Consider the following 115,343-nt stretch of genomic DNA (forward strand, 5'->3'; position numbering starts at 1 on the left):
AATAGGGCTTCTCGAATTCATCGGCCAATACGGGGGCCCAGTCATTTTGCAATATGGTAGTCATGTTCCTCACCTTGTCCGCTGTTTTTTTCTACCTTACCACAAACCTACCAATCACTGAACCATTGATTCAAGAACTAGGACTATTCTGATTTAGTCCTATCTTTCCCATGATTCCTAGTCTTTGTTTCCTAGTACCCTCGTTTGATAGCTTTTCTCCTATGATCTTTGACATAATGATGGCTGGGAAGATTTAGAGAAAAGAGAAAGGGAGAGGGTTTCACATCATGAAATGGGACATCAAGTCATTTTTGGGGGGCATTGTTGTAGGTTCGGTGCTCTTTTCCGGAATTGCCATTGCAGCACCCGCTTTTCCAGACGCGGAAGAAGGAATGAAAACACCATTCACCTACTACTTTGACGGGTTGCCGAAATCACCAAACAGCGACGTACAAGGCATCATGTACAAAAACTCCGTCTATGTGCCAATCCGCTTCGTAGCTGAGAACCTGAACAAGCCGGTCATTTACGACGCGAAAACCAAATCGATTTTCATCGGTAAAATTCCATCGGCAAAAATGTACTCCAAAATGGAAGCGATCGAGCTGGTGAAAAAGAAATTCGCTGGCAAACTCTCGCCGACACATGTAGTCGAGTACGCTCACGACGACGAAAAAGGTCACTATGTCATTCAAGTGTACCAAACAGTCGTAAACAACTTCCAATCTGGCGACAGCTACACCAGTACGTATGGCTGGTTCGTAGTGAACCCGAATACCGGGGAAATTAAGTCGTTATTATAATTTCTTCTGCACTTATCTATTCGTACGAAAAAGACAGCGGACTAGGGACCCGCTAGCACCGGAGGCTATCCTTCCGGTGCCTTTTTTGTTTCCTGGAAAAATTCAGATTGATTACCACTTGTCCCATGTGATACGATCTCTCCATCAATACTTAACATACATTTTTATTTACTATTTATTTTATATAAGGAGTGAACTTGTTTATGTCTACCTTCCCGAACTGGGCGAGTTTATACCTTCAACGTCTACAGCTAGACCGCAAGCCACCTAGCCTCTCTTATCTCAGTGAGCTCTGTCGCGCGCATCTGCAGACCTTCCCTTATGAAAATGTAAGCAAGCTGCTCTTCTTCCGTGACGGGAAACATGAGATACCGACCCCTGAGGAATATGTGCACAATGCGATCCACCATCATTTTGGCGGTACATGCTATACCAACAATCACAGCTTTCTCTCTCTGCTTCGAGCTCTCGGATTCTACGGTCAGCTCGTCTTGCCAGGCGGCGGGCATGCTGCCATCCTGATCGATGGTCCGAATACAGGAGAGACACCTGTCTATGTGGATGCGGGGGCTACCGCTCCTATCTTTGAGCCAATTCATTTTCTCGAAGAGGGGAACCATGTAAGGCCTTTTGGTACTGCCTCGATGGATTTGACCAAAAGTCCCGATCATCCTGAACACTATCGCTTTACGCGGTATGAAAACGGAAAAGTGGCAATTCCTCCGTGGGATTTTCATCCGAATGAACGAAAAGAACTGCCTGACTTGTCGGAAGCCATCCGCTCCTCTTTTTTACCGGACGCCTTCTTTTTGAATCGACTTCACATCCATCGTTTCCAGCTGGAGCAAGATCGCTTCGTACTCCTCAAAAACAACGCTCTCCACATCGGTTATTCAGATGCCACAAACCAGATAACATCTCTCCATACTATCGCTGATATAGAAGCGGCTGTCGCCGATGAAATGCAACTGCCACTTCTCCCTGTTCGTAAGGCGGTAGAAACCCTGCTCGAACGTGGTATTGATATTTTCACTGCCCCCAAAAAAGAAGAAGTCCTACTTGAAAACGATGCTCTCGTGTTCGAAGGAAATGAAGGATTAGACTGACTTGTTCAAAATACAATCGGCAGCCTTGGACGAGAAAATAAAGTCCTAGACTGCCTCTCTGATAGTATTGGTACTCAGTTATTAAATAGTAATACTAAATGAATAGCCGCAAGGACTCCCATTGGATAAATAATTGTTCTTGAAAATATATTTTTAAATCCATTACGGGGGTGCTTTTCAAAAAGTAGGTGCAGAACTGTATGTATGATAAAAAATACATCTAAGACCCAAAAAGTAACTGTCTGATATTTACTAAAAAGTAAATAGAGTATCATTGTGTAAAGAGGAAGATGAATAAATGTGAATACTTTATAAGCTTTAGAGTCTTCCATATCCTTAAGCACGATAAACAATCTCCACTCTGAACGTCTTATCGCATCCATTTCGTGCAAGAGAAATAAAGATAAGGTTATCAAGAATATCACAAGCGAGAGATCAGGCATTTAAAACCCCCCTACAATTTTATTACTTTATGTTACTACACCCTAATAAATAAAGAGGTCAAAATACAAATCGAACACAACATTATCACAATTTAGAAAACCATGTCCTAAGTCTACATCTCGATCGTCCTACCATTTGTTAATATCTGGTTGACAATGATAATATTTCTCACTAATATGGAAAAGTAGGTTAAATGGTATATAAGGAGTGTCGCACTTCATGATGATGGAGATAAAAACATACGTCGTCCAGGAAGGTCATTCTGACAAAATCGTACAAGGCTTTAGCGAGCCTGGTGCTGTTGAGAAGGCTCCTGGCTTTGTAGATTTGAGCGTGCTGGTACAAAAGCCACACAAAGGTGAAGAAGAAGTGGTCGTCATGATCCGTTGGGAATCAAAAGAGGCGTGGAAGCAGTGGGAGCTGAGTGATGTTCATCTGGCAGGTCACCGCCAAGCACGTGAAGAAGAAACTCCTGAGTGGTACATTAGCGGCAAAACTGGCCATTACGAGCTGAAAGCGAAAAAAGAACCGAACCCTTCGTAATTATAGAAAAAAGTGGCTCAAGCAGGCTATCTGCTCGGCCACTTTTTTATGACGTGCCATTGATTGTACACCGAGTAAGCTTTAGAAAGCGAGGGGTATTTATGGGTAATGTAGGATATCCTGGTCTCATAGTCCTGATCGTTTTTGTGATTGTCGTTACAGCAATCGTATTTAGTATAAAAGCTAAGAAAAAAAGAAAAAGAGACTGACAATTTCTTACCGTTTAAGCTTTGACGAGCTATCGGTATCATATTTATTTAATCAATCCGTACTTCTCCATCTTCCGGTACAAGGTCGACAAGCTGATTTGTAGCTCATTGGCAATCGCGGCTTTGTCCTGTCCATACTTGCCTGCGTTCAAATAGCGCTGGAGAATGGAGCGTTCATATTCTGCCACCAGCTTTTCCAGTCCCAAATCGCTGCCTACTGTCGTCGGCTCATCGCCAAACAGCAGATACTCAGGAAGCTCCTCGTTGCCGATGACTTGTCCCTCCGCCATGTTGACCATATACTCGACGGCATTTTCCAGCTGACGAATATTTCCCGGCCACTCGTATGCTTGTAGTCGTTGGACGAGTTGGGCTTCGAGCTCCAGTCTGCCTTTTTGCAGCAACGTCCCGTACCGATACAGGAAGTGCTGCAAGTAAAGCGCGATATCCTCCGTACGTTCACGCAACGGCTTTAACCGCAGAGGAATGACGTTGAGTCGATAATACAAATCCTCGCGAAACGTTCCTTCCCTGACCATGCTCTCCAAATCCCGGTGTGTAGCAGCAATAACACGCACATCGACGCCCAACGTTTTAACGCCGCCTACCCGATCTACTGTTTTCTCCTGAAGGACGCGCAGCAGCTTTGGCTGGAGGGACAACGGAATATCGCCTACTTCATCCAGGAAAATCGTGCCTTTGTGGGCCAATTCAAATTTCCCCGGCTTCCCTTCGCGTCTGGAGCCTGTGAATGCGCCGCCTTCGTACCCGAACAATTCGCTTTCCAGCAAGGTCTCGGGAATCGCCGCGCAATTGACTGCTACAAATGGCTGTCTGCTGCGCCCACTCTCGCAATGAATGGCTTTGGCCAACAGCTCCTTGCCCGTTCCGCTCTCTCCCCGGATCAAAACGGTGGAAATGCTGTTCGTCACTTTTTTCGCTTTGGCAATCACATCTCGCAAGCCTGTTTCTGCCCCAATCAACTGGGCGAAATACACCGGATGAACCGTAGCCTGTGGCATTTCCTCTTGGATGTTGCAGCTCTTCTCCCGCTCCGCATCCAGTTCTAGCAGCTTGTGCGCTATCAAGGAACTCGTATGCTGCAAAAACGGCATCCATTTTTCCGAGTGGTGTAGCATTTTTTCCTTTTGCTCGGGGGAAAAGCCGATAATTCCGATGACTCCTACCGTCTTCTCCCGTTTGTGCACCGGAAATCCAATCGTCGCCAGCTCCCGGCATTGCTGCAAAAACTTGCAATTGCCACACTGCGACTCGTTCTTTTTCATGTCAAAAATCATTCCCGGCTGTCCGGTTTGCAGGATCATACGGAAAAACGATCCCTCGGGCGCAGGCAATCCAATCAGCTCCTGATAGTAGCCGGTTCCGCTTACACGTATCCCTTGTTCATCCAGGATGGTGACATCGAGTCCCAGTACCTTGGAAATATTGTCGGCGTACGATTGAATGAATTCCTCGATCCGGGAAAACTCTGTCATGCCCCATCCTCCAGTTTCACGTTCCTTTATCCCCTGGACGCTGCCGCCATAGGCAAGCTAGCTAACGCCTGCTCCAAATCTACGATGATATCCTCCACGTCCTCCAAACCAGTCGATAAGCGAATCAGACCGTCCGTAATGTTGAACTTGATCCGCTCAGAAGCAGGGATCGAGGAATGCGTCATCGAGGCAGGATGCTGTACCAGTGTCTCGGGATCTCCTAAACTAAACGATATCATAGCCAAGTGCAGAGCGTTAATGAAAGATTTCGCTGCCTCGTAACCGCCCTTTACTTCAAAAGAAACGATCCCGCCCATTCCAGCCATTTGCCGTTTAGCCAGCTCATACTGTGGATGCGAAGGAAGACCAGGGTAGTAGACGTGCGAAATTGCAGGGTGCTTCGCCAAAAACTCCGCGACTGCCTGAGCGTTTTGTCCATGCTGTCTGACACGCAAGCCGAGTGTCTTCAGCCCACGCAGGATTAAGAAAGCATCCCAGGCATTCAAATTTTGTCCCAAGTCACCCATGACGTTTTTGCGCATGAATTGGATATGCTCCTGCTTCCCGACGATAAAGCCCGCGATGACATCGCCATGTCCGTTCAAATATTTGGTGGCGCTATGCACGACGACATCCGCCCCTAGCTCAAGTGGTCGCTGTAAATACGGCGTTAAGAAGGTGTTGTCGACGATTACCACAATGCCATGAGTGTGCGCCAAGCGGGACAGCGCCGAAATATCTAAAACAGTCAGGCACGGGTTTGAGGGTGTTTCGATGTACAGGACTTTTGTGTTCGGCAAAAAAGCACTCTCGACTGCCTGCAAATCGGTGCAATCGACAAAGTCTGTCACAATGCCATAACGCGGGGCCATGGTCGTAAGAAACTTGTAGCTACCTCCGTACACATCCCGCGTACACACGACATGATCACCCTGTTTCAAAAAGGCGAGCAAAGCCCCCGAAATGGCAGCCATCCCACTGCTTACACCCAAGGCAGCTTCGCCATTTTCCAATGCGGCGATTTTTTGCTCTAAAGTGCCGATGGTAGGATTGCCATATCTTCCGTAGTACGTTCCTTCTCGCTCGCCAGCCACGCACGCCGCTGCGGAGTCTGCATCTGGAAACGCATAGGCTACGGCAGGCACCACTGCGGATACCACTGCTCCTGTTTTTTGGCAAGGCGTTTGTGCGGTATGAATAATGGAGGTGTCCATCTTCCACTTATTTGTCGTCATTGATTGTCTCTCCCTTTGGTTTGTGCTGTTACCAAAGGGTATAGCAAGGTTCATGCCAAGGTGAGAAACCGCATCATTCCAGGGCTTTGCGCTTTTTTCCGCTATCGACATTCGCAATTATGCAAATCAATTTTCTCAGATGCACGCGAAAAAGCCGTTAGTTGCCCCAACGACTTTTCGCATAGTTGCAATTATGTTTTGCATGATTAGAAAAAACAGCTTATACGAGCATACCGCCCCCGCTTTTCCTGTACTTCAAAATGCCCTCTGCTGCTCGATAGGAGAGCGCACCCATCGTTCCTGTCGGATTGTAGCCGCTATTATGCGCAAAGGAGGAAGCCCCGACGACAAATACGTTTTCCGCATCCCACATCTGCAAATAGTTGTTGACTGCCGAATTGTCTGGTGAAGCACCCATGATGACGCCACCTGTATTATGCGTCGATTGGTATGGCGTGATATCGTAGGGTCCGAGCTTGCGGTTGATTTCGAGCTTATCGCTCGCCCCCATTTCTTTGACAATTTCCGCGCATTTATCTGCACAAAATGCCGCTAGCTCCCTGTCCTGGTCGACGAAATCATACGTAATGCGGATCAACGGATCTCCAAAAGCGTCCTTGTACGTCGGGTCCAGATCAAGGAAATGCTGTTGAAATGGCATGGAAGCTCCTTGAGCACCTACGGATATAAATCGATTCGTGTATTTGATCGAGGCAGCCTTGAAATCCTTGCCCCAGCTAGGCGTTCCCGGCGGTACCTTGTTCGTGCCAATTGGGCGAAAGCCGGTTTGTGTGACAGAGATATTCGCGCCATGGATAAATTTCAAATTGGAGTGATCGAAGTTATCACCGTTGTAGTCATCCAAACACATTCCCAGCGATCCTGCGCCTGCATAATTGTTAAATTCCTTGTCGTCGAAGAAGCCCACCGCGCCTCCTCTTAAGACTTGATAGGCGTAGTTTTTACCGATCACGCCTTTTCCGGTTGTTGGATCATACGGTTTTCCTAGCTTGGACATGAGCAGGATGCGCGTGTTGTTGAATACATAGCTGGTCATCACCACAATATCAGCGGGCTGTTCGAATTCCTCCCCTGTCGTGACGTCCGTATACAAGACACCTGTCGCTTTGTTCCCTGTATGTAAAATTCTGCGGACATGGGAATGCGTGCGAATTTCAAACTTCCCTGTCTTCTTGGCCACCGGGATCACGGTCACCACCGGATCGGCTTTTGCTCCGTACTCACAGCCAAACCTTTCACAGAAGCCGCAGTACTGACACGCAGCCCGTGCCACCCCGTCTGGATTGGTATACGCTTGCGAGAGATTGGCTGATGGAAGGATGTATGGATGCAGGTCTTTCTTTTTCGCTGCATCCGCAAACATTTTCATACTCGGTGTAGTACGCATCGGAGGCGTCGGATAAGGACTGGAGCGTTTCCCCCCCAACGGATTCTCCTCGCCAGCGATTCCCGCCATCTTTTCAAACTTATCGAAGTACGGCTCCAGTTGATCGTAGGTAATGCCCCAATCCTGGATCGTCATTCCCTCTGGAATTTTCTTTGCACCATACCGTTCAATCGTCTTGGAGCGGATTTCGAAATCATACGGTAGGAAGCGGAAAGTCTGTCCGTTCCAGTGGACACCAGATCCCCCGAGTCCTGTCCCGAGCAAAAAGGAACCATATGACCGCATAGGAAGCGCACGAACGTTCATTTTACTGCGGAACGTGATCGTTTCTTTGGACAAATCTTGCATCAACTCGTAACGGAGGGCATAACGCAATTCATCGTGTACCATGAAGTAGTCTTCGGTTTTGCGCTCCTTGCCTCGCTCTAGCCCCACAACTGTCAGACCTTGCTTGGTTAGCTCAGAAGCAATAATTCCTCCACCCCAGCCCACCCCCACGATCACGACGTCAACCTTAGGTAACTTTTTGGCCATATGTACTGTCCTCCCTTAATGTTGATGATCCCGCAAGCTTAAAGGAGCCATCTTCACAAACTCAGGCTTATCAATCACCTGTGTATACGCCATCTGATTACCTGGGAAATTCTTCATTTTCCAGCCGTCCATATTTTTATTTCCTCCGTATAGAGGGTCTGCATAAACACCTTCGATCGTACTAGCCCGCAGCATATTGAAAAAAGTGCTCGCCGAAATGGTTGTCAGTTTTACTTCATCGGTTTCAAAAGCCTTTAAAACTGCGTCTTGCTGATCCGGCGGGAGTTCATAAAATCGCTTTCCGTGGGTACTGTTACTGTAGTTGTTCATCTCTTGAAGGCCGATATCGAATATTTCCCTGCGTTTTAACCTGCCTTGATAGCCCTGTGTAATTTCACCCGGATAAAAGGGCGCTTGCATGTAATCCCGAGCATTAAAGCCCCAATCACCCGCTAGCTGGTGGTCAATGAAATAAGCTGCACCAAGTGCCTTCGCCCCCGGACCTAGCTCATCCTCAGGAAAAATGCGCTCGCAAGCGGCATCCGCAACCTTGAATTGCTCAGGCGTAAAAAACATGAGCGCCTGATTGTAATCGGCCGTAGGGGGCGGTGCTGCTGGCTGGGCTTGAGGTTCCGGTTTTCGGAGCAAGCTCCCTGCCACGCCACCCACGACCAAGCTACCGAGCACCAAGCCAGAGTTTTTCAAGAAGTTCCTCCGGGATACTGGCTGCTCCTTCACGTTATTTGAATCTGCCAAATCTACCACCTCCAGTGATTTCCTTCCTTTGGTTTGTGCATTTTTTCCCCAAGATAATCCTGGTCACAGAAATTTTTCCAACAAGCTCCACTCATAACTTCATGCAGCGAACAAAAGATAGCTTTACATAGGTAGGATGACTTGGAGGGATCTTGGATGAAGCACTTCCACAAATGGGTTGGTACCGCAGGTTTAGGGACTGTACTTCTACTGACAGCTTGTATGAATCAAGCCGCTCCGCCTACGAAGCCACATACGCCAGCACGCACACAGTCCACAACGCAAGCTCCAAAAGGCGCAACAGTTATTCCAAGCGTGGATCGCGATAAGAAATTCACGACAAACGCACACGGCCATACGTATAGCGGAATGGGCAATGCTCTCTACAGCTCCATGGGCAGCTCACACCTGCACACGGGTGGTCCTTCTACAAAGCTGGAAGCCCAACTGAAGGCGGCGGGCGTACACGGCGTCCAGGCGTTGATTGTGAACGACGCCGTCTACTTGGCTCCTTCTACTGCCAATACACAATCGATCAATCAAATGGATCCGATGCAGTCCCATCTCATCAGCAATTACTCCGGAAGCTCCAGTCGCGGGCATGATGCTGCCCGTACAAAATCAGGGAGCGGAACCCCAGGGACATTGGGTACGAGCGATCATCAGAGCACATTCGCACAAGCACGCGCCCAAATCGAGCGTATCTATGGGACAGATACACCTGTGAAGGTCGTGAGCTCAAAAAAAGGCATCAAAGCGCTAGAAACGGTGAAAAAACAAATGAAGGATCAGAAGAATCAACAAGCCATGGCTGAACAGTTGAACGTGCTCATTCGTGAAGCCAAGCGGTAAACAAAGAAAAAGGGACAAGCAATTTCGCTTGTCCCTTCCTTATTTCGATAAAAAATGATGGATTTCGTTCACGGTCTCTTGCGGATGCGTCACCATTAGCAAATGCTGTGCCTTCGATATCATTTTCACCTTGGCCTGCTTCACTATTCCTTGATAGGTGGCAACTGCCTGTCGATGAAACTGCTGCTCTTCTTTTGAAAATAAGCTGTCGTCAGCCAGCAATAATAGCACGGGGCATGTTAGCTGTTGAAACAATTCCGGTTTGCTATGGACGGTGTACTCTTGGAAATAGGTCAAAAACGCTTCCCTCGGCAAACGGTATCCGTAGCTTCCGTCTTCCTTTTTCACAAGCTCCTCTCGCATCCACCCCTCTGGCATCACGCTCGTACCATATCGCTCTGCGAACTGCCTTTCGGCCTCCTCTACGGAAGAAAAACGCGTGGTAGCCAGCCGCTCGACAACCTTCTCCGGATTGAATCCGGGGGCTTCTCCCAAGGAATAATAGCCTCCATCCAATAAAACGAGCGAAGCTACGCGCTTGGGTTCGCGAATCGCAAGCATCTGGGCAGGCACCGCTGAAAAGGACGCTGCGACAATTGTTACTTGTTCGAGCTGTTCTTTCTCCAAAAGTTGAATCAAATCTGTTACGATCCGCTCAAATGAAAAGGAACCATGGCTCACAGAATTCCCGTGACCACGGATATCTACCGCAATTACCCGATATCGCTCTGCCAATGCTGGCAAGATGGGCGCAAACAGTAGCTTGGTGTTTCGAATGCCATGCAAAAGTAGCAGGGTAGGTGCTTGTGGTTTTCCTGTTACGCCGTACTCTAGTGTGCCTCCTTCTACCTGCAAACGATTGACTTGCGCGAACAATGCTACGTTCATTTTGCCTGCCTCCTTACTAAATACGTCTCGGGATCAGCACGCCAATATGAGCATGCGAAAGCCTTTGCCAAGTTTACTCTCTCTTTACTTGATCGTCTAGAAGAGGGTTGGTAAAATACCTCTTTGTTCAGGCTGTCGTGGTGGGGAGGAAACAGGAGAAAACGCTCAGCTTCTAGGGCCACCCCCTGGGGGATTGACTGCACGACTCCATGCAAAAAGCGAAACCGCGTCCAAAGTGGTCGGTTCAGGATGTGTTTCAGAGGTGGACGCTAAGGGCGTGTTTCGCTTTTAGCATTGCGTCTCGGTCGGTGTCCCTAAGATCTTCGCTTATTTCTCCTGTTCCCTCTGCGAGCTGATTGTTTTTCTCCTACCAAAGCCACGTGATACGGTGTCTTCCATACACCCGTGATATACTAGTAGTCAAACACTGAACTGGGAGTTACGTTTAATCAAATATTCAAGATAACGAAATAAAGGAGTTATCATGGGACAATATTTAGTCAGAGAAAGCACGAAAGATGACGCAGGTTTTATTGAACAAAGAATAGTTGAATACAATGAATCGAATGTTCCATTTGAACTGACCGTTCCTTTTTCAAAAATCAATAAACACGTTCGTGATGAAGATGGCAATATCATTGCAGGAATAAACTGTGTGTACTATTCTTGGAGATGTTTGTACATTGATGCTTTATGGGTCAGAGATGATTTGAGAAAGAACGGATTGGGAAGCAAGCTTCTTCTTGAAATTGAAAACACAGCTAGAGAGTATGGAATTCATTTGATTCATTTAGATACTTTTGATTTTCAAGCAAAGGACTTTTATGTAAAACACGGGTACGAGATACATGGTGTACTCGATGATTGCCCTCTTTTCCATCAAAGATTTTACCTACAAAAGAGAATCGATTAGCAGTCAATCATCCGTAAAAAGGTAGCCCTACATCCAATAATGGGAGTAGGGCTCTTTGTGTTCCACATGTTACTCCTCAAATTTTACCATTTCCAAATTGGTTTTCTTAACCTTCACCAAATACAACAAATAGATCAGGCCGACAGAGCTCCATAGCAAGCCCAGCATCATGGACGTTGCTTCTAGGTTGACCCACAAAAAGGCGATGAACGTTGTCCCGATGAGTGGTGACAACACGAAGCCCCACCAATCCTTGATAGACTTGTTCTTTTGTTTGCGGAAATAATACGCCATTACGCTGATGTTCACAAAGCTAAAGGCGATCAGTGCGCCAAAGTTAATAAAGGATGTGGCGGTTAGCAAATCCATGTACAAAGCAAACAGCATCAACGCTCCTACCAGCAAAACGTTAAGCACGGGCGTTCTCAGCTTCGGATGTACATAACCGAACCAGCGCTTCGGCAAAAATCCGTCCCTGCCCATTGCGTACAGCAAACGAGTGACACTCGTGACGGATACAAGCCCGGAAGCGAGCGTTGAGGACAAGGCGGCGGCCAAAAACACCAATTGAAAAACGGTTCCGCCGATAAACAACGCAATCTCCGCTGAAGCAGCTTCTGGATCAGATAATACCGAAACATCAGGAAATAATGATTGCATGAAATAAGAGGCCGTAATAAATAGTGCTCCTCCCGCGAGTGCTACGAGCATAATCCCGCGAGGAATCGTCTTTTTCGCATCGACTGTTTCCTCCGTGAGCGTGGTCACGGCATCAAAGCCAAGGAAGGAAAAACAAAGAATTGACGCACCCGAAAGCAGTGCAATGACAGACATATCCGGTGACAAAAATGGTCGCAGGTTGAATACTTGCCCAAGCCCGTCACCTTGCATAAGACCACGGATTGCCAATCCCGCAAACAGCACGACGACCACGACTTGAAACAGCACCAAAATCGAGTTGACGGATGCGGTTACTGTTACGCGAAATACGTTTAACCCTGTCACCAGTACAATGAATCCTATAATCCACCATACAGTCGATACATCAGGAAACACGGATGATAGGTAAACCCCTGTCAACAAGGCGTTAATCATCGGTAAAAACAAATAATCCAGCAAGGACGCCCAGCCTACCAGAAATCCGGCATACGGATGGATCGTTTGCTGCGTATATGTATACGCGGTCCCTGCTGAAGGGAATAGCCGTACCATCTTTCCGTAGCTTGCTGCCGTAAACAGGATTGCAAGAAGTGTGACTGCATAAGCAGCAGGAACGTGCCCCCCCGTTTCTCCAGAAACAATGCCAAAGGTGTCAAAAACGGCCATCGGGGCCATGTAGCCCAGTCCAATTACGACAATATGCCGCAACTTCAAACTACGTGTTAGTTCTGCTCTCCCGTTCACTGCCTGTCCTCCTTTTTGTAACAGAATAATTATACACGCCAATTTATAATCACGAAAGAAAAAAGCGCCGCTGCACACGGGTTCTCCATGCACAGCAGCGCTTGATTTATATGAGTATTTCCTATGCTTTTGGCAGTTCAAAGGAACTTTTCAACGATACAATCCGATTGAATACGAGCTTATCATCTGTCGTATGCTTCGGATCGACATTGAAATAGCCATGGCGGAAAAATTGATACTTGTCTTGAGGCTTGGTTTCTTTCATATTTGGTTCCACGTAGCCTTGCAGCACTTCCAACGAATTCGGGTTAACGTTGTCGAGGAAAGTACCCTCCGCGTCTTCATCATCCATAATCAATGGCTCGTACAAACGGAATTCAGCAGGAACCGCATTGGTCGCATCCACCCAGTGAATCGTACCTTTTACCTTGCGACCTGTAAAACCGCTGCCGCTCTTCGTCTCAGCGTCATACGTGCAATGGATCTCGATCACGTTGCCGTCGGCATCCTTCACGACGTCATTGCATTTAATGAAGTACGCGTGCTTCAGACGCACTTCATTTCCCGGGAACAAGCGGAAATACTTGCTCGGCGGGTTTTCCATGAAATCGTCCTGCTCAATGTAGATTTCGCGGGAGAACGGAATTTCACGATTGCCCATCTCTGGGTTCTCTGGATTGATCTCCGCTTCGAGCATCTCAACCTGTCCTTCCGGATAGTTCGTGATGACGACCTTCAATGGATTCAATACAGCCATCGTACGTGGTGCCTTCAGCTTCAGGTCCTCACGGATGAAATACTCCAGCATTTTCTCGTCAACGGTGCTGTTCGCGCGCGCTACTCCTACTTCACGAGCGAATGTACGAATCGCTTCCGGTGTATAGCCGCGACGACGGAAGCCTGCGATGGTTGGCATGCGCGGGTCATCCCAGCCGTCTACCACATTCTCATCGACTAGCTGTTTCAGCTTGCGTTTACTCATAACGGTGTTTGTCAGGTTCAAGCGAGCAAATTCGTACTGGTGTGGTACCTTCTCCATTTCGCACTCGCGGACTACCCAGTCGTATAACGGGCGATGATCTTCGAATTCCAACGAGCACAGGGAGTGTGTCACGCCCTCAATAGCATCCTCCAACGGATGAGCGAAGTCGTACATCGGATAAATACACCATTTGTCGCCCGTGTTGTGATGCGTTGCATGGGAGATTCGATACAGAACCGGATCACGCATGTTGAAGTTCTGCGAAGCCATATCGATTTTCGCACGCAGCACTTTTTCCCCGTCCTTGAATTCCCCTTGGCGCATACGTGCAAACAGGTCCAGGTTTTCCTCCACAGACCGGCTGCGGAACGGACTATCTGTGCCTGGCTCTGTCCATGTTCCACGCATTTTACGCATGTCTTCAGGAGACAGATCGTCTACGTAAGCCAGACCTTTTTTAATCAACAGCACCGCTCGGTTGTACATCTCTTCAAAGTAATCAGATGCAAAAAACAACCCGTCCCATTCGAAGCCAAGCCATTGAACGTCCCTTTTGATGGCTTCTACGTATTCGATGTCTTCCTTCACCGGGTTCGTATCGTCAAAACGCAGGTTGGCCTTGCCGGAGAATTCTCGTGCCAACTCAAAGTTGAGGCAGATTGCTTTTGCATGTCCAATATGGAGATACCCGTTCGGTTCTGGGGGAAAGCGGGTAATGATTTCCTTTACTTTGCCCTCTTGCAAGTCATCAATCATGATATTGCGGATAAAATTGGATGCCGCTACCTTGTTTTCCAATGAAATCAACCTTTCACTTCACCTTTACACTCCATAATACTGATTCTCTTCCCAGAGTTCAACAAAATCGGGTCGTTGACCGACCCGCTCACGTCTCCCATTGCTGCCCCGTTTGCCATTGTGACCTGCAATACAGGTGAATAACAGAATCAATGGCTAAGCGCTGCTCCGTAATCCCACGAATCGTTTCGAGATGCTTCGAGGGAATCAGATGCAGCAAAGGCTGTTCAACATGATTGAACCGTTGGAATGCTTCCGCTGCAATCCGATCCCACTGCGGGTAATACCGAAGCAAATCATCGGGCATTACACGGGAGCGGTCCGTGTCGGACTCGGGCAAACACTCAAAAGGTTCATCCAAATTTAACGTTCCATAATCATCAGTTAGCTCTTCGCCCGGAAAAATATCCCGTGCAGCCAATTCCATATCATACATGGTCGGCACACAATTCGCATGAAAGCTGTGGTTCACGTACCTTGCCTTATCCCAACAAAGAATATACTTTCCGAACTGGTTCTTAAACGAATATTTTTGTACGTCCTGTTTTCGTAATGAGTCAAGTCTTTCCACAAATGCAGGGTCCAATACTTGGTCCAAATCATCCTGTGCCCATACAATCGTTCCTTTTGGGATAAACCTTGTCGCAAACACACCGTACCCGATCTCATCGTTGATATAGCGCAATTCTGTATCGGGATGCATCATGGTCTTTGTTTCACTCCTTGGCAAATGTGCCTTTTTATCATCATAAGCAGCTTTGCCCCAGGAGGTGTGTGAATATCTGTCGAAAAATACATAGCATTCCTAACTATTTTTCCGGATTAAAATATTTTTCTTATTTACCACAAATGGTAAATAGTCTATATTATTGGCAAACGGAGTTTTAGGAACATTTTCCCACAACGATTGAATCAGTATATGTGTCATTTTATGCTTCACCCATTGATATCGAAACGGCATACCCGGGGAAATCCGGCGACGCAAAGCTACAGGGGCTACCTCCGCAACAGCGGACACGCTTGCCAGCTACCGAAGTATTGATGTAGGACGCGACCAATGATCCTATATCATTGGTCTTTTTTTGCGCTCATAATGTCTATTTTTGTCTACTTTTGTATGTTTGTGTATTTTTAACTTTTAAAGGAGGTGAGGCAACAGCGGATAGCCGGTTTAATGAATCATTATTCTTTTCATCATGAAGGAGGTTTCATAGGAATGTCATTCTGGAAGAAACTCTCGACCGTCGCGCTGACTGCTGTCATCGGGGTATCAACATTCTCTGGAGCACAAGCTGCTAACCGTCCAACATCGATGTCACCGAACGCAATGGTGACGACTCCTCACTATCTGGCTACGGCTGCGGCCCTGAAAACATTGGAAGACGGTGGAAATGCAGTAGATGCTGCTATTACAGCCGCTTCCACCTTAGCTGTTGTCTATCCTCATTACACAACCATTGGCGGAGATAACTTCTGGCTCATCTACAATGCCAAAACAAAAGAGCTGAAGGCGCTGAACGGCAGTGGGCGCGCAGGCGAAAAGGCAACCATCGACTATTACAAAGGCAAAGGCTACGAAAAAATCCCGTCCCGCGGTTATGAATCAGCAAACACTGTCCCTGGTGTCGTCTCCGGCTGGTGGGAGGCGTACAACTACGCCCATAAAAGCATGGGCAACAATAAGCTTCAATGGAACAGACTGCTGGAGCCTGCCATTGGATACGCCGAGAACGGATATCCCGTCTCCCCCAACCAAGTATATTGGACAAAATACGCGACAGATCCAACTGACAATGACTTGAAGAATCTTCAACGTTTTGATGGCTTCCGCAAAACATTCCTGAAGCCCAACGGCGATCCTTATGCAGCAGGCGAAATTCTCAAACAAAAGGATCTTGCCAATACTTTGCGAATCATTGCGAAAAAAGGCGCTGACGGTTTTTATAAAGGAGAAGTTGCTAAAAAAATCGTAGCAGACATGAAAGCCAACGGCGGATTGCTCACGTTGAAAGATTTTGAAAAGCATACCTCCACTTGGGCAGATCCCATTACGGTAGACTACCGTGGCTACAAAGCGTATAACGTTCCACCTAACTCCCAAGGCATGGCATCGCTCTCTATTCTTAATGTTTTGAATAACTTTGACCTCAAGAGCATGGGTGAAGGAACACCCGATTACTACCACACGATTGTGGAAGCTACCAAACAGGCTTTCGCTGACCGCGACAAATGGCTGACTGACCCTGCCTTTGCGGATATCCCTGTGGATGAGCTGTTGTCCAAGCAGCACGGGAAGGATTTAGCTGCGCGCATTGATATGAAGCAAGCAGCCAAATCCGTAGAACCGCTTGATCCAAAAGGCGATACAACCTGGTTCGGGATCGTCGACAAAGATGGAAATGCCGTGTCCATCATTCAGAGTCACTACTTTGACTGGGGTTCTGGCATCGTAGCGAAAGATACGGGTGTCCTTTTACAAAACCGCGGAAGCTACTTCTCTCTGGATTCCAAACACATCAATCACTTGGAACCAGGAAAACGCACCTTCCACACCATTAACCCAGCTATGCTCTTTAAAGGGGACAAGCCTTATCTTCTTTACGGAACACAAGGGGGAGAAGGTCAGCCGCAAACGCAAGCCGCTCTCGTCACACGCATCGTCGACTTTGGTTTCAGCGTGCAAGACGCAATCGAAGCGCCAAGATGGCTGCATGGGCGCAACTGGGGATCTGCTTCCAACAATCTCAAGGTGGAAAGCCGCATCCCTCAAGAAGTCCTGGACGAGCTCATTAAACGTGGGCATCCAGTCGAAAAGCTTGAAGCAGCCTATACCGATGCGATGGGACAGTCCGGCGCAATCCTGATTGACCCGCAAACCAATGTAAAATTTGGCGGTGCTGACCCTCGCGGTGAAGGCGCAGCAATGGGCTATTAATATTTTGTCAGACTGCTGAGCTCATCTCAGCAGTCTGACTGTTTCTATTTCGCATTCACGGATTAGGAGTGGACAAACCTATGTTTTTGTTCAACAAGCTCAGGAACAAAATGATTCTTTGGTTTCTCGTCGTGGCTGTCATTCCACTTACTGCCGTTTCGTTGTTTATCACGAACAGCTTTTCATCCATTCTCATTGATAAACAAAAATCATCCTATGTTGACCTTACTTCCAGTACAGCCATAGCTATGGATCAATATCTGGACCGGCGTATGACAGAAATTCAAGTTTTAGCCCGCACCTCGGATATTCAATCCGATGATGCAGCAGCAAAAAATGAATTCATTCGCAAGTTTACCGAGGAAATGAAGCTGTATGACGGAAATACGTTTATCGCAAGCGATGGAAAAGTAACGGCTGATACGTTCCCCAAAAGCGTTGGAATCAATCTTGGCGAGCGCCAATTCTTCAAAGACGGTATGCAGGACAAGCCCAGCTTCTCCGATGTTCTTGTTGCGAAGACAACCGGCAATCGCTCTATCATCGTCGCTTCCCCTGTAAAAGGGAAAAACAACGAGAAGCTTGGTGTCTTGACCGGGCTCGTCAATGTAGATGACTTCACAGCTACCTTTCTCAAAGATTTGAAAGTAGGCAACGATGGTTATCCGATTCTCGTTGATAACAAGGATCAAATTCAATACCATCCTACCCAGGATCTGATCGGCAAACCGCTTGCGGAATCCGGTCTGCCGCAATCATTAATGGAAATCCTGAAATCAGGAAAAACGGAAAAGGGCTCATACAGCTACTCGGACAATGGTAAGGAATACGTTGTCACCTACTCCCCGATTCCCAAGACCAACTTTGGTTTGTATCTGCATATCCCAGTCGAATCCATAACGTCCGCGGTTTCTTCCGTTACCACCATGGTTAGGATCATTGTCATCGTTGTTGTTGCTGTTGTGATCGCAATCGCCTACGCTGTTTCCCGGCAAATCTCACGCCCTATTGCAGCAGTTGCCACCGTGGCTAACCGTATTTCCGAGGGTGAACTGACTGTACAGCCCTTGCAAATTCGAACCAAGGATGAGGTTGGACAGCTATCCCAATCAGTAAACACAATGGTGCTCAACCTGCGAACGATTATTCAACAAGTAAATGATACGGCTTCAGATCTTGCTTCTTCCGCAGAGGAATTGTCGGTCAACGCTGACCACACGAGCAAGGCTACCGAGCAAATCGCCATAACGATTCAGGAAGTAGCTTACGGTGCGGAAAAACAAGTGAAGAGTGTAGAGGAAAGTGTCACCGCAATTCAAGGCGTATCGACAGGGGCTCAGCAGGTTGCCACGAATGCACAGCAAGCTGCCGAATCAGCTTTGGGCGCTTCCCAAATTGCCGTGGAAGGCAATCAGGCCCTTCAGGTCGTTATCAGCCAGATGCAATCGATCGAGAATACTGTCGGCAACATTGCCGATATCGTCAAACGATTAGGAAACAGCTCACAGGAAATCGGACAAATCGTACAAGTCATCACCGCCATTGCTGAACAAACAAATCTGTTAGCGCTAAACGCAGCGATTGAAGCGGCGAGAGCCGGTGAACAAGGGCGCGGCTTCGCCGTTGTGGCAGACGAGGTTCGCAAATTGGCTGAGCAGTCCGCACAATCCGCGCAACAGATCAAACTGTTGATTACGACGATTCAGCTCGAGTCAAACCAGGCTGTCCTATCGATGGAACAAGGCACCAAAGAGGTCGCCACTGGACTTACGGTCGTTAACAATGCAGGCAAGTCCTTCGAGCAGATCCAAGATGCTGTCACGCAGGTGGCAAGACAAATTCAAGAAGTAAAGGCCTACTCTGAGCAAATGTCTTTTGGCACCAAACAGGTGGTAGAGTTGGTTAGTGTCATTGAAGAAGTAGCGGAGAATTCTGCTGACGGAACACAAAGCGTATCGGCCGCCACAGAAGAACAGCTGGCAGCTATGGAAGAAGTCAGTTCATCATCTACTTCTTTGGCAAGAATAGCCGAAGAACTGCAATCTCATGTAAGCAAATTCAAAATTTAGTCCAACAACAAAAAAGGAAAGCCGCCTTGCAAATTGCTCGGCGGCTCTTTCCTGCTTGTGCTTATACAAACTCCCACATCCGGTCAGGATGATTCGTGCAAATTTGAACCTGAGGATGCCACGAAATGACTTCGCGGATATGTTTCGGATCATCCAGCGTCCACGCAATGACTTTGAAGCCTTTTTCAATCGCGGCTACTGTTAGCTCACGATTCAGAAACGGATATCCCATGGAGAGGATCGTAGCACCTGCTGCCTCCATCTGTTCCAGCATGAGTACAGGGCGACCATATACAATCAGACCTGTCTGCACTTCTTGATCGAGCGTGCGAACGTGACGGATCAGATCATGATCAAATGAAGTCAGGTACACCTCTTGCTTCATTCCGTGCTTTTCTACAAGCGCGAGCACCTTTTCAGCAATTTCCGGGTACATATCACTTGTTGCTTTCAACTCGATATTTAGCGTGCAGCGACCTTTTACTGCGATCAGCGCTTCCTCCAGTGTAGGGATTCGCTCGCCCGCAAACTTGTCGCCAAACCAGCTCCCTGCATCCAGCTCACGCAGCTCTGCCAAGGTACGATCCATGACCAGACCGCGGCCATTGGTCGTGCGCTCCAGCGTAAAGTCATGAATCAGCACCGGAACACCGTCACGCGTCAGCTGTACATCAATTTCCATTGCTTTGATAGCTGGCTCTGCCAAAGCCAGTCGAATCGCTGTCATTGTATTCTCCGGGGCTTTGCCTGACCACCCGCGATGTGCCATACAAATGTTCATTTCGCCAGCTCCTCTATCATTTCGTTTCTATTATTTTTTCAAAAGCTTGCTGCCTTTTTCCGTTGCCGTCTGCATCGCTTCATCTACTGTCGCTTGGCCAAGCATCGCACGTTGCAGTTCTTTTTGAATCACATCCTGCAATTCTTTGTAGCCTGGAGCCATTGGACGAGGATAGCCGTATTGCAGCTGATCTACCGCGACCTTGAAGTTTGGATCTTTTTCATAGAATGCCTTCATTTCAGCCGAATCAATTGCTTCTGTCGTAACAGGCATATAACCGGAAGCGATCGACCACGGAACCGTTTGCTCGGTATCGGTCATCCACTTCATGAATTCCCACGCTGCCTTTTTCTCTGCGTCAGTCGACTTCGCCAGCATCACGAGATTCGCGCCGCCCGTTGGCGTACCAAAGTTTTTATTGGCCGGAAGGAAGGCTGCACCCATGTCAAATTTGGCATTTTTCTTCAATTCCGTCAAGGAGCCTGTCGATGTAAAAATCATGCCTACTTTTTGATTCAAGAAGTCTTGCTCCGCTACATCCCACGCATTGTAGTTTTCTCCTGGAGGGTTTTTCATGATGCCTTCCTTCACCATTTTGGACCAGAGCTCAAGTGGTGCTTTTCCTGCTTCGTTGTTGATCGTCAGCTCTTTGCCGTTCTCACTCAGGATGCTGCCCCCGCCTTGGAAAACGAGCGCTTCGTAGAACCAAATATCAACTGGTGTAGAGAAGCCGTACCGGGTAATTTTGTCTCCTTCTTTTTTGCTCAGCTTTTGCGAGAAGCTGACGAGCTCATCCCATGTTTTCGGACCGTTCGAATCAAGCCCTGCTTCTTTTAACATATCGCGGTTGATGTACAGCAGTGGAGTGGAGCGGTTAAATGGTACTGCGTACAGTTTGTCATTCCAATAAGAGTTTTTCATGAGACCTGGAATGTACTTCTTTTCATCCCCTTGGGAGTAAGGTGTCAAATCTTCCAAAACCTTTGCATCTGCAAATGCCGCGATCGAAGCGATCTCGACCATCGTGACATCTGGATTATTGTTCGCTGCTACAGATGCCAATACTTTGGAATGGTTCTCTTGATACGCCCCTTGGTAGGCTGGTTTGACGATAATATCTTTATGTGTTTCATTGAATTTTTTGACCATATCCTCGATGGTTTTCCCACGAACGCCACCCAACGCATACCAGAAATCAATTTGGACAGGGCCACTGGATGCTGTAGACGCTGCAGGCTGAGAAGTGCTACCTGTACTAGCAGACTGTTCTTTGCTAGATGATCCGCATCCAGCCAATACTCCTGACAAACCGATAGTCAATGCACATAGAATCGTTCCAGTTCTTTTCAATGAAAACATGGTTTGATTTCCTCCCTAAGAGCTCACTTTTATTATTTGGATTGATAGATGAACGCTTTGATAATATGCCGTTGTGCCACGAAGAAAATCACGAGAATCGGTAGAATGAGGATCATGTTGCCTGCCATCATGACGTTCCACAAGGTTCCACCGTCGGACATGTGCAAGCTCGATATTCCGATCGGCAAGGTGCGCACCTCGTCGCTGTTGGTCATAATCAGCGGCCAGAAATAGTCGTTCCAGTGATAAATAAAGCTAAATAGTCCAAAAGTGACCAGCACCGGCTTCGCCATCGGCACCATGATCGTCCACATGATCTTCCATTCGGACGCGTTATCCAGACGTGCTGCCTCAATCACTTCATCGGGAACCTGCATGAATGCTTGCCTGAGTAGGAAGATTCCAAAAGCACTGGCTGCGTACGGCAGGATGAGCGACCACAGCGTGTTGACGAGTCCCCAACCGCTCAATTGCACGTAGATTGGCAAAAAGATGACTTGTCCGGGAATCATCAAGACAATCAAAACTAGACCAAACAACAGATTGCGACCGGGAAACTTATAGCGTGCAAAAGCGTAAGCCGCAGGTACCGCCGTTAAAAATTGCAGGATCAATATCCCTACGGCAACCAGAATGCTGTTCCACGTATACATAAGGAACGGACCAGATTCCCAGGCTTGGGCGAAGTTGCTCCACTCCCACGTCTCAGGCAAAAGCGTCGGGGGAAATTGCAGTACCTCCCGCATCGTTTTGAAGGCCGTCGATGCCATCCACAGAAACGGGAACACAAACAGGAAAGCTACGAGCAAAAGTCCAATCCATTCTACAGTCTTGCGTGAAGCCAAAACCACTCGATACATGCTGCTCCTCCTTTCTCACGAGTTCATCAGCGATAATGCACGCGCTTGGACATCACCAAGAAATGTACAGCTGTTAAAATCCCTACTAGTATCAGCAAAATGACAGAGGCAGCCGAAGCAATCCCGCCATTGTAGAAGTCCATGCCCTGCTCGTAAATGTAGTAGACAAGCATGTTCGTACTATTGATTGGACCACCCTGCGTCATAATGGCAATCGTGTCAAACGCTTGGAAGGATGAGATCGTATTGATAATGAGCAAAAAGAAAATGGTCGGCGACAGCATCGGTATCGTAATTCGTCTCAGCGTCCGCCACCACGGCGATTGATCGAGCGCTGCTGCCTCGTATATATCGCCCGGAATGCTTTGCAATCCTGCGATGAAAATGAGCGTGTTATAGCCGACACCTTTCCAAATGCTGACGATAATCAGTGACAGCAAGGAGCTTTTCGGATCAGTCAGCCACGTATACGCAGGCAATCCGACCGCTTCCAGTCCTGCGTTCAACAGGCCAAACTGCGGGTCCATCAGCCACATCCACAGCATCGAGACAGATACCAGCGAAATGATGTGAGGACTAAAAACAGTCGCCTGAATAATGCCGTACACCTTTGCCTTTTTGTTCAGCCACAGGGCGAGCAGGAAGGATAGCGTCAAGCCGATCCCCACTGTCGCAATGGTAAAGACCGCGGTATTCCCCAATACTTGATGAAAATCTCCGTCCACCATCAAGTCCTGATAGTTTTGCAAGCCTACCCATTCCATTTGCTCCAAATTGATCAATGACCAGTCCTGAAAGCTCAAATAAATGATCGAGCCAATCGGGTAAAAGAAGAACAGGACAAAGCAAATCAATGCGGGTGCCAGATACAAGTACGGACGCAGCCGGGATGCGAGGTCAGACCATGCAGATGCCTGTGAACTCACTTCTTTTCTTGACTGGCTTACACCCGGCAACTCCTGTACAGTTGCCGCCTTTCGCATCAGTTATCCCCTCCTGCGCGTGTCGATACAGGCACTCGTCCACTCATGCGACCTACTCGTTTTCCGCTCCCTTTTTCGAACACATAGATGTACTCCCACGGTACAGTGACCGTGACTGAGGAGCCGACCTGCATCGCGACCTCCGAGTCCGCTTTGACGATGACCCTGCCTTTTTCCGTCTCCACGTGAAGGAGCGTGTCTGAGCCGAGAATTTCCCTGGATACGACCTGACCCCGTGCGTTCCACATCTCTTCGCTCGTGATGGCATTGACAGCAGCAGGCAACAACACTGCTTTTTCCGGGCGGAATCCCCATACGTGCTCACTCTTGCCCTCCGCAGAAACAATATTCATCGGCGGAGAACCGATAAATTGGGCAACAAACAGATTTTCCGGCTCCTGATACAAATCCATCGGGGTCGCTACTTGCATAATGTGACCGTCATTCATGACGACGATCTGATCGCCCATGGTCATCGCCTCGACCTGATCATGCGTCACGTAGATGAAGGTGCTACCGAGCTGCTTGTGCAGGCTCGTCAATTCCACACGCATCTGATTTCGCAGCTTCGCATCGAGATTGGAGAGCGGTTCGTCCATCAGGAAGACCTTTGGCTTTTTCACCATGGCCCGCGCGAGTGCAACACGTTGCCTTTGACCACCGGAGAGCTGAGAAGGCTTGCGTTTGAGATAATCGGTTAGCCCGACGATTTCCGCGATCTCCTCTACTAGCACCTGACATTCCTTTTTCGACGTTCCTCGGTTTCTCAAGCCATAGGCGATATTGTCGTACACGTTCATTGTTGGGTAGAGAGCGTAATTTTGAAAAACCATCGCAATATCACGCTTGCCAGGTGGCAATTGGTTCACCGTTTGATCACCGATTATGATTTTGCCGTCCGTCACTGTTTCCAAGCCAGCAATCATCCTGAGTGTGGTTGATTTCCCACAGCCGGACGGACCTACCAGAACCGTAAAGGAGCCGTCTGGAATGACCAAATCTAATCCTTTGACCACACTTTGATTCTGAAAGGCTTTCGTTACCTTCTCCAACACCACACGTGCCATCTGCTTTTATTTCCCTCCTTGTGCCTTTGCGGCCAGCATCTCCGTAACAAATGTCTCGAAATCGGCGTAGCGGTAATCCGGAGAAGCGTAGGGCCATTTCTCTTGTCCGTACCACTCCAGCACGACAGATTGCACACCCGCTCCTACCGCAGCCAGTACATCATAGCGACTGTCACCGATCATCATGGCTTGCTCGGGACGTTTGCTTAGCGCTCCCAGCGCTTTTTGTACAGACTCAGCCGACGGCTTGCCTCGCGATACATCATCGACGGTGACGATTGCCTCAAACAGATGCTCAATCCCCGCCATCTCCAGACCAGCCAATGTAAACTCCCGTTGCTTGTTCGTGACGATCGCCATTGCAAAGCCCGCCGCCTTTAGCTTTTCCAACCCTTCGCGGACAAACGGAAACAGTTTGACGTGTTCTTCATGATGCTCCCGTACATAGGCGAAGTATCTCTGCAGCACTTCCTTTTTGTCAGGAACGCCTGCTGCTGTAGCAACGGCCGCCAAAAAATCATCAAACGATTCTCCAAAACGGGCGAGAAGCTCTTCCCTGCTAAAATGTCCCGGTGCGTACTGCTCAGCCGTAAAAGCAACGGCATCCACGACCGCATCCCGACTGTCCAGCAAGGTCCCGTCCAAATCAAATAACAACGCTTGAATCAAGGTTCTTACACTCCTTCCACAGCAGGGGACTTCCGACTGAAACAGCTGTCGCTCCATGCTTTAATACTTCCTCCATCTGTTCCCGCTTGCGAATTAGCCCGCCAGAAATGATCGGGGTATCGATCACACTTCGAAATTCTTCGATAAACTCCGGCAGCAAACCAGGCATCAGCTCAACAGCGTCAGGCTGTGTATCTTGCAGGGAGGTTAGGCCTGATTTAATCGAGTCGCTATCGACCAAAAACAAACGCTGAATCGTCAGCAGGCCTTGCTTTTTCGCCAGCTTGACCAGTGTGTTGCGCGTAGTGACGATCCCGTCTGGCTTAACGTAATGCCCCAGAAATGCAATGCCTTCCCTGTCATGACTGATTCCGCCAATCCGCTCCAAATGAAGAAATACAGGGATATTTTTCGCCTTAAAATAATCCACGTAGCCTTTAATCACACCAATGTTGCCAATCGAGAGTACCGCAGCACTCAAATTTGCCTCTGCCGCTTTTTCCAGGTGCTTCGCTTCTTTTACAGAAGCGATTAGCTTGTACTGTGCCAGTCTTGCACGAAACTGTTCCCGGTTCACTCGTTACGCCTCCTTATGCCCAAGACAAAAAACCCTGCGACATGACAATGCCAAAGAACTCTCGATGAAAGTGCTTGGAAAGGCTGTCGGGGGTTTCTCCATGGCTCCAACCGAAGGGATGTGTTCACTTGTTACTTTGAATGGTACTGTACGAGCGTTAAGGAATCTTGAAGGGAATGTTAATAAACGGAAAAGTTCATGTAAGGATGGAATTGACGGAATGGAAGAGCGGATGTATGATCCATCTATATTCAAATAATCAAATATTCGAAAATACGAAAAGAAGGGTTGCAATCATGAAGTGGGCACCAAGATTCGAAGGCTACAATCTCGTTTCCTTTCGAAAAGACTGTGTATCAGGGGTAATCGTCGGTATTATCGCGATACCATTGGGGATGGCATTTGCTATCGCCTCCGGAGTAAAGCCTGAGTACGGAATTTACACGACCTTTATCGCCGGGATTTTGATTTCTCTATTTGGCGGTTCCCGCTATCAAATCGGTGGACCTACTGGTGCTTTTATCCCGATATTATTTGCAATCGTCATGCAATATGGTTATGCAGACTTGCTCCTCGCTGGCTTCATGGCAGGGATTCTCCTTGTTCTCATGGGGGTTCTACGGCTGGGAGGACTGATCAAATTCATTCCGCGCCCCGTCATCATCGGATTTACTTCGGGGATTGCCGTTATCATCTTCTCCGGTCAAATTGCCAACTTTCTCGGACTGGAGCAGTTGCAAAGACATGAAGATTTTCTGTCCAACATGGGGGAAATCATTCTTCATCTGAACACAATTAATCTATACAGCGTAGCCATCGCTATTTTGAGTCTCGCCCTTATTTTGGTGACTCCCCGATTCTTCCGAAGTATACCGGCCTCTCTCGTTGGACTCGTAGTCTCCAGTGTCGTTTCTGTCCTCTTTTTAGAAGGAAAGGTAGCGACGATTGGCTCCACCTTTGGAGAGATACCGAGTACATTACCCGGCTTTCATTTTCCTGAAATCACATGGGAACGTGTCCAAAAGTTACTGAGTCCAGCCCTGATCATTGCTATACTAGGAGCGATAGAGTCTTTATTATCTGCCGTCGTCGCCGATGGGATGACACGGAGTCGCCACAACAGCAATCGGGAATTAATCGGCCAAGGCATTGCCAATATCTTGACCCCGTTATTTGGGGGAATTCCTGCTACTGGCGCGATTGCGAGAACAGCCACCAACATTCGAACCGGGGCAACCTCCCCCATGTCTGGCATCATTCATGGTCTGGTCGTTTTGCTCATCCTCGTGCTGTTCGCCCCTTACGCCTCGCATATTCCGTTGGCGAGTATGGCGCCGATCTTGATGCTGGTTGCCTGGAATATGAGTGAGCGCAAGGAATTTGCCTACATCGTCAAAGTGAAGACGAGCGATTCTCTTGTACTGGTGCTCACCTTCCTTTTGACCGTTTTCACCAATTTAACCGTTGCTATTGAAGTGGGATTGGTACTATCTATCCTGTTGTTTGTCAAACGAACGCGCGATAGCTTGCGGGTAGCTCAGGTATTGCCTGATCCCTCGTCTAACCACGACAAAGTCATGCCGCATATGGTTACCGAGGAGCATGACTGCCCACAAATCAGCATCTACACAATTGAGGGCCCACTTTTTTTCGGGGATGCCGACTTGTTTGAAAGCTCCCTTACTCAAACCCTTCAGCGACAGCCAAAGGTATTGCTGCTGCGGATGGGAAAAGTCCCTCTGATGGACATGACAGGGGAAGCGAATTTGTCCAGGATTGTGAAACAATGCATGGACCAAGGCACAACAGTCCTTATCTCCGGAATCCAATCTGGCCCTAAGAAAATCTTGCAGCGTACGGGACTATATGGCCTCGTAGGCGAAGCTCACTTTTTTGCTCATACTGGGGACGCGATAGCGTATGCCCTCAGTTTACTAGACACAGGGAAGTGCCTCGGATGCAAGCATTTTGCCTTTCGCGAATGCACGCGCCTGTCCGCTCCTACTGAAACTTCCACATGATGTTACGATCGGAGGAACCTATCATTGAATTTGGAACTACAGCAATTTAAAGCGAATTTTTTCAAGGCGTTGGGTCATCCCCTGCGGATTCGGATTTTGGAGCTGCTGGCGGAAGGAGATAGGAATGTAAACGAGCTTCAGACTCTCATCGGGAGTGAAGGCTCCGCTGTTTCCCAACAGCTGGCCATTTTGCGGAACAACAATATCGTGTACGGAACGAAGGACGGAAACAAAGTCACCTACTCGCTGCGTGATCCGATGATCATCGAGCTATTGAGTGTGGCGAGACAAATTTTTAACAATCACTTGATTGATACGATTTCTATGTTGGATCGTTTTAACGAGGAATGATCACTTTGGTTTGAGTCAACATAGGGGAGGAGAAGAAAAAGCACAGTTCTCTTCGACTCTGACACGCCCGCAAGGGGGATTCACTGGCCGTCTACACTTCAAAAAGGGGACCGTCGAGCCAAAGCCACCCTACCGGGCGGAAGTTTCTCAAGGAAGAAGTGTTCGACAAGCGGGTCCCCTTTTTGAAGTTCCGACTGGGTTGGCGATGTCAAGGTCTACGAGCTCTGTGCTTTTTCTTCTCGCCAGCTTTGTTGGTTCATCGATGCCTTTTAAAAATACAAAAAAGCCCAGGACCCGTAATCGTCCTGGGCTTACCTATTGTTACTGGGAAACCGTAATAACCGCATCCAATGCGATCAACGCTTCTGCTTCAATGGCTTTTGCCATCACATCGGTGTGCGGATTATACGATTCGAGCAAGTCTGCATCGGCATATCCGTCAATCGCCAAAATAGAGCCTGCCTTCATTCCGCGAAGCGCCGCAATCACGAACAGGGCGGTGTTTTCCATTTCGACGGCCAAAACGCCAGCTTTTTGGTATAGCTTGTGCGGAAATTCCAACACCCCACTGTAAAAGACATCGAGTGTCAGCGTGATTCCTTCGAATACTTTCAAGTCTGATGCATTTGCTCCCGCTGCTTGTACGAGCGCGTCCACGACATGGCGATTGGCAACAGCCGGGAAGCCCGCCGGAACCAACTGACTGGTCAAGCCGTCTTGGCGAACTGCCGCGGAGCTGATGACGAGGCTACCTGTCTCAATTTCCTTTTGGTATGACCCGGCAGTTCCTACGCGAATGATGACCTGAACGCCGCCCTTCGCCAGCTCCTCGAAGCATACGGCTGCTCCCGGTGCGCCTACCCCATGGCTCACAACCGCTACCTCGACGCCTCTCCACGTACCCGCATAGCTGTGATACTCACGGTTTTCCCCGATTTGACGCTGATCATCGAGTTTCGATGCAATCAAGGCCGCACGTTTTGGATCACCGCACACGATGATGCGCTTGGGCAGTTGTTCTGGATCTACCTTTAGATTTGTCAACATCTCAATCGAACTCCTTTTTCTCCCACTCATCCTCTGGGATCGGCAATGCTTCACCGGAGAACCGCTCTTCGCGGAACGGGTCTGCGATCAAGTGAAAACCATTTTGCTCCCAGAAGCCGGGCTTGTTTTCCGTCATAAATTCAATTCCTCTGATCCACTTCACGCTTTTCCAGAAATACAAATGTGGAACAACCAGGCGAAGCGGCCAGCCGTGCTTGTCCGTCAGTCGTTCTCCGTCAAAGGAGTGAGCCAGCAACACATCATCACGCTCCAGATCAGCAAGCGGCACATTGGCGGTATAGTCGTGATCACCGTGCAGCATGACGAAGTTCGCCTGCGGAGTCACGCCAATCGCCTGTAAAAAATCACGAAAACGCACGCCTGTAAACGCATTGTCAAAACGGGACCAGCGCGTCACGCAGTGAATGTCGCTCGTCACTGTCACCTGCGGCATCGCCATGATCTCGTCGTAGGAGAGCGTCACTTCCCGGTCTACTTCCCCGAAAACACGCAGCGTCCATTCGTTCATGTCATACACCGGCACGTCCCCCTCATGCAAAATGGGAAAACGCTCTGTCAGGATTTGTCCCGGCGGAAGTCGTCTGGCGAGTCCCGGTTCCACTGGGGCGGGTACTTTCATTTTTTTGATCCGATCTGCCTTGTTCATATCGCATTTCCCCCTGTCTCCGCTGTCTATATGGTCTATGTTTAACGGGTGCTCTGCTGATTATCGCTGCCGATCTGACTCTTGTTCTTCAAAAAGAACATCGCCGCAATCGTCAGCACGTATGGCAGCATTGCCGTAAATTGCGTCGGAAGCGAAAAGCCCTGCAAACGGATACTAAGGGCATCCATCAACCCGAACAAAAGGCTCGAAGCCAAAATACCGAGTGGATGCGACTGCCCCATCATCATCGCTACCAATGCGATAAAGCCACGACCAGCCGTCATCCCTTCTGTAAACATCGTGACTTGCCCCAATGAAAGCTGCGCCCCTGCAATCCCGCACAAAGCGCCACTCATCACAATCGCCAGCACCTGAAGCCCCGTCACTTTCAGACCGAGACTACGTGCCGCAACGGGGTTCAGACCAACCGCGAGGACGCGGAAGCCCGTAACCGTCCGATAAAAGAACACATACAGCAGAATGGCAGCCAAAAACGCAAAATACACGAGTGGCGAATGACCGGAGACAATGCCTCCGATGACCGGAATATCGTGAATGAAAGGAATCTCGACGGTCGGCAAGCCAGCCATATCCTTATCGTAAAACGCACCTTTGACACCGAAGATCGCCCGCAGTGCAAATGTCGTCAACCCCAGCGCGAGAAAGTTAATTGCCACGCCGACGACGATTTCATTCGCCCTAAGCTTGATCGTCATGTACGCGAATAAGAGCGAAAAGACGATGCTGACCAGCGCTGCAATCAAAACGGCCAGAAAGAGGTTCCCGGTAAAATGATTGCCAACAATCGCGGAAAAGGCACCGACCAGTACCAATCCCTCCAAGCCCACATTAAAAATTCCGACACGTGCGCAGAGCGCTCCACCCAAAGCTGCCAACAAGATCGGCGTGACCATCCGAATGGTAGAACTGAGGAGGGACCAATCAAAGAGTTCCATGCGATTCCCCTCCTTTTGCCTTCCGCTTTTTCCACCAGTCATAGCTGAACTTGGCGGAGATGAACAATATCAATACGGCTTGTATAACACTTGCCAGCTCCAGCGGCACATCCGTATTGCGCTCTACACCCATGGCTCCTGTCTGAAAAGCAGCAAGCAGGATCGAAGTCACAATGATGCCAAGCGGGTGCGAGTTCGCAAGCAGAGCTGCCATCAGGCCCGTCCAGGCGAAGCCCGGTACAGTCAGGGCACCGTCTACAAAACGATAGTGCGCTCCCATTACCTCGACGGTTCCCGCCAAGCCAGCCAATCCACCACTGGCAAACATCCCTGTCAGCATCACCCGAATCCGATTAATTCCTCCGTATTGAGCAAACAGCGAGTTTTGACCCAGCATCTTCACTTCATAGCCAAAAGGCGTAAAACGAAGGACCCAGAACAACAAGAGCGCTGCAACAATCGCAAACAAAAACCCTGCATGCACGCTCATTCCCGCAAACAGCTTCGGAAGCCAAGCGCTTTTCTCCAGCATGACGGTCTGTGCCAGTGCCGCAGAACCCGAGCGATCCCGGAATGGCTCTGTCACCAGATAGCTCGCAAACAATACCGCAATATAGTTAAAGAGCAACGTAGAGATGAGCAACGGAATGCGAAAGCGTGCTTCCATAAAGCCCGGTAACAATGCCCAGAACCCGCCAACCGCCATTCCCGCGAAAATACCCGCCACAATTTTGATCATTCCCGGCGCTGGCAAATAGATCGCGACTAACGCAGCACTGACGGCACCCAGCACCATTTGCCCTTCCGCCCCCAGGTTGAATACCCCTGCCCGAAATGCGAGGGAAAGACCCAAGGCAATCAGCATGATAGGTGTGGCTCTCGCTAAGGTAGACGTTAAGAAATAAAAACTGCCAAAGGCCCCTTTCCACATTTCCTGGTAGGTTCCCAAGATCGATTCGCCAACGGCAGCAATAACCAGTGCCCCGGTCACCAAACCGATGACGACAGCCAAGAACGGCTGAACCAATGACTTAGATAGCTCTTTGATTGCTGCCATGAATGCTTCCTCCCGCCATGATCACGCTGATTTTTTCTTCGGTTGCCTCTAGGCGTGACAGCTCTCCAGCGATTCGCCCTTTATACATGACCAAAATTCTGTCAGACAAGGCGAGAATTTCGGACAACTCGGAGGAGACGAGCAGGATCCCGTCTCCCTGATTGCGCTTTTCGATCAGTGCCTGATGGATGTACTCCATGGCACCGATATCCACCCCTCGCGTAGGCTCAGCTGCAATCAAAAACGGGGTTTCATGTCCCAGCTCCCTTGCTACGATCAGCTTTTGCAAATTTCCACCTGACAGATTCCCTGCCAGCTCCTGCAATTGTCGGGAGCCTGTTTTGATGGCAAACTGTTCAACCCAGCCTTTTACGACTTGGCGGAATTTCTCCCGCAAAACGACGCCACGGCGGTTGTAAGCAGGCTTTCGCTGATAGCCCATCAGCGCATTTTCCTCGACGCTTGAGAGTTTGGCCGTTCCCCACAGGTAGCGATCCTCCGGAATATGCGCCAAGCCGGCATCTCGAATGGTGGCGACTGATTTGTTCGTCACATCCTTGCCACCTAACCGCACCGTACCCTCCTGTGCCGCTCGCAAACCGCTGATCGCTTGTAGCAGCTCGGATTGTCCATTCCCGGAAACACCTGCGATCCCTACGATTTCCCCGTGGTGTACGGTAAAGCTGACTTGATCGAGAAGGGTCTGCTTTTCTCGAACCGCAAGATTCTCCACCTGCAACAAGGGGCCTTTATCCAGAGGAACTCGTTCAGCTAGCTCCTGCAATTCTCGTCCGACCATCAATCTTGCCAAATCATCTGCATTTGTCTCATTCCGCGAAACCGTTCTCGTCACTTTGCCCCCGCGCAGTACCGTAATACGATCGGCTACCTCCATGACTTCCTGCAACTTATGTGTAATCAAAATGACGCTCTTGCCGCTCTTTGCCAAGTTTCGAATCGTTTGCAGCAGGTCGCGTACCTCCAGCGGGGCAAGGACAGCAGTCGGCTCGTCCAACACGATAATATCCGCTCCCTGATACAGGACCTTCAGAATTTCGACCCGTTGCTGTTCCCCAATCGAGCAACTCGCTACCATCGCCTGCGGATGAATCGGAATGCGATACTGCTCACTCAGCGCCCGCACCTTGTCCTCTGCGTCCTTTCTTTTGAAAAAGCCTGCTTTCTTCGGCTCATATCCGATCACGATATTTTCAGTCACACTGAATTCTCCGAAGAGCATAAAGTGCTGGTGAACCATCCCGATTCCATTTCGAATCGCGTCCTCTGGTCCGCGAAAAACAACTGGCTTGCCGTTTAACACGATCTCTCCCGACGTCGGCTGCTCCATCCCGTACAGCATCCGCATCAGTGTCGTTTTGCCCGCTCCATTTTCCCCGACAATCGCATGGACCTCTCCTGCTGCCAGTGAGAACGACACCTTGTCGTTGGCGGTAAAATCTCCGTACTTCTTGGTCATGCCCCTCATTTCCAAGCGATCGGTCATTCCCACTCCCTCATTTCTGTACGTCCTTTTATGAAAATGGAAGACCGACTACACAGCCGTAGTCGGTCACATCCATCACTGTGCACAAGCTATAAATAAACGTTCAGTACCGAGAACCTTTTTAAAACTGGTCTGGTACTTTGCGGCTACCCGCTACAATCTCATCGCTGATCGCTTTCACTTTATCCACCACTTCTTGTCCAATAAAAGCATTCAGCGGCGTCTTGCTTTCGTGTGTGACATAGGTTACACCAACACCTTTTTCCTTCAAGCCGTATGCCACAACACCTGGTTTAAACGTTCCTTCTACAAAGGTCTTCACGGTTTCATAAGCTGCCGCGTCAGTTCCTTTCAATTGGGACAGAACAATATGCTCTGGATCAATCGTGGTACGGTCAACGTCCTGACCTGCTGTGAAGAAGCCTTTTTCCTTCGCTGCTTCGAAAACGCCGAGGTCGCCTACTGCTGCTGCACCGTTAATGAAATCAGCGCCTTTGGAAGCTTGGAGCAAAGCCAATTCCTTCGCTTTTGCCGGGTCAGTGAAGCTTCCTACATAGTTGACCATCAGCTCTGCTTTTGGATTTGTCGCTTTCAAGCCCTCTCCGAAGCCAACCGTCCATTTTTTCAACTGCGGAATATCAAGAGCGACAACCATACCTACTTTGTTCGTTTTCGTTGCCAGACCTGCTGCTGCTCCCACCAAGTAAGCCGCTTCCTGCTCACGGAAGGTAACACTGCGAACGTTTGGCAAATCCACTACGGTATCAATAATCGCAAAATTACGGTCAGGATTTTCGGTAGCCACTTTTTTCAATGCATCCTCTGATGTAAAGGAAGAAGTGATGATCAAATCATAATTTTCTGCAACAGCCACACGCAGATTTTCTTCAATCGCTCCATGGTCTGTAGATTCGATCGTTTTTACTTCTGCGCCCAGCTCTTGTGCGGCTTTCTTTGCACCCTCGTCCATTTGTTGGAAGAATGGATTCACACCGATTTTCTCAGGCAAAATCAAAGCAATTCGCTTTTTGGCCGGGCCCTCTTGTCCTGCTGCTTGTCCTCCTGGCTGATCTGCCGGTGCGCTTGTGCCAGTCGAGCACCCTGTTGCCAATACTGCGAATGTCGTTAATGCCAGCAATAACTTCTTCATGATGTATCTCTCCCTATCCGAACTTTACGTTTTTCTTTATCCTATTAGGTAATGTACGGCTTTTTACCTATTTTTTCAATACTATTTACGAATATTCTCTTATAAAATTAATTTATCGTTCGTTTATTCCTCCTCTTCTTTTACAAATACAACAAAAAAACTCTCCCCGGAGGAAGAGTTTGCGTACGAAGCCGTTCTCTTCCTCATCTGTCAAAACCATGGTACAGGTTTTGCAGGAATTGGCACCTTTCTGTTCATGCATAGACATGATCAGTGGTTGCCGGGCATCATCGGGCCAGTCCCTCCGCCGCTCTTGATAAGGTAGGTGAATATATTTAGTTACAATGGAATTCATTCTAGCAGAACGGTTCGAAAATGCAATTCTTTTTTCTCAATTCCAAACACTTCTACAAGTAAATAAAAGTTTAAAAAGTCGTCTTTTCAGCACCTAGAAATTGGCGAGAAGCGCAACCTCTAATTTACGTGAAAGGTTTGCTGGAGGCGATGCGACAACGTATTTAGCTCACCCAGCTCTTCCGTAATCTCACGCACTTTTTGATGCTGGTTTTCTGCTGTCGCAAACAACTCTTCTAAGTTGGCTACCGATTCCTCGGTTACCGCTGTAATGGTCGACATCTCGATGGCAACCTCGCCGGAACGCACTTTTACCCGGTCCATGCTGGAGCTTACTTGATCAGCTGCTTCTAGGAAGGCCATCATTCCGGCACGCACTGCTTCAATGGAGGCCACTGTTTTTACGGCCAGCTCTTGGCCTTTTGCAACAGATACTTCCCCACTGCTCATATGCTGCACCGCATTCTCACTTTCCTGGTGGAGCGACTTGAGAATGTCAGTAATTTCCTGTGTGGCTGTCGCGCTTTGTTCTGCCAGCTTACGTACCTCATCCGCTACCACAGCAAATCCCCGTCCATGCTCGCCTGCACGCGCCGATTCAATCGCCGCATTCAGTGCCAACAGATTCGTTTGTGTCGCGATCTGATTAATAGCGCCGACAATTTCCTCTACGCGATTCGCCTGTCGATTGAGCTGGTGAATCGTAGAGGCTGCTACATTGACTGCCTGCACAATTTGCTCCATCTGTGAGGACAGATCGTTCATCATCTGAACGCTTTCTGTCAAACGACGGTTGTTTTGTTGCGATTCTGTTTTCATTGCGTTGGTCTGCGATGTGACTGCCTCGATTTCCTGATCGATGGATTGAACCTCTTCTTCGATCTTCACCGTAGAATTCGCCTGCGATTCCATACCGACGGCGACTTCCTTGAAGGCTACCATCATTTCATCTGTATTGCGCTTCGTACCTTCCGCATGCTCATGCACATGATCGCTTGTACGATCTAGCTGCTCCGTCATTTCCTGGATGTTCAAAAGCATTTCTCCCAGACGGCGCTCCTTCTCTTCCGCTTCCTGCCTTGCGTCGTGCGCTTTTTGCAGAGAGGCTTGTCCGGCGAGACAGAGATACGTTACGGCTCCCATCATCATGAGAATCGTGACAATACGCATAAGCAAATTGAGCTCCGAAAAATCTCCATCGAAGATCTGGTAGGTTCCTGTGTAGAACCCAATAACCGTGACAATGATTTGGGTAATTCCCGCTGTTACGACCAGCTTCCAATCCAAATACGCTGCTAAAAAGCCCATGACGATAAAAGCGAGGAAGGTGATCTCCTGGTAATCGGTAAAGTGATCGAATGAAATCGCATAAAACATGAGTCCAATTGCCACCAGGTAACGAATTACAAGACTATCCTTGCGAATGAAATAATACGGCGAAACAATTAAAGTGACCAGCAATCCCAAGGACGTCACTTTCCAGAAGTTCACATCCACTTGGTAGGCAATGAGCCCCGCCATCCACAAATGATTCCATAGGATAAAAATCATAAAACCTTCTTTGTCAGTTAAGGTATTGCGAATCAATTGAATCATAATTGCCCCCCTTTTGCTTTTTACTTATGTATCGGATTCTTTCCCCATTATATAGCCAAACCTTTGGCAAATTTGTGAAAAAAGTGAGAACAGCCAAAAACAATTTCGAATAGGCTATTACACAACTCTCGCGTACAGGAGGTAAACGGAGAAAAGTGGAACTTAATCAATTGCCAGCTACCGTGCTGACACGGACGATTAGCCGTCCGAACACCACGATTTACTATCCGCAATTGGCGGGATTAGCCAACCAGCAAGCGGAAAAAGATATCAACCGGGCGATTTATCAAACGGTTCAAGGCTTAATTCACGAGCAACAACGGGTCCAGGTACCGGGAAATACAGAAATGCAAGGAAGCTACGAAATCAAGACAAACGAACGCGGTATTTTCAGTGTTGTGTTGAGCAACTACGCCTATACACCGCAAATGGCTCACGGCATGACCTTCCTCGGTTCGATCACCGCTGATATCCAAACAGGCAAGCTGTATACACTGCGGGAATTATTCAAGCCAGGAAGCGATTACGTCAAGGTGATTTCCGAAAACATCAAGCGTCAAATCAAAGAAAGAAACATCCCCACACTTAATGGCTTTACTTCGATTAAGCCCGATCAAGATTATTACATCGCCGACAAAGCACTGGTTATCTACTTCCAGTTGTACGAAATTACGCCCTACTACGTCGGTTTCCCCATGTTCCCCATTTCGGTCTATGAACTTGAGCCAATCATCAATGAAAAAGGTCCACTGAGCATCTTGTCCGCGGATTAAATGCACTGTACCGCCATTTTTACCCCCAGGCGCAAGTATCTTTTCTCATGACAGTCGCCTGGGTGTATTTGTGGCAAAAGAGAAAGCACCACATGGGTGCTTTTTCTACTTTCTCTACTAATTAATAGTAAGCTTGTACGGATTATTTTTATCAAAATCAGATGCACTGTGTCCGTATACCTTGATATATACCTGATCACCAAGACCTATCTGGAGACCCAGAACATCGGATCCACCTGGTCCAAAATCATTGGGTTTATATGTCTCATGCACTTTTCCGTTTGCAGAAATATAGATCAAATCAAAATCATAGTTTTGGTTCTGTGGAGATTCCAATAGTACACTGATACTCTGTCCAGATCGATTATCATATTCGTACCAATCTACATCATTACTGTCAGAAATAGTATGCGACATTGGTTTGTAAATTTTGATAGGAACTGCCTTATCCTGCGTATCTCCATATCCGTCACTAGCAAAAGCCGATTGTGTCCCCATTGCCAACGCAGCCAATACCATACAAGAAGACAAAATTCTTTTAAAGGAATGTTTCATTTCGAACTCTCCTCACCATCTATTTATTTACATTTTTAGTATATTTAACAATGGTTATTTTTTCAATAAGTGAACTTTTTTAGAAAACATTTATCTTTCGTGTCCCTTGCTAGGGGCATTTTGTTTGCAGAAAATCCATAATTTCGCCATCGAATAAACGTTTACTTATATGTCCAGAACTGCTAGTATGTTATTGTACATATTTACTTAAGCAATAAGTGTACGATATATCGGACCAGCTTTCCTGGAGGTATATATTCATGCAATATTATGGTCATCGAATTAGCCAAACCGCAAGAATATTCAGCAAATCACTAAATGGGACTATGGCTCCCATGGGATTATACAGCTCGCAATGGGGTATTATTCTTTGCTTGCATTATCGTGAATCGCTTACTCAGGTTCAATTGAGCAACTACCTGAATGTTGAAGCGCCGACGATTACCCGGACACTCACCCGTTTGGAAGAGATGGGCTGGATCATTCGCTCAGAAGGTGATGACAAGCGTGAGCGCTATGTGTCCTTGTCTCCGCAAGCAATCGAACGGTTCCCGGAATGGCTGGAGGCTGCAAAAGTGCAAGAAGAGCTGGCACTCCGCGGCGTTGACGAAGCAGAGCTCGCTATCTTTAACCGCGTTTTGAAGAAAATGAACGATAATTTACAGCCGTTGTAACAAGTAAAAAATGACTTCGCCCAAAAGCAGTTTGGTGAAGTCATTTTTTGTTAGCCATTTTTCCTTGTGCTATGGATGAGGGTGTTGAGCTCTTGTTCCAATTGAATCAGATCAAGCTGTATCTGTTGCTTTTGCAATTGTTTTTTCTGTTGCAGTACTTGTTTTTTCAAATCATTTGATTCTTTGTCATTTGCTTGGTTGTCTGTAGAAGCAGGCTGCTCCGGTTCCACCTGTCCAGTCGAACCTATGGCTGCTATGAAAGTGCCAATCACTGCGATCCACCCCCCTACCGCTACCAACTCATTCGCCAGATTTCTTTCGATCATCCTTTTTCCCTCCGCTTTTGGGTTGATTCTCCTGTAAATTCTTTTTTATATCTTGAACGCTATCTCGCAATTGAGCAATTTGCTGTTCAATTCGTTTGAACTGCATATCGTCATCATTGTCATTGCCATTTTTGTTTTTCCCATTGATTTGCTTGTTTAATTGGATGAAGGGCTGTATCAACTTGTCGTTGTTGCAGGCAGGCTTTTGACTTAATTTGGTTGTTTTATCAATGGCGAGGATGACAAAGCCAAGCGAAATAATCCAAAGTGCTATTACAGCGGTATCATCATCATCACAAAAAAACATAGATACCTCCATGCCAATAAAGGTCGTGGTTTGATTATTGGCCCTTCTACACAATACGCTTCTGCCTAATTCCTCGTGACATCGGGACTACCACTTCCCTGATGTTGTTCTGTCATAAAAAAAGGCTCCCCACCAAGCACAAGCGTGCCCAGCAAGAAGCCTATTGGTTATGAGCGTATTCGTTATTGCATGCGTTTCGTAATATTGCGAGCCATCCAAACCCCAGCAGCTCCGGCCTGTGCCAGACCGCGCGTAATTCCGGCACCATCCCCGCCACAGAACAATCCCTTGATTTCTGTTTCGAATTCCTCAGTCAGTTTCGGACGAGCCGAGTAAAATTTCGCTTCCACTCCATAGAACAACGTGTGCTCAGAAGCGATTCCCGGTGTTACCTTGTCCAGTGCTTCCACCATCTCAATCAAGCTTTTCATCGTGTTGTAAGGCAACACGAGTCCCAAGTCACCCGGTACTGCTTCCTTCAGAGTAGGCTCCAGGAAGCCTTCCTTAATACGCGACTCTGTAGAACGGCGACCGCGCAAAATATCGCCGTACTTTTGCACGATGACCCCACCGTTTGACAGATCATTTGCCCGCTTGCAAATTTCTCTCGCGTACTCATTCGGCTTGTCAAACGGCTCTGTAAACGTATGAGATACCAAGAGCGCAAAGTTCGTATTCATCGAGCCCAGCGCTGGGTCTTTGTAAGAGTGCCCGTTTGCCGCCATAACGCCACTGTGGTTTTCCACGACCACGTGACCGGATGGATTGCTGCAGAACGTCCGTACACGCGTTCCGACAGATGTGTTGAAAATGAATTTTCCTTCGTACAAGTGCTCATTGATTTCGCGCATGACGACATCGGATGTCTCCACACGTACGCCTACGTCGACTTGATTGTTGTACATTTTCAGGCGGCGCTTCTTCAGGATATCCGTCAACCATGCCGAGCCATCGCGTCCTGGTCCGATTACCACGTAATCAGCTTCATACTCTTGTCCGTTTTTCAAAATTACACCCTTTACCTGATGTCCGTCTGCTTCTTTCACCGTGATGATGTCCGCGACCTCTGTCTTGAACATCATGTCGATATGCTTCTTCAAATGCTCGAAGATCGACTGGAGAATCTCCAGGTTTTGCTCCGTTCCCAAGTGACGCACCTGTGCTCGCAACAGCTTGAGGCCTGCTGCATAGCCGCGCTGCTCGATGCTCTTGATCGTCTCTGTGGTCGGGTCCGTAATCGATTGGGTAGCCCCATGCTCCAAATTGATTTCATCTACGTATTTGATCAGCCCAAGTACAGTGGAAGGGCTGAGATAGTCTGTCATCCAACCGCCAAATTCGGTGGTGATGTTAAATTTGCCATCGCTATAGGCGCCTGCTCCACCAAAACCACTGGTAATCGAACAGGCCGGCAAACAGCCTGCGAAATCTTTTTTTCCTGCTGGCGGCGGGCAGAGCTTGATCTTTTCTTCCAAGATCGGACAGCGTCTGCTATAGATGTCATGCCCTTTATCAATCAACAGCACCTTGGCATTCGGTGCTTTTCGCATGATCTCGTAGCACGTAAAAATCCCTGCTGGCCCTGCTCCTACAACGATCACATCATACTTATTCATGTCGTTCCCTCCCCGAAAAAATGAAAAAATTCCCGGCCGACGAATAGGGTATACCAAAACTGCCCTATTCGTAGCCGGGAATTTACGGTTCCCTGTAGAGACCCTCAAACCATATTTCTGAGGATATACGAATACAAATTACTATTTCATTCGTCAAGCCTGTGTTGTTCTTCACAACAATATGTATAGTAGCTTATAAGGTGAATCAAGTCAACCGAAAACAGCCCATTTATTCGTCTTTTAAAGTTAATTTTATCGTAAACATGCCTTTACAATCCATAAATACAACAAAACACGAACATTAAAAACGAACATTCGTTATTTCTGTTCATGCCCCTCATTTGTCAGGAAGGAATCAAATATAAACGAATAGAATAGATAGAATTTTAAGAAATATTTACAATTCATTATTTCATTCAAATCGCGTGCAAAAAAGGATGAGGCCTGTACATGCGGGATTATCGCTATTATCAGTCTGCCTTTGCTGGTGTTCCCAAGCCGTTCGCTTTTGTCGATCTAGATCTGCTGGAGGAAAATGCGGAGCAAATCAGTTTGCAAAGCAATGGAAAACCCGTTCGAATTGCGAGCAAATCGATCCGAAGCGTTGCCATTCTCAAACGTGTATTGCAGGTGAACGATTGCTTTCGTGGTCTCATGTGCTATTCCGCTCCTGAGGTGCTTCACCTGTGCGAGGCAGGCTTCGATGACCTGCTGCTTGGCTATCCGCTCTGGGAAAAAAGCTGGCTTTTGTCAATCGCCTCTGAGATTAAGAACGGACGCTCCATTACTTTAATGATCGACTCTTTCCCTCATGTCGAACAGCTCGAACAAATCGCCCGGGAAACCGGAACCAGGCTGCCTGTCTGTCTCGATATCGACATGTCGTCTGATGTGTTAGGGCTGCATTTCGGCGTCTGGCGCTCGCCACTTCGCTCGCTCGAGGCGTCCCTCTCCCTAGTCAAGCGCGTTGCTTCCTCCGATCATCTCTACCTAGATGGTGTCATGGGGTACGAAGCTCAAATTGCTGGCGTAGGTGATCGATACCCCCGTCAATTCCTGAAAAACAGCATCATTCGTCTCCTCAAGCAATATTCCGTGAAAGAAGTGGCTGCTCGACGTGCCACACTGGTGCATGCCATTCGTGAGCTATGCATTCCACTCCGCTTCGTAAACGGTGGAGGAACGGGCAGCTTGCACTTGACCGGTAAGGAAGACGCCGTTACAGAGGTTACAGCAGGCTCCGGATTTTTTTCGCCTGGGCTTTTTGACTACTTTCAGGATTTTCGGTTTCACCCTGCCGCAGGATTTGCTTTAGAAATTATCCGTAAGCCCGCAGCGCATATCTACACATGTGCTGGCGGGGGCTACATCGCATCTGGTTCTGCTGGGCGTGACAGACTACCCAAGCCTTACTTGCCAGTGGGAGCAAAGCTGTTCCCCAACGAAGGAGCAGGTGAAGTACAGACACCCATCCACTATCAAGGCATGGAAACGCTAGAGCTGGGAGACCCAATCTTTTTTCGCCATGCCAAAGCTGGAGAGCTCTGCGAACGTTTTACCCGGCTGTATTGCATCTCTGGCGGGAAAATCATCGAGGAAGTGACCACCTATCGGGGGGATGGATTATGCTCACTGTAAAGAAGCACGCGAATCACTGGACCAATTGGACAGGAAATGTACAAAGCCAGCCGAAACAAATCGCGATGCCAGAGTCCGTAGATGAGGTCGTGCAGCTTGTCCTTGCTTGCAAGAAGGCAGGTACACGGATTCGAGTCGTCGGCTCCGGTCATTCCTTCACTCGTCTCGTCCAGACAGAAGACTGCTTGCTATCCTTGGATCATCTCCAAGGAATCGTCAGTGTAGACCCTGCCTCTGATACTGTTGAAGTCTGGGCAGGAACCAAGCTCAAGACACTCGGACAACTCCTGCATCAAGCGGGCTACTCTCAAGAAAACCTCGGAGACATTAACGCCCAGTCCATTGCAGGGGCTGTCAGCACCGGAACGCATGGCACTGGCGTTCATTTTGGTAGCATCTCCACGCAAGTCGTCGGGCTGACAGTCGTGACCGCATCCGGGGAGGTTTTGGAGATATCCGAGCAGGCCCAGCCGGACCTGTTCAAAGCCATGCAAGTCTCGCTTGGTCTCTTGGGCATCATCGTACGTGTCAAGCTGCGTGTCCTCCCAGCCTATCGCCTGCGCTACCAAAGCCGCCGCATGCAGGTAGAGGAGTGCTTGTCTTCTCTAGAGACGTTTAAAACCGAGCATCGGCATTTTGAATTTTTTATCTTCCCGTATTCGGACACCGTTCAGGTGAAATTCATGAACGAAACCAACGATCCCCCCAGCGGCAATCAACGATGGAGCTATTTGAAAAAAATGGTGGTGGAGAACGGGCTGTTTTGGCTCTTGTCGGAGAGCTGCCGATTGCGTCCTTCTCTCACCAAAAGCGTCAGCAGGCTGTCTGCTCAAAGCGTTCCCTCTGTCCATGAGAGCGGCTACAGTCATCAGCTTTTTGCTACCCCTCGGCTTGTTCGTTTTTATGAAATGGAATACTGCTTTCCTGCCGAGCATATGGGCGAAGCCATACGGGAGCTGCGTAAGGCGATTGAGCAGGAACGCTTTGCCGTTCATTTTCCGCTCGAATGCCGGTACGTCAAAAAGGACGACATCTGGCTCAGTCCCGCCTATGAGCGTGATAGTGCCTTCATTGCCGTCCACATGTACAAGGGAATGCCGTACGAAGCGTACTTTGCCCGGATGGAGGAGATTTTCGCCCGATATGGTGGACGTCCACACTGGGGGAAGATGCACAGTATGACCACCGAGAGGCTTCATCAGGTCTATCCTCGTTTGCCCGATTTCCTCGCCATTCGCTCTGAGCTCGACCCTGACGGCTTGTTTGTGAATTCGTATTTAGCCGAGTTGTTCGGCATCTCCTGACACACTACTACCTACACATAAAAAAACACCCCGACCACATTACCGGGGCTGTTGACAAAATCTTTACTCATGGGTTTTCCAAGGAACCATGTAGAACTTAAGTTCTACGGGGAGAGCGTTGCTTTTCTCGGTTGTTTTAAGAAACTACCGGAATCAACTTTAGTGGAACGTATTATTTACTTCGCTTTTAGAAATAAATGAGCGTACTCGGCCCTTTTCTCATTTTAAAAGGGCTTTTTTCAATTAATTAACCGAAGACCTATCTCCTTAAAGCAGGACTTGTACTTTTGTTGTTTTTAGGAAGAAAGTGGTATTTGCAAAATTACTGTAAAATGATACCATTAAGTAATGTTTCAATTAACGCATTATTTTCCATTGAAGCTATGCATTTCCTTCTTGTTTGGGAATGCGCTTATAAAGGAGATGTGAAACGTGAAAATAGTTAGAATCCTTATTTTCTCCCTCATCGGAATTTTTGCACTCAGTAACCTTATTTACTTTCCTGGATTTAAAGTTTGGGCATTTAGTGAGCTTAAGCTGTTTGATAGCGAGAAAGTAACTTCACTTACGATTAATAGAAGAGAAGAAAAAGTAGAGGTAAAAATAACTGATAAAAAAGAAATTCAAAAGGTCCTCAACGATTTTTCCAAAATGGAACTTCGCAAAATAAAAAGAGAGTCTGATGCAAATGACTCTGATACGAAAGCTGCAAAAGAAAATAATTATACTTATAACATCTATGTTTATGAAAACAACCAGGATGTAGGGACAATTTATCTCTCTGGTACTAGTTACATGGTGTTTTATAGTAAATTTTCAGATGAAATCCCTATTTATAAAATCGAAAATAATCCAGACTTAGAAATCCACGAAGTGTTCAATTCAGCAAAAAACAAATAGCTTGTCACCATACAACTTATTACTCCCTGCAATATATAAATCACGCACAAAGAACAAAAGGAGATACTCGGCTAACTAGCCGAATATCTCCTTGCTCATTAATTACAGGGTTTCCCAACCGTTTTTACCAAGTACGCGAAGAGCTTCTCCCTTACCTGTGATCAGTCGAATGTCATCATAATCCATGAATGGGAATTCCAGCTTAACCTTTCTGTATCCATTTCGTTTCATGAAACGACGAGTATCGTGCATATCGTCAATCGCAATCCGAATATTTTTTTCCAGGTCACCTCTCAAATCCGTTGATAAGGATAGAACCAAAGCTACTACACCTACCGCGATGCCAGCCGCTCGGGTCAAATTGAATACAAGCCCAGCCAAAGCAAGAGAAATAGACAGGTTTGTCTCAAGCTTGTTATCATCCATTTTAATAACGCCATATTTGAGAATATCCTGCATAGCTCCGGCAAGCTCATCCAGTTCATCTTGGTCAACAGTAATCGTATCAACGTATTGTTTCAATTTTGTTCGTGCCATATTTTATCTTCCTCCAATTTCTTATTCCAAGCTTATTTCCCGCGCGGTTATTCACTTGGTATTAATTAAAGTGAAGCGAGGATGGAAAATAACAACCCGAACTCAAAAAAATTTTCTTGTCTTATCATGATCGATTTTTTGTGCTATAGGTTTTGACGGCTCTAATCATCCGAAATACTATCTCTTGACGTATGTCCTCACGTACACCTATATCCGTGAATTTCAACGACTTGCGAATCTTTGGCTCAAATCTTTCTATGATCTCTACCATTGCACTCTCATCATTATTTTGTGCTCGCTTTACCAGTGTTAATAGGCTCATGTATTCCGCCTCCCTCTAGCTGTTTTCTGAGCTTCAGTAACGCTCGTTTCTTTGATTTAGAAACAGCTTGCTGACTAATACCCAACACGCTCGCAGCTTCCGTTTCTTTGAGATTCCTTAAATATAGAAGTGTAAGCATCTCCTGTTCCTTTTTCGTGAGGGTTTGAACAGCATCCAAAATTCGTTTATCCGCTAAAACATCTTCCCACTCAAAGTTGTCCTCCCGCTCACTTTTGTCAGTGTCGCTAACAAGGCTGTCAACCACCCTCTCAATTTCATCTGTAGGCTGACATGCGTTGCCTATCTTTTGATTACGTACAGCCAACTCGATAGCTGTAAAACGGATGAGCGAGGAGATAAACTTAGTAAATCGGACTTCACCGTAGAATTCCTGAAATCTACTATCCAATTCATCGTTCCTCTGCGTATCGTCCGGCGAATTAAACACTCGTTGATATAGCTGTTGATTGTCTTCTTTCGCTAGAAATGCATCCAGCAACCTCTGATTATCTACGTCTGTAAGTTTGATATCTAAATCTCTCCTCACCATTAGGATTATATGTTCGTATTTCAGGCAAAAAAATAGACGTGCCATATTACACAGCACGTCCCGAACCACTCTATCCATTTTACCAAACAGCCTATTTCTCCCACTTAATATTCCTGTAGTGTAAACTTTTGTAAGTATATGTAATTTTGGATACTCATGCTTTACAATCGAAAAAATCATCTCAAAAATCAAAAATCCCCTCACCCAATTGGGGCTGTTGACAAAGCCTTAACTCATAGAGTATCAAAGGGACCTTGTAGAATTAAGTTCTATGTGGGTTTCTTTTTGGGAGGGATATAACATGATGGGAGTAGATGGAGACAAGCAACCCTAACTTCACTTTTTCAATTTAGAAGATTATGTACCGAAAGACATCTGCTTCAGATCGAACGAACAAGAGGGGGATTCGAAATATACTCGAACACTGCCTCTTTTCGGCGTTGGCCCAAAATATAAAACGAATGATGAAAGCCCTGCCAGCATAAGATCCCAGCGAGTTCACATACGCTAAGAATACAAAATGGGTTAGGGACAAAAATCCCTAACCCATTTTGTCTACAGCCACTTTACCATGTCTGGGGCATTTTTCTATCGAGCAGAACGACTTAACCTTGCGTTGGGAAATTCGGTTTATGCGCCCCTTTGCGTCCATAGCGCACATAATAGAAGGTATAGAACAGCACCAACGCACCAATTCCGTAGAAGAGTCCAATTCGCTGTGTCGGGTCAAACGCCGGGAAGATAAGAATGAATGTACAAAGAGCCAGACACAAGAGCGGCATCACCGGGTAAAACGGTGCTACGAACTGCAAATCTTCTATTTTTCCACCCTCTCGCAAGTATTGACGGCGGAAATTAAATTGAGAGAGAGCAATCCCCATCCACGTGAAGGTGACCGCAATACCAGATACAGACATGAGCAGCACGTATACCGTATCCGCTGCAACCACGCTGGTTAACAGAGACAGAAGTGAAAACGCCAGCGTCGCCAAGAGTGCGTTCAAAGGCACTTTACGCTTGGTCAGCTTTCCAAAAACAGGATGGGCCATATTGCTATGGGAAAGGGACCACAACAAACGCGTGGCTGCGTACAAGCATGAGTTGCCAACAGACAACAGCGCCGTCAAGATGACGAAGTTCATGATATCCGCTGCAAAAGGAATCCCCACTGCATCAAATACCGTCACAAACGGACTTTCCAAGAGCCCAAGCTCGCTTGAGGGAAAGAGGGCGGACAAGATCGTGACCGACGCCACATAGAACACGAGAATGCGAAACACAATGTTGCGGATCGCCCGCGGAATGGTCTTTTGCGGGTCTTCTGCTTCCCCGGCTGCAATTCCGATCAATTCAGAGCCTTGATAAGAGAATACGACGTTCATCATCGTCACAAAGACGATCGCGATGCCAAACGGGAATAGTCCCCCATCTGCCGAGAAGTTGGAGAGAAACGGAGCTGGTCTTCCTTCCATACTGACAATACCGAATATGGCACCTAGTCCGACAATAATAAACATAAGTACAGCCAATACTTTAATTCCGGCAAACCAGTACTCCGTTTCCGCAAACCCCTTTGTCGTCAGCGCATTGAAGGCAAAGAGCAAAACGATAAAGAGCGCGCACCAAATCCAGATCGGTGTATCCGGGAACCACCGTTGCATGACCATGCCCGCGGCAGTGAACTCTACCCCGGCCGTTGTAGCTGACCCTAGCCAATACATCCATCCCAGTGTAAACCCGCTCGCCGGACCAATATACTTGCTGGCGTAGGCTTGGAAAGAGCCTGTTACTGGCATTTTTACAGAAAGCTCACCCAGGCACGTCATGACCAGATACAGCAAAATCCCGCCGACGATATAGGCAACGAGCGCTCCGCCAGGTCCAGCCTGATTAATCGTGAAGCCAGCATTGAGGAAGAGCCCTGTCCCGATGACACCACCTAACGACAGCATAAACAAGTGGCGACTTTTCATGGAACGTTGTAGCTGTGTGTCTCTTTCATTCCCAGTGTTCATATGATTCCTCTCTTTCACCTGCTTTTTAAGAGGTCTATCGGGAGTCTATAAACGAAGAGAGAACTGCCTGCGCTAGAAACGCAGGGACAGGCAGCTCAATCCTCCGTCTTGTTTCTGGAATTCAGACATATCCAGCTCAATCACATGGTAGCCAGCGTCAGTAATTTGCTTTTTCGTGCTCTCAAAGCCTTTTGGAATAATGACATAGTCGTTGATATGGATGCAGTTCGCAGAGTACTCGACTTCTTTTTCCACGACCAGATGCTTGTACTTGCTAAATACTTCAGAATCAATGAACTCCCCAGCCAGAACCAGCAAGTCATTGCCAAGGTAAGCGATTCCTGTTTTCAGGTGGAAAAACTCTTTCAACGGTACAATGGTGACCTCATATCCGTATTTTGAGAGAATCTCGCGGAACTGGATGGCTCCTTCTTCATTGGTGCGTGTAGACAGACCGACGTAGAAATGGTTGTCTACCTGCATGACGTCTCCACCATCGAGGAAGCCTGGGGCTTGAATATACTCAATCGTGTCATAAAAACGAGGAAGCACCAATTTCATATCCTCAATTTCACCATTGCGGCTTTCTGCACCAGGATTGGTGATGACGGCGCACTTTTCCGTGAGAACAGCTGTATCTTCCACAAACGTAGAATCTGGGAAACGCTCGTCCGCTTCCAGAACGGTTACATCCAGACCTGTCTGTTTCAGCGCTTCTACATAAGCGGCATGCTGTTTAAGAGCAAGTTCAAAATCAGGTGTACCCAAATCAGAAGTCGTCAAACCATTTACATAACTCTTTCCCGGTTTTCTTACAATTGCACGTGAAAATTTCATGATGATAGATCTCCCTTCTGTTTTTGAATCTTGCTTTTGTCTAACAGTATTCATTCTCCTCTGAGCAACTACTCAGAAATATTCCGCATTGTGGAATCACTTCTGCAATACAAAATTACACTCTTAATGTAAAATAGTTTCAAATTTTTTGTCAACGGATTTTTATCTAGTTTAAATGATATTGATTCGGTTGAAAAATTCTGATAGATTGAGGTCATATTAAGCTGGCGTGACTTTCAACGAGCGGTCACTATGCAACAAAGCCAGGAGGTAACCCACGTTGGTACAATCGATTGACCGGGCGATGAGCATCATCTCCGTCCTGGTATCAGATCCAAACAAGCAGCATTGGTCCATCTCGGAAATTGCTGAACAAACGGACCTGCCGCTGAGTACGGTACACCGTTTAATCAGTAGCCTCATCAAGCATGGCCTCATCCTCCAGCTTCCCGAGAGTAAGCAGTACAAGGTCGGCTATACGTGGATGGAAATCGGGCTGCGCATTCTCGACAAAATGGATATGCGCGCTGTCGCCCGAACTGTCATGGAGCGATTGGCAGCAGATGTACGAGAAACCGTCTATCTGAACATTCCACAGGGCTCTCATGCCATCGTACTCGAACGAGTGGAAGGTCCTATGTCTGTCAGAAGCATGGATAATCTGGGCGAGCGTATTCCGCTTCATATCGGTGCGGCAAACAAAACGATTCTCGCCAGCATGAATCCGAACGAAGCAGAGCAAATCGTGACCGGTTTAATCCCGGATGCACAAAAACGTCGCGAGCTGTTAGAACGACTGCCTGAAATCAGACAAAACGGCTATGCAGTCAGCTACGGTGAGAAAACCGAAGGCACCGCATCCATTGCCGCTCCTATCTTCGGTGTCAACCAAAAGGTCGTAGGCGCTTTGAGTATTGGCGTGCCGAGCTACCGGATCAACGAGCAGCTCTTGTCCTCACTCATTGAACAAGCCCAACAAAGCGCCAAAGAAATTTCCCACAAAATCGGTGCCTTACCTTAATTTTTTTGCCCACTAACCGGAAACAGTTTTCACTATACGGAAAACGGAGGCGTTTTTTATGCAAAAATGGCAAACAAAAGAGCAGCTCGTTGATCTCTTGTGCAATTTGGTAAGCATCCCAAGCATTACAGGATCATCTGCCGAGAAGGACTTGCCTGGCTACGTCGTCGATCAGCTGCGTACCCTGCCTTATTATCAAGCCAATCCCGATCATGTACGGGCGAATCCGACTGAAGACGGGCGCCATTTTGTCACTGCTTTGGTCAAAAAAGAAGGCGTACGGGACACCGTCATTCTCGTCAGCCATTTTGATGTCGTCGACGTCGAGGATTACGGCGCCTGGATGAAGCATGCTTTTGATCCGAAGACCCTCACCCCTCTGTTCCAGCAAAACCAAGCGGATATGCCAGCAGACGTTCAACAGGATATTCGCACCGGCAACTGGCTGTTTGGCCGTGGCACCATGGATATGAAGTGCGGACTGACACTGCACATGTCGATGATTGAGCAAGCGATTGCTGGGGAGTTCGACGGCAACATTTTGCTTCTGACCGTCCCTGACGAAGAAGTGAATTCTGTCGGGATGCGGGCAGCAGTCCCCGCACTTTTGAAAATCGCCGAAGAGTTCGACCTGAGCTACACCACCGTGCTCAACTCCGAGCCGATGTTTACCCGCTATCCAGGGGATACGAATACGTACTTGTACACAGGCTCCATCGGAAAAGTGCTGCCTGGCTTCCTTTGCTACGGAAAAGAAACACATGTCGGCGAGCCTTTTGCTGGGTTAAACGGCAATTACATGGCCTCTCAAATGACATGTGAGCTCGAGCTAAACACATCCTTTTGCGAGGTCGTTGAGGGGGAAGCATCTCCTCCGCCGACGAACCTGATTCAAAAGGATCTGAAAAAAGAGTACTCTGTGCAAATTCCGCACCGTGCCGTGACGCTGTTCAACCTGTTCCTGCTGGAAAAGCAGATGGAGGATGTCGTAGAACCGCTGCTGGAATCGGCAAGAAACGTCGCAGAGCGCATGAAGCAAAACTACCTCAAGCACGCGAGCCAGTTTGCCAACTTTGCGCCGTTTAGCCCGCGTGATCTGTCCATTTCCGTCATGACTTACGAAGAACTGTATGCCTATGCGAAGAAAACGTACGGGGAAGAAAAGCTACGCCAGCTGGAAGCCGATGTGATCGCCAACCGCGGCGACAAGGACGACCGCGACACCACGATTGAGCTGGTGGATCAATTAGCGATTCTGTGCAAAGAACTGTCGCCAATGATGATTTTGTTCTTCGCTCCACCGTTTTACCCGGCAGTCAGCTCGCGCAATCATCCTCTGATCCAACAAACGATGGAAGAGATGAAAACATACGCGAGAGATCAGCACCAGGTCAATTTGGTGAAACAAAATTACTTTGGCGGAATCTCTGACTTAAGCTACGTCGGACTCCAATATCCGGCAGCATCCATGAAGCCATTGGTAGCGAACATGCCTTTGTGGGACAACGGCTACTCCATTCCGCTTCAGGATCTCGAAGCTTTTGATGTACCTGTCATGAACCTCGGTCCAGTCGGACGTGACGCCCATCAATGGACTGAGCGTCTGGACATCGACTATGCATTCGATACGTTAAAAGACATGCTCCCTCGTTGCATCCAGTCTCTCTTGCAAAATGGGAAAGCAGTAAAGGAATAGCAAAGGAGAAAAGGTTCCCGTACCGATAGATGACTGTCGCACGGGTGCCTTTTTCCTTATAATGAAGAAAAACCATTTCAAGGGAGGGTTACCCATGGAATTTCAAGCGAAAGAAAATGGCTTTGTCACTCAACTGTCCTACGGTGAGCTGCACGTATCGGGTGATGAACAGTATGGATTTCGCCCCTACCAGCTCTTGGTCTCTTCCATCGCTGTTTGCAGTGGCGGTGTTCTGCGAAAAGTGTTGGACAAGATGAGAATGCCGTGCACGGATATGAAAGTAACAGCAGATGTTCAGCGGAATGAGGCAGAGGCAAATCGCGTTGAAAAAATTCACCTCCACTTCATCATTACGGGTGAAAATATGAAAGAAGAAAAAGTACAAAAAGCCATTGAAGCCGCGAGCAAAAACTGCCCGATGGTCCAATCTGTCAAGGGAAGCATCGTCGTAACCGAGTCCTTCGAATTGGTATCATGATAGGAAAAAACGTGCTACCGCCCACTCCTTTGTTTCTACTTCAAGACATACAGCAGGTCACCTTGTCACCGACAGAAGCATGGACGTTTTCCGGCGAATCAACCCATGCTGTGCTCATCGTGACAAAAGGATCGGGTCGGATGCTGAGCGAGTCGGATCAAGCCGTTCTACTTGATGGAAGTGCGCTGGTTCTTTCGCGAGAATCTGCGAGACAAATAAGCGCAGATACGGATGATCCACTCCGTTTCCTCGTATTTTATTTTGACGCCCTACAACAGCAAGATCAGGTCACCAACGCCTACAGCCCGAGTCCTTCCTGGCATCTTGACCACAGCTCGTGTGCATTTAATCAGGTAGATAACAGTGCGGAGCTTGCCCTCACCCTGTATGCCCATCGACAAGCCAATGATCAGTTGGAAGCTTTTCAAAATCAAATTCGCTTTCAACAATTGCTCCACCTGATTTGGAGCCATGCAGAACGGCAAGCTACCGTAGAAACGTCAAGCGTTGTCGATCAGACGGTTTCTTACATGCATACGAATTATGCGGAGCCAATCACCTTAGATGATTTGGCAAATCGAGCTGGCCTTACCCCGCGGTATTACACCGAGGTCTTCAAGAAAAAGGTTGGAAAAAGCCCGATCGAATATTTGACGAGCTGTCGGATGGAGCATGCAAAAACACTTCTGCGAGAATCGAATAAGCGATTGCGCGAGGTAGCACGTCTGGTCGGGTATGCCGATGAGTTTTACTTCAGCAGACGCTTTAAGCAGCAGGTAGGCGTGTCCCCGACTGTCTTTGTCCGCATGAATCAGAAGCAAATGGCACCCGTCACCTTCCACTATGCCGAGTATTTATTGGCACTCGGAATCAGACCGATTGGCGCTCCAGAAGAGCAGGTCACTTATTTACGCGAGCAATTACGGATGAAAGAGGCTGATGAGATTGTCAGCCTGCCCGAAAATACACCAGACTTAATCAAATCATTGCAGCCGACGTTTATTTTGACCGAATCGACGGGAGATAGCGCTGCTTTTTCCAAGGTTGCACCTACTCTTGCGCTTCCATGGCTGGATCATGATGTATTTGGTCATTTGAACATACTAGCCGACGTGCTTGGCTTGAAAGACCAGGCACAGCTGTGGCTCAAGCAGCATGAACAGAAGGTTCTGAAGGCGAAGCGATGCATCGATGCTCATACTCAGAAGAAAGAAACATTCTTGATCCTCAATGTGCGTCCACAGAGCCTATTGGCATACGGTGCCAGAAATATAGGGCATGTGCTGTACAAATCCTTGAAGCTGACGCCACCCAAAATGATTCAAGAAGAGTTAACACGCAACCCCAATTTCTGGGCAACCCCCATCAATGAGGATCAATTAAGCCAGTACGCAGCAGATTGGCTGTTCGTTCATATTTTTGATGATGATCTCTCACGGGCACACTTCCTGGAGTTGATGAAGCAGGATGTCTGGCAACGAATTCCTGCTGTACAAAAAGGACAAGTGGTCATTCTCAACCCGATTTGGTTCTCGTATGATCCCCTCTCCCTCGACATCCAGCTGGAAGAGGCCGTCCAAATTTTGACCCATGCAAACACCGCCACATTGTCCAAAGAAAAACGGAACATTCTCCATGGATGAAAAGAGTGCGTTCAAGGTAAGATGAACCTTGTTAATGAGAATCATTTTCATTCATGGAGGATATACGATGAAACGATTACGCATACGAGCTTGGTTGCCCGGATTGATGATTCTTTCCTTGTTCTTGCTCACGGCATGCGGCCAGACAGCCAGCCCCAATCCATCGGCACCTGCACAAGAAAATAAAAGTAGCGAGACTCGTGTCCTGAAGCACGCAAAGGGCGAAGCCACCATTCCTGTGAAAGCTCAGCGCGTCGTAGCCTTGCAATATTTGGGCCCCATGCTTGCTCTTGGGGTGAAGCCAATCGGTGCAGTGAAGGGACATATGGAAGGTCCAGACATGGAGCCACTGGTTAGTGGAATCGAAGTCGTGGGAGATTATGATGCCTATAATCTGGAGAAAATCCTCGAGTTGCAGCCTGACTTGATCCTCACCGGAACCGAAGTCGAGCAACAGGTATATGAAAACCTCACAAAAATTGCGCCTGTCGTAGCGATCGCCTTCGATCAATATGATGTCTACGGGCATGTACAAAAGGTAGCGGAAGCGTTAGGTCGCGAGGAAGAAGGAAAGGCTTGGGAGCAGAAGTACAAAGCAAAGGTGGAAGAAGCGCGTAAGCTGGTCCATGCCAAGGTCGGGAAGGACGAGACCGTTGCAGCATTAAACGTCCGTGCGAAAACAATCAAAATGTACGGTGCTCGCAACATGGGCCATGTTTTGTACAACGATCTTCAGCTGACTCCACCGCCACTCATTAAGAGCGAGATCGATAAAGACCCACTGTTCTGGTCAAAAGACGTGTCTATGGAGCTTTTACCGGAATATGCAGCCGACCATATTTTCCTGATGCTGTTCCCAGGAGAGGATGCCGCTCAGTATTTGAAAGAAATCGAGCAAAGCAGTCTGTGGAAGAACTTGCCCGCTGTCAAAAAGAATCAGGTTTATGTAGTCAATGTGGATAGATGGCTTGGCTACGACCCCATTCTGATTGAAAAGCAGTTGGATGAAGCTGTACAGGATTTGATCGGAGCCAAGAAATAATAAGATAGGTCATTTGGTTTGAGTCAACATAGTGGTGGAGAAGAAAAAGCACAGTTCTCTTCGACTCTGACACGCCCGCAAGGGGGGGATTCACTGACCGTCTCCACTTCCAAAAGGGGACCGTCGAGCCAAAGCCACCCTACGGGCGGAAGTTTCTCAAGGAAGAAGTGTTCGACAAGCGGGTCCCCTTTTGGAAGTTCCGACTGGGTGGGCGTTGTCAAGGTCTACGAGTCCTGCGCTTTTTCTTCTCACCAGCTTTTTTGGTTCATCGATGCCTTTTAAAGCTTAGAATGATCATAGCGTGAATAGGAAAGGACCTGCCAGCCCGTGTTTGTTCACATAGGCTAACAGGTCCTCTCTTGCTTTCCAGTCCAGCTATTATAAAAGCGGAGACAACAGGCGTGCCAACGATTCCAGCAAGCGCAAACGCAGTGGTCGGTTCACATACTCTCCCAATGTCATTTCCCGGCAATCAGCCAGATCGGAGACGAACAGTTCCTCCAGCTCCTTTGCCATCTGCGAATCGTACATAAACGCATTCGTCTCGAAATTCAGCTTGAAGCTGCGAATATCGACATTGGCCGTTCCCACAGACGACAACTGGGTATCGACCACGATGGCTTTGGCGTGCATGAAGCCTTTTTCGTAGAGGAAGCAGCGCACACCGCTCTTTAACAAATCGCCGAGATAAGAGTGAGTCGCCCAGAATACCAACAAATGATCTGGCCTTCCCGGGACCATCACCCGCACATCTACCCCGGACATTGCCGCCATTTTCAGTGCGGTCAGCATACTTTCATCGGGAACGAAATAAGGAGTCTGCAAGTAAATCTTCTTCCGTGCCTTGTAAATCATCTTCAAAAAGGCATGCTTGATTTGCTCTTTTTCCGAGTTTGGCCCGCTCGATACGATCTGAACACCAATCGTGCCCTCGGCCTCATGAAGCTCCGGAAAATACGCGAGTGACTCATGCATTCTTTTCGGTGCAGACAAATTCCAGTCCAGGAAAAAGCGTGCTTGCAGCATGTATACCGCTCTTCCCTCAATCAGCAAATGGGTGTCACGCCAATACCCCAGCTTCTTATCCTTGCCCAAGTATTCATCCCCGATGTTGAAGCCTCCAATGTAGCCGATCTTGCCATCAATAATCGTCAGCTTGCGATGATTCCTGAAGTTGACCCGAAAATTCAGGAACGGAATCTTCGCCGGGAAAAAGGAGGCGACTTCTCCCCCCGCTTCTACCAATGGGCGCAAAAATCGGGATGAGACACCAGAGGAACCTACCGCGTCGTAGAGCAATCGAACCTCGACGCCCTCCTGTGCCTTCTTCGTCAACAGTTGAATGAGCTGTTTCCCTAAATCATCGTCGTTCAAAATGTAGTAGAGCAAATGTATATGCTCCCGTGCTTCCTCCATCTGTTTGAACATGAGCTCGAACAGACTATGGCCTTCCTTAAAAACCTGAATGGTATTATCCTGCGTATAATACGCTCCATCACTTACCACGTTCATGAAAATCATGTCGCGGTGTTTCTCCATTTCCGGGTCGTTCACTTGTAGTTCACCATGGGCAAGCAACTGCTTTTGTCTATCAACCGCAGCTCTAAAATGGGAAAACTCCCCTTCCTTGAGCCGATACAGCTTTTTCTTGCTTAGCTTATGTCCAAAAATCAGGTAAACAATAAACCCAATACCCGGCAAAAACAGCAAAACCATCAACCAGGCCCAGGTTGCCGCAATGTTTCGCCTCTCCATGAAAATAAGAACGGCACCCAAAATCAGGTTACCTATTGTTACTATCACAATTATCTTTTCGGACAACGCCATCACACCACATCCAGCTCTAGGATTCCTCCCATATTACAACATTTGCTATCGGGATTCATCCTTCCTATCCATCTAGTTTATCCTATGTTGCCAATAGTTTTCCGTTCTTCATGATACATTTGTCGTCCAAATACACATCCGGCTCTTTGACAACCAGATCGATATGTACCCCCGCGACAATCGTCCCACCAAACGTATTGTTGCTACCAAAGGCTACGTGAATCGTTCCGTACACCTTCTCGTCCTCCAGCACAACTCCCGTAATACGCGCCTTATCATTCGTTCCGATTCCGAATTCACCCAGCATCCGCCCGTCTTGGTCTCCAAGCATTTGTAGGAGGCGTTCAGCCGATGTTCCTTCTGCCTCTGTGATCCGACCATTTTGGACCGTCAGCAGCAAGGGTGAATCGATTTTTCCGATACCCGCGATAGAGCCATCGACGAGGATTTGTCCCTCTGCTGTCCCTTCCAGTGGAGCGATATACGCTTCCCCAGAAGGCAAATTGCCCGATTCTCCAGGATTGACGTACATGCCTGTACTCGGCACCCCATTGCGATCTGCGATGGAAAACGTCAGTGACTTGCCCGCTTTTTCGATTCGCACGGTACTTGCCCGCGTCAGCATCTCGGTCACGCGCTCGGTGAGTGCCTTTACTTGTGTATAGTCAGCGGAAATCGCTCCCGCAAGGAACATGTCTTCCGTAATTGCTGGCATGGTAGCCAGTCTCGTACCATTTGCTGCTGCTTCTTTTCGTGCTTTTGTATGCGTCAAAGAGTGCTGGGTCACACATACGACCACATCCGCGCTCTTCATCGCCGCTGCAACTGCCGCAGGAGGCTCTTGACCGGACTTTTCCCGCTCCTTCATAACCATCAGCATCGCTTCTGCCCCGAGCTGTTTACCGGCTTCCCAGATTGCCTCACCGATGTCCCGCTTCCGTTCGTCGGCCACCACTAAAAAGGTCTCATTCGCTTGTAATGCCAAGCAATTTATCAAAATGGCTTTGCTGGATTCTATCAACGTCATGTCAGAATCATTCCTTTTCATCTATCTTATGGTTAGATTATATCCACTTTTTTCTTGCAAACTCTTCTGTCTTCGCTAGATTGGATCGTTAGTCCTGCCCTTTTCCTGTTTATCGGAATCTTCTTGCTTTTGCTGTTAAATTTAGTATGATTAGAATACAAATGAAAACGCTTAAGACAATGAGGTCTTCTACCCGCGCTTTATCAATAGGCGTGGGGAAGGCCTTTTTCTTTTGAAAAAATGATAACGTTTTCATTTGAGGGATCGAGAAAAAGAAGAAGGGGATGACAACATGTCACACAGAAAAACACAACCCAAAACGTGGTGGCTGACCATGCTGATGATCGTCGCTCTACTCGCGATGCAGATGCCAGCATTGGCCAAGGACACCAACGTGCAGATGCTCGACAAGGGGAAATGGGCACCTGCGACTTATCAAGCCGTCAACGAAATGATTGAGAAAAACGGCATCAAGAGTGCCTCCTACAATGCCAAAAAGAAACCGTATGCCGTTTTTGACTGGGACAATACGAGCATTATGCATGACACAGAGGAAGCGCTGCTTGTTTACCAGATCAACCATTTGGCTTACAAGCTCACACCAGAAGAATTCGGGAAGGTTATCCGCACGAATGTACCAGAAGGGCCGTTTTCCGATTCGTATAAAAATGTCGACGGCAAGCCTGTCACACTCGATGCCATCGCGACTGATCTCGTAGCAGACTACACGTACTTATATCAAAATTATCAAGGTCTTAAAGGAACGAAGTCGCTGGAGGAAGTGACAGCAACAGAGCAATTCGCAGATTTTAAAGCCAAGCTGTTTTTCTTGTATGAAGCGATCAACGATACACACAGCACCTCGATTGGCTATCCGTGGATCCTCTACCTCTTCACGAACATGACAGTGGAAGAAGTGCAACAGTTGGCGGAAGCATCCAATGATCTTGGCCTGGGCATGGCGATTGAAAAAGTAACCTGGACGAGCCCGAAATCGTTGGCAGGCAAAGCAGGCGTGGTGAAAGCCTCTCATACAACGGGCTTACGCCTGACTTCCGAAGTAGCAAACCTGATGAACACACTGCGTGCCAATGGCATCGACGTATATGTCGTGAGTGCCTCCTTGGAGGATGTTGTTCGTGTTTTCGCTACTCTCCCGAAATATGGCTACAATCTCCCAGCGGAGAACATCATCGGCATGCGTCTGAAAACAGAAAACGGACGGATCACGAATGTGTACCAGCCTGACTACCCGATCACGGTAGGCCACGGCAAGACGGAAGTGATCCAGGATGTATTGGTGAAAAAGTATGGTCATGGCCCTATCTTCATCGCAGGCGATAGCAACGGTGATTTCGAGATGATGACTGAACTCGACAGCGTAAAACTCGCGCTCGTCGTGAACCGCGTCAAGGGCGGCAAAATTGGGCAGCAAATTACCAAAGGTGCCGAACAGATGGGCAAAGCAAACCCGACTGTAGTCCTGCAAGGACGTGACGAGAACACAGGTATGTGGATTCCGAGCGAAGCCACGATCCGACTTGGGCAGAAAGAGCCGCAGTTGGTCGCGAAATAAACAGGAAAAACCGCCCTTTGTACGGGGCGGTTTTATCTTTATGGATGGGTAACTGGAATTCGCCACTCTAGCGGATATTTTTTCTGAACAGCATCCAGTCGTAGCGTTATCTTCTCCGGGAGCTTGGTTATTTCCCCTCCTTCCCAATGACCGCTGTCCTCCAGCCGAATTTTGTACGTTGCTCGCTCGCGTCCTGACTGATCAACGGGTCCCTTGGATTGATGACCCTTTTTAGCCCGGTAGGTTGTCCCCTGCCCATCTTGAAGTACCCACCAAGGCAAATAAATTCTCGTAATATCTTTGGAAAGTACATCGATCTCCATTTCCATTTGCTGTTTTCCCGAATCATCATCTTTTGCCAGCTTGATGCTTTTCAACGTAAAGATATCTTCTCCCACTTGTTGGATCACTGGCTTCTTGTTCAATTCATCCGGATGGAAGGTGACACTCATATCGTACGGGATCGCCTTATGAAGGCTATTTATGACCAGTGTCGCTGCTTTGCCTTTTGGCAACGGATCGTCGTCATTGATCCAACGGAAATGCCCATAGCGATCAATGGGATACGAATTATATATGATTCTTTCCTTCCCCTTGCTGCCATCTGCTCCCTCGTAGTAATATCCCAGCCTATATTGCTGATACGGAAGAAATGGAGCATAATCGGGGTTCGTCGTCTTTCCGGTTAGCTTTTTTGCTTCTTGTTCCAATTGTTTTTTGGACGCCTCTGTCCATTGTGTCTCCAGCTCAATTCGGGTGGCCGTTGGCGTGTTGACGATCTGGTGCAGGGTCATCTTCAATCCATGCTTCGTCACTTGCGTTTGATTGACAGGCAGCACAGTCGTTGCAGCCGTTGTTTTTGCCATCGTGATCGGAACTTGCAGCTTCCAGTTTCCTTTTCTATCACCGATTTCATCAAAATGGATCGACAACGTTTTCGGAAGGGGCTCCTGTTCTTTTTTCCCGAGGATAAACCGGATAAATCCGGCATTATCTTCAAAGGTCGTTCCCCACTCGTCAGAAATGACCGCCCCTTTCGCATCCAGCAATTCAACTGCATTGGATTCTGCGTTTGTCGCTGTCAGATATGTAGGGAGCAACTGCTTGCCATCCGACTGTTTAATCATGAAAGCAACCATTACCTGAACCGGATCAGCGATGATTTCCTTTACTTCCAAGGTAATCCCCTGATCCGTAACAGAAAGATTCGATGCTTCGGAGAAGCCTTGTCTCGCCGCCTGTTGCACTCCTTCATCGAACCCGTCTTGTGCAAAGATCGATTTGACATAGGCCGCAAACGTTGGGGACACTTGCATGGTTCCGATCAGCCCAAGTACGATAGCGGAAGCGATGCCGATGGATGTCCATTTTTTGCTTCGGAAAACTAAGCGTCTTCTCACTTGCACTACGTGATTCTTACCTGGCATTTGAAAATTCGGCGTCTCGACAGCTCCCGCTACTTTCCTAAGCGTCTCTTGGATTTGCCGCTCCTCGTTAGTCATGCGTCATTGCCCCTTCCCGCAAAAAATCAGATCGTTTGCAATCCTTGTCCAATTGTTGTGCGATCAGCTTCCTCGCCTTGTGCATGCGCGATTTGACCGTCCCCTCAAAGGAACCCGTAATTTTGGCGATCTCCGACACGCTGAAGCCCTCGTAATAGTAAAGAATAATGACCGCGCGATGCTCCGCCTTCATGCTGCGAATCGCCTGCCATATTTGCCGCTGCTCCTCCTGCTTGATCACGTTGTCCAACGGCGTCGTCGCTTCTTCCGGGATCATCTCTTCGTATTCCACCACAGGCTTCTGCTTACGTACCAAATTCAGAGCCCGAAACGTAATGATCCGGTACAGCCAATTGCGAAAGACCATTCCCCGTTTTTTATCGAGTCGGTCTATGTGCTGATACGCTTCGATGAGCCCTTCCTGAACGGCGTCCTGCGCCAGATGCTTGTCATGAATGATCAAATACGCTGTCCGGTATGCCATCGCCAGATAGGGCTTGACCAATTGTTCAAAGGCCTCAGGCTCGTTCTCTTGACATTTGGCAATCAACTCCCACTCATCCACAGCGTTTCCTCCCCTCGTTTTTTCTCTACTGTATATTCACAAGAACGCGGAGTTTGGTTCACGTTACGTAGGCGAAAAAATATGAAACATGGAAAAACCCGTCCCCTGAACAGAAAGTATGCTCCGCTATGCCATTACAACGAAAATAGGGAGCACCTAGGCTCCCGGCTTCCTTTGTAATTATCCGTGATCTCCTTTTTCTATCTACTTCGTAATGATATTTCGGTTGAGAGAGACTTTGGGGTACTAATTGGGAGAGGATGCAATGAGTTGTTCAACTTCGTTTCTAAGTTCAGAAATATTCTGCCCTGAATAATTTTCTGGGAGGAAATAAAGATCACCATGCTGATCTATTGTCTCTGGAGAAACTTGTGAAACCAGAGTGTTCTCGCTATTAATTTTTATCTTTCCTTGAACGGACCCTACTATGTTATAGATGTCATCGTCATCTTCTGTTAAGAAAACAAAATATGTATTTCCTTCTTTCATAGGAATACTTCCTGCAATCCCTACCGTTATTATTCTAGGATCACCAAGATCTTCATTCAATTCAAATCCTCGCTTTCCTGAGAAATATTTGGTCACCTCTCTTTCATCGAATTCCCCTCCAGTTTCCAGTACAGATACTGTATCATCTATCTCTACATCACCTTTATAGACTTTCGTTAATTTTAATTCAGAGACTGTATATACAGTAAGGTATTCATATTCAGGGTGATATACTTGAGAAATAACCTCAGCTTCGGCAATGATATCTGCATTTTCAGCCAAACCCTCCACGTTAGTGAATGTCTCCCTAAACGATGCCTCACCAGAAACGATTCTATAATCTGAATCACTGGAATAAAGGAAAGGCTGTTTTTTCAAGTCACCTATATAATAAACAGCAAGTCCTGCAATTGTAGCTAGTGCTATTTTTTTCGTAGAATTAAAATTTTTAATACTAATCGTTAGTACTCCCCTTTCAACCCAATGATAAATCAGTAGTAGAGGTACATGGCTTACTAGAAGCAACTTCGATATTATTTTTCCAACTCGTATCCCCATGACCCATTGTCATACTTGATTTTGAAAGACAAGGTTTCCCCATCTTGTCTATTGAACGCGAAATAGCCTTCATTTAAATTTTCATCCAAAAGAATAACCGGAAGGGTATCTCCTTTTTTGGTATATTTCTGCATGATCTCGTCCTGAACTTCAATGAATGCATCCTTCACGTCTACAGAACGTTCATCTATTATTTTTTCTATTAGTGGGGCTCTTTTGGAGAATTTGTTATAAATCCACTCTTTCCCATTTTCGTCAGTCAAAGCTTGCATAGGTGCCAGTTCATCTGAATTTACTTTGATTCCCAATGAATGAAGAGCTACCAAGTGATTTCCTTTTTCGTATTGCTCAATATCTTCACTTGTATATAGATTACTGCCAGCGAAAATTGCACCAGCGAGAACAAGCCCCAGAATAAATGCATTTCTTTTTTTCATACTTTTACCTCCTACGTGTTTTTATTCAGGCCAATCGGCTTCGGAAACTCGTTCAGAGATTGCTGTTGTACTATCTTGTATTTTCAATTACTACTTTCCATTGATCATTTTCTTTAACAACTGGAAGAGTTATATCTTCCGAAACATGTTCGTTCGAATAATGAAACGTAACACTCATTTTTTCATCTTCAATCTTTTCTACCGATACGGAATCCATATCTATATCCATCTTTTGAGTACCAAAACTTTCGTACACGTTCTGTTTGTCTTTATCATTATCAAAGCGCTCATCAATTGTGTATTCAACCATCGTTGGAGTGTCACCGTTCTCAAGAGCTTCCAAATAGATTTGAACCATTTCTTTTACTTCATTTTCCTCATTAACCGAAGCGTAAGTGTTGGAAGTCCAAATACCGCCAGTAACCACAACAGCTCCAAGTAGTAGAATTGCAGCAACTTTAGCAGACTTTTTCATGCTCTTACCTCCCAATCAATTAAACTGTTTATCTGTATATAATTACATATTTTACCATCGCAATAAATGATACTAAAGAACCACTGCCACCAAAAGCCATTTACACCGCTTATCATTGTAAATCCGCATTTGGCTGGATGGGCCCTGCTCACGATATAAAAAAATAAGATATGAACCGAACCTTTTTCCGCTAAAGAGGCAATATAGTGTGTAAGCTGCTTATTCAAAAACAAATAGAACAATCCAATTCACATTATTTACAACAAAAAAGGAGCGAATTAATTATGAAAAAACGTTTAATTGGTGGAGTGGTTGCTACTGCGATTTTAATTCCAGTTGCAGCATTTGCGGCTTCTGGCGTGATTGACATGCCTACAAGAACACCGATGACTGCTGAACAAGTCAAGGTGGATGAGGTTGGCAAATCAACGCTTGAGAAGCTGTATCTCGCATATCCTGAAACAAAATCGTTTGAGATTATCGATGCAAGCAACGTTCAGGGTGATGTATCCAAAGGGAAAAATGTAACTAACATGAAACAAACAAGCATCGTACTACAAGAAAAAGGAGGAACCGGCAAAAAGATTACCCTCCATACAAACGGTAGTACGGGTGAGATTGAACACGTGATTCAAGAGAATTGGGAGCCTAAGGAGAAGTCACTCATTACGTTAACCGATCAGGAAATCAAGGCGAAGGTATCTGATCTTATTAATAAAATGTATGGCAACGTCGAACAATACAAAGTTGCTATCGAGCAAATGGAGAATCCAAATCAAAAAACATGGATGTTGAATTACACCAATGAGATGTTCGATAAACCGGTCTTCCAGGTTTTTGTTCAGGACAATACCATTAGTCTTACTAAGATCGTAGGTATTCCTACAGCTGATACACCTTCTGATACACCTTCAAACATGAAAGTAGAAGGCCTATTCTCTAGAAATGGTAAGCCTGATTATTTTGCTGATAACTTTTTAAACGATGAAAAACTGTTTGCTTTACTAAAAATCAGCCCGACAGAATTAAAACAAGAATTAGCAAAAGGTAAAACTGTTGTGGAGATTGCAGCATCTAAAAATGTCACGAAACAACAAGTGCTTGATGTGATTGCAGAAACACAGGCTAGAGGACAACTTCAAGGGGATGGAGTACCGATCACCGAGAAAGCACTGAAAGAAATGATGAAAGCAATTGAACCAAAAGTATTGCCAGTCATTGAACACAAAACGGAAACGGAATGGTAGAAAAACAGAGTTAACTGGGTTACACAAGTAAAAGAAGAGGCGGGGGAACCATCTCTTCTTTTATGGACTAATTTTTCAGACAGGTGGTTCTTCTCTTGATGGGCATGTGGTCTGCTCACGAAAAAAAATAAGATATGAACCGAACCTTTTTCCGCTAAAGAGGCAATATAGTGTGTAAGCTGCTTATTCAGAGAACAAATAGAACAATCCAATTCACATTATTTACAACAAAAAAGGAGCGGATTAATTATGAAAAAACGTTTAATTGGTGGAGTGGTTGCTACTGCGATTTTGATTCCAGTTGCAGCATTTGCGGCTTCTGGCGTGATTGACATGCCTACAAGAACACCGATGACTGCTGAACAAGTCAAGGTGGATGAAGTTGGCAAATCAACGCTCGATAAGCTGTATCTCGCATATCCTGAAACAAAATCGTTTGAGATTATCGATGCAAGCAACGTTCAGGGTGATGTATCCAAAGGGAAAAATGTAACTAACATGAAACAAACAAGCATCGTACTACAAGAAAAAGGAGGAACCGGCAAAAAGATTACCCTCCATACAAACGGTAGTACGGGTGAGATTGAACACGTGATTCAAGAGAATTGGGAGCCTAAGGAGAAGTCACTCATTACGTTAACCGATCAGGAAATCAAGGCGAAGGTATCTGATCTTATTAATAAAATGTATGGCAACGTCGAACAATACAAAGTTGCTATCGAGCAAATGGAGAATCCAAATCAAAAAACATGGATGTTGAATTACACCAATGAGATGTTCGATAAACCGGTCTTCCAGGTTTTTGTTCAGGACAATACCATTAGTCTTACTAAGATCGTAGGTATTCCTACAGCTGATACACCTTCTGATACACCTTCAAACATGAAAGTAGAAGGCCTATTCTCTAGAAATGGTAAGCCTGATTATTTTGCTGATAACTTTTTAAACGATGAAAAACTGTTTGCTTTACTAAAAATCAGCCCGACAGAATTAAAACAAGAATTAGCAAAAGGTAAAACTGTTGTGGAGATTGCAGCATCTAAAAATGTCACGAAACAACAAGTGCTTGATGTGATTGCAGAAACACAGGCTAGAGGACAACTTCAAGGGGATGGAGTACCAATCACCGAGCAATCACTGAAAGAAATGATGAAAGCAGCTGAACCAAAAGTATTGCAAATGATTGAACACAGAACAGAAACGGAATGGTAGAAAAACCGAGTTAACTGGGGTACACAAGTAAAAGAGAAGAGGCGGGAGAACCGCCTCCTTTTTTATGCAGTAATTTTTCAGAATTCAGGCCACAATAAGCCAGGTAGTCAACCTTATTGGACTCGAAGGGTAACATACTTTACTGGACTTTCTTTTGAATCAAACGTAAATCTTAGTAGGTTTCCATTGTTTTCATATTCCAATATAAACGTATGATCACCTGAGTCATCCATAAACTCTCTAGAGGGTTCTCCTAAGTTTTTTTTGATTTCCTCAGGTTTTCCAGTCATTCCAACAGTCTTTGGTGCGGCATTCATTAGGACGACTTTACTCGTATCCTTTACTTCTTCAATTGAATTAGCATAGTCTTCGAATTGTAAATCAAAACCCTCATAGTATATTGTGGATCCATACTCAGAATTTCCGCTCTTGACGGGGGCTCCGATTTTATCCAGAACCTCTTTCTTTGTTGCTCCGATGCCAATTAAGACACCTTCTAATTGCCCATTTTTTACTTTCTCCAAAGTGTCCGATTGAGCAGAATTAACAGCGATATCTTCAGTTTTTTCAGACATATTGGAGCAACCAAATAAAGTTATTGTGCTAAGAACTACAACAAGCAAAGCATTACAATATATTTTAGGCAGATCAACCACACTCCTCATAAAACTTAATTCGATATACAACTAAATAAATTTGTCAGTGGCAGGATCAACGATTGATTACGATTAGAAATGCAATAGGAACTACTAGTAAGATTAAGATGGTTGAAATTAAATCATTTTTTATTGGCTTTTTCTGTTTAGCATTTTCATACGTTTTCATTCCATAAAACAACGCTGGAGAAATGCCAAGTAGGATGGCGAAATTCGTATGTACAGTCATTATTAAAACTACTGAAACTAGAATACCAGTGAAAAGAGCTACGTATTTATACACCTAATCACCCAATTCAACGCTATTTTAAATTACGGGAAGCTATCAAAAGGTTCCTAGCCATTGTTGCTTTTATTATTGAGCCACATACTTTAAGTAAATAGTTTCAGTGTGATCTATACCTTCCTCATCAGTCCAATCAATTTTGAAAACAGGATAGTCACCAAAAAACGATTTTACTTCTTCGTCCGTTACTCCATTCTTAAAATCATTTTTAGTGCTATCCGTGTTAGGTACATCTTGAAAGATGATGATATAACCCTCTTTAAAATTGGGGGTTTGAACACTACCTGTTTGTTGACTTGTTTGGGTTAATTCAGAAATAAATTGAAGCTTCTTAACATCACCATTTCCTAAATACTTAATTTTACCTACAAAGCGTGCACCATTTTCTTTATCGGGAAAAATTTCAGTAACTCCATTCCAATTGTCAGTAGCTCCTTCGTACTTGTAGGACCATTCCTTTTCGGAACAAGCGCCGAGTAAAAGAAGTGGGAGAATCAGAAATACTAGTATCGCTTTTTTCAAATGTAAACCTCCTATCTCAAAGTATGATTTGAACGTGGCGTTTTCAAAGTTTTTAGCAAGACCGGGAAGTAACGTTCCCTCAATGCTCCTCTACAAGCTTACTAGCTTTTGTATTAAATACATCAATCTGTGATGTGTATATGAGTAACCATCCTATCAAGGTTCGGATTCTGCGGAAAACATTAGGACGTTCTTCATAAAAACAGACGCGCTTTCTCGCGTCTGTGGCTATTCTTCGTAAGGTGGAATCCAGAATTCCTTCCCTTCATGCTCGATGAGCTTATCCAACCATTCTATAAATGTCAGGTCAATGTCGATGGGATTATCAGGGTCCATCGATTCGATCCATGTGAGGTAGCCGTTTCCATTATCTAGGCGGTCTTGATCCACGCATATACAGCCTAAAGAGTGACTGCTCCATGCGATAGGATAGTAAGGGTGATCTATGCTGTATCCTTTCCAATATTCAATAACATTGTGAGGGTCTAATATTGTGAACAGACTGCTACCAAATTCAAAATCTCGAAATAATACGGCTCTGCTGTACTGACATAAGTAGCTCACATAATCCCCTGGTAGCTCAAACGACTTTAGCTTCTTTATCTCAGCGTCAAAGTCAGTGGACATTTGAAAAACAAACTCAAACTCTCCACCGATAATATGCAAATTCCTGTCCAATTGTTCTCTTCTTCCCTTGATTTTGTTTAAAATGCGGTCAACAGTATTACTCACGCAGTATTCACACCCTTTCTAATGAAAATACGGACTACCGCCACACAGGAGGTAGTCCATTTTTCTCAATTCTTACGATAACTATTTCACCAGTCAGTTACTTCCTTATGCAGCAGAATGTAATCGTTTTTTCTATCCTTTTTGAGAAGAGGGATCAGGTTGTCAAAATCGTTTCTTCCATAATATTCTAGTGGAATCATATGATGGATTTCAACATCATCCCAAGTGAAATATTGAGGGGAGCCGAAGTAACCAGTGTAACGTCTCTCGAAGTCCTTTCTATATCCCGGATCTCGCTCCCTCTTATGGGGCATTAGGTCCGCGTCCGGTTTAATTAACTTGATGTTTGACTGCGGATCGACGTAATCAGGGTAAATTTCGCCTTTATTGTTAGTCAGGATACGTTCTACTTCCTTCAAAGGGGCGATAGGTGAGGAGCCTCCTCCCAAGTATCTAACAGTTCCCTCCAATTTCCCAGACCACCAGTAAGTCTCCGCTTTAGCGCGTACCCTATGCGTAGATAGGTTCTCGTAAGGAGGATTAAAATACAAATTTCCATTTCTTTCTGCGTTGTATTTCCCGTCCTCTTTTTCCGAACGGATGATAGTGTGAGTAGCGTCCACAGAGGCTACTCTGCCTACCACGGCGATTACTTTAACTGTCGAGTATACGTCACCACCAGCCCAGTCGGACGTCATCTTGTGATCAAAGAACACTCCATCAATGCTAGGACGCCAACTACTTGGCTCAATCTCATCAGTGTCAGATTCAGCAACCTTGGCAGCTTTGTCGGCACTATTGTAAGAGAAGGCACCGAAGTCAAATTTTGAGTCATCTTCTTTTTCAACCGGGGCTGCATTGGGGCTATACACCATTTGACGCTCTCCGATGACTTCATCCGCTGAGTTGTTCTCTATAATACTTACGTTTTTGCTTTCAAGGATGCGTGGTTCATTGATGGCCTCTGCCAATTCCTCTAGTGTTACCCCCTCCGCCAATTGAATGGGAAGGTTTTCGAAATCAATGACTTCTTCTGTCTCAGCGATTTCCTTTGTACTTTCAGCAGATGCAGGCGTCGAGACTGACACAGGAGCAAATAACAATGAGAATACGACAAAAGGCACTAATGCTCTTTTGAATTTCTTCATAGCCTTCCCCACTCCCTCTTTTCATGTTTCTACATCTTTGCGCTACTGATCTAATTCTGTAGAAATTAATTCATTCTTTTTTATCGTTTTTGATTGAATCATCAGAATATACCGATCCAATTTCTGGCTTAATGCCACGACTTCATCATCCAAGAAATCATTCTTCTCTAAATACAATTGCACCAGTTGTCTGCGCAATTGTTCCACAATGTTTTTCAAATGATCAATATCGTGATAGGTTACTCCTTCCCGATCTAGAGGTAGCGTGATACATTTACTTATAGGAGCTGTAACTGCTCCTCCTGCGGGCGTTCCTTTAACCTGTCGAAGGGGTGGAACGCCCTTTTTAAATGCAATTGCTGCTATAAGTCTCACCCTCCTTACTTTACCACCGGATTATGAACTTGGTTTTAGTGTCTCCTGTGGCTCCTCTTATTAGAGCTGTTCTTAGATTTCTATTGCTTCATGCAACTCGCCTCCTCCTTATTTTGAGATTTATTACATAATTAACCATGAATTGTTATGCGGGTTTTTACCGACTGCAAAAAATGGAATAAAAAAACATCCTGACAGAGGATGTTTCATCAATCTACGCTATATTCACACTGACCTAACAGGATGCTAGCCGCCTAACTCGTTTTCGTTAGCTATTCGCTTATTCAAATTCCCTAACCATCCAAACAGGGCTATGTATGTAGGGATCTCGTCTTAAAATGAAGTTGTAGACACAAACAGTCTACAACTTCATTTTTGATAACCGGAATCTAATATTTCTCCTTTTTTCAGAAGAAACTGGCCATATTAAATTATGGCGTGCAAGACAAAGGGTGCACTTTTTGATTGGGCTATTGGTTCAGAATCTTACAAGTGCCCTTTTATTTTTCCAAATCTGGTTCGTCACTTTCTGCTAATTGAGGTGGCAACGGATCGTTTTTGTGATCCTCAATTTTTTCGAGTAAATTTTCCAAGGATGAAACTTTTTTATCTGCTTTTCCTTGAATAAACACTTTAGATTTCGAATCACTAACCTCATACTTTCCTTGGTAATTACCTAAGGTTATATAATGATATCGGTTGAGCCATCTTTATTTTTCAGGGAGTCGTCTACAATTAAGAAAAGAACAACTTCTTCATCTTCTGTAAACGAAGCCTCATAGTCAGCTCTGATTACTGTATTATTTATCTCACCACCATACATCCGAACGACGACTATATCACCTTTTTCCTGGTTTCCTTTGAGAACTTCGTCTATTTCTACAGAAACATCTCTGTAGATCGAATCAGAAACCCCAATTTCTTCCGGTTGTCCACCATCTTCAGTATTCCATTTATCCTTATCAATATCAACGATAGTACCTTTAATAATCAACTGACTTCCGGCGGCTAACTCTTCGATACTATATCTAGGGACAAGTCCATGTCTGTTGATTTCAGTTACGTTTCCACTGACTAAACTTTGTGATTATATATTCAATCCGAACCCTAATGAAAAGCTGAAAGCTAATAGCCCGATAGCAATTGCTTTTTATTAGTCATTCTTATCCCTCCTACCAGGAAATGGTATGGTAGCCATTTTCGTCGTCTTTACTAAGATTGTATCTAATTTCATTAGTTGATAATGATTCGTACATAACAGAGTCACCATATTTTAGCTTAGTTTCGTCATCTAGTCCCACAACATACCCCATTTCATGTGCCATAATAGATTTCAAGTCAAAGCTTGATTTTGAAGGAGATGTAGAAGATATATTATGAGAGACATTAATCATAATATCTGCTTCCTTTTTTATTCCTGATTTATTACCCCAAGAAGGCGTTACTGTTTTAGATTTGTTAGTTTTCCCTATGCTAAGAAACTAAGCACTTTTAACTTGCGCGAAACCTAAATGTGCAGATGATGCAATTTTTGTACTTTGAGATAGTGTGGTAGATTTCAACACTTCTACAAATGTGATATAATTCCAATATAAGGAATTCGTACTAAAAGGAGGGTTTTTCATTTGAGAATGATACTTTCAGCTATTTTGCTATTGTTCAGCTTGACCGCATGTTCATCTGGAATTTCAGAAGATGAGTTAAAAGAACAAACTAAGAAGCATTTGGTTGAATATACTAAAATTCTTTACGAAGTCAAAAAAGAAGAATATGTAAAAACCCCTGGAGATTTTACTGCATATATACCAGTGATCCAAGAAAAAGCAAAGCCCTATTTAACTAAAAAGGAAGAGCCTGAAAGTCTGATCAAATTAAATATTGGTTTTACAGCTGCTTATTTAGCTTATAACGATATATTTTTGAAGGTAGAAGATGTAAAAATTACAGACTTCAAGAGAGATGAAACCACCGGATCACTAAATATTAGTTATACAATATTTTTACAGGACTCTTCAAAAAGCGATGTTAAGCAACAATCAGGTAGGGTAACTTTAATACCTGAAAATGAAACTTTTAAAATTGATTATTATTGGGACGATATTAGAACAAAACAGTTTGAAAATTAATTCAATATTAATTCTTCGGAGAATATAAAGAGAAGTACTACATTTCACTGTAGCACTTCTCTATTTTGTTCATAAATTCACATGAAACTATGACCTGGAATCGTGTCGTCGGTAGTTGATTCAATATCACTTGGATCAACAAAGATTGTAATAATACCACTCATTCCCACACCATCCATGTAGTGGTTAGTTAAATAATCCATAACCGGTTCACCGAGTTGCGGAGCTCCACTGCAAGCAAACAAGTTTCCACATTTACATTTGTAATAACTCCAATGTGAATTGATTGTTTTGCCCGTGTTTTTGTTCTTAATGATAGCCCGCGAGACAATCTTCATTTTGTGAATCCCATACAAAGTGCAATCATCTACTCCCATAAATAAAACCTCCTTGTTAATAGTAGAGACAAAGTATTTTTATAGCTCTTCACCGTTAAACGTGCTTGATCTTCCTCTAACGTAGTTTTTCACTATTTTACATGGCTGGTTTACACTCCAGCCGAATTCGAATCTTGAATCGCTCAATGTTGCGATAGCCATAGGCTCGTCTCTTAATGACTTCCACTTTGTTGTGTGTCCCTTCAATCGGAGCATTCGTGACCCGAAACGAAAAATAATTCTGAATCGACTCGCGCCATTGGACAACCGTTTTTGCAATCGACCGAATGGCAGCGGTGGGGGAAGTGAGATGCTCAGCAATCCATTGTTGGAGTGCTTCTTTCCCTGATTCTTCTGTATGAGCTGCATACACCGTTCTCATGTGCTGAAGGGCGTTGTAAAGGCGTTCTGGATGGGGATCTTGGGCTAACCAGACTTTTAATTCGTCCTGTTCCTCAGCTTTCAGTTTATCAGGAGAGGTATGGAGCAGACGTTGTTCATGCCTTCCCCGCGAATGGGTACGTTTACAAGCAGCTTCTAGCGATTTGGAGAAGAGCTGAATGACAAGGGGTGGAACGCCCTTTTTAAATGCAATTGCTGCTATAAGTCTCACCCTCCTTACTTTACCACCGGATTACGCACTTGGTTTTAGTGGCTCCTGTGGCTCCTCTTTTTAGAGCTGTTCTTAGATTTCTATTGCTTCATGGAATATCAATATTCGCCACCCCTTATTTTGAGATTTATTACATAATTAACCATAAATTGTTATGCGGGTTTTTACCGACTGCAAAAAATGGAATAATAAAACATCCTGACAGAGGATGTTTCATCAATCTACGCTATATTTACTATGACCTAACAGGATGCTAGCCACCTAATTCGTTTTGGCTACCTATTCGCTTATTCAAATTTCCTAACCATCCAAACAGGGCTATGTATGTAAGGGTCTCGTCGTGTCGATTTAACAAATCCGCTAGAGAAAGACAATATATCGTTTCTTCAATTCCTCTCTCTATCCGCCCTTTACCGAACTCATAAATAGCCATCTGATATCGAAACCGAAGATGTCGATCCAATCCAATTGCTTCTGTAAATTGATCGAAACTAGCAATTCGGGAGGCAAAGCGCTCTAAAATCTCATCCACGCAAAAATGGTAGGTGTTAGCGGATTTCATAATGGCATTTAAACCAGCAAGAACTTCAGTGGTGGGAAGACTATCGAGATAGTCTGCATACTCTTCAATGATGCTAGTATTGCCAGACAACACCTCCAAAGTGTAGGAGTTCGCCTTTGCCCATACTTTGAATCTTTCTACCTCTTTACGTCCGGCTTCATCTAGTAATTCAAACCATCCTAAATCAGCGTAAACCTGCACATACTGCTTCGCCTCTTCATACAGTCCTTGCATTTCCAGTGTTGCACCTTTATATAAATGTCCCATTCCGTAATAATAGACAAGTGGGCGCTCTGGTTTCAGGGGTTCCCCTTTTTTGTTTCTCTTCAACCTGTCCAATTCATGCATGTGAACAGTTTCCGCAAGAAGCCGTAACTCGTCACCGTACTCCCCTGATTTGTTCCACTTTTGCAAAGCATAGCAAACCCGCGCTAATTGGAATAAAGCATCGAGTTGGTAGTTTTCAGGAAGCCGATTGCGATATGGAGAAAACCGAATCACACTCTCCCAATTTTCTTCTGAATTTGTCCCAAGTACAGCACTAAATAACCGATACTGACTCATCACAAAGTGGTCAGAAAAGCTATCTTTCTCATTCTCAATTACATACTCATAAAAGGGTACCGATTCTATCAGTTGCCCTTTCTCATATAGCTGCTCTGCAAGGGCAAACAGAATCAAGATGTTTTTTGGATTCTCCATCATTTGGGGGACAGTAGCTTCTATGCAATCCTTCCGCCCAACCTCCACGCATCGAATCAAGTATGGTATTAATCGGGGGCGCGATATTCTCCCCTCTGATATGCATTCTTCCGTGTATAATTCATACAACCAACCCGAATCGTGACCAAACACCTTGGCTAGCGCGTCTAACTGACTAATGGTGATTGCACGCGGCGGATTTCCATTTAGAATCTCACTCAAACTTCCGGGGTTAATGCCAGTTAATTCACCCAGCTTGCTTAATGTGTAGCCATGTTTTTTCCGATTTTGTTCGATTTCTGACCGCAGCGACCGATACAATGTCCCTTGCGCCCCCCATATAGCATAATTCCCTTGTTTTTTATTTTATGAATTTTAAAGGAACTAGCAGTTTCTAATATCCAAATAGAAAAATATCCTCTAATTCGGATATTTTTAGCCTAACATATATCACTCTGCCTACTTTGTTGCTTATCCACTAACGACTTTGATACCCACACCCATAATTTGAACAAACTGCTATAATTGTTATAGTCTTTAGTAATATCAGATAAAGAGAGACACTGAAACGTTTCATTTAGCCCCTCTGCATACTTCTCTTTTTCTAGCAAGTATTTCGCCATTTCATTCCGAAACTGGATATGTTCACTCATGCCGATAGCGTCTATGCGCCCTTTGAAACTATCTATATTTTCTGCAAATTTATCAAATATTGAATCGATGGAAAAACCATGCTCATTGGCCGCTTTCACAATTGTTACTAAACCGGAAAGTATTTCTTTCGGATGATCATCCAGGAATTGAATATACTCAGGGATGATCTCACCATCCCCCATCAGAATATTCAATGTGTACAAATTGGCTGTTGCCCATGTTCGAAATTTCTGCACCTCGATTTGTCCAACTTCATCCAAGAGTTCAAACCAGCTTAAACCAGCATATCCTTCAACATATCGCTTCGCTTCTACATACAACTCTTGTTTTTCTAATGCTATACTTTTAATAAGAAATGATTGTCCATAGTACACAACCAGATGACGTTCTGTTGCTAACATTTCACTCGGTATGTTGTTTTTTCGCCTTCGTAACTCATCCTCATAGACAATTGTAGACAATTCTCTTAATTCATCTGCATAATGCTCCATTTGCCTCCACTTATGCAGCGTATAACAAACATTCGCCAATTGCAGAAGAGCATCCAACTGGATATTTTCCGGTAAGCGCCTTCGATACGGATCAAATCGAATAACTGCTTTCAAATTTTCTTCAAAATTCGTTCCTTGTACGACTATTCGAAAGAGCCTGTACTGACTCATCACAAAGTGGTCAGAAAAGCTATCTTTCTCATTCTCAATGACATATTCATAAAAGGACACCGATTCTTTCAGTTGCCCTTTCTCATATAGCTGTTCTGCAACTGCAAACAGAATTGAGATATTTTTCGGATTCTCCAGCAATATGGGAACAGCAGCCTCTATGCAATCCTTTCTCCCAACCTCCACGCATCGAGTCAAATAAGGAATTAATCGTGGGCGCGATATTCTCTGCTCCGATAAACATTCTTCTGTATACAATTCATATAACCAACCCTGCTCACGTCCAAATACCTTAGCGAACGCATCTAATTGCCCTATGGTCATAGCCCTCGGGGGATTTCCATTTAATATCTCACTCAAGCTACCGGGGTTAATGCCCGTTAATTCACCCAATTTACTTAATGTATAACCGTGCTTTCTCCGACACTGTTCGATTTCTGACCGCAGTGACTGATACAATGTCCCTTGCAGCCCTACCATAAAGGTTCATCCCTTCGCTTTTACTTTATTTCACAATTTTTTTTTTGAAATACACTACTTTACCTTCCTAGCATTTCGTCATCAAGTTCATAACTTTTTGACCTAGGAGTCAGCAGATACCCGGACAATGGCTTAACGGAAGGGTTTTTGGGGGCCTTGAAGTGTTAGAAGAAATGACCTTATCCTTATCCTTACTTTTCCGTTTTCAATCTGTTTTGTGCAATGACAATATATTTATCCAATTGTTGGCTTACAGCCAAGACTTTATCATGTGAAAGACCGTACTTTCCCGCCAACTCCATCATTTCCCGTCGTAGCTGTTCAATTCTATTATCCAACTCTAAGTGGCAACCGATTTCCTTTACCACGCCCCGGATCGTACACTTACTTTTAGGGGCTGATGCTGCGCCTTTTTTGGGGGAGTTTCCAGGGTGAAAAGAAACATCCCTATCTAAAATATTTGCGATAGCAGTAATATCCAACGCCCCCTTTTTTTTACAATTTATTACATATAATTACTATACAGGGATGTGCAGAAATTCACTGACTAAGAAAAATTGAATAGAAAAAAACATCCCATCGGAGGGATGTTTTTCTTTTCGTTACGATCTATTTACTTGATTCTAAAATTACTAAGCGTCACTTCCATGCTCATACATTATAACACTGATCTTAGGATGATTTTCTATTATTGGAGAATTGGAAAGTAGTGCAAGAATCATAAGCGCTGATAGAAGTATGCTTTTCATAGATTTTAGCCTCCTTAATACTACTGTTTAATTATTTTGCAAAGCAGGCTTACTATTCTTTATTCCTGTTACAATCCCCCGGTATTGTTCCACTTGTGTAGTTGATGCGTACTGGCGATATTTTTCAAATAAGGCTACACATTTAAGAGCATCTTCATATCGACTCACCAAATCGGCTAGAGAAAGGCAATATAATGCCTCATCAATCCCACTCTCTATCCTTCCTTTACTGAATTCGTAAAAGGCTGCCTGATAACGAAAGCGAAGATGTCGATCCAATCCAATTGCTTCTGTAAACTGGTCAAAACTAGCAATATGCTCAGAAAAACGTTCGAGTATCTCATCTACACAAAAATGATAGGTATTCGCTGATTTCATAATGGAAATTAAACCGGCAAGTATTTCATTCGTTGGAAGACTATCAAGATAGTCCGCATACTCCTCTAAGATACTTGTATTGCCACTCAATACCTCTAACGTGTACATGTTAGCCTTTGCCCAAACGCTGAACTTCTCAACCTCTTTGTGTCCAACTTCATCAAGTAGTTCAAACCAACTTAAATCGGCATAGCCTTGTACATACGTTTTTGCTTGCTCGTACAGCCCTTGCATTTCCAATGCCAGACCTTTAAATAAATGTCCTATACCATAGTAAAAGACGAAATGGCGCTCTGTCTCCAAATGTTCTCTTTTTTTGTTTCTTTTCAACCTATCCAACTCATGTATGTAAATCGTTTCTGCAAGAAACCGCAACTCATCTGCATACTGCTCTGATTTCTTCCATTTCTGCAAAGCGAAACAAACCCGCGCTAATTGAAATAAAGCATCCAACTGATAGTTCTCAGGAAGTCTATTCCGATAAGGGGAAAACCGAATAACTGCCTCCCCATTTTCTTCTGAATTGGTTCCGAGTGCAGCCCGAAACAATCGATACTGACTCATTACGAATTGGTCAGAATGTCCATCCTTCTCGCTATCAACGACCGCCTGATAAAAAGGTACGGACTCTTTTTGTTTCCCACTTTCATATAGCTGCTCCGCCACTAAAAAGAGGGTCGAAATATTTTTAGGGTTGTCCAACAATTTAGGAACAACCTCTTCTATACAATCTTTTCGCCCAACCTCCGCGCATCGAACTAAATATGGTATCAACCGAGGGCGCGATATTCGCCCCTCTGATATGCATTCTTCCGTATACAATTCGTACAACCAACCTGGCTCGCGACCAAACACCGCCGCTAGCGCATCCAATTGACCAATGGTCATAGCCCGCGGTGGATTTCCGTTCAAGATCTCGCTTAAACTCCCATGGTTGATGCCCGTTAATTCACCTAATTTACTCAAGGTATAGCCGCACTCTCTACGGTGTCTTTCAATTTCTGACCGCAGTGACCAGTGCATTGTCCCTTGCAGCCCCCCCATAAAGAATCAACCCCTACTTTTTTCCTTAATTTTACAACAAAATATATTTTTTTGATAGATTTTTCTTTACAATCCTTAACATTTCTGTAATCTAGTTCGTCACTCTTCGCACAATTCCTCCAGTATTTTACAGGTGTTTGCACTTCGTGACAATTACACTCAATTGAATCAGTTGAATCAGCTTTCATGCGAATACAGCCTCGTAGGAAGAAGCGGATTTCCAGTCCGCGCTCCCGCTATTTATTTCGGAGCGAACAGTACCCGCCCTCAGCAGGGCGTAGGCCGAAGCGTAGACTGGAAATCCGCTTCTTCCCTACCACTACAGTTACTTATAGCCACATTGTAAAAAAAGCTCCGCCAAGATATCTGGCGAAGCTTTCATTTTCATACTGTGCTTATGGCATAGCTACTTTCATAACCGCACGAACGGAATCTGCGGATTTATCCAAGGCTGCTTTCTCAGCAGCAGTCAGATCCAGCTCGATGACTTGCTCGATACCATTTCCACCCAAGAGAGTTGGTACGCCCAGGTAGATATCGTTGTAGCCATACTCGCCTTGAAGTAAAGCGATGGATGGCAGGATGCGCTTCTGGTCTTTCAAGATCGCTTCTGCCATTTCTACCAGTGCTGCCGCAGGTGCATAGTAAGCGGAACCGTTGCCCAAGAGAGCTACGATTTCGCCGCCGCCTTTGCGTGTACGCTCGACGATAGCATCCAGACGATCTTGTGGGATCAATTTTTCGAGTGGGATACCGCCAGCGTAGGAGTAACGCAAGAGTGGTACCATGTCGTCACCGTGACCGCCCAATACGAAGCCTGTTACGTCATTTACGGATACATTCAGTTCCATCGCTACGAACGTACGGAAGCGAGCTGTATCCAGTACGCCGGATTGACCGATTACGCGGTGTTTCGGGAAGCCGGACGTTTTGTAGAATGTATAGGTCATCGCATCTACCGGGTTGGACAGGATGAGTACGATGGAGTTTGGAGCGTATGTTTTCACTTGCTCAGCAACCGAGCGCATGATGGATGCATTGGTTGCTACCAAGTCGTCGCGGGACATACCTGGCTTGCGTGCAATCCCTGCTGTGATGATTACGATATCGGAGCCTTCGATGTCTTTGTAGTCAGAAGTACCTGTAATGCTAGCATCGAAGCCAAGAACGGGAGAAGCCTCCATCATGTCGAGTGCTTTCCCCTTCGTTGGGTTTTCCAGTTGCGGAATATCCACCAATACGATGTCAGCCAGCTCTTTTTGCGCCATGATGAACGCAGTTGTCGCTCCCGTAAAACCACTACCGATTACGGCTACTTTTTTTCTGCGGAATGTCATGTAGAATCCTCCTCGTCGTCATTGGTTTTATTACAAGACTAGTTTTACACCACTTGCTTTTTGCTCCAACATTTTGGAGAGGATTGTCCCGATGTGGGCCCCCGCCTCAACAGGAGATGTACCTTGACGATGAATATTCGAGATCACTGTACGCTCTGATTCTACCATACCTTTGCGTGGACGGTAGCACATGTACGCACTCATGGAATGTGCCGTAACCAATCCTGGACGTTCTCCGATCAAGAGCACCAATACTTCCGGCTCCAAAATCTCGCCGACGTGATCCATGCTTGCTACGCGTCCGCCCTTGATAAAAAACGGAGTGCCGCAGGTCAGTCCGTAGCTTTTCAGAGAGTCCATCAGAGATGGAAGCACGTCTTTCAGGTTCGCATCCACCGCAGCGGCACTCAAGCCGTCTGAAACGACGATTTGTACCTGTGGCTTCTTTTGACCGCGCTCTTGCAGCAAGCGCACGCCTTCCTCGGTGAGGACGCGCCCCATATCCGGACGCTTCAAATAGTTTTCGGTGTTGTCATACTGTGTTTCCACTGTGAACAGGGAGAACTGGTCGAGCACCGCTTGACTGACTTCACCGTATACAGCATCTACAGCCGCAGCATGGTCGCGACGCAATTCGAGCATGGTTTTGGTCAAAGGTCTCACACCTGTACGCCAAACCCCGATGCGCGCTGGCGTGCTGGACAGCAGTTCATCCAAGCCTTCCTTGTACTTCGGATTCGGTACATGTGTGGTTCTCTCTGGTTCTGCTGATGGAGCAGGCTGCTCGTTCACTACAGGAGCCGTTGTCGGTGCGGCTGTCGCATTTGCTACTGGCTCTGCCTTTGTCTCCGATCTCAGTTGAATCAAGCCTGTCTCTGCTTTTGGTGACGGAGCTTGTTCTGTGGCTTCTCCCAGCTTCTTTTGAAGCTCGGCTACTACTTTATCTACCAAGAAATCTAATTGTTGTTCCATCCGTCTTTCACCTCCTGATCTTACATGAAGATTGTCGGATCGCCTGCTTTTGCAGTCAGCCTACCGTTTTCCATGATGCCCATTTTCTCCAGCCATTTTTCAAAATCAGGAGCAGGTCGCAGTCCCATCACTTCACGGAATGCCGCAATATCATGGAAGCTCGTTGATTGATAGTTGAGCATGACATCGTCTGCCATCGCTACGCCGATCACGAAGTTAACGCCTGCCGACGAGAGCAAAATGCCGAGATTGTCCATGTCGTTTTGATCGACCTTCATGTGGTTCGTGTAGCATACGTCACAGCCCATCGGCAAACCGTGCATTTTGCCCATGTAATGGTCTTCCAGCCCTGCGCGGATTACTTGACGGCTGTCGTACAAATACTCTGGTCCAATAAAACCAACTACTGTGTTTACGATAAACGGATTGTACTTGCGAGCAAGTCCGTAGCAGCGCGCTTCCATTGTTACCTGGTCCATGCCGTGATGCGCCTCGGCAGACAGCTCTGAGCCTTGGCCTGTCTCGAAATACCAGAAGTTCGGCCCGTAGGAAGTGCCTTGTTTGCGCATCAGCTCGTCTGCTTCATCCAGCAGTGCTACATCAATACCAAATGCATTGTTTCCTTTTTCACTACCCGCCAAACTTTGGAAGATCAAGTCTGCTGGTGCCCCATTACGGATGGCACGCATTTGTGTGGACACGTGAGCCAATACGCAGTTTTGCGTCGGGATATCAAACTTGGTCATCACGTCTTTGGTCATGTTCAAAATATCCTTCACGCTGTCCGCTGTATCGATAACCGGGTTGATCCCGATAACCGCATCGCCGATTCCGTAGCTCAATCCTTCGTACAGAGACGCTTTGATGCCTTGTACGTTATCGGATGGATGGTTCGGCTGTACACGAGAAGCCAGTACGCCCTTATGACCGATTGCTGTGTTGGCATGCGTCACAACTTTAATCTTGGACGCAGCCGTGATCAAGTCCAGGTTGCTCATGAGCTTGGCAGTCGCTGCGATCATCTCACTGGACAAGCCGCGGCTGATTCGCTTGAGTTCATTATCGCCTGCTTGATGGCTCAAGATGTACTCGCGCAGCTCAGCTACGCTCCAGTTCTTGATTTCGTTGTAAATCTTTTCGTTGATGCCTTCTTCGATCACACGCGATACTTCGTCTTCTTCTGCCGGAACCATCGGATTGTTGCGGATATCCGCCAATGTCAGGTCAGCCAAAACTTGCTTGGCAGCTACACGTTCCCGGGAATCAGCAGCGGCGATACCAGCCAGCTGGTCGCCTGATTTATCTTCATTAGCCTTCGCGAAAACTTCTTTTAAATCGCGAAATTGATAGGTCTGTCCAAGCACAGTCGTTTTCGTGTTCATCAACGTCCACCCCTTCTTACGTTACGGCCTTTCATCAAACGCGAGTGTTTTGACGACGACGGGAATGATCGTTCCCGAGATCGGCTCACCGAGATCGATGTAATCGCCGTATTCCACACGCACCTGATCGATGCAGATGATTTCCGGTGCCCCTTTGCAACGCAGCGCCAAGGCCTGCCCGAGTGCTTTCGCCATGTCTGTTTCACAGATCACGACCATGGTTTGACTCTCGGGGAAAGTCGCCCGGTATTGCTCCGACAGCTCCTGGGACAGCGTCTGCAGCAGAGCGTACGAGCAGTACCCGATGCCGGAGATCGCGAGTGCGAAAGGAATCCCTGTCGTTTTTTCAAACAGGCGCTCACCCAGTTGGTAGATCAAAGCCACTTCCTGTCGCAGTCTTGTGGCATCTGCCAATTGTTCCTCGGTAAGCTCTAGCTTGAGAATCGGAATATTTTTAATCGGCAACAGCTCCGGCTTGATATGCACGGTTGAACCACTAATCTCCGTACTCTGCATCCCCGCGCCAATTACTGTTGCCCGTACCGTTTGATCCGGGTCTAGCCACTGTACCGGATACGTTCCTTTTCCGCGCTCCTGCTGGAGTACATATCCGAGCAGTGGGCCAAAATCGCCATATCGGCTCGCATCCGAAATATTTTGGACGGGAGGTCCGCTCATGAGTAGACCCACACCGCCTGAGACAGTCAGTTCGTCAACAGGGATGGCATCGCGCAAATGCGGTCCCACTACGAGCAAGCCTGAAACTTGGCGCTCTTTCCCCGTCAAATAATCGAGCATACTGCGTCCCAGCTGTTCGGCAACCTCTGTGAGTTGCGCGAATCCGATTTCCTGTCCGACTTGAATACGCAGTCCTTTGGCCGTCAGCCATTGTTGAATGTTCGGCGACACGTATTGAACGACACCTTGCGGACTGAGACGGATCAGCCTTCCTCCGACGTGGAATGTAACCGTTGCAATCGCTCGGCCACGTTGGAAGTAGGCTGCATTCGCTGTTCCTCCGCCAATATCGACGTTGACGACCACACCTTTTATGGCTTGCGAGCGTTTTTCTGCGCCAGCACCCTTGCCCGCCAGCACGCCTTCGAGGTCAGCACCTGCTGTCGCTACCACGAAATCCCCGGAGCGTTCCGCCAGCAGATGAACGATATGCTGTGCGTTCTTTTTGCTGGCTGTTTCTCCGGTAATGATGACCGCCCCGGACTTGATTTGAGACAAGCTGATTTGTGCTTTGTCGTACTCGGCTGCAAGAATCGCTCCGATTCCGTCAGCGTCGATTTCATCAAATCCGATGAGCGGTGTGGAATGTACTTCACTCGCATACAGCAATTGTCGCTCCACGATCTGATAGCGCGGCAGCGAAAACGTGCTGGACATGCGACCCAATCGCAATCGGCTTACGATCATTTTGGTCGTGCTTGTTCCCACATCGATCCCGACGCTTTGGATCCATTGTTCGTCCATATGAACCTCCTTGAACCATTGGCGTGTCAGACGGGCCCTACGAAAAAACGCTTGAACAGCCGGTTCCTTGCTCCCGGTCTGATTCAAGCGCCTTTGCTCTCTTCGTATCTACTTGTCACTGCTTTTTATGATAACGTCAGTACTAGTCTTGTGTAAAAATGGCCTGCTCGCCCGACAAAATTTCCTCTGCCAGCTTCACAAGCGGCACGCGCCGTTGCATGCTTACTTGCTGCATCCATTTGTATGCCGCATCCTCTTCCAAGGATAAGGCACTCATTAGCTTTCCTTTTGCCTTTTCCACTGCCTTGCGATCCTCGATCTTTTGCTTCAGATCATTTATATCCTTCTTCAGGGAAACGACTTTTTCCTTTTGGCTGAGTGCGATTTCTACTGCGGGAATCAAGTCATCCTCCGACACCGGCTTCACCAGGTAAGCCGTCACACCCGCTTTTCTGGCATCCTGGACGAGTTCCTTTTGGCTGTAAGCCGTCAAAAGAAGAATGGAACTGTCTGAAAAGGAACGAATGATACTGCTTGCCTTGATTCCATTCAAGACAGGCATTTTCACATCCATGATAATCAGATCGGGCTTGTGACGATGGGCCTGTTCGACTGCCTCTTCTCCGTTTTTCGCCTCGGCAACCACTAAATACCCTTCATTTTCGAGCATCTCGCGCAAATCCATGCGGATAATCGGCTCGTCATCAACCACCATAATCTTCGGCTGTGTCATCTTCATCCTCCTTTTGGATCGGATAGAGTATGGTAACCTCTGTTCCGTTCCCAGTGTTGCGGAAATGCATCGTGCCTTCGAGGTCTTCCCTGACCAGTGTATCGACAATTTTCAAGCCCAGATGGCCCTTTTTGTGGATTTGCTCCATGTCCTCGATGCCTACCCCGTCATCTGTCACAGACAGACTAACGAAGTCCTCCTTGGCAACCAGTGCAATAGAGATTTTCCCTTCTTGCTGCTCAAGAAAACCATGAATCATGCAATTTTGAATCAGCTCGGTGACGATCAAGGCAAACGATGTTGCTTTGTTGGACGGCAGATACACCGATTCGCCCGTCACCACGACGTGTATAGCTTGCTCAGAACGTCTCATCGAAGAGACGATTATTTTCGATATTTTGGTTAAAATCTCTTTGAAGTCAATCTGCTCCAGACCATCCTGTGCCAAGTATTCGTGAATAATGGCGATGCTGTTGATGCGATTGATGCTTTCCCGGTATACCTTTTCAATCTCGTTGGACTGCGAACGCCGCATTTGCAGGCGCAACAGGCTAGAGATGGTTTGCAAATTGTTTTTGACCCGGTGGTGAATCTCTTTGATCACCGCGGATTTGATCATTAATTGCTTTTCTTTTTCCCGAATGTCCGATATGTCTCGCAGGAGAATGAATCCCCCAATGATATCTTGTTTGCGGACGGACGAAACCGCTTTCATCATAATAAAATGTTTGCCTTTTGACAGCTCCTCCTGAATATAACCCCCGTTGCGTACAAAATTCTCCGGGGAAACTCTCCAGGAAAAAATACGTTCAATGCTCTCTCCCTTTTCTGGTCGTTCAAAGCCAATCAAGGAGAGCAGCTTGTGGGCACGGCCATTGGCGTACGTGATAACCCCACTCTGATCAAACAAAATCATGCCCTCGTGCAACAGCGACGAAATGGGCAGATCAGGCACAGCGAACTGGATGAGCGTCTCGCTTAAATGCTCCGTTGTTTCCTTGAGCATTTCGACGTTCTTCTCCTGTTCCACCTGTTTGGATATATCTTGTTCAGTTATCAAGGTCCCGATTGTTTTTCCAGCCGCATTCGTGATGGGTACGACACTTTGTCGCATCACGACCTGCTCCTGTGAAACCCCACGTGAACCGATGACGGGCTTGCCTGTAGTCAGACAATACATTACGGCCGGCTCATTAATCGCCGTCGCCAAATGCCCTACGACCGATCCACTGTACATAGAGCGTGCCGTACTCGGTGCAGCTTGTGCGACTACCATCGCAGCGCTCCGATCTACCGTTGGACAATCAATAAACATGTCCGCTTGAGACAGATCAGCAAAAATCTGAAGCTTGGAAGCCAGATCCTCCACAATCCGAATGTCGTCATCACTCAACGTCGTGGACGCTTTGCACACTTCTCGTATTGATTGCATGTGAACCTCTTTTCACCTGCTAGGAGTTGATATGACTTCATTTTCTCACAGACACGCTACGGCGGAAAGGGGTGTAATACTGGTTAATCACGCTTACTCGTTTACAATTTGTTGCAAATACGCCCGCAATTCTGGCACTCCCTCACTCGTGAGCGAGGAGGTCCGGAAAATTTTCGCATTGCCGAGCGATTGACGCAGGAATTGTTCTGCCCTCTCCACATTTGCATCAGGATGATCCATTTTGGTAATGACCCCAATGCACGATTGTGGAAATCCTTGTGAAAAGCCAGGAGGGAAATAATTGCGCTCCCGCGTAGCATCCTGCACCATCACAATGATTTTCGCTTCAAGAGATGTAGCCATAAGCGTGCGGTAAAACATCGGGTTTTCGCTGTACTCACCCGGAGTGTCAATTGCCCAGTCCCGATATTCGAGTGCTTGTGTCTTCCGGGCAGGCTGTTCGTCATTGAACAGCGCCCGCACCAGAGAAGACTTTCCTGCTTCAATTGCACCGATAATCATTACACGGCCGGTCATGATTTCGTCACCAATGCCGGTGTAAACCGCAGTTTTTCGCTCAGCACCTGATTGACCGCTTCGACTGCCATCTCAACAGCGGACACATCTCCTACGACAATCAGTGAACCTGTAAAACGATCGAGAAACCCAAGCTCGACGCCAGCAGCCTTTGTCGCAATATCCGCGGCAATAATGGCTGTTTCGGTAGGCGTCAAAGTCAAGATGCCGATAGCACCGGCCTCATTGATACCTAGCTTGGTATAGAGCATTGGGTCAGGGTTTGCGATTACATGAGCCAACGTGACCTGTTTCCCCGGTACGAATTCCTGGATGACTCGTGAACGTTCCTGTTCCATTCCTATTCCTCTCTTCCTGCGGCACCCGGCACCTCAAACGAATCCACGATGCCTACGATGATCGCATCGATCGGCACACTGGTGCCGGAGAAAAGGATTCGGGCAGGCGTCCCACGAGAGACGATAACCTGCTCCCCGATTCCCGCACCGATCCTGTCCGCTGCGATAACGGTTTGTCCGCCTTCTTCGCCACGCCAATCAATCGGCTGAACCACCATGAGCTTGAGATTTTCCATACCTGCTTCTTTTTGCGTGGCCCAGACGCTGCCGATCACTTTTCCCAAAAACATGCGATCACCCTTTTCCTAAATAGCTGACCGTAATGCCGCGTTCTCTCATGCTGTCATAAGCAAGCGGAGAAACAATTGCACCTTTTTTCACGATCAAAGTCGTATCGCGAAGCTCAGGCTGCGATCTGATCCAATCCGCTGTCAACAGCTTCCCGGAAAAGACGGCTTCTTGCTCATCCAAAGGAGTCAATGTCGGTTGTTCTGTCTTGCTAGTAGTCTCCACTTTTTGTAGCTGAGACTTCAGCTTGGAAACCACGCGATCAGCCAGACGGCGTTGCTCCGCAAACTCCACACCCAGCTCTTTCATGCCTTCAACGTGACGGTTGAACAGCTTTTCATAAGCAGGTGTCAGTGTCAATGTTTGCAGGGTGCGACGGTCTGCACGCTTGATTCCTGGCACATCGGAACCAGCAATGACGAATTTACCTGTTACCAACGCGGAAAAGACGATTTCCGCTTTGATTGTTCCTTTTAGACCGGAAGCAATTCTCGCTGCATTATCCAAATCGATTTCTGGAATCACGATACCGACATAATCTTTCGGCACTTCCAACGGGGCAGGAGCGTACTCGTCTGCTGTAAGAATTTTGCCTGCTCCCCCACATTCGATCTTGTGCATTCCCAACCAGGAGGAGGTTTCTCCGTCCAGGAAGAGAATGTCATGGCAGATCCCGTGGTTTTTCAGTTGGATAAAATGATCCTGAAACGCCTCATGAGCCTGGCTGTCGCAAAAAACGTACAGGACACGAGGCGCTGTGCTGCTTTGCTTTTCTGTATTCATCGATTGCAAAATTTCTTTCGTAATCGACGCCACCATTTCTCTGATGTCCATCAAGCTCAACCTCCGTTAGCCGGAGTAAAATTGCCCGTTCTTGCCGATCACTTTTACCCGGTCGCCCGTTTTCAAATTAGCGGCATTTCCTTCATCCGTATCCACGTGGAAATCAAGTGCAAACTGCGGATGTACACGAACGACTACATCTGGATAGATGATAGGACGATCGCTTTGCGTCGCCAGAATCAGCGTATCGCCATCCTTCACTTGATATTGCTCGGCATCTGCTGGGGACATATGAACGTGGCTCTTCGCAACGATTACGCCTTTGTCCATTACTACAGTCCCTTTTGCCGTTACAAGTACCATACCTGGTGTACCTTCAATATCTCCAGACATACGCACTGGGGCTTGAACACCTACTGCAAAGCCGTCTGTTCTGGAAACTTCCACTTGTGTCGCGCCACGAGCTGGTCCCAAAACGCGAACCCCGTGGATGCTGCCTTTTGGTCCCACGATGGTGACTGTTTCCTGGCAAGCAAACTGGCCCGGTTGCGACAAATCACGCATTGGCGTCAATTGATGTCCGGCTCCGAAAAGCTTCTCGACATCTGCTTGCGACAAATGAATGTGACGGTTAGATACGCCCAAAGGAATTTCTCGCACTGCCTCGGCAGCTTGATTGGTGGAAGGCTGCTGGTTCTGATCAACTTGTTTCACTTGAATCCCTCTTCCTTTCAAGAAATCTGCCGCTGCTGGTGTTATTTTATCCCCTTTCTCAACGAGAAAGGGGTTTGGAATGCCTGACTTATGCATGGCTCTCAAGGATGCTTCTGTAATCACTGCCATAAGGATTTATTACCCTTCGAGTTTAGGCAGAATCAGTTCAATGTCTCCATGAGGGCGTGGGATAACGTGAATAGATACGAGCTCTCCTACTTTTTCAGCAGCAGCGGCACCTGCGTCTGTGGAAGCTTTTACTGCACCTACGTCACCACGTACCATAACCGTCACGAGACCGCCACCTACGTGTACTTTACCGATCAGTTTTACGTTCGCTGCTTTTACCATTGCGTCAGCAGCTTCAACTGCTCCTACCAAACCTTTTGTTTCTACCATTCCCAATGCGGACATTTCTCCAGCCATTTTCATTTCCTCCTTAATTATATCTCCAAAATTTTAGTGTTTTACGACATTAAGACGTCATTTCTGTTAACACGGATTTGATGATGTTCTTGATCTCATCACGGCTCAAGCCAACGTTCATGGAAGAGACAGCTTGTAGAACAGCTTCTTCCGCTTGTGTCGCAGGAGCTTGTGGTGCTGGTGTTGATTGTGGCATTTCTTTGATACCAAATGCAACACGCTTGATGTTGAACATATGCTTCGCACCGATGTTATCGGAAGTGATGTTACCCCCTAAAGAGCCGCATCCAAGTGTGAACGCTGGTTGTACGCCAGTCGTTGCACCAATTCCTCCGAAGGTCGTACCTGTATTGACCGGAATTCTAGATGCTGGCATTGCTTGACCATACGCTGCGATGACATTTTCATCCTGGGCGTGAATACCCGCTGTATGTCCAAGACCACCATGCTCCAGCAATTCGCGGCAACGGGCAAACGCTTCGCTGTCGCCGTGAACAGTGTAGAGGGCAAGGACCGGAGCCAGTTTTTCAACGGACATCGGATATGCTTTACCTACATTGTTCTCCTCCGCAATAAGGACACGCGTATCAGCAGGGATGGTAATACCCGCCATTTGAGCGATCACATGCGGAGAGCGGCCAACGATTTTCGCGTTCAGCGAGCCGTTTATCGTGACGATGGCAGCTACCTTTTCCTTTTCTTGCTCGTTCAGGAAGTAGGCGCCTTCACGCTTCAGGGCAGCAATCAATTGGTGCTTGGTGGATTCCTCCACTACCAATGCTTGCTCAGAAGCGCAGATTGTACCATAGTCAAACGTTTTGCTCTGCACGATGCGCTTGGCAGCAGCAGCAAAGTCCGCACTGTGGTGGATGTAGACCGGAACGTTACCAGGTCCCACACCGTAAGCAGGCTTACCGGAGCTGTATGCCGCGCGTACCATCGGCGTTCCGCCAGTCGCGAGAATCAAATTGGTCAGCTTGTGCTTCATCAGCTCGTTTGTCGCTGGAAGCGTAGGCTTGGTAACGCAATGGATCAAGCCTTCTGGTGCTCCAGCCGCTACTGCCGCCTGTGCCATCAGTCGCGCTGCTTCCAGCGTGCACTTGGCTGCCGACGGATGCGGGCTGAAGACAATCGCATTTCTCGCCTTGAGGGAGACCATCGATTTATAGATAACCGTGGACGTCGGATTGGTAGAAGGCACGATACCAGCTACGATACCGAATGGCTGCGCCACTTCCCATACCTTGTTTTCTTCGTCCTTACGGATGATGCCAACCGTTTTTACATCTTTCACAGATGCGTACACATCTTGAGCAGCAAACAGGTTTTTCATCCGTTTGTCCGCGATGTTACCAAAGCCTGTTTCTTCTACAGCCATAGCTGCGAGTCGATCTGCATGCTCCACGCCTGCTTTGGACAGGGCTTCGATGATTCTATCGACTTGTTCTTGGCTGTAAGTAGCGAACTTGGCCTGTGCTTCCTTCGCTTGTGCGAGGTAGGTACGCACTTCCTGTATGGAATACAGATCAGCGTCGAGTGTCATTAGGCTTTGTCACCTCCGCCTTGTTTCTCTTCCAACAGACGAATGAGATCTTCTTTCTTCGCCATGTTGATTTCGTTCGTTGTCAGCGGGAAGTCCGCATACGAACGAGCCATCTTGCGCAGATCATTGATAGACTGATCTTGCAATTTGGTCGCTGGCACTTGGGCCGGCTCTGCCTTAGCCTCTTCTTTTGCTTCCGGTTTCAGCAGGTTTTTAAGCATTTTTGGTACATTTTCGTCAGGACGTGGAATCACGTGTGAGTGCAGCAATCTTCCAACACGTCTCGCAGCGTCAGCGCCAGCATCTACTGCTGCCTGTACGGACGAGACATCTCCGATTACATACACGGTAACGATTCCTGCGTCCGCGCCTTCATAAGAGACAACTTTGACGTCAGCTGCTTTGGCAGCAGCGTCTGCGGCAGCGATGAGAGCAGGCAAGCCCAATGTCTCGATCATGCCGAGTGAATATGACGTAGCGCGCATTTACATTACCTCCCCTTCAAGAGGGAAATTCCCTATTATCGTTTGACAGGCTGTTGGGCGACACTTCTTACGGCATCGGCAAAAGCTTCGGCGGCTGCCGTGCATGCCGACTGGCTGCCAGTGAGTAGCGCTCCCCCAAAGTTCGTTTCTGTTGGTGGACCAAAAAATTGAACCATTTCTACATCTGCAGCCTTGAGGGCGGCATCAATACCATACATGGCTTCCAGCGGTGGTGCGATCAAGTAGGCAAGCGGTTCACCTTCTCTGATACCCGCCAGTTGGGACAAATAGCTGCCCGTCCGCGACACAACATGGGCGTAATACGCATGCGTCCCTTCATCATTCAAAGAGTAAAAGCATGCTCCGCTCTCCATAAATGCAACGGCTGCATCCAGTCCGCTCTGCACCTCCGATGGCGTCGCGCCTCCGATCATCCCGATGAACTCGCCGGACAACGGTCCAGACGCATGGCCTGAGCCTGCATAAAACGACTTGGCATACACAACTTCTACCGCTGCACTTTTGGTCGCTTCGTCAATGGCTGTATACCCCACATCGTCAATCGTTGAGGTCAAAAGCCCCAGACTTCGGATATGAGAAGGCAGGTTCAGCTTCTCCGCAAATTGAGGATCGACATTGGGAATCAGTCGGATCGCAAGCGGCGTCGCTCGAATTGGTTTTTCCATGCGTGTCACTCCTTTCAAGACAACTTCCCTTTTCAAAAGCAAAAAAAAGGTGCCTAAACACGAAAAAATAAGCCGTGTTCAAGGGCACCTTTGCCTTTTGATTATTCACTTGTGAGTAGAAGATTACACGCGATTTACGTGGTCTTTTACCTGTCTCTAATGTAGAACAAGGTACAGAAAAATGCAAGCGTTTTCGGCATTCCGTCACTTTTCCATATTCCGGTCATATTACGGACACACGCCCCCGTTAAATTTGTGTTGTAGCCGAGATGGGCAAGCCCACAAACAAGGCTCACCACAATCTAAAGACCCCCCAAGGAGGAATTTTACAATGAAAAAGAAAATGGCAATGACAGTTATGGCTTTGGCAGTATCTGCAATGGCAGGTTCCGCGTTTGCGGCAAATGAACCAGCGAAAACGACTGGTTCTTCTGCTCCACTGAAAATGGTGAACACAGATGGTACAGATGCTCTTCTAAAACCGATTTTTAGTCTGGAGGAAATGGCGAAAGAAAAAGGCATCTCCGTAGAAGAGTTGATCAAGCAGCTTGAAAAAGAAGGCAAACTGACGAAAGCAACAGCTACTAGCAACCCAGACGGCACCATTCAGGGCTTCGCAGTCATTTCTCTCGATCCTGAAAACAAGGACGGCGGAGCATTCATCGCCCTGGACCCTGCTATGAATCTGGAAGAAATGGCGAAAGAAAAGGGCATCTCCGTAGAAGAGTTGATCGAGCAGCTTAAAGAAGAAGGCAAACTGGCAACGAATGTTTCCACGACAACAACTATCAATCTGGAAGAAGTAGCGAAAGAAAAAGGCATCTCTGTGGAAGAGTTGATCAAGCAGCTTGAAAAAGAAGGCACGATCGCCACTGGTGAAGCAGCTTCCTTTACTCAACCTGCAATCAGTTTGGAGCAAATGGCAAAAGAGAAAGGAATCACCGTTGACGAATTGATCATACAGCTCGAAAAAGAAGGCAAGATCATAAAAGGTACAACAGTCTCAGTAGCTGCCATCAAAAAATAAGCGTTGCCTTTCAAGCACACACAAAAACCTCTGACAGGAAACTGCCAGAGGTTTAGTTACGCCCTGCTAAACAACTGAACAAGAGCATTTTTTACAAATGGTTACAGTCAAAATGATGTCTATCATTGCTATGATAAGTACAAATTGACTTGAGATAGATAGGAGGTGTTTCTTCGTGAAACGAATTCTACTCATCGAGGATGAAATGCCGATCGCCCGACTTGTCCAGGTCTACCTGGAACGGGCGGGCTATGAGGTAAAATGGAATGAGGGTAATCACGAGGCAATCCCGACTTTTTTCTCCTGGAAACCGGATCTTGTCCTGCTTGACCTGATGCTGCCCGATCACGACGGCTTAGATATACTCGATCAGATTCGCCAATACGGCAGTTGCCCGGTCATTATTATCACGGCGCGCGGTACCGTGCCGGACAAGCTCCAAGGACTGGCACAAGGGGCAGATGACTACATCGCCAAGCCATTTGATCCTGAAGAAGTGTTGGCCCGTGTACAAGCTGTGCTCCGCCGTTCCTCTTATATCACCGAAGCAGATACGATCAGACTCGGGACACTTTCCATAGATGTTACTGCACAAAATGCCTTGATCGGGAAAACACCCCTTGTCATGATGCCACGGGATTGGCAACTGCTCGTTTTCCTGGCGCGACATCCCAACCAATGCTTCAGTCGCGATCAATTGCTGGATCAAGTCTGGGGAATGGATTTTGAAGGAGGGGATCGTTCTGTGGATACTGCTGTGAAACGCTTGCGCAAAAGCTTACTGCCGTGGCCGACTTCTGAAGGGGAGATCAGCACGATCAGAGGAATGGGGTATAGCCTGCGTGTTTACTAAACGGTCTACTTCTACTAGAACGGCTGTGCCGCTCTTGCGTTACTGGACGTGGCGCTATGCCTTGATATTATCGGTCATTCTTTTTGGCATTGGCTTTTTTGGCATCTATTGGATTAACAAAGCAGCTACAGAACAGCAGTTTCAAGTATTGGAAGCAAGAACAGAGTTGCTCGCTGATTCGTATACCAAGGTGTTGCTTGCCAAGGACACCTCGACTTCTTCTGTAAAGATAGAGGATTTGGCACAAACAACTGTAGGTATCTCCAATCAGGCTGTCACTGCTGTGACTGTCCCTGCGTCTCCGGCTATTCCTGACACCGCAACACCCGCAGCCACTACCGCCATGATCGCATTTCGAGTCATGCCGACTGTTCCAAGCGATCACGTGGTACAGATTTACGATGATGCAGGCAAGACGTTCAAGAAGGAAATGGTGAATCAGACGATGACCGCTACCATTGCGCAGTTGCCTACTCCTGCCCAACCGGTGGACAAAACGAAAGAAATACGGGAGGTTGTTGCCACAAAGGGAGCTACCTGGCTGCGTGTGGGTGTCCCTTACTATGAACACAATACAGTTGCAGGCACCTATTACGTCAGTACCCCCCTTAACAATGATTTGGTTCACACTTATATCACGATCATGGTTTCCATCGGAATCATCACTTTGTGCGGTTGGGCCATCGTCTATGTCCTGTCTCGCTCGTTAACACAGCCCCTGCGGCAGTTGGCAATAGCGGCAGAGCAAATATCCAGCGGAAATTATACGCCTTCCTTGCCCAATTCCTCCAAAATCAAAGAAGCAGAAATCAGTCAGCTGGTTCATTCCTTTGACGAAATGGCGAAACGGCTTGGACAATTAGAGCGGATGCGCACCGACCTTTTGGCTGGTGTGTCCCATGAGCTACGTACCCCTGTCACCTCGATCCGCGGGATGATTCAAGCGGTCAAAGACGGCGTAGTGAAAGGTGCAGATGCGGATGAATTCATGCAAATCAGCATGGACGAAGCCAAGCGACTCCAGACAATGGTCAATGACCTGCTCGATTTTTCCTCCATGGAAGCAGGTGAGGTATTCGCCGAGAAGCAGTCCATACAGATCGACAGCACATTGGATCAGATAGTCGCACAGGTGCAAGCCTTGCCCTCATTTGCCAACGTATCTGTGACAGTTAATCCGACTGGACAAGATACTGTATGGATCGGTGATGAATCACATGTCAAACAAATTTTGCTCAATTTATTGGGGAACAGTGCTGCCGCAAATGCAACGCAAATCAACATCGGCGTCCATAATCCGAGTGACTTCCTCTCCATCGATATAACCGACAATGGAAAGGGAATTCCTGAGTCAGAGGTTCCCTTCATTTTCGAACGGTACTATCGCGGAGATAGCAAACGGAAAAAGAAGCAAGGCCTGGGGCTGGGCTTGACGATCTCCCGCCTATTGGCAAAAACACATGGCGGCAATGTCGAATTGGTTCAGACATCTCCAGAAGGAACAACCTTTCGACTTACACTCGCCCATCCAGACTCGTCCGCATGAAAATGAACAGAGGAAGCAGCACTGATGAATCGTGCCGCTTCCTCTTTTACGTATGGGCCCCCTCCGGCACATGCGTGCGGATGAGATCCATGAAAATGTCCAATGCTTTGGTATGAAACTCTTCAGACTTCGTGACAAGCGAAAAATCACGGGTAACCGGTGTCCCCGTCACCTTCAATGTACAGAGCGTGCCGAGCTTTCGTTCTTTGCGAATGGCCCAATAAGAAAGCAGGCTGATTCCCAAGCCAGCCTCCACTGACTCCTTGATCACCTGTGTACTGCCGAACTCCATTCGCTTGTGCGGTGTGAATTGTAGTTGGCGAAACATTTTTTCAGCCGCTTCCCTCGTGCCTGACCCTTCTTCCCGTACAATCCACGTTTCCTTCATCAGCTCGTCAATACTGACCTCCGACTGCCCGGCCAATCGATGCCCTGGGGAAGCAATCAAATACATACGATCATCAGCAAACGGCTCTACGCACATTTTTTCGTCCACATACTCGCCCTCAACAATCCCGACGTCGAGTTGTCGCTTCGCCACCAGTTCAGCAATGACGGTGGAATTGTGGATCGTAATCGTGGGGGTAATCATTGGGTAATACTGACGAAGACGGGCAATGACGTGAGGCAGCACATACTCTCCATACGTGTAGCTGGCGCCAATCGTCAAATGCCCGCTCGGTGTATTCATCAAATCATCCACAAGGCTCTGCATCCGCGTATACAAGCCCAAGATCTCCCGAGCGTGATGATAGACAATCTCCCCGGCTTTATTCAAGCGAACATATTTGTTGCTTCGCTCCAGGAGCTTTGTCCCTATCGTGCGCTCGAGCGCATGAATATACTGACTAACGGCAGGCTGCGTCATGTGGAGCTCTTCTGCAGCGCGAGAAAAGTTCTGTCTGTCTGCAACCGTCACGAACACAAGCAAATGCTGATCCAACTGCCTTCACTCTCCATTCCACCTTAATCATGTATTTCACTTATGATGATCATCGCAATGATTTATTTTTCTTATTATAACAGTTGCCGTATGCTGAGTTTGTAAAACTTTTCGAGGAGTGATGGCAATGGCAACTCAGATCAAAAGCAGCGTGCCATTGAATGAAAGCAATGCCAGCGTACAGCCCGCAAAAAACAACGAAAGCAAACCTGCATCCTTCTCGCTGTGGATAGCTGGAATCGCTTTTACTTTTTTCATCGCCCTGACAGGCTACGGCTTAGCAAAAATACCTGGCTTCCAACAGGTCGGCCCTCTCGCCTGTTCGATCCTGATCGCGGTCGCGTACCGGCATTTTCGTGGATATCCGGAGGCATTGCGATCAGGGATTCAATTTTCCGCCAAACGTTTACTTCGTCTGGCTATTATTTTGTACGGGCTCAAGCTCAATATCGACGTCGTCTTGAATCAAGGTCTCGGGCTTCTCGTCTATGACGCTGGTGTCATTATTTTTGCCATTGTGGTTACGATGCTGATAGCCAAATGGTTAAAAGCAGACTCTTCCCTCTCCCTCATGCTCGGAGTCGGTACAGGTGTCTGTGGAGCAGCGGCCATTGCAGCCGTCTCCCCTATCGTTGCTGCCAAGGATGAGGATACCGCTATTGGGGTAGGTATGATCGCACTCGTCGGAACCCTATTTGCCGTTGCCTACACGATCCTCCGTCCATTCCTTCCCCTGTCCGCGGTCGAATACGGCATGTGGTCAGGAATTAGTCTGCATGAAATTGCGCATGTCGCATTGGCTGCTGCACCAGCTGGTCAAGATGGGCTAGCGATTGCCCTGCTGGCAAAATTGGGGCGTGTACTCCTATTGGTTCCGCTCTGTTTTATCCTGATGGTTTGGATGAAACGCTCCGGGAAATTACAAAGTGGCACCAAGATCGAATTCCCTTGGTTCCTGATCGGATTCCTCGCCATGAGTGTTTTTGGAAGCTACGTTCTTGGCACATCCATTCCTGTCTCAGAAGCGTTCCATAATGGCATCGCCAATGTCACAACCTTCGTGCTCACCATGGCGATGGTCGGGCTCGGGCTCAATGTCAATCTGCGTGCACTACGGACAAAAGCAGCGCGCCCACTGATTGCCATGAGTATCACCTCGATTCTTTTGTCGGTGCTCTCCTTTGCATTGGTATAAAAACTGTGGATAACCAAACACCCGAATTCGAACTCGCCGATTTCTTGATGATCGGCGAGTTTTTTTGTGGATAAGGACAAAGATTATCCCCATATGTTGATAAAGATGTGTACATCTTTGCCGAGGGGGATCTATATGTCGAGAAAATGGTTGAGGAGACGACCGAATATCTTATTCATCATTGTGGATCAGGAACGATTTCCCCCTGTTTATGAAGATCCCGCGATACGTGAATGGAGGGAGGATACACTCCACGCCCATGCTTTTTTGCGAGAGCATGGGTTGGAATTCAAGCGTCATTACGTTGGCTCCACAGCTTGTTGCCCTAGCAGAGCTACCTTATTCACTGGTCAGTATCCCTCTTTGCACGGCGTCACCCAAACCAGCGGCGCTGCTAAACGCTCTGCCGACAGCGACATGTTCTGGCTCGATCGCAATACTGTCCCGACGATGGGAAATTATTTTCGCCAAGCGGGCTATCGTTGTTTCTATAAAGGCAAGTGGCATTTTTCCGATGCCGACATTTGGGTACCGGGTACCCATGTTCCTACCCCGAGCTATACCCTTGGAACAGGGGTCCCTGATCCCGATAAGGAACGCTTATACTTGCTTGCCGATCGGCTGGACGGCTATGGCTTCTCCAGTTGGATAGGCCCTGAACCGCACGGAATAGCGCCGCATAACTCCGGTTCGTCCGCGGCCATCGGAGTAAATGGTCGTGATGTGGTGTACAGCAGTGAAGTCATCGAGCTGCTCCATGCATTAGACCATGAGAAAGGCTCCGCGGAAAGCTACCATCCTTGGCTGATCGTGGCGTCTTTCGTCAATCCACATGATATCGCCATCTATGGGGATATCTCTGCGAGCTCACCGTTTTTTCGCTTCCATGTGGATAAGTCCGTTCCCACAGTTGCCCCGCCCCCTACTCAGTACGAATCACTTGCGACAAAGCCGCGCTGCCAAGCCAGTTATCAAGAGGTATATCCACAAGCGTTCCAACCCATTTCGGACCAAGCCCATTATCGACGACTGTACTATCAACTCCAAAAAAACGCCGATCGGGAAGTGATGCGTGTCCTTGAAGCTCTCGTCGCCAGCTCGTTTTATCCCGAGACACTGGTCGTATTCACATCCGATCACGGTGAATTGTTGGGTGCTCACGGCAAGCTGTATCAAAAATGGTACTGTGCCTATGAAGAGGCGATTCACATTCCCCTCATTATCCACAACCCGCTCCTTTTTCCACTCGCGACCTCCACAGAGCTGTTAACCAGTCATGTGGATATTCTTCCGACACTACTCGGGATGGCTGGAGCAGACATAGACAGGCTTCGTGAAGAGCTGACCTATACACATAGCGAGGTACACCCTCTAGTTGGTCGTGATCTTACTCCCATCATCTTGACCCACGAAACGGACACTATCCCCAGCGTGCCGATCTACTTCATGACGGACGACGATGTGACAAAAGGACAGCATCAGGTGAACGTACAACACCAACCCTATGACTCTGTCATTCCTCCGAAGCGGATAGAAACCGTCATCGCCTGCATGAATTCTGCCGGGCACAGCGCTTTATGGAAATACTCCCGCTATTTTGCCGGGGATGTATACAACCCTACGCTGACTGATTACGAATTGTACAATCTCACGACCGACCCTTTGGAAACACGGAATATGGTGATCCCCCTTTACAAAAACACACACTCGGAGCGCGTCCGCCTGAAAATGGAGCTGCTTTTAGAAGAACAGCGAGCCCAAAAACGACTGACCCCCTTTTCGCCCCTTTTCGCACAACTACTGTCTACGTAAAATTTCCCGGAACAACAGAAAAACCCCTCAAATTTTCGAGGGGCTTTTCGTCTTTCTTTTTCTCTTCCCTATTCCTGTTCGGTCAATGCTTTTTCCAATGCTGCCATCGCTTCCTGTTCATCGGCACCATCGGTGATCAGAGTAATTTCTTCCCCTTTTCCAATCGCTGCTGCCATAATGCCCATGATGCTCTTGCCATTTACATTTTTCTCATTTTTGATGATTTTAATTTCGCTGGAAAAAGACGTGGCCACCTTCACAAAGTTCGCAGCAGGACGTGCATGCAGGCCGTGCGCCAATTGAACCACTATTTTTTTCTCTACCATTCTGATTTACCTCCTTCCCTACACTCTCTCAAGCCATTCCTTCACGAACGCCTCTACTTGCGCAGAAGTGCTCATCTGCAAAATCGTATCGATCTGTTTCGCTGCGTCCTCTGCACTCAAACGACTCAGCTGTTGGCGCGCAGGCAAAATGCTCCCTGCACTCATACTAAATTCATCCAGACCCATTCCCAACAGAATCGGGATCGCGATTGGATCGCCCGCCATCTCCCCGCACATACCGACCCACTTGTTCTGCGCGTGCCCTGCTTTAATCACGTTGTGCAGCAAGCGCAAAACGGCAGGGTGATAAGGCTGGTAGAGATAAGCGACCTTCTCGTTCATACGGTCGGCTGCCATTGTGTATTGAATTAAATCATTGGTTCCAATGCTGAAAAAGTCAACCTCGCGTGCAAATTGATCGGCCATCAGTGCCGCAGCAGGGATCTCAATCATGATACCCACTTCGTACTGATCGGATACTACAATTCCGCGATTGACCAACGATTTTTTCTCTTCCTCCAAAATCGCTTTCGCCTGGCGGAACTCCTCTAGTGTCGCAATCATCGGAAACATGATTTTCAGATTGCCGTGTACACTTGCGCGCAATAGAGCACGCAGCTGCGTACGAAACAATTCTTGGTTGTCGAGACACAGCCGGATGGCGCGATGTCCAAGAAACGGGTTCATTTCTTCTGGCAAAGCCAAGTAAGAGAGATGCTTGTCCCCGCCAATGTCCAATGTACGAATAACCACCGGGCGGTCGCCCATATGCTCCAGCACGTGCTTGTACGCGAGGTATTGCTCCTCTTCCGTCGGGAAATCATTACGTCCCATGTACAGAAACTCCGTGCGGAACAGCCCGACACCTTCAGCTCCGTTGGCGACTGCCCCAGCGACATCTTCAGGGCTTCCGATATTGGCGGCAAGCTCGACATGATGATTGTCCAACGTGACCGTTTTATCGTTCACAAGCTTCGCCAATTCGGCTTTTTGCGCTTCGTAATCAGCCTGATTGCGTTTGTAGTCAGCGATCTCTTCTTCACTCGGGTCGATAATCGCGATTCCTTCATGCCCGTCGAGAATGATGAGCGTTGCTGGGTGAACTGCACGAGTAATCCCTTGTGTTCCGACAACAGCAGGAATCTCGAGAGAACGTGCCATAATCGCCGAATGCGAGGTTCGACCGCCAATGTCTGTGACGAAGCCTTTGACATAGCGACGGTCTAATTGAGCCGTATCAGAAGGCGTCAAATCATCTGCTACAATGATCACTTCTTCTGTCAGCTCACCAAGTCCTGCAAACGGTACACCGAGCAAGTAAGAAAGTACACGTTTGGTCACGTCACGAATATCTGCTGCCCTCTCTCGCATGTATTCGTTGTCCATTTGCTCAAAAAGTCCGATGAATGCTTGTGCGACATCATTCAGGGCACTTTCGGCGTTTGTCTTTTCACTCGTAATTTTATCTTTGACGGTATCGACCAGCTCCGGGTCTTCCAAGACGAGCAGATGAGCTTTGAAAATGTCTGCATGATCCGTCCCCATCTCCTGCTCCACGCGCAGAACGATGCCCTCCAAATCATTTTTCGCACGAGCCAACGCCTCTTGAAAGCGTTGGATTTCATTCGCCGGATCTTCAATCGCTACGGTATTGATCTGTAAATCGGGCGTTGTCAGTAAAAACGCCTTGCCAATGGCTATACCTGCTGAAGCTTTTACACCTGTGATCTTTTGGGACATCGTAACACCAGCCTCTCTCAATGGCTACCTGACCATTCCTTCAATCTGCGTGTCTGTTCGCGCACGATCTCCTCAAGCGGATGACCCGCCGGAATGCCGGTACAATCGTGTAATGTATTTTCCCATCCAAACTCTTTCAGGCTTGCTTGTATCCGCGCGGACTCCGCATCCTCGGGATAGTCGAATGCCAGTGCCGCTGCAATCGCTAGTCCCAAATATGCTGCATTCATCCCCTTTTCCATGCATTGGAGCGCAGGCCCGACCAAACGATCATGCTGCGACAGCTTGCGAATCGGCGAACGCGCCACCCTGACAATATCGTCAGAAAGTAGCGGGTTGGTGTATCTGCCGAGGATTTTTTCTACATACTGCCCATGAACTTGCGGATCAAATCCGTACTTGGCAGCAAGCAGTGCACCTGTCTCCTGAAGAGCCCCACGTGTCGCCTGAACAATCCGGTCGTCTCGCATCGCTTCATCAATCGTTTTCATCCCCAACTGATACCCCAGGTACGCGATGACCGCATGACCTGTGTTGACGGTAAACAGCTTTCTTTCGATGTACGGCGCCAGATCCTCCACATAGGTAACGCCCTCAATGGACGGAACTTCTCCAACCATCTGCGACGAATCTACCACCCATTCGAAAAACGGTTCCACCATAACCAGGAGCTTGTCAGCATGCTGTTGCAAAGGAACAATCCGGTCTACGGCTGCATTGGGGAATCCGATCCATTGTGCTGCCTGGGCTTGAACCGATTCCGTCAGATGCTCATACACATGCTCTTTCAGCTTCTCGCTGCCGCCGATCATATTTTCGCATGCAATCACATTCAGTGGCTTTGCATGAACAGTAAGTCTTTGGGTAATACCAGCTGCGATGGCCCCTGCAATGTGCGGAAGAATGTTAGGACCAACTGCCGTTGTTACCAAATCGGCAGTTGCGATCGCTTCAGCTACCGCCGCTACATCCTGACCATTTATCGCTCGAACTCCTTCCACGCCCGACTCCGGTTTTCCTGTTGTTGCTAGTTGCACGCGATACATTTTTCGCTCATTCAGCTCATCGACCAAAGCCGCATTGACATCCACAAACGCAATTTCATAACCAGCCTTTTGCAACAGTTGTCCGATAAAGCCTCGCCCAATGTTCCCTGCTCCAAAATGTACAGCTAGCATAGGGGATTACACCTCCTCGGAGAACATCGCGATGATTTCTTCCGCCGAAGCCGCGTTCACAATCCGCTTGACGTTTTCCTCCTCGGAGCAAAGAATTGCGATGTTCGAGAGCACCTCCAAATGCTCATCTCCAACAGCAGCAATGCCCACCAGCAAATAAGCTGTATTGCCCTCTCCAAAATCAACACCCTCAGGAACCTGAATGATAGAAATCCCAGTGGATTGAATCTCTGCCTTGGATTCGTTTGTTCCATGCGGGATGGCTACGCCGCTTCCGATGTATGTGGTCGCCAACTGCTCGCGCTCCTGCATTTTCTCTAGATACGCCTCCGTTACGTGGCCTGCACGCACAAGCAATTGTCCTGCCAGTCTGATCGCTTCTTCCTTATTGGCTACCTTTGCGTTCAACATGATTTTTTCTGCTGTCAGTATGTTTTTCATTTCGTTCTCTCCAATCCTATCTTTTTGAGGCAAAACGCATACATTTTGCCCGCTATATAATCAGCAATTTGCTGTGTTTCTCCTGTTTTCAAAACTGCTTGCATTTCTTCTTCAATCAAAAGGGAGCTGATCTCGCTGAGCACTTCCAGCCCTTCCTTCGGCACTTCTTTCGGCCCTAGAAGTAACAGAAGCATATCAATGGATATCACTTCTTCATCCATCGAGCGAAGAAGCACTGGCTCTCGTAATTGGTGAAAGGTAAAAGACGCCTTGTTCACTGCTTCATTTCTTCCGTGAAAAAGGGCCAAGGATGTTCCCGGAATCCCTAAACCGCCGAGCTTTTCCCGCTCAATCAGCTGCTTGACTACCGGTTCGACCTCCTCAATCGTTCCGCGCTCTTTTTGCCTCTTGATGATTTGGCTCAAAAGCTGGGCGATGTCCTGATCACGGTTATCCCATCTCATTCCCCACAGCCCATCGTAAAGCTCATTGGCATACGAAGTGTAGTATTGCATGGCCCTTAGTTGTTCGATGGACTGCTGTCCTGCGGGAATCGGTTGACTTTTCTCCTGATGGGATTGTTTTCGGCTCGTCGTGTGCAATTGATATTTAATTTTTTGGATATCGTCTGGCGGAAGCAGCGGGCTGACCACGACATATTCCGCTGGATCGAGCGGCAATGGAAGGGTGGAAATGATCAAGTCATAATCCGTTGCCGGAACCTCTTCCAAGTCAAACATGGACAAATTTTTCAAGCTGACGATTTCCGGTATTTCTTTTTTAATGCGCGTTGCCAAAATCTTGGAGGAGCCGATCCCACTTGAGCAGACTACCAATGCCCGGTACCACTGCTGCTCTTGGCGCGTTCTCTCCAATGCCGCACCAAGATGCATCACCAGGTATCCGATCTCTTCATCTGGAACCCGTAGCTCTGGCAGAATCGTATGGACCGCTTCACTTGTTACGGCAAACAGCTCTGGATAGTTTTGCTTGATCTGTTCGAGAATCGGATTGCGAATCTCCATCTTCCGCTGTAATCGGTACAACGCTGGCTCCAAATGCGTCAGCAGCCCATGGAACAGCGAGGCGTCATTACTAAGCGGAATGTCCAAGCGTTCTTCGCAGGCTTGAATGAAGCGTTTCGTAATGACCATGAGCTCCGTATTTTCGGGCCATACCTGGCCATCCGGAGAATGCCGCAGCTTGGCTCCCCGCAAATGCATCGTAATATAGCCGATCTCATCCGCCGGGATTTCCATTTGGAAAATTTGCTTCAGCCGCTCCATGATGTTGCTGGCAATTTCGTATTCAGGAGTTCCAATCAATTCACTAAGGGTATGCTCGTCAAAATGAATGCCTTCCCCTTTTTCAATCCGTTCCATGGCCAATGCCAAATGTGTGACCAATCCGAGGTAGGCGCTGTCTGCCAAAGGATAGGGAAGCTCCTCGTCCAGATGGCTCAATGCATTCTCGACCTTGATCAGCTTTTCCCGGTCAATCAAGCCAAGTAGCCGTTCCGCTATCGAGTCGATGTCTCGCAGTGCCTTGTTTTGAATATTTTCTTTGATAATCCCTATCAGCTCGTGATCATCCAGATGCTCGGCAATCAGTCGACTAATCGCTCGCCGCTTGGACGACTCTGTACCTTGCAGCTCTACGCCGTACCCTCTTTTTCGCAAGAGTGACAGATCATAACGGGCGAGCATGGTCTCCAAATCATCCAGGTCATGGCTGATGGTCGCGGTCGTCACTTTCAAATCGATCGCCAGCGAAATCAGCTTGACTGGCTCCGATGCCTCTAGGAGCGCGCATAGGATAATGGCCTTACGTTCCTGCGCGGTGTATTCCTTCGTCATGTGATGCAGGACAGTCATTCTGAGTGCACTCTTTTGGTCGTCGGTCCCCACCACTTCAAGTCCTGAGCCTGTTTTTCTGACTAACTCCAGTTCAAATTCTTCAAACAAGGAATCCAGTGCATCCAATTCCCTGTGAACGGTACGGCCGCTTACCCCAATCTGCTCGGCGATCGAACCAACGGTAACTCCTTTTTGTTCCTTCAATAAAATCTCGATAATGGATCGCTGTCGAGAGGATACATGCATGTCTTCGTTCCCTCCTAAACGCCAAAGAGGGAAGACGCTAGCTCTCACTAGCGTTGATTCCCATTACCCCAGGCGTTTGACCAACTTGTCATACTCGGGACTATTCAAGAAATTTTCAATGGAGATATGCTCCGCAGAAGGCGCTTTGACCTGCGCTCTCTCTGTTAAAGACTTGTGCGTAATGACGATATCAGCGTCACTTGGAATGTCGTTGATCGCCGTATTGATGACCGTAATCTCGGTCAGGCCCGCATCCTTGAACTTTTTGCGCAAGGACGCCGCTCCCATCGCACTGGAGCCCATACCCGCATCGCAAGAGAAGACGACTTTCTTCACGTCAGCAGCAGCAACCTCATGCTTCACGGGAGCTTCTACTACTTCTTGTTCCTGCGCTTTTTTGCCTTTCATCTCTTGCATTTTTTCTGTCGCTTTTTCCAGTTCATCTTCGTCTGTCTTCGCGCTCATTTTCAAGAGAGCAGATGCGATAAGGAAAGACACGACAGTCGCGGCCAACACACCAGCCAGTACCGGTAGCAATCCACCACGCGGTGCCATTGCAATCAAGGCGAAAATACTACCTGGAGACGGTGGCGCCACCAATCCTGCGCCAAGCAGCGTGAAGGTAAATACACCAGCCATCCCGCCACCAATGGCCGCCAGAATCAAGCGCGGATTCATCAGCACATACGGGAAGTAAATTTCGTGGATACCTCCGAAGAAGTGAATGATGACAGCACCCGGAGCCGATTGCTTGGCACTACCTCTGCCAGCAAGCCAGTATGCCAACAAAATTCCCAAACCTGGCCCCGGATTGGATTCAAGCAGGAAGAAAACCGATTGACCTATCTTCGCCGCTTCATCCAGACCGATTGGGCTCAAAATACCGTGGTTAATCGCGTTGTTCAGGAACAGAATCTTCGCCGGCTCGATGAAAATGCTGGCAAGCGGCAACAGTCCTGCACCTACAATGACTTCTACACCCGCTGCAAGCGCCTTGCTCAAGCCTACAACAACAGGCCCAATTGCCTTGAATGCCAAAAGCGTCAGTAACCCACCAACAATACCCGCGGAAAAGTTATTCACCAGCATTTCAAAGCCGGAACGAATTTTTCCTTCGAACAACTGGTCTACTTTTTTGATGACCCAACCGCCCAAAGGACCCATGATCATGGCTCCCAAGAACATCGGGATGTCTGCACCTACGACAACCCCCATCGTAGCGACGGCACCTACGACCCCGCCTCGAACATCATGGACCATTTTTCCGCCGGTATAACCGATCAGCAGTGGCAGTAAATACGTAATCATCGGTCCGACCAATTTGGCCAACTCTTCGTTAGGCCGCCAACCTGTCGGAATAAATAAAGCGGTAATCAATCCCCAAGCGATGAAAGCACCGATATTTGGCATGACCATCGCACTCAAGAATCGTCCAAACTTTTGTACCGAGACCCGTATTCCACCCGAAGCGTTTTTTGCTTCCACGCTCTCCATACTGCACCCTCCTTTACCCCTATTTATGAGATGTTGACATGATTGAAAAGATAATGTGTACACCTCAAATATAAAGCGTTTTCATAGGGGCTAACAACAAAATCAAAGCGCGAATTTGTCTGACTCGTTGTTGCCAAAACTTAATAGCCCACAGTAAAAAGACCTCTGCTCAGCTGCAGAAGCCTTCTCCTTACAAATTTTCCGATTCAACTTTGATCACTTTTCCAGTCTTCGTTATATCTGTTGGCTCCATGATCGCAGAAATCTCCTTTGTTTGATCAAAGGAATGCCCAGTTGCATGAACCGACATCCCGTCTCCCAATACGGCGAGCCAAATACCAGCCCACTTCCCAATGGCTGTTTTCCTCATGCTTGACTCTCTCCCTGCGCGAAAATTCGTGCCAAAGCACCCCTAGTTTGTCACGGATTTCCCTAAATATTCGCAGGTAGTCCACACAAAAAAAGACCGATGCGCACATGTGCACATCAGTCTTTGCTTGCTATACCGCTCGATTCCTAGCTGCGTGGTGGACGAGATTCGCCACTGCGTGGACGGGAGTCACCGCTGCGTGGACGAGAGTCACCACTGCGTGGACGAGAGTCGCCACTGCGCGGACGAGATTCGCCGCCGCGAGGACGATATTCGCCATTGCGTGGGCGAGATGGACGCTTTCCACCAAAACCGGAACCGGAACCAAAGCCACCTTTTCCTTTTGGAGGTAGCTTTTTCTTCCCTACACGAAGAGGAGCCTCTTCTGTCAGGCGAACAGGAGTCATATCTGGCTCTTTGGTCAACAGCTTGAGTGCTGCGGATACGAGTGTTACGGAATCGACATCCTCCAGCAATTGCTCTGCCAGCGTTTTATAAGCAGACAGATCGTCTCTTCCAGATGCTTCGAGAATTTTGTCTACCGTCATCTTTTGTTGACCTTCCAAAGCCTCAGCCATCGAAGGAACCGCACGACGCTCCATGCGACGGTTCGTTGTTCGCTCAATCAGACGCAGATGGTCGATTTCACGGGAAGTCACAAACGTGATTGCCAGACCTGTTTTACCAGCACGTCCCGTTCTACCGATACGGTGAACGTAGCTCTCGGAGTCTTGTGGAATATCAAAGTTAAATACATGCGTTACACCACTGATGTCCAAGCCACGTGCAGCCACGTCAGTCGCTACCAGCACTTCGATCGTACCTTCCTTGAACTTGCGGAGCACGCTGTCGCGTTTCGCTTGGTTCAAGTCACCGTGGATACCTTCTGCACCATAACCGCGCTTGGTCAGGGCTTCGGACAGCTCATCAACTCTGCGCTTGGTTCTACCGAAAATGATAGCCAGCTCAGGGGAGTGAATATCCAGCAAACGGCACAGTACATCGAACTTCTGCTTTTCAGCTACTTCCATGTATTCCTGTGCAATGTTTGGTACGGTTACTTCTTTTGCTTTCACTTGAATGATGGTTGGTTCGTTCATGAACTGCTGGGCGATTTCCTGAATTGCTCTCGGCATCGTTGCGGAGAACAGCAGGGTTTGACGACTTTCTGGAACCTCTTTCAAGATTTCCTTAATGTCGTCGATGAAACCCATGTTCAGCATTTCATCCGCTTCGTCCAAAACAACTACCTCGATGGCATCCAGACGAATCGTTCTTCTTCTCATGTGGTCCATGAAACGACCAGGTGTTGCTACGATGATTTGCGGGCGTTTTTTCAACGCCTTGATTTGACGCGTGATGTCTTGACCACCGTAGATTGGCAGGGCAGAGATGTTTTTAAATTGGGCAATTTTATTAATCTCTTCTGCAACCTGAACAGCCAGCTCACGAGTTGGGGTCAATACAACCCCTTGAATATTTCCGCTTGTTTCATCCATGCGTTCAATCAGCGGAATACCAAATGCAGCCGTTTTACCTGTACCTGTTTGTGCTTGACCGATCAGGTCACGACCTTGCAGTGCTACAGGGACCGTTTGATCCTGAATCGCTGTAGCTTCTTCGAAACCCATGTTGCTCAAAGCTCTAACAATGGAGTGGTGTAAGCCAAAATCATTAAAAGTCGCCAATGAATGTCAGTCTCCTTTATCAATACCTTCATCTATAAAATTCTCAAAAAAAAGGGCACTATTCCTTACGATCCGGAACATGCCCTTTTATCCCGATTGTACGTAGCGCCCTAAAGAACATAGCTGTAATCGTACCATGCAATGACCAAAAAAGCAAACAGCTTATATACCCAAATTGTTTGATTTTTTGGTGATGAATCTTGTAAAAATAACAAAGCAGCCCAGAATCAGGCTGCTTGTCTGTTATTCGACTATTTTACCCATTTGTTGTAAAGCTCATCAAACTTCCCTTGCAGTTTCATTTCATCCATCCACAGATCCAAGTAGTTAGCGAAAATCGTATCTCCACGGTGAATCATGTACGCTTTTTCACTCTTTGTGAACGGGTTGTCGGTCAGAGCAGCGTACAGACGGGAATCTGCTTTGGAATATACAAGCGCTTCCAGCGTATCCGTGATCATCACATCGTATTTACCGCTTGCTACCAGACCAGGAATGTCGAGGTTGTTTTGTTCAACCGTCACAGTTGCTTTTGTCAGGTGCTCACGAACGAATTTCTCGTTGGTGCCGCCTGGATTCACACCAATGCGCACCTCTGGCTTGTTGATGTCTGCTACACTCTTGTACTTGTCTTTGTCTTCTGCACGGATGAGTGGAGCTTTACCGAACATAATATAAGGATCGCTCATATGCGCTTTTTTCTGACGGTCTGTGTTGCGCGTAACGCCTCCGACAGCAATATCGAATTTATTTGCCAACAAATCATCCATCAGTGTCGGCCAAGAGGTTTGGACAAAACGCGCCTCTACTCCCAGGCTTTTTGCGAATTCCTTCATCGCATCGATATCGTAACCTTCGAATTGGTTTGTTTTCGGATTCAAATATGTAAACGGTTTGTAGTCACCTGGAGTACCTACGAGGATGTAGCCTCTCGCAATGATTTCGTCCAAACGAGACTCAAACTTCTTCACTTGTGGTTTTTTAGCAGCTTCAGCCGCTACAGTTTGGACAGGCTTAACCGCTGTTGCGGCAAAAGCACCTGTTCCTGATGTCATGAGCATAGTTGCAGCGAGTGTGCTCGCCAAGATTGTTTGTGTGATTTTTTTCATCTGGGTTCTCCTCCTGTTAAACGGTAATGAATTTAGTTATAGAAACAAACTCCATCATCCCCTAATGGCATCCCCCCTTTCAAAAAGAGGACTTACAACCTGATGAGCTGCTTCTTACACCGTAAACCTGCCGATTCCTTGCTGTAATTCTTCCGCCACTGCGTTCAAATGCTCGACAGACTTGCCAATTTCTTGGATGGCTTGAAGCTGCTCTTCGGTTGCCCTTGCCACTGTTTGCGCGTCGAGTGAAGCATGCTTTGCAATGGTATGCATTTCATCTACAGAAGCACTCACCTGTTGGGAGCCTGCTGACATTTGCTCAGATGCTGCGGATACTTCCAAAATGTGCGCGGCAACGTTCCGGGAAGATTCCAAAATATGCTCGAAGATTTCGCGAACCTCTTCGACCAGTTGGATACCTTGCTGTGCGTTTTGGTTCCCCTCGGTCATAACCTCTACTGCGTGATGAGTATCCTGCTGGATTTCCCCGATCAGCATTGCAATTTTCGATGCGGATTCCTCGGATTGGTTCGCCAGTTTTTTCACTTCACCAGCAACTACAGCAAACCCACGTCCATGCTCGCCAGCACGTGCTGCCTCAATCGAAGCGTTCAAGGCAAGCAAATTGATTTGCGAGGTCAACTGACTGATCGTATCGAGAATGCCTTCGATTTCTTTGGAGCGATTGTTGAGCTGCTCGATGGCTACAGTCGCCTTCGAAGTTCCCTCCCCAATGCTTCCCATCTGGCGAACTGCCTGCTCTACCACAGCAGTCCCTTGCTCAGCCTGCTCTGTTGCGATCTGGGCAGCCTCAGAAACATGTGCAGACGTCTCTGCGATTTTCACGATGCCTGCTGCCATGTCAGTCATCGACAATGCGACTTCCTGCGAGCTGGATGCCTGCGCCTCTGCTCCCTCAGAAATCTGTTCGATAGACAAGCCGATTTGGTTGATGTTTTCCGTTGCTTGTTTAATACCTTCGGATACTTCCTGACTAAAACGCTGAACTTGATCAGACGACAGTGATACGTCTTCGATCAAATTTTTCAAGTGTGATACCGTCTGGTTAAAGTCACGGGACAGAACCGCAATCTCGTCTTTTCCGTCAACCGTTACGGTCTCTTTCAAGTTACCCTGCGCCACTACATTTACTGCGTGATTCAGACGCTCAATTGGTTTCACCATGCGTACAGCCAAGAAATAAACGAGGACAACCCCAAGCCCCAATACGATGAGGGAAATAACCGTCAATCGGACTAACAGTTGATCGACAGGCGCATGCAGCTCAGCTACGGGTGCAGTGATGTATACCCCCCAGTTCAAATTGGTTGGCGCATAGGAAGCAAATCGCTCTGTATTCTCGTATTCGTATTGGGCGATTCCATGATTCCCTTGCTTGATATCTTCAAAAGCAGTCTGAAGTTGAAGAATCCCCATATTGAGAATGGATTCCTTCAGAATGTACTCGCTATTCGGATGATAAATAAATGTTCCTGTTTTGCTTACTAAAAAGGCGTAACCTAATTCGCCAAATTTCTCTTCAGACACCTTTTTTTGGATCTCATTGATTGGAATCGTAGAACCGATGTAACCGTATTGACGGTTGTCCTTCATCAATGGAACGACCAGTGTCACGATGTTATTCCCTGTCCGCTTCGAAACGACTGGCTCAGAGACAACAACCTTCCCTTCCCCTTTGCTGGCTTCCTTAATATGCGGACGATCTGAGATGTCGGTCACTTCACCCTTGAAATTGATCACTTTCTTACCGCTTAAGTCATGCGAAAAGAAGAACGTCTCAAACTCGGGGTTTTTCTTTTGGGCTTCTTGAATGAGTTTCAGGTCTTGTTCGACATTTTGATCTGCCGACATCAACCCTCCTATCGCTCTTACAATCTCAATTTTCTCTTGAAAGAAACCATCGATACGAATCGAGAGATTGCTAGCTGACAGCTCAGCTTCTTTGTCCAGACTGTTTGCCAAAAGGTTGGAAGCACTCCAATAGCTTGCACCGCAAACCGTACCCAAACTTATCACCAACAGCAGGCACAAAACGATAATTAGCTTATTCTTCAAACTATTTTTCATACCGAATCCCTTCTCCCTTCTCTTTTTTTCAACAAAAAAAAGACTGCCCACCGACAGCCCATCATGACTACGGTATGGCAACCCGGCTGTCCTAGCTGCGAAAGTCATTTAACCTTCGTCCTTAGACCCGTGGCTTTGCGTCCCTGCCTTTCAGCAAGTTTGCCTTTGTCATTCCTTGTTGTTTTTCAATTAAGTTCACTTTTTTTCAATCTCACCTTTCATTTCCCATAACTTTCTGCGAATAAACCTCAAAATGGAAAAAAAGCTGACAACCTTTTACAGCTGTCAGCTTTTTGTCACACTTTTTGATTAGCTTAATCCAATCACGTGGCCTTCCTCGTCTACATATAACGATTCCGCAGCCGGCTTTTTCGGGAGGCCTGGCATGGTAACCAAGCTTCCGGTCAGTGCCACGATGAAACCAGCTCCTGCTGATATGCGCACTTCGCTCACATGAATCGTGAAGTCTACAGGTGCCCCCAACAGATCAGCGCGATCCGTAAAAGAGTACGGTGTTTTCGCCATGCACACAGGCAGATGGGACATGCCCATTTCTTCTACCTTTTGCATCGTTTTTAATGCCAACGGCGAAAAGACAACTCCTGATCCACGGTATACTTCTTTCACGACAGTCTCAATCTTGTCTTTAATGCTGAGGCCTTCCTCATACAAGAATCGGAAGGACGAAGGCAGCTCTGCTGCTCGAATTACTTTTTCAGCCAGCTCGACACCGCCTGCTCCTCCTTCTGCCCACACTTTAGAGAGCGCTGCTTCGGCTCCAGCCGCTTGGCACAGCGCAATGACAGCATCAATCTCTGCTTGGGTATCTGTCGCAAAATGATTGATGGCCACCACTGCTGGCACACCGAACTTCTGTAAGTTTTCCAGATGTCGCTTGACGTTTTCGAAGCCTTTTTCCAGAGCAGACAAGTTCTCCACTGCCAAGTCAGGTACTTTTACCCCGCCGTTGTATTTCAACGAACGAACCGTAATGACCACGACAGCAGCCGATGGAGTCAGACCTGCTTTTCTGCACTTGATGTCAAAAAACTTCTCGGCCCCCAAGTCGGCACCAAATCCAGCCTCTGTTACGACGTAATCTGCCAGCTTCAAGGCCATTTTGGTTCCGATCACACTGCTGCACCCATGTGCGATATTGGCAAAAGGTCCACCGTGAATGATGACCGGGGTTCCCTCGATTGTCTGTACGAGATTGGGCTTGATAGCTTCCTTCAAGAGAACGCACATCGCATCAACCGCGTTGATTTCTTCTGCCCGTACAGGCTGATCATTGAAATCGTAGCCAATAATGATACGGTTCAACCGCTCGCGCAAGTCTGCTAGATTCTCACTCAAGCATAAGATCGCCATGATTTCCGACGCTGTCGTAATCATGAAGCCATCCTCACGCGTCATTCCATTGCCCTCACCCAGACCAACCACGATGTTTCGCAGTGCGCGGTCGTTCATGTCCATAGCTCGTTTCCAGACGATTTTCTTTGGATTGAGTCCGCGCGGATTGCCATGGAAAATATGATTGTCGATCATCGCTGCCAACAAGTTATGTGCAGCTGTAATCGCGTGAATGTCCCCTGTAAAATGCAGGTTAATTTCATCAGCAGGGAGAATTTGTGCCTGGCCGCTTCCAGTTGCGCCTCCTTTGATCCCCATGCAAGGACCCAAGGACGGCTCGCGAAGTGCTGCCATTGTTTTCTTCCCGAGATGATTTAAAGATTGTGACAGACCAATCGTCGTGAGCGTCTTGCCTGCTCCCGCCGGATTGGGGTTCATCGCTGTAACAAGAATCAGTTTGCCATCAGGGCGATCCTTCACTTGCTCCCATAGTTCATCTGATAGTTTGGCTTTATATTTTCCGTATAGCTCCAAATGCTGTTCTTCGATACCTGCACTTTTGGCAATTTCAACAATAGACTTCATTTTTGCCTCCCTGCCACACCAGAATGTAATGCACCAGTTACCAATCTTCTACATTCTGCATAATCATCCTTTCTCCTCTCCTCTTCGACACATTACGCAAAAGAAAAAGCCCACATTCCGACAAACGTTCAGAATGCAGGCTCTCTGTTATTTCCCGAAAATTTTTCCTGGATTCAAGATGCCGTTCGGGTCCAGCACATGCTTCATGGCTTGCATGACGTCCAGTGCTTCTCCATGTTCCTTGCGCTGGTATTTGATTTTCCCCACACCCACACCATGTTCCCCGGTGCAGGTTCCTCCCCGACTCAATGCGTACTCCACCAGATGGGCATTTACTTCCTCGGCAAGCGCAACTTCTTCGGGGTCATTCAGGTCGATCATTAGGATGGCGTGATAGTTCCCATCCCCGACATGCCCTGCAATCGCACCATCCAGCCCAGCGCGATCAATGGCTTGTCGGGCGTCCACAATGGCTCCTGCCAGCTCGGAAATCGGCAAGCAAACATCTGTCACCATCAGCTTTTTCCCGGGGGATTTGTGCAGGAAGGCATACGCCAGGTTATGACGTGCGTCCCAGAGCTGCGCCCTCGCTTTGGAATCGGTTTCAAAGAGAAACTGTGTGCAGCCATGTCCATCGGCGATGTTCTGCGCGAAGTCGATATCATACGCGAGCCCTTGTTCACTGCCGTGGAACTCGATAAACAGCGTCGGTGCTTCCGGGTAGCTCGTTTCTTTGTACAGATTCACTTGTTGGATGGAACGTTCATCAACCAGCTCGATTCGCGCTACTTGAATACCCGCTCCGAGAATATCTACGACGGTATCGACAGCATCCTGAACAGAAGGGAAGCTGGCACGCGCCGCCGTTGTCGCCTCAGGGATGCCGTAAACACGCAAGGTCAGCTCTGTGAATAAACCAAGCGTTCCCTCCGACCCGACAAACAGCCCAGTAAGATGGTAGCCTGAGGAGGACTTGACTGTCATGCTCCCTGTACGGATGATACGTCCGTCCGCCGTCACCACTTCCAGATCGCGAACCTGATCACGCATCACGCCATAGCGAACAGAAGTCGTTCCACTGGCGTTTGTAGCAGCCATCCCACCCAAAGTCGCGTCCGCGCCAGGATCAACGGAGAAAAACAATCCGTGCTTTTTCAACTCTTTATTGAGCTGGGTGCGAGTCACACCTGGCTGGACTCTCACGAGGAAATCCTTCGGTCGCACCTCCCGCACTTGGTTCATCAAGGAAAAATCCATGCTGATTCCGCCCGCATAAGGAATCGCATGGCCTTCCAGACTGCTTCCCATGCCAAACGGCGTTACCGCAATGCGCTTTTCGTTTGCCAGCTTCATGATTTGGCTGACTTCCTCTGCCGTCTGCGGAAACACGACCACATCTGGAAGATGCGGGGTATGGTACGATTCATCATGGCTGTGATGCTCCAGTATTGTGGGGTTGGTCGATACTCGTTCTTCCCCCAGCAATCCCACTAACGATTGCTTGTAATCCACGTTGGTTCCCCCTCCGTTACTTGCTCAAGTTAACAAGGAATAAGCTAATTTCAGGAATGTAGGTGAGATTGTTCCACCTGCTGATCCCATTTTTTGAATAATAGGAGAATTTATCTCACTTTACTAGATCCCCCTTCCACCGTCTACATTCATGACCTCGCCCGTGACAATTTTGGATAGATCAGAAGCCAAATAGAGAGCCGCCTGCGCGATATCCTCCGGTTGAATCAACATGCCCAATGGAACACTGCTGATGAAAATATCTTTTTTCCCGGCTTCTACTTCTGTTTCATCTCCATTGATAAACTTGCCCAGCATCGGCGTCTCTGCCGGCCCTGGATTGATGACATTGACCCGGATTTGAAAAGGAGCAAGCTCAATCGCCAATGCCTTGCTCAACATGATAGCTGCCCCCTTGGACGCGCAGTACGCATTCAGCCCCGGACGGGCTCTGATCCCGGCAATCGAAGCGATGTTGATGATGCTGCCTTTCCCCTTCTCCTTCATGTGGGGGACCGCATGCCTTGTCGTCAAAAAGATCGACTTCGTGTTCACAGACATGATGCGTTCCCATTGCTCCAAGGTCAGCTCCTCAATAGGGGTAAACGCTTGGGGTACACCCGCGCAATTGACCAGGACATCGATCGAGCCGTACGCTTCGAGCGTCTCCTTCACAAGTGCAGCGACGCTCGTATCGTCTGCCACATCTGTTTGTACCGCATGACCTTTCCCTTGTGGCAGCTCTTGGGCGACTGATACTGCCGCTTCTTTGTTCAAATCAGCCAGGATGACGTTGGCTCCCTCGTCTGCAAAAAGCCTCGCAATGGCCTTGCCCATTCCCGACCCGGCCCCTGTTACAATTGCCGTTTTTCCTTGCAAAAGCTGCCCGCTCATAGGTTGATCACCACCATTCGCTCTTCCGTCATCTCTTCGACTGCGTAACGCGGACCTTCCTTGCCCAGTCCGCTGTTTTTGATTCCGCCGTATGGCATGACGTCATTGCGATAGGTCGATACGTCGTTGATCACCACGCCACCGTACTCCAGCACGCGTGCTGCTTTCATCGCGACGTTTAAATCACGGGTAAAAATCCCTGCCTGTAAGCCGTACTCCGAATCGTTGGCTTGGGTAAAAGCATCTTCAAGGTCACTGTACGGAATGATCGTGACGACGGGCGCGAACACTTCCCGGCAAACCACCTTCATCTCTGGCCTTGTATCCACCAACACAGCCGGATAGAAAAGAGCACCCTCC

110 protein-coding genes, 1 pseudogene and 4 riboswitches (2 of these 115 only partly in view) are annotated in these 115,343 nt (G+C 47.3%); of the genes and pseudogenes, 28 read left to right on the forward strand and 83 right to left on the reverse strand.

Features of this window, described 5'->3' with window-relative positions; all coding sequences use genetic code 11:
• Positions 1 to 64, reverse strand: the start of a protein-coding gene (locus HP570_RS15395) for a uracil-DNA glycosylase (RefSeq protein ID WP_015893705.1). Its footprint begins 626 nt before the window's first position; 64 of the gene's 690 nt are visible here — the first part of the coding sequence; the start codon lies at positions 62 to 64; its stop codon lies off the left edge, out of view.
• A gap of 223 nt (positions 65 to 287) precedes the next feature.
• Here HP570_RS15395 and HP570_RS15400 point away from each other — a divergent pair, with 223 nt between their 5' ends.
• Both HP570_RS15400 and HP570_RS15405 read left to right on the forward strand, forming a co-directional pair.
• Entirely contained in the window at positions 288 to 803 is a 516-nt protein-coding gene (locus HP570_RS15400; protein ID WP_173626276.1) for a stalk domain-containing protein, read from the forward strand.
• 203 nt (positions 804 to 1,006) lie between these two features.
• Entirely contained in the window at positions 1,007 to 1,909 is a 903-nt protein-coding gene (locus HP570_RS15405; RefSeq protein ID WP_173626277.1) for an arylamine N-acetyltransferase, read from the forward strand.
• A gap of 74 nt (positions 1,910 to 1,983) precedes the next feature.
• Here HP570_RS15405 and HP570_RS29950 read toward each other — a convergent pair whose 3' ends face one another.
• A complete protein-coding gene (locus tag HP570_RS29950) occupies positions 1,984 to 2,352 on the reverse strand; it encodes a DUF6713 family protein (protein ID WP_309139200.1) in 369 nt (122 codons plus the stop codon).
• 220 nt (positions 2,353 to 2,572) lie between these two features.
• Between HP570_RS29950 and HP570_RS15410 the strand changes: the two genes are divergently transcribed.
• A complete protein-coding gene (locus HP570_RS15410) occupies positions 2,573 to 2,896 on the forward strand; it encodes an antibiotic biosynthesis monooxygenase family protein (RefSeq protein WP_015893708.1) in 324 nt (107 codons plus the stop codon).
• Between the two features lie 253 nt (positions 2,897 to 3,149).
• Here HP570_RS15410 and HP570_RS15415 read toward each other — a convergent pair whose 3' ends face one another.
• From HP570_RS15415 to HP570_RS15430, 4 genes are all read right to left on the reverse strand, one after another.
• Entirely contained in the window at positions 3,150 to 4,601 is a 1,452-nt protein-coding gene (locus HP570_RS15415) for a sigma-54 interaction domain-containing protein (RefSeq protein ID WP_173626278.1), read from the reverse strand.
• Between the two features lie 26 nt (positions 4,602 to 4,627).
• Positions 4,628 to 5,836 carry a trans-sulfuration enzyme family protein gene (locus tag HP570_RS15420; protein ID WP_173626279.1) on the reverse strand — a complete coding sequence of 403 codons (1,209 nt, stop codon included), beginning with the start codon at positions 5,834 to 5,836 and terminating at the stop codon, positions 4,628 to 4,630.
• A 220-nt stretch (positions 5,837 to 6,056) separates the two neighbouring features.
• Complete coding sequence (locus tag HP570_RS15425) at positions 6,057 to 7,778, reverse strand: GMC family oxidoreductase (protein ID WP_173626280.1); 1,722 nt, start codon at positions 7,776 to 7,778, stop codon at positions 6,057 to 6,059.
• 15 nt (positions 7,779 to 7,793) lie between these two features.
• On the reverse strand, positions 7,794 to 8,543 hold the full coding sequence (locus HP570_RS15430) for a gluconate 2-dehydrogenase subunit 3 family protein (protein WP_173626281.1): 750 nt from the start codon (positions 8,541 to 8,543) through the stop codon (positions 7,794 to 7,796).
• 147 nt (positions 8,544 to 8,690) lie between these two features.
• Between HP570_RS15430 and HP570_RS15435 the strand changes: the two genes are divergently transcribed.
• On the forward strand, positions 8,691 to 9,386 hold the full coding sequence (locus HP570_RS15435; protein ID WP_015893713.1) for a hypothetical protein: 696 nt from the start codon (positions 8,691 to 8,693) through the stop codon (positions 9,384 to 9,386).
• 39 nt (positions 9,387 to 9,425) lie between these two features.
• Here the strand turns inward: HP570_RS15435 and HP570_RS15440 are convergent, their stop codons facing one another.
• Positions 9,426 to 10,274 carry an alpha/beta fold hydrolase gene (locus HP570_RS15440; RefSeq protein WP_173626282.1) on the reverse strand — a complete coding sequence of 283 codons (849 nt, stop codon included), beginning with the start codon at positions 10,272 to 10,274 and terminating at the stop codon, positions 9,426 to 9,428.
• Between the two features lie 484 nt (positions 10,275 to 10,758).
• On the opposite strand from HP570_RS15440, the gene HP570_RS15445 reads away from it, so the two are divergent.
• Positions 10,759 to 11,187: a GNAT family N-acetyltransferase gene (locus HP570_RS15445; RefSeq protein ID WP_173626283.1), complete on the forward strand. Its 429-nt coding sequence runs from the start codon at positions 10,759 to 10,761 to the stop codon at positions 11,185 to 11,187.
• 69 nt (positions 11,188 to 11,256) lie between these two features.
• Here HP570_RS15445 and HP570_RS15450 read toward each other — a convergent pair whose 3' ends face one another.
• The 3 genes from HP570_RS15450 to HP570_RS15460 form a co-directional block, all read right to left on the reverse strand.
• Entirely contained in the window at positions 11,257 to 12,591 is a 1,335-nt protein-coding gene (locus HP570_RS15450) for an APC family permease (protein WP_142498041.1), read from the reverse strand.
• A gap of 121 nt (positions 12,592 to 12,712) precedes the next feature.
• Complete coding sequence (locus HP570_RS15455) at positions 12,713 to 14,380, reverse strand: glutamine--tRNA ligase/YqeY domain fusion protein (RefSeq protein ID WP_087341878.1); 1,668 nt, start codon at positions 14,378 to 14,380, stop codon at positions 12,713 to 12,715.
• A 79-nt stretch (positions 14,381 to 14,459) separates the two neighbouring features.
• On the reverse strand, positions 14,460 to 15,077 hold the full coding sequence (locus HP570_RS15460; protein ID WP_015893718.1) for an SET domain-containing protein: 618 nt from the start codon (positions 15,075 to 15,077) through the stop codon (positions 14,460 to 14,462).
• Positions 15,078 to 15,317: 240 nt separating this feature from the next.
• A riboswitch (cyclic di-GMP riboswitch) is annotated at positions 15,318 to 15,406 on the forward strand.
• Positions 15,407 to 15,587: 181 nt separating this feature from the next.
• Between HP570_RS15460 and ggt the strand changes: the two genes are divergently transcribed.
• Both ggt and HP570_RS15470 read left to right on the forward strand, forming a co-directional pair.
• Entirely contained in the window at positions 15,588 to 17,306 is a 1,719-nt protein-coding gene (ggt, locus tag HP570_RS15465; protein WP_015893720.1) for a gamma-glutamyltransferase, read from the forward strand.
• 80 nt (positions 17,307 to 17,386) lie between these two features.
• Positions 17,387 to 19,375 (forward strand): methyl-accepting chemotaxis protein, encoded by a 1,989-nt coding sequence (locus HP570_RS15470; protein ID WP_173626284.1) that lies wholly within the window; start codon positions 17,387 to 17,389, stop codon positions 19,373 to 19,375.
• 61 nt (positions 19,376 to 19,436) lie between these two features.
• Here HP570_RS15470 and HP570_RS15475 read toward each other — a convergent pair whose 3' ends face one another.
• Genes HP570_RS15475 through HP570_RS15505 form a run of 7 tightly spaced genes read right to left on the reverse strand, consistent with a single transcriptional unit; the run spans position 19,437 to position 25,671 of the window.
• Positions 19,437 to 20,156, reverse strand: a complete 720-nt coding sequence (locus tag HP570_RS15475) for a glycerophosphodiester phosphodiesterase (protein ID WP_173626285.1) — start codon at positions 20,154 to 20,156, stop codon at positions 19,437 to 19,439.
• Positions 20,157 to 20,186: 30 nt separating this feature from the next.
• Complete coding sequence (locus HP570_RS15480) at positions 20,187 to 21,515, reverse strand: ABC transporter substrate-binding protein (RefSeq protein ID WP_173626286.1); 1,329 nt, start codon at positions 21,513 to 21,515, stop codon at positions 20,187 to 20,189.
• A 32-nt stretch (positions 21,516 to 21,547) separates the two neighbouring features.
• Positions 21,548 to 22,375, reverse strand: a complete 828-nt coding sequence (locus HP570_RS15485) for a carbohydrate ABC transporter permease (RefSeq protein ID WP_173626287.1) — start codon at positions 22,373 to 22,375, stop codon at positions 21,548 to 21,550.
• 26 nt (positions 22,376 to 22,401) lie between these two features.
• A complete protein-coding gene (locus tag HP570_RS15490; protein ID WP_173626288.1) occupies positions 22,402 to 23,358 on the reverse strand; it encodes a carbohydrate ABC transporter permease in 957 nt (318 codons plus the stop codon).
• Positions 23,358 to 24,425 carry an ABC transporter ATP-binding protein gene (locus HP570_RS15495; RefSeq protein ID WP_173626289.1) on the reverse strand — a complete coding sequence of 356 codons (1,068 nt, stop codon included), beginning with the start codon at positions 24,423 to 24,425 and terminating at the stop codon, positions 23,358 to 23,360. Before HP570_RS15495 ends, HP570_RS15490 begins: the two co-directional genes overlap by 1 nt.
• Before the next feature lie 6 nt (positions 24,426 to 24,431).
• Complete coding sequence (locus HP570_RS15500; RefSeq protein WP_173626290.1) at positions 24,432 to 25,094, reverse strand: HAD family hydrolase; 663 nt, start codon at positions 25,092 to 25,094, stop codon at positions 24,432 to 24,434.
• Positions 25,072 to 25,671, reverse strand: a complete 600-nt coding sequence (locus HP570_RS15505) for a glycerol-3-phosphate responsive antiterminator (protein ID WP_015893728.1) — start codon at positions 25,669 to 25,671, stop codon at positions 25,072 to 25,074. The genes HP570_RS15500 and HP570_RS15505 overlap by 23 nt, the downstream gene beginning before the upstream one ends.
• Positions 25,672 to 25,967: 296 nt before the next feature.
• On the opposite strand from HP570_RS15505, the gene HP570_RS15510 reads away from it, so the two are divergent.
• Entirely contained in the window at positions 25,968 to 27,692 is a 1,725-nt protein-coding gene (locus HP570_RS15510; protein ID WP_173626291.1) for a SulP family inorganic anion transporter, read from the forward strand.
• Positions 27,693 to 27,716: 24 nt separating this feature from the next.
• On the forward strand, positions 27,717 to 28,043 hold the full coding sequence (locus tag HP570_RS15515) for an ArsR/SmtB family transcription factor (RefSeq protein WP_173626292.1): 327 nt from the start codon (positions 27,717 to 27,719) through the stop codon (positions 28,041 to 28,043).
• A 321-nt stretch (positions 28,044 to 28,364) separates the two neighbouring features.
• Here the strand turns inward: HP570_RS15515 and HP570_RS15520 are convergent, their stop codons facing one another.
• The 7 genes from HP570_RS15520 to HP570_RS15550 form a co-directional block, all read right to left on the reverse strand.
• Positions 28,365 to 29,090, reverse strand: a complete 726-nt coding sequence (locus HP570_RS15520; protein ID WP_173626293.1) for a nucleoside phosphorylase — start codon at positions 29,088 to 29,090, stop codon at positions 28,365 to 28,367.
• A 1-nt stretch (position 29,091) separates the two neighbouring features.
• Positions 29,092 to 29,757 (reverse strand): sulfite oxidase-like oxidoreductase, encoded by a 666-nt coding sequence (locus HP570_RS15525; protein WP_173626294.1) that lies wholly within the window; start codon positions 29,755 to 29,757, stop codon positions 29,092 to 29,094.
• Between the two features lie 41 nt (positions 29,758 to 29,798).
• Positions 29,799 to 30,713 (reverse strand): ABC transporter permease, encoded by a 915-nt coding sequence (locus HP570_RS15530; protein WP_087341937.1) that lies wholly within the window; start codon positions 30,711 to 30,713, stop codon positions 29,799 to 29,801.
• On the reverse strand, positions 30,700 to 31,770 hold the full coding sequence (locus HP570_RS15535) for an ABC transporter permease (RefSeq protein WP_173626295.1): 1,071 nt from the start codon (positions 31,768 to 31,770) through the stop codon (positions 30,700 to 30,702). Before HP570_RS15535 ends, HP570_RS15530 begins: the two co-directional genes overlap by 14 nt.
• Entirely contained in the window at positions 31,745 to 33,274 is a 1,530-nt protein-coding gene (locus HP570_RS15540) for an ABC transporter ATP-binding protein (RefSeq protein WP_173626296.1), read from the reverse strand. Before HP570_RS15540 ends, HP570_RS15535 begins: the two co-directional genes overlap by 26 nt.
• 121 nt (positions 33,275 to 33,395) lie before the next feature.
• Entirely contained in the window at positions 33,396 to 34,424 is a 1,029-nt protein-coding gene (locus tag HP570_RS15545) for a BMP family lipoprotein (RefSeq protein ID WP_173626297.1), read from the reverse strand.
• A 200-nt stretch (positions 34,425 to 34,624) separates the two neighbouring features.
• Positions 34,625 to 34,747, reverse strand: a riboswitch (SAM riboswitch).
• Between the two features lie 151 nt (positions 34,748 to 34,898).
• A complete protein-coding gene (locus HP570_RS15550) occupies positions 34,899 to 36,374 on the reverse strand; it encodes a methyl-accepting chemotaxis protein (RefSeq protein WP_087341945.1) in 1,476 nt (491 codons plus the stop codon).
• Between the two features lie 155 nt (positions 36,375 to 36,529).
• On the opposite strand from HP570_RS15550, the gene HP570_RS15555 reads away from it, so the two are divergent.
• Positions 36,530 to 37,147: a DUF3298 and DUF4163 domain-containing protein gene (locus HP570_RS15555; RefSeq protein ID WP_015893741.1), complete on the forward strand. Its 618-nt coding sequence runs from the start codon at positions 36,530 to 36,532 to the stop codon at positions 37,145 to 37,147.
• Between the two features lie 117 nt (positions 37,148 to 37,264).
• On the opposite strand, the gene HP570_RS15560 is transcribed toward HP570_RS15555, so the two are convergent.
• Positions 37,265 to 37,702 (reverse strand): hypothetical protein, encoded by a 438-nt coding sequence (locus HP570_RS15560; RefSeq protein ID WP_064200310.1) that lies wholly within the window; start codon positions 37,700 to 37,702, stop codon positions 37,265 to 37,267.
• Between the two features lie 260 nt (positions 37,703 to 37,962).
• Here HP570_RS15560 and HP570_RS15565 point away from each other — a divergent pair, with 260 nt between their 5' ends.
• A complete protein-coding gene (locus HP570_RS15565) occupies positions 37,963 to 38,376 on the forward strand; it encodes a MarR family winged helix-turn-helix transcriptional regulator (RefSeq protein WP_015893743.1) in 414 nt (137 codons plus the stop codon).
• Positions 38,377 to 38,426: 50 nt separating this feature from the next.
• On the opposite strand, the gene HP570_RS15570 is transcribed toward HP570_RS15565, so the two are convergent.
• The 3 genes from HP570_RS15570 to HP570_RS15580 form a co-directional block, all read right to left on the reverse strand.
• Positions 38,427 to 38,702, reverse strand: a complete 276-nt coding sequence (locus HP570_RS15570) for a hypothetical protein (protein WP_064200309.1) — start codon at positions 38,700 to 38,702, stop codon at positions 38,427 to 38,429.
• Entirely contained in the window at positions 38,677 to 39,009 is a 333-nt protein-coding gene (locus HP570_RS15575) for a hypothetical protein (RefSeq protein WP_173626298.1), read from the reverse strand. Before HP570_RS15575 ends, HP570_RS15570 begins: the two co-directional genes overlap by 26 nt.
• A gap of 182 nt (positions 39,010 to 39,191) precedes the next feature.
• A complete protein-coding gene (locus tag HP570_RS15580; RefSeq protein ID WP_142497507.1) occupies positions 39,192 to 40,625 on the reverse strand; it encodes an NAD(P)/FAD-dependent oxidoreductase in 1,434 nt (477 codons plus the stop codon).
• A gap of 51 nt (positions 40,626 to 40,676) precedes the next feature.
• Positions 40,677 to 40,776, reverse strand: a riboswitch (purine riboswitch).
• A 299-nt stretch (positions 40,777 to 41,075) separates the two neighbouring features.
• Here HP570_RS15580 and HP570_RS15585 point away from each other — a divergent pair.
• The 3 genes from HP570_RS15585 (at position 41,076) to HP570_RS15595 (ending at position 44,467) form a co-directional block, all read left to right on the forward strand.
• Positions 41,076 to 42,263 carry an amino acid deaminase/aldolase gene (locus HP570_RS15585; protein WP_173626299.1) on the forward strand — a complete coding sequence of 396 codons (1,188 nt, stop codon included), beginning with the start codon at positions 41,076 to 41,078 and terminating at the stop codon, positions 42,261 to 42,263.
• The gene (locus tag HP570_RS15590; protein WP_173626300.1) at positions 42,251 to 43,567 is read left to right on the forward strand and encodes a D-arabinono-1,4-lactone oxidase; all 1,317 of its coding nucleotides are present in this window, start codon (positions 42,251 to 42,253) and stop codon (positions 43,565 to 43,567) included. Before HP570_RS15585 ends, HP570_RS15590 begins: the two co-directional genes overlap by 13 nt.
• A gap of 432 nt (positions 43,568 to 43,999) precedes the next feature.
• Complete coding sequence (locus HP570_RS15595) at positions 44,000 to 44,467, forward strand: hypothetical protein (RefSeq protein WP_173626301.1); 468 nt, start codon at positions 44,000 to 44,002, stop codon at positions 44,465 to 44,467.
• 102 nt (positions 44,468 to 44,569) lie between these two features.
• On the opposite strand, the gene HP570_RS15600 is transcribed toward HP570_RS15595, so the two are convergent.
• The 5 genes from HP570_RS15600 to HP570_RS15620 all read right to left on the reverse strand — a co-directional run bounded on the left by HP570_RS15600 (position 44,570) and on the right by HP570_RS15620 (position 48,728).
• Positions 44,570 to 45,004, reverse strand: a complete 435-nt coding sequence (locus HP570_RS15600; protein WP_173626302.1) for a hypothetical protein — start codon at positions 45,002 to 45,004, stop codon at positions 44,570 to 44,572.
• A gap of 124 nt (positions 45,005 to 45,128) precedes the next feature.
• Positions 45,129 to 45,326, reverse strand: a complete 198-nt coding sequence (locus HP570_RS15605) for a helix-turn-helix domain-containing protein (RefSeq protein WP_173626303.1) — start codon at positions 45,324 to 45,326, stop codon at positions 45,129 to 45,131.
• Positions 45,289 to 46,068, reverse strand: a complete 780-nt coding sequence (locus tag HP570_RS15610; protein ID WP_173626304.1) for a sigma-70 family RNA polymerase sigma factor — start codon at positions 46,066 to 46,068, stop codon at positions 45,289 to 45,291. The genes HP570_RS15605 and HP570_RS15610 overlap by 38 nt, the downstream gene beginning before the upstream one ends.
• Before the next feature lie 413 nt (positions 46,069 to 46,481).
• A complete protein-coding gene (locus HP570_RS15615; RefSeq protein ID WP_173626305.1) occupies positions 46,482 to 47,891 on the reverse strand; it encodes an amino acid permease in 1,410 nt (469 codons plus the stop codon).
• 72 nt (positions 47,892 to 47,963) lie between these two features.
• The gene (locus HP570_RS15620; protein WP_064200301.1) at positions 47,964 to 48,728 is read right to left on the reverse strand and encodes a dimethylarginine dimethylaminohydrolase family protein; all 765 of its coding nucleotides are present in this window, start codon (positions 48,726 to 48,728) and stop codon (positions 47,964 to 47,966) included.
• A 280-nt stretch (positions 48,729 to 49,008) separates the two neighbouring features.
• Between HP570_RS15620 and HP570_RS15625 the strand changes: the two genes are divergently transcribed.
• The 5 genes from HP570_RS15625 to HP570_RS15645 all read left to right on the forward strand — a co-directional run bounded on the left by HP570_RS15625 (position 49,009) and on the right by HP570_RS15645 (position 54,608).
• Entirely contained in the window at positions 49,009 to 49,749 is a 741-nt protein-coding gene (locus HP570_RS15625; protein WP_173626306.1) for an IclR family transcriptional regulator, read from the forward strand.
• Between the two features lie 58 nt (positions 49,750 to 49,807).
• Complete coding sequence (locus tag HP570_RS15630; protein ID WP_173626307.1) at positions 49,808 to 51,445, forward strand: M20/M25/M40 family metallo-hydrolase; 1,638 nt, start codon at positions 49,808 to 49,810, stop codon at positions 51,443 to 51,445.
• A gap of 94 nt (positions 51,446 to 51,539) precedes the next feature.
• On the forward strand, positions 51,540 to 51,923 hold the full coding sequence (locus HP570_RS15635; RefSeq protein WP_007720051.1) for an OsmC family protein: 384 nt from the start codon (positions 51,540 to 51,542) through the stop codon (positions 51,921 to 51,923).
• A gap of 62 nt (positions 51,924 to 51,985) precedes the next feature.
• Positions 51,986 to 53,566, forward strand: a complete 1,581-nt coding sequence (locus HP570_RS15640; protein ID WP_254495304.1) for a helix-turn-helix domain-containing protein — start codon at positions 51,986 to 51,988, stop codon at positions 53,564 to 53,566.
• 67 nt (positions 53,567 to 53,633) lie between these two features.
• Positions 53,634 to 54,608 carry an ABC transporter substrate-binding protein gene (locus tag HP570_RS15645; RefSeq protein ID WP_173626309.1) on the forward strand — a complete coding sequence of 325 codons (975 nt, stop codon included), beginning with the start codon at positions 53,634 to 53,636 and terminating at the stop codon, positions 54,606 to 54,608.
• Positions 54,609 to 54,986: 378 nt separating this feature from the next.
• On the opposite strand, the gene cls is transcribed toward HP570_RS15645, so the two are convergent.
• Together cls and HP570_RS15655 are read right to left on the reverse strand one after the other, a co-directional pair.
• Positions 54,987 to 56,435 carry a cardiolipin synthase gene (gene cls / locus HP570_RS15650; protein WP_015893763.1) on the reverse strand — a complete coding sequence of 483 codons (1,449 nt, stop codon included), beginning with the start codon at positions 56,433 to 56,435 and terminating at the stop codon, positions 54,987 to 54,989.
• 82 nt (positions 56,436 to 56,517) lie between these two features.
• Positions 56,518 to 57,462 (reverse strand): aminopeptidase, encoded by a 945-nt coding sequence (locus HP570_RS15655; protein ID WP_087351251.1) that lies wholly within the window; start codon positions 57,460 to 57,462, stop codon positions 56,518 to 56,520.
• Between the two features lie 292 nt (positions 57,463 to 57,754).
• Between HP570_RS15655 and HP570_RS15660 the strand changes: the two genes are divergently transcribed.
• On the forward strand, positions 57,755 to 59,038 hold the full coding sequence (locus tag HP570_RS15660; protein ID WP_173626310.1) for an HAD family hydrolase: 1,284 nt from the start codon (positions 57,755 to 57,757) through the stop codon (positions 59,036 to 59,038).
• A 38-nt stretch (positions 59,039 to 59,076) separates the two neighbouring features.
• On the opposite strand, the gene HP570_RS15665 is transcribed toward HP570_RS15660, so the two are convergent.
• From HP570_RS15665 to HP570_RS15685, 5 genes are all read right to left on the reverse strand, one after another.
• Positions 59,077 to 60,540 (reverse strand): DUF4179 domain-containing protein, encoded by a 1,464-nt coding sequence (locus HP570_RS15665; RefSeq protein ID WP_173626311.1) that lies wholly within the window; start codon positions 60,538 to 60,540, stop codon positions 59,077 to 59,079.
• Entirely contained in the window at positions 60,533 to 61,105 is a 573-nt protein-coding gene (locus tag HP570_RS15670) for an RNA polymerase sigma factor (RefSeq protein WP_173626312.1), read from the reverse strand. Before HP570_RS15670 ends, HP570_RS15665 begins: the two co-directional genes overlap by 8 nt.
• A 246-nt stretch (positions 61,106 to 61,351) precedes the next feature.
• On the reverse strand, positions 61,352 to 62,152 hold the full coding sequence (locus HP570_RS15675; protein ID WP_173626313.1) for a hypothetical protein: 801 nt from the start codon (positions 62,150 to 62,152) through the stop codon (positions 61,352 to 61,354).
• Complete coding sequence (locus HP570_RS15680) at positions 62,128 to 62,589, reverse strand: hypothetical protein (protein WP_173626314.1); 462 nt, start codon at positions 62,587 to 62,589, stop codon at positions 62,128 to 62,130. Before HP570_RS15680 ends, HP570_RS15675 begins: the two co-directional genes overlap by 25 nt.
• Before the next feature lie 70 nt (positions 62,590 to 62,659).
• Positions 62,660 to 63,064 (reverse strand): Rv0361 family membrane protein, encoded by a 405-nt coding sequence (locus HP570_RS15685; RefSeq protein WP_173626315.1) that lies wholly within the window; start codon positions 63,062 to 63,064, stop codon positions 62,660 to 62,662.
• A 284-nt stretch (positions 63,065 to 63,348) separates the two neighbouring features.
• Here HP570_RS15685 and HP570_RS15690 point away from each other — a divergent pair, with 284 nt between their 5' ends.
• Both HP570_RS15690 and HP570_RS15695 read left to right on the forward strand, forming a co-directional pair.
• A complete protein-coding gene (locus HP570_RS15690; protein ID WP_173626316.1) occupies positions 63,349 to 64,311 on the forward strand; it encodes a hypothetical protein in 963 nt (320 codons plus the stop codon).
• A 249-nt stretch (positions 64,312 to 64,560) separates the two neighbouring features.
• Entirely contained in the window at positions 64,561 to 65,523 is a 963-nt protein-coding gene (locus HP570_RS15695) for a hypothetical protein (RefSeq protein ID WP_173626317.1), read from the forward strand.
• A 113-nt stretch (positions 65,524 to 65,636) separates the two neighbouring features.
• On the opposite strand, the gene HP570_RS15700 is transcribed toward HP570_RS15695, so the two are convergent.
• The 7 genes from HP570_RS15700 to HP570_RS30060 form a co-directional block, all read right to left on the reverse strand.
• Positions 65,637 to 66,098: a DUF4309 domain-containing protein gene (locus HP570_RS15700; protein ID WP_254495305.1), complete on the reverse strand. Its 462-nt coding sequence runs from the start codon at positions 66,096 to 66,098 to the stop codon at positions 65,637 to 65,639.
• 436 nt (positions 66,099 to 66,534) lie between these two features.
• Entirely contained in the window at positions 66,535 to 66,987 is a 453-nt protein-coding gene (locus HP570_RS15705; protein WP_173626319.1) for a hypothetical protein, read from the reverse strand.
• A 228-nt stretch (positions 66,988 to 67,215) separates the two neighbouring features.
• Positions 67,216 to 67,719, reverse strand: a complete 504-nt coding sequence (locus HP570_RS15710; protein ID WP_173626320.1) for an SMI1/KNR4 family protein — start codon at positions 67,717 to 67,719, stop codon at positions 67,216 to 67,218.
• 86 nt (positions 67,720 to 67,805) lie between these two features.
• Positions 67,806 to 68,867, reverse strand: a complete 1,062-nt coding sequence (locus HP570_RS15715; protein ID WP_173626321.1) for an HNH endonuclease — start codon at positions 68,865 to 68,867, stop codon at positions 67,806 to 67,808.
• Positions 68,868 to 68,909: 42 nt separating this feature from the next.
• Positions 68,910 to 69,242, reverse strand: coding sequence for an aspartyl-phosphate phosphatase Spo0E family protein (locus HP570_RS29955; RefSeq protein WP_173626322.1), 333 nt, complete (start codon positions 69,240 to 69,242; stop codon positions 68,910 to 68,912).
• A gap of 682 nt (positions 69,243 to 69,924) precedes the next feature.
• Positions 69,925 to 70,236, reverse strand: a complete 312-nt coding sequence (locus HP570_RS15725; protein ID WP_173626323.1) for a hypothetical protein — start codon at positions 70,234 to 70,236, stop codon at positions 69,925 to 69,927.
• Positions 70,237 to 70,414: 178 nt separating this feature from the next.
• Positions 70,415 to 70,714, reverse strand: a complete 300-nt coding sequence (locus tag HP570_RS30060; RefSeq protein WP_375138856.1) for a matrixin family metalloprotease — start codon at positions 70,712 to 70,714, stop codon at positions 70,415 to 70,417.
• 153 nt (positions 70,715 to 70,867) lie between these two features.
• Between HP570_RS30060 and HP570_RS15735 the strand changes: the two genes are divergently transcribed.
• Positions 70,868 to 71,368: a hypothetical protein gene (locus HP570_RS15735; RefSeq protein WP_106834697.1), complete on the forward strand. Its 501-nt coding sequence runs from the start codon at positions 70,868 to 70,870 to the stop codon at positions 71,366 to 71,368.
• Between the two features lie 77 nt (positions 71,369 to 71,445).
• On the opposite strand, the gene HP570_RS15740 is transcribed toward HP570_RS15735, so the two are convergent.
• From HP570_RS15740 to eutL, 21 genes and pseudogenes are all read right to left on the reverse strand, one after another.
• The gene (locus HP570_RS15740; protein ID WP_173626325.1) at positions 71,446 to 71,745 is read right to left on the reverse strand and encodes a hypothetical protein; all 300 of its coding nucleotides are present in this window, start codon (positions 71,743 to 71,745) and stop codon (positions 71,446 to 71,448) included.
• A 97-nt stretch (positions 71,746 to 71,842) separates the two neighbouring features.
• Positions 71,843 to 72,310 (reverse strand): annotated as a pseudogene (locus tag HP570_RS15745) (ISL3 family transposase); the annotation flags it as partial.
• A gap of 301 nt (positions 72,311 to 72,611) precedes the next feature.
• Complete coding sequence (locus tag HP570_RS15750; protein ID WP_173626504.1) at positions 72,612 to 73,964, reverse strand: helix-turn-helix domain-containing protein; 1,353 nt, start codon at positions 73,962 to 73,964, stop codon at positions 72,612 to 72,614.
• Positions 73,965 to 74,062: 98 nt separating this feature from the next.
• Positions 74,063 to 75,418, reverse strand: a complete 1,356-nt coding sequence (locus tag HP570_RS15755) for a helix-turn-helix domain-containing protein (protein ID WP_173626326.1) — start codon at positions 75,416 to 75,418, stop codon at positions 74,063 to 74,065.
• 191 nt (positions 75,419 to 75,609) lie between these two features.
• Complete coding sequence (locus HP570_RS15760) at positions 75,610 to 75,900, reverse strand: aspartyl-phosphate phosphatase Spo0E family protein (RefSeq protein ID WP_173626327.1); 291 nt, start codon at positions 75,898 to 75,900, stop codon at positions 75,610 to 75,612.
• A gap of 294 nt (positions 75,901 to 76,194) precedes the next feature.
• Positions 76,195 to 77,589: a helix-turn-helix domain-containing protein gene (locus HP570_RS15765; RefSeq protein WP_173626328.1), complete on the reverse strand. Its 1,395-nt coding sequence runs from the start codon at positions 77,587 to 77,589 to the stop codon at positions 76,195 to 76,197.
• Positions 77,590 to 77,984: 395 nt separating this feature from the next.
• Positions 77,985 to 78,926: a malate dehydrogenase gene (gene mdh, locus HP570_RS15770; RefSeq protein ID WP_172139361.1), complete on the reverse strand. Its 942-nt coding sequence runs from the start codon at positions 78,924 to 78,926 to the stop codon at positions 77,985 to 77,987.
• Between the two features lie 30 nt (positions 78,927 to 78,956).
• On the reverse strand, positions 78,957 to 79,898 hold the full coding sequence (gene eutC / locus HP570_RS15775; protein WP_173626329.1) for an ethanolamine ammonia-lyase subunit EutC: 942 nt from the start codon (positions 79,896 to 79,898) through the stop codon (positions 78,957 to 78,959).
• Between the two features lie 20 nt (positions 79,899 to 79,918).
• Complete coding sequence (locus HP570_RS15780) at positions 79,919 to 81,280, reverse strand: ethanolamine ammonia-lyase subunit EutB (RefSeq protein ID WP_064200062.1); 1,362 nt, start codon at positions 81,278 to 81,280, stop codon at positions 79,919 to 79,921.
• 21 nt (positions 81,281 to 81,301) lie between these two features.
• The gene (locus HP570_RS15785) at positions 81,302 to 82,762 is read right to left on the reverse strand and encodes an ethanolamine ammonia-lyase reactivating factor EutA (protein WP_173626330.1); all 1,461 of its coding nucleotides are present in this window, start codon (positions 82,760 to 82,762) and stop codon (positions 81,302 to 81,304) included.
• Positions 82,763 to 82,904: 142 nt separating this feature from the next.
• A complete protein-coding gene (locus HP570_RS15790) occupies positions 82,905 to 83,501 on the reverse strand; it encodes an ANTAR domain-containing response regulator (protein ID WP_437435000.1) in 597 nt (198 codons plus the stop codon).
• Complete coding sequence (locus HP570_RS15795; RefSeq protein WP_015893784.1) at positions 83,467 to 84,927, reverse strand: sensor histidine kinase; 1,461 nt, start codon at positions 84,925 to 84,927, stop codon at positions 83,467 to 83,469. Before HP570_RS15795 ends, HP570_RS15790 begins: the two co-directional genes overlap by 35 nt.
• Positions 84,928 to 85,020: 93 nt before the next feature.
• Positions 85,021 to 85,464 (reverse strand): EutP/PduV family microcompartment system protein, encoded by a 444-nt coding sequence (locus HP570_RS15800; protein WP_015893785.1) that lies wholly within the window; start codon positions 85,462 to 85,464, stop codon positions 85,021 to 85,023.
• Entirely contained in the window at positions 85,461 to 85,802 is a 342-nt protein-coding gene (gene eutS, locus HP570_RS15805; protein WP_007720097.1) for an ethanolamine utilization microcompartment protein EutS, read from the reverse strand. Before eutS ends, HP570_RS15800 begins: the two co-directional genes overlap by 4 nt.
• Positions 85,803 to 85,804: 2 nt before the next feature.
• A complete protein-coding gene (locus HP570_RS15810) occupies positions 85,805 to 86,092 on the reverse strand; it encodes a EutN/CcmL family microcompartment protein (protein ID WP_007720099.1) in 288 nt (95 codons plus the stop codon).
• 4 nt (positions 86,093 to 86,096) lie between these two features.
• Positions 86,097 to 86,924: a hypothetical protein gene (locus HP570_RS15815; RefSeq protein WP_015893786.1), complete on the reverse strand. Its 828-nt coding sequence runs from the start codon at positions 86,922 to 86,924 to the stop codon at positions 86,097 to 86,099.
• Positions 86,925 to 86,939: 15 nt separating this feature from the next.
• Entirely contained in the window at positions 86,940 to 87,716 is a 777-nt protein-coding gene (gene pduL / locus HP570_RS15820; RefSeq protein ID WP_173626331.1) for a phosphate propanoyltransferase, read from the reverse strand.
• Positions 87,717 to 87,725: 9 nt separating this feature from the next.
• Positions 87,726 to 88,013 carry an ethanolamine utilization microcompartment protein EutM gene (gene eutM, locus HP570_RS15825; protein ID WP_007720104.1) on the reverse strand — a complete coding sequence of 96 codons (288 nt, stop codon included), beginning with the start codon at positions 88,011 to 88,013 and terminating at the stop codon, positions 87,726 to 87,728.
• A 49-nt stretch (positions 88,014 to 88,062) separates the two neighbouring features.
• Positions 88,063 to 89,556 carry an acetaldehyde dehydrogenase (acetylating) gene (locus HP570_RS15830; RefSeq protein ID WP_064200066.1) on the reverse strand — a complete coding sequence of 498 codons (1,494 nt, stop codon included), beginning with the start codon at positions 89,554 to 89,556 and terminating at the stop codon, positions 88,063 to 88,065.
• Positions 89,556 to 90,041, reverse strand: a complete 486-nt coding sequence (locus tag HP570_RS29875) for a BMC domain-containing protein (protein ID WP_064200067.1) — start codon at positions 90,039 to 90,041, stop codon at positions 89,556 to 89,558. The genes HP570_RS15830 and HP570_RS29875 overlap by 1 nt, the downstream gene beginning before the upstream one ends.
• A 35-nt stretch (positions 90,042 to 90,076) precedes the next feature.
• Positions 90,077 to 90,727: an ethanolamine utilization microcompartment protein EutL gene (gene eutL, locus HP570_RS15840; protein ID WP_015893790.1), complete on the reverse strand. Its 651-nt coding sequence runs from the start codon at positions 90,725 to 90,727 to the stop codon at positions 90,077 to 90,079.
• Between the two features lie 331 nt (positions 90,728 to 91,058).
• Between eutL and HP570_RS15845 the strand changes: the two genes are divergently transcribed.
• From HP570_RS15845 to HP570_RS15855, 3 genes are all read left to right on the forward strand, one after another.
• A complete protein-coding gene (locus HP570_RS15845; protein WP_173626332.1) occupies positions 91,059 to 91,754 on the forward strand; it encodes a hypothetical protein in 696 nt (231 codons plus the stop codon).
• A 175-nt stretch (positions 91,755 to 91,929) separates the two neighbouring features.
• Positions 91,930 to 92,607: a response regulator transcription factor gene (locus tag HP570_RS15850; RefSeq protein ID WP_172139371.1), complete on the forward strand. Its 678-nt coding sequence runs from the start codon at positions 91,930 to 91,932 to the stop codon at positions 92,605 to 92,607.
• Positions 92,597 to 94,153, forward strand: a complete 1,557-nt coding sequence (locus tag HP570_RS15855) for a sensor histidine kinase (protein ID WP_173626333.1) — start codon at positions 92,597 to 92,599, stop codon at positions 94,151 to 94,153. The genes HP570_RS15850 and HP570_RS15855 overlap by 11 nt, the downstream gene beginning before the upstream one ends.
• A gap of 46 nt (positions 94,154 to 94,199) precedes the next feature.
• On the opposite strand, the gene HP570_RS15860 is transcribed toward HP570_RS15855, so the two are convergent.
• Positions 94,200 to 95,096, reverse strand: a complete 897-nt coding sequence (locus HP570_RS15860) for a LysR family transcriptional regulator (RefSeq protein WP_173626334.1) — start codon at positions 95,094 to 95,096, stop codon at positions 94,200 to 94,202.
• Positions 95,097 to 95,223: 127 nt separating this feature from the next.
• Between HP570_RS15860 and HP570_RS15865 the strand changes: the two genes are divergently transcribed.
• Positions 95,224 to 96,291: a YeiH family protein gene (locus HP570_RS15865; protein ID WP_173626335.1), complete on the forward strand. Its 1,068-nt coding sequence runs from the start codon at positions 95,224 to 95,226 to the stop codon at positions 96,289 to 96,291.
• 135 nt (positions 96,292 to 96,426) lie between these two features.
• A complete protein-coding gene (locus HP570_RS15870; protein ID WP_173626336.1) occupies positions 96,427 to 98,103 on the forward strand; it encodes a sulfatase family protein in 1,677 nt (558 codons plus the stop codon).
• A 68-nt stretch (positions 98,104 to 98,171) separates the two neighbouring features.
• Here the strand turns inward: HP570_RS15870 and HP570_RS15875 are convergent, their stop codons facing one another.
• The 14 genes from HP570_RS15875 to HP570_RS15940 all read right to left on the reverse strand — a co-directional run.
• A complete protein-coding gene (locus tag HP570_RS15875; protein WP_064200074.1) occupies positions 98,172 to 98,429 on the reverse strand; it encodes an HPr family phosphocarrier protein in 258 nt (85 codons plus the stop codon).
• Between the two features lie 18 nt (positions 98,430 to 98,447).
• Entirely contained in the window at positions 98,448 to 100,169 is a 1,722-nt protein-coding gene (ptsP, locus tag HP570_RS15880) for a phosphoenolpyruvate--protein phosphotransferase (RefSeq protein WP_173626337.1), read from the reverse strand.
• Positions 100,170 to 100,186: 17 nt separating this feature from the next.
• Positions 100,187 to 101,347 carry a mannitol-1-phosphate 5-dehydrogenase gene (locus HP570_RS15885; RefSeq protein WP_173626338.1) on the reverse strand — a complete coding sequence of 387 codons (1,161 nt, stop codon included), beginning with the start codon at positions 101,345 to 101,347 and terminating at the stop codon, positions 100,187 to 100,189.
• A 6-nt stretch (positions 101,348 to 101,353) separates the two neighbouring features.
• Positions 101,354 to 101,788, reverse strand: a complete 435-nt coding sequence (locus tag HP570_RS15890) for a PTS mannitol transporter subunit IIA (RefSeq protein WP_016739619.1) — start codon at positions 101,786 to 101,788, stop codon at positions 101,354 to 101,356.
• Positions 101,785 to 103,890 carry a BglG family transcription antiterminator gene (locus tag HP570_RS15895; protein WP_173626339.1) on the reverse strand — a complete coding sequence of 702 codons (2,106 nt, stop codon included), beginning with the start codon at positions 103,888 to 103,890 and terminating at the stop codon, positions 101,785 to 101,787. Before HP570_RS15895 ends, HP570_RS15890 begins: the two co-directional genes overlap by 4 nt.
• A gap of 63 nt (positions 103,891 to 103,953) precedes the next feature.
• The gene (locus tag HP570_RS15900) at positions 103,954 to 105,384 is read right to left on the reverse strand and encodes a PTS mannitol transporter subunit IIBC (protein ID WP_087351155.1); all 1,431 of its coding nucleotides are present in this window, start codon (positions 105,382 to 105,384) and stop codon (positions 103,954 to 103,956) included.
• Between the two features lie 190 nt (positions 105,385 to 105,574).
• On the reverse strand, positions 105,575 to 105,754 hold the full coding sequence (locus HP570_RS15905) for a hypothetical protein (RefSeq protein ID WP_254495306.1): 180 nt from the start codon (positions 105,752 to 105,754) through the stop codon (positions 105,575 to 105,577).
• A gap of 146 nt (positions 105,755 to 105,900) precedes the next feature.
• A complete protein-coding gene (cshA, locus tag HP570_RS15910; RefSeq protein ID WP_064200079.1) occupies positions 105,901 to 107,442 on the reverse strand; it encodes a degradosome RNA helicase CshA in 1,542 nt (513 codons plus the stop codon).
• A gap of 251 nt (positions 107,443 to 107,693) precedes the next feature.
• Positions 107,694 to 108,551, reverse strand: coding sequence for a transporter substrate-binding domain-containing protein (locus tag HP570_RS15915; protein ID WP_087350417.1), 858 nt, complete (start codon positions 108,549 to 108,551; stop codon positions 107,694 to 107,696).
• A gap of 114 nt (positions 108,552 to 108,665) precedes the next feature.
• Positions 108,666 to 110,639 (reverse strand): methyl-accepting chemotaxis protein, encoded by a 1,974-nt coding sequence (locus HP570_RS15920; RefSeq protein WP_173626340.1) that lies wholly within the window; start codon positions 110,637 to 110,639, stop codon positions 108,666 to 108,668.
• A 73-nt stretch (positions 110,640 to 110,712) separates the two neighbouring features.
• Positions 110,713 to 110,813, reverse strand: a riboswitch (cyclic di-GMP riboswitch).
• Positions 110,814 to 110,948: 135 nt separating this feature from the next.
• Positions 110,949 to 112,577, reverse strand: a complete 1,629-nt coding sequence (locus HP570_RS15925; RefSeq protein ID WP_173626341.1) for a formate--tetrahydrofolate ligase — start codon at positions 112,575 to 112,577, stop codon at positions 110,949 to 110,951.
• A 147-nt stretch (positions 112,578 to 112,724) separates the two neighbouring features.
• Positions 112,725 to 114,089, reverse strand: a complete 1,365-nt coding sequence (locus tag HP570_RS15930; protein ID WP_173626342.1) for an FAD-binding oxidoreductase — start codon at positions 114,087 to 114,089, stop codon at positions 112,725 to 112,727.
• 123 nt (positions 114,090 to 114,212) lie between these two features.
• Positions 114,213 to 114,983, reverse strand: coding sequence for an SDR family oxidoreductase (locus HP570_RS15935; protein WP_173626343.1), 771 nt, complete (start codon positions 114,981 to 114,983; stop codon positions 114,213 to 114,215).
• Positions 114,980 to 115,343, reverse strand: the end of a protein-coding gene (locus HP570_RS15940; RefSeq protein ID WP_173626344.1) for an aldehyde dehydrogenase family protein. Its footprint extends 1,061 nt past the window's final position; 364 of the gene's 1,425 nt are visible here — the last part of the coding sequence; the start codon falls outside the window, past its right edge — the gene reads right to left on this strand; the stop codon is at positions 114,980 to 114,982. Before HP570_RS15940 ends, HP570_RS15935 begins: the two co-directional genes overlap by 4 nt.

The sequence above is a fragment of the Brevibacillus sp. RS1.1 genome, from assembly GCF_013284365.1.
Lineage (GTDB): Bacteria > Bacillota > Bacilli > Brevibacillales > Brevibacillaceae > Brevibacillus > Brevibacillus brevis_D.

Bases quoted from the DNA above. Each gene is read 5' to 3' on its own strand.
- HP570_RS15400 (WP_173626276.1), top strand. From the start codon at position 288: ATGAAATGGGACATCAAGTCATTTTTGGGGGGCATTGTTGTAGGTTCG.
- HP570_RS15405 (WP_173626277.1), top strand. From the start codon at position 1,007: ATGTCTACCTTCCCGAACTGGGCGAGTTTATACCTTCAACGTCTACAG.
- HP570_RS29950 (WP_309139200.1), bottom strand. From the start codon at position 2,352: ATGCCTGATCTCTCGCTTGTGATATTCTTGATAACCTTATCTTTATTT.
- HP570_RS15410 (WP_015893708.1), top strand. From the start codon at position 2,573: ATGATGATGGAGATAAAAACATACGTCGTCCAGGAAGGTCATTCTGAC.
- HP570_RS15415 (WP_173626278.1), bottom strand. From the start codon at position 4,601: ATGACAGAGTTTTCCCGGATCGAGGAATTCATTCAATCGTACGCCGAC.
- HP570_RS15420 (WP_173626279.1), bottom strand. From the start codon at position 5,836: ATGACGACAAATAAGTGGAAGATGGACACCTCCATTATTCATACCGCA.
- HP570_RS15425 (WP_173626280.1), bottom strand. From the start codon at position 7,778: ATGGCCAAAAAGTTACCTAAGGTTGACGTCGTGATCGTGGGGGTGGGC.
- HP570_RS15435 (WP_015893713.1), top strand. From the start codon at position 8,691: ATGAAGCACTTCCACAAATGGGTTGGTACCGCAGGTTTAGGGACTGTA.
- HP570_RS15440 (WP_173626282.1), bottom strand. From the start codon at position 10,274: ATGAACGTAGCATTGTTCGCGCAAGTCAATCGTTTGCAGGTAGAAGGA.
- HP570_RS15445 (WP_173626283.1), top strand. From the start codon at position 10,759: ATGGGACAATATTTAGTCAGAGAAAGCACGAAAGATGACGCAGGTTTT.
- HP570_RS15460 (WP_015893718.1), bottom strand. From the start codon at position 15,077: ATGATGCATCCCGATACAGAATTGCGCTATATCAACGATGAGATCGGG.
- ggt (WP_015893720.1), top strand. From the start codon at position 15,588: ATGTCATTCTGGAAGAAACTCTCGACCGTCGCGCTGACTGCTGTCATC.
- HP570_RS15470 (WP_173626284.1), top strand. From the start codon at position 17,387: ATGTTTTTGTTCAACAAGCTCAGGAACAAAATGATTCTTTGGTTTCTC.
- HP570_RS15475 (WP_173626285.1), bottom strand. From the start codon at position 20,156: ATGAACATTTGTATGGCACATCGCGGGTGGTCAGGCAAAGCCCCGGAG.
- HP570_RS15480 (WP_173626286.1), bottom strand. From the start codon at position 21,515: ATGTTTTCATTGAAAAGAACTGGAACGATTCTATGTGCATTGACTATC.
- HP570_RS15485 (WP_173626287.1), bottom strand. From the start codon at position 22,375: ATGTATCGAGTGGTTTTGGCTTCACGCAAGACTGTAGAATGGATTGGA.
- HP570_RS15490 (WP_173626288.1), bottom strand. From the start codon at position 23,358: ATGCGAAAGGCGGCAACTGTACAGGAGTTGCCGGGTGTAAGCCAGTCA.
- HP570_RS15495 (WP_173626289.1), bottom strand. From the start codon at position 24,425: ATGGCACGTGTGGTGTTGGAGAAGGTAACGAAAGCCTTTCAGAATCAA.
- HP570_RS15510 (WP_173626291.1), top strand. From the start codon at position 25,968: ATGAAGTGGGCACCAAGATTCGAAGGCTACAATCTCGTTTCCTTTCGA.
- HP570_RS15520 (WP_173626293.1), bottom strand. From the start codon at position 29,090: ATGTTGACAAATCTAAAGGTAGATCCAGAACAACTGCCCAAGCGCATC.
- HP570_RS15525 (WP_173626294.1), bottom strand. From the start codon at position 29,757: ATGAACAAGGCAGATCGGATCAAAAAAATGAAAGTACCCGCCCCAGTG.
- HP570_RS15530 (WP_087341937.1), bottom strand. From the start codon at position 30,713: ATGGAACTCTTTGATTGGTCCCTCCTCAGTTCTACCATTCGGATGGTC.
- HP570_RS15535 (WP_173626295.1), bottom strand. From the start codon at position 31,770: ATGGCAGCAATCAAAGAGCTATCTAAGTCATTGGTTCAGCCGTTCTTG.
- HP570_RS15540 (WP_173626296.1), bottom strand. From the start codon at position 33,274: ATGACCGATCGCTTGGAAATGAGGGGCATGACCAAGAAGTACGGAGAT.
- HP570_RS15545 (WP_173626297.1), bottom strand. From the start codon at position 34,424: ATGAAGAAGTTATTGCTGGCATTAACGACATTCGCAGTATTGGCAACA.
- HP570_RS15550 (WP_087341945.1), bottom strand. From the start codon at position 36,374: ATGATTCAATTGATTCGCAATACCTTAACTGACAAAGAAGGTTTTATG.
- HP570_RS15560 (WP_064200310.1), bottom strand. From the start codon at position 37,702: ATGAAACATTCCTTTAAAAGAATTTTGTCTTCTTGTATGGTATTGGCT.
- HP570_RS15565 (WP_015893743.1), top strand. From the start codon at position 37,963: ATGCAATATTATGGTCATCGAATTAGCCAAACCGCAAGAATATTCAGC.
- HP570_RS15570 (WP_064200309.1), bottom strand. From the start codon at position 38,702: ATGATCGAAAGAAATCTGGCGAATGAGTTGGTAGCGGTAGGGGGGTGG.
- HP570_RS15575 (WP_173626298.1), bottom strand. From the start codon at position 39,009: ATGTTTTTTTGTGATGATGATGATACCGCTGTAATAGCACTTTGGATT.
- HP570_RS15580 (WP_142497507.1), bottom strand. From the start codon at position 40,625: ATGAATAAGTATGATGTGATCGTTGTAGGAGCAGGGCCAGCAGGGATT.
- HP570_RS15585 (WP_173626299.1), top strand. From the start codon at position 41,076: ATGCGGGATTATCGCTATTATCAGTCTGCCTTTGCTGGTGTTCCCAAG.
- HP570_RS15590 (WP_173626300.1), top strand. From the start codon at position 42,251: ATGCTCACTGTAAAGAAGCACGCGAATCACTGGACCAATTGGACAGGA.
- HP570_RS15600 (WP_173626302.1), bottom strand. From the start codon at position 45,004: ATGGCACGAACAAAATTGAAACAATACGTTGATACGATTACTGTTGAC.
- HP570_RS15605 (WP_173626303.1), bottom strand. From the start codon at position 45,326: ATGAGCCTATTAACACTGGTAAAGCGAGCACAAAATAATGATGAGAGT.
- HP570_RS15615 (WP_173626305.1), bottom strand. From the start codon at position 47,891: ATGAACACTGGGAATGAAAGAGACACACAGCTACAACGTTCCATGAAA.
- HP570_RS15620 (WP_064200301.1), bottom strand. From the start codon at position 48,728: ATGAAATTTTCACGTGCAATTGTAAGAAAACCGGGAAAGAGTTATGTA.
- HP570_RS15630 (WP_173626307.1), top strand. From the start codon at position 49,808: ATGCAAAAATGGCAAACAAAAGAGCAGCTCGTTGATCTCTTGTGCAAT.
- HP570_RS15635 (WP_007720051.1), top strand. From the start codon at position 51,540: ATGGAATTTCAAGCGAAAGAAAATGGCTTTGTCACTCAACTGTCCTAC.
- HP570_RS15645 (WP_173626309.1), top strand. From the start codon at position 53,634: ATGAAACGATTACGCATACGAGCTTGGTTGCCCGGATTGATGATTCTT.
- cls (WP_015893763.1), bottom strand. From the start codon at position 56,435: ATGGCGTTGTCCGAAAAGATAATTGTGATAGTAACAATAGGTAACCTG.
- HP570_RS15655 (WP_087351251.1), bottom strand. From the start codon at position 57,462: ATGACGTTGATAGAATCCAGCAAAGCCATTTTGATAAATTGCTTGGCA.
- HP570_RS15660 (WP_173626310.1), top strand. From the start codon at position 57,755: ATGTCACACAGAAAAACACAACCCAAAACGTGGTGGCTGACCATGCTG.
- HP570_RS15665 (WP_173626311.1), bottom strand. From the start codon at position 60,540: ATGACTAACGAGGAGCGGCAAATCCAAGAGACGCTTAGGAAAGTAGCG.
- HP570_RS15675 (WP_173626313.1), bottom strand. From the start codon at position 62,152: ATGGGGATACGAGTTGGAAAAATAATATCGAAGTTGCTTCTAGTAAGC.
- HP570_RS15680 (WP_173626314.1), bottom strand. From the start codon at position 62,589: ATGAAAAAAAGAAATGCATTTATTCTGGGGCTTGTTCTCGCTGGTGCA.
- HP570_RS15685 (WP_173626315.1), bottom strand. From the start codon at position 63,064: ATGAAAAAGTCTGCTAAAGTTGCTGCAATTCTACTACTTGGAGCTGTT.
- HP570_RS15690 (WP_173626316.1), top strand. From the start codon at position 63,349: ATGAAAAAACGTTTAATTGGTGGAGTGGTTGCTACTGCGATTTTAATT.
- HP570_RS15695 (WP_173626317.1), top strand. From the start codon at position 64,561: ATGAAAAAACGTTTAATTGGTGGAGTGGTTGCTACTGCGATTTTGATT.
- HP570_RS15700 (WP_254495305.1), bottom strand. From the start codon at position 66,098: ATGTCTGAAAAAACTGAAGATATCGCTGTTAATTCTGCTCAATCGGAC.
- HP570_RS15715 (WP_173626321.1), bottom strand. From the start codon at position 68,867: ATGAAGAAATTCAAAAGAGCATTAGTGCCTTTTGTCGTATTCTCATTG.
- HP570_RS15740 (WP_173626325.1), bottom strand. From the start codon at position 71,745: ATGGGAGTAGATGATTGCACTTTGTATGGGATTCACAAAATGAAGATT.
- HP570_RS15755 (WP_173626326.1), bottom strand. From the start codon at position 75,418: ATGGTAGGGCTGCAAGGGACATTGTATCAGTCACTGCGGTCAGAAATC.
- HP570_RS15765 (WP_173626328.1), bottom strand. From the start codon at position 77,589: ATGGGGGGGCTGCAAGGGACAATGCACTGGTCACTGCGGTCAGAAATT.
- mdh (WP_172139361.1), bottom strand. From the start codon at position 78,926: ATGACATTCCGCAGAAAAAAAGTAGCCGTAATCGGTAGTGGTTTTACG.
- eutC (WP_173626329.1), bottom strand. From the start codon at position 79,898: ATGGAACAACAATTAGATTTCTTGGTAGATAAAGTAGTAGCCGAGCTT.
- HP570_RS15780 (WP_064200062.1), bottom strand. From the start codon at position 81,280: ATGAACACGAAAACGACTGTGCTTGGACAGACCTATCAATTTCGCGAT.
- HP570_RS15785 (WP_173626330.1), bottom strand. From the start codon at position 82,762: ATGGACGAACAATGGATCCAAAGCGTCGGGATCGATGTGGGAACAAGC.
- HP570_RS15790 (WP_437435000.1), bottom strand. From the start codon at position 83,501: ATGAAGATGACACAGCCGAAGATTATGGTGGTTGATGACGAGCCGATT.
- HP570_RS15795 (WP_015893784.1), bottom strand. From the start codon at position 84,927: ATGCAATCAATACGAGAAGTGTGCAAAGCGTCCACGACGTTGAGTGAT.
- HP570_RS15800 (WP_015893785.1), bottom strand. From the start codon at position 85,464: ATGACCGGCCGTGTAATGATTATCGGTGCAATTGAAGCAGGAAAGTCT.
- eutS (WP_007720097.1), bottom strand. From the start codon at position 85,802: ATGGAACAGGAACGTTCACGAGTCATCCAGGAATTCGTACCGGGGAAA.
- HP570_RS15810 (WP_007720099.1), bottom strand. From the start codon at position 86,092: ATGTTTTTGGGAAAAGTGATCGGCAGCGTCTGGGCCACGCAAAAAGAA.
- HP570_RS15815 (WP_015893786.1), bottom strand. From the start codon at position 86,924: ATGGACATCAGAGAAATGGTGGCGTCGATTACGAAAGAAATTTTGCAA.
- pduL (WP_173626331.1), bottom strand. From the start codon at position 87,716: ATGGCAGTGATTACAGAAGCATCCTTGAGAGCCATGCATAAGTCAGGC.
- eutM (WP_007720104.1), bottom strand. From the start codon at position 88,013: ATGGCTGGAGAAATGTCCGCATTGGGAATGGTAGAAACAAAAGGTTTG.
- HP570_RS15830 (WP_064200066.1), bottom strand. From the start codon at position 89,556: ATGACACTCGACGCTGATCTGTATTCCATACAGGAAGTGCGTACCTAC.
- HP570_RS29875 (WP_064200067.1), bottom strand. From the start codon at position 90,041: ATGCGCGCTACGTCATATTCACTCGGCATGATCGAGACATTGGGCTTG.
- eutL (WP_015893790.1), bottom strand. From the start codon at position 90,727: ATGGAAAAACCAATTCGAGCGACGCCGCTTGCGATCCGACTGATTCCC.
- HP570_RS15845 (WP_173626332.1), top strand. From the start codon at position 91,059: ATGAAAAAGAAAATGGCAATGACAGTTATGGCTTTGGCAGTATCTGCA.
- HP570_RS15865 (WP_173626335.1), top strand. From the start codon at position 95,224: ATGGCAACTCAGATCAAAAGCAGCGTGCCATTGAATGAAAGCAATGCC.
- HP570_RS15870 (WP_173626336.1), top strand. From the start codon at position 96,427: ATGTCGAGAAAATGGTTGAGGAGACGACCGAATATCTTATTCATCATT.
- HP570_RS15875 (WP_064200074.1), bottom strand. From the start codon at position 98,429: ATGGTAGAGAAAAAAATAGTGGTTCAATTGGCGCACGGCCTGCATGCA.
- ptsP (WP_173626337.1), bottom strand. From the start codon at position 100,169: ATGTCCCAAAAGATCACAGGTGTAAAAGCTTCAGCAGGTATAGCCATT.
- HP570_RS15885 (WP_173626338.1), bottom strand. From the start codon at position 101,347: ATGCTAGCTGTACATTTTGGAGCAGGGAACATTGGGCGAGGCTTTATC.
- HP570_RS15890 (WP_016739619.1), bottom strand. From the start codon at position 101,788: ATGAAAAACATACTGACAGCAGAAAAAATCATGTTGAACGCAAAGGTA.
- HP570_RS15895 (WP_173626339.1), bottom strand. From the start codon at position 103,890: ATGCATGTATCCTCTCGACAGCGATCCATTATCGAGATTTTATTGAAG.
- HP570_RS15900 (WP_087351155.1), bottom strand. From the start codon at position 105,384: ATGGAGAGCGTGGAAGCAAAAAACGCTTCGGGTGGAATACGGGTCTCG.
- HP570_RS15905 (WP_254495306.1), bottom strand. From the start codon at position 105,754: ATGAGGAAAACAGCCATTGGGAAGTGGGCTGGTATTTGGCTCGCCGTA.
- HP570_RS15915 (WP_087350417.1), bottom strand. From the start codon at position 108,551: ATGAAAAAAATCACACAAACAATCTTGGCGAGCACACTCGCTGCAACT.
- HP570_RS15920 (WP_173626340.1), bottom strand. From the start codon at position 110,639: ATGAAAAATAGTTTGAAGAATAAGCTAATTATCGTTTTGTGCCTGCTG.
- HP570_RS15925 (WP_173626341.1), bottom strand. From the start codon at position 112,577: ATGAAGTCTATTGTTGAAATTGCCAAAAGTGCAGGTATCGAAGAACAG.
- HP570_RS15935 (WP_173626343.1), bottom strand. From the start codon at position 114,983: ATGAGCGGGCAGCTTTTGCAAGGAAAAACGGCAATTGTAACAGGGGCC.